Genomic DNA, 115,343 nt, shown 5'->3' with positions numbered 1-115,343 from the left:
ACAGTTTTCTTAAACAAGTTTCATGGGCTTTACCTTTGGATGCCATTTCAATAATTTCCCCGTTGATTAATTCAATGTGGTCATCTTCATGGAAAAAGCCCAATTCAGTAAGCCTGTGGTATTCATCCAGTGTGAAGCGTTTAGCCTGAGCAATACTCATAAATCTTCCTCCCAAGGGAAATGCGTAGACGCGTAACAATTTGTCGTTAGACATCGCTCTTATATTCTAAATGTGTCAGAAATTGGTATGCTATAGACCGAGACTCGCTATGAAAGCAAACAATGCCTGCGCCTACTATCAATCCCACGATCACTGCCTTTCCCTTGAGTGCCGTAGTCGGTCAAGAAGCAATTAAATTAGCCTTGTTGTTAGCAGCCGTTGATCCTGGTTTGGGGGGAGTAGCGATCGCAGGTCGTCGCGGTACGGCAAAATCTGTGATGGCTCGTGCTATCCACGCTCTACTACCGCCCATTGAAGTTGTCAAAGGTTCAATTAGCAACTGTGACCCCAATCACCCAGAAGAATGGGATGATCAACTGTTGGCGGAGTCCGCAGGCAAAGACATTCAAGATGTTCCCGTTGAAATTATCCCAGCGCCTTTTTTGCAAATTCCTCTAGGTATCACAGAAGACCGACTATTAGGTTCAGTGGATGTTGAAAAGTCGGTAAAACAAGGTGATACTATTTTTCAGCCGGGGTTACTCGCTACAGCAAACCGAGGTGTTTTGTACGTAGATGAAATTAATTTATTAGATGACCAAATATCAAATCAGCTGTTAACAGTATTATCTGAGGGACGCAACCAGATTGAACGGGAGGGAATTAGTTTTCAGCATCCGTGTAAATCCCTGTTTATTGCCACCTACAACCCAGAAGAAGGCGGATTACGGGAGCATTTGCTAGATAGAATTGCGATCGCCCTCTCTGCTGATGGTGTACTCGGCTTAGATCAAAGAGTAGCAGCAGTAGAGGTTGCGATCGCCTATTCTAAATCTCCCCAAGACTTTCTTCAGCAGTACAACGAAGATTTAGACTCCCTCAAAACCCAAATCATCTTGGCACGGGAATGGTTGAAAGAAGTAACCATCACCCATGAACAAATTGCCTACTTAGTGGATGAGTCCATTCGCGGAGGAGTTCAGGGACATCGCGCCGAGTTATTCGCCACGCGGGTTGCCAAAGCTGCTGCGGCTTTGGAGGGACGGACAACAGTTAATGCCGAAGATTTGCGCCGTGCTGTAGAACTGGTGATTGTACCACGAGCCACAATTGTGCAGACACCGCCACCCGAACAACCACCACCACCTCCACCCCCACCACAAAATCAAGAAGAACCCCCAGACGAATCAGAAGAGGAAGAACAAGAAGAACAAGAAGAACAAGAAGAAAATCAAGAGCAAGAACCCCCTAGTATCCCGGAAGAATTCATTTTTGATCCGGAAGGGGTAATCCTTGATGACAGCGTGCTGTATTTTACTCAAATGGCGAAGCGGCAAGGTAAATCTGGTAGTCGCAGTGTCATATTTTCCGATGACAGGGGACGCTATATTAAGCCAATGTTGCCCAAGGGGAAAGCACGACGCATTGCAGTAGATGCCACCCTGAGAGCTGCGGCTCCTTATCAAAAAGCCCGAAGAGAAAGACACCCAGACAGAAAAGTTATTGTTGAACAGGCTGATATTCGCTCGAAACGCCTGGTACGCAAAGCAGGGGCGTTAGTAGTGTTTGTGGTAGATGCTTCTGGCTCAATGGCCCTGAACCGAATGCAATCGGCTAAAGGTGCGGTGATGCAACTGTTAACAGAAGCTTATCAAAACCGTGACCAAATAGCATTGATTCCCTTCCGGGGAGAACAGGCGGAGGTATTATTGCCTCCAACACGTTCCATTGCCTTAGCGCGTAACCGCTTAGAAAGGTTGCCCTGTGGTGGGGGTTCACCCTTAGCGCATGGTTTAACCCAAGCTGTGCGCGTCGGCTTAAATGCCCAGATGAGTGGAGATATTGGGCAAGTTGTGCTTGTAGCAATCACCGATGGGCGGGGTAATATTCCCTTAGCGCGTTCTTTAGGTGAACAACTAGAACCAGGAGAAAAGCCGGATATCAAAGGGGAATTATTAGAAATTGCTGCCAGAATCCGTGCTTTGGGGATGCAACTATTAGTAATTGATACGGAAAGTAAATTTGTGTCTACCGGCTTTGCCAAAGAATTATCGCAAACAGCAGGCGGTAAATATTATCATTTGCCAAAAGCGACAGATCAAGCTATTGCTGCCATGACCAAAGGTGCGATCGCTGATTTAAAATCTCGATAATTAGTTATTAGTCATTTGTCAGCTGCTTTTCTACTAACCACTGACCATTGACTAATGACATCAAGATCCAGTGGGCATTACCTGTGGTTGCAAATAGTAAATCAAATCCTGAATTCCCTTTTGCAGATACCGCGTTACCGTCATTGGACTGGTGCCAATATTCTTAGCAGCATCCTTGCGAGAAAGTTCCTTCAAAAATACCATTTCAACTGCCATGCGGGGCTTTTCTTCTAACATATTTATTGCACCTTGGAGTTGTTGCCGTTCTTCTTCTTCTTGCAGGAGAACATGAGAACGAGGACAAGGAAGTGCCTCACCCAAGGTTATTTGGCAATCAATATAATTAACTGCGGTTGCATCTAAACTCAAAGGCATACGGTTTTGAGCAGCTAACTTGGTTTCTTGCCATTCTTGCAGAGATACTCGAAGTTGGCTGGCAATTTCAGCATCCTTGGGCGCACGACCCAAAGACATTGACAAGTCCTTACGAATCTTTTGCCCTTCATTGTACAATTCTTGCCAACGACGGGGAATTTTTAATAGAGTACTGCGATCGCGCAAAAAGTGCAGCATCTCACCGCGAATATATGGCACAGCAAAGGAACTAAAAGCATATCCTTGGCTAGGGTCGAAGCGCTCAATTGCCCTAATCAAACCAAAATAACCGATTTGTTCTAAATCTTCATAAGGTTCATTACATTGATGGCTGAATTTATGAGCCATCTTCCGCACTAAGCCAGTATGTAACTGTACAAGTTGATTACGAAGTTTAATAGAAGGATTCTGGTGGTACAAGTGTAATAATTCTATACCATCAGTTCGTAAAGAGGACTCACTTGTTGCCATATACATTCCTTTGTTATGACTCCTATTCCTGAGAAAAGGGAGCTGCGTATATTTTCTTTTAAGCTGTCATTATTTTCCTTAGTTAGGGCTGAATAAGCCATCGTCGTTTCACTGAACTTATGAGTGGTCGGACTCGATAATTCAGTATTTTTACGCATGATTTTGATCACCACTTTGTTGCAGGTTATGTTTGTGTTTTAGATAAAAATTTCAACATTGCATGATATTTTTTGTTTAGTTGTCTCCTACCTTGCCTAACCCCTTCCTGGTTTATCACCCTAAATCTTGGTAAGAATAGGAATAAGCAGAACGTTTTCCTAAAAAACAGTTTTTCAATATGAGCAATACCAGTAATTTTCGTGAAGCTATCCGTGAGGCTAAATCTCACGCCCTCGTTGGCCCAAATGTGATTGCCAATGCCCTCCCCTACGTCGGCGGTGGATTAGTGCTAACGGCATTAGGAACCTACGGCGGTTTGGGAGTTATCCGTACTAACCCCGGAATATTCTTTCCCACCTTCATTGGTGCGGTGATTTTGGAGTTAATTTTGTTCTTTGTTGCCCAAAATGTTGCCCAAAAAGGTAATAAGGGTCTTGCACTACCCCTGTTGGCAACCTATAGCCTGTTATCTGGATATACTCTCAGTGGCTTAATATTTGTCGCCTTGAGATCCCAAGGTGTTGGCATTCAAGGCATTGGGTTAGCTGCCCTCGGTTGTGGCGTCACCTTTATTGCTGCCCGTCAAATTGGTTCAAATCTCTCTGAACAAGACGGCATGGCTTTGACGAAAACCATCAATCTCGGCGTCATTGCCTTGGTGGTTGTGTGTCTAGCCCAATTTGGGTTTGCCATGTTTGGTGTTTACACGCCAAATTGGTTAGAAATCGCCATCTCCGGTTTGGGGGTGTTTCTGTTTGTTGGGGTTTCTGTTGTCGATTTCTACATCTTGCCCCGCACTTACAGCGATGACCAGTATCTACCTGCTGCTTTGTCGATGTACCTCACTTACATCAACTTGTTCGTCTTTATCTTGCGGTTGCTAATTGCCATTAATGGCCGCGATTAATTACCTGTAGGCACTAACAATAGTAAAGTTTTATAAAGCAAAAACCGTGGTGAAATTTTCAGCAACCACGGTTTTTTTTATCTGTTTACCAGTAGAAATTGATTTGTTTATTAAAGCCTATCTGCAACAGCAAAATAAAACTACTTCAGTGGGCAAAGAAGTGCTTGATAATTCCAAGTAATTTTTGTAACTTACACAAGTAGTGCAGATAGAATTTGCCCAACTACAGCTAAAATCAAGAAAGATAAGTAGAATAAAGAGCAATTTTCAATTCCATTACGCTCTATCTATCATTCAGCAAGTATTATGGATGTCCTAGAACTCAAACGCGAAATCGAAACGTTGTCTGGCCGCCTGGGTAAAACCCAGGACTATCTTTGACGTACCTGCACTGACAGCCAAAATTCAAGACCTCGAAAAAATATCAGCACAACCAGAATTTTGGAATGACCAAACCCAAGCCCAACAAACGCTACAAGAACTCAACGATATTAAAGCCCACCTCCAGCAGTATGATCACTGGCAAGCCAATCTGGAAGATACTAAGGCAGTTGTTGAGTTGTTGGAGTTAGAAACTGATGAGGCACTACTGCAAGAAGCAGAATCTACCATCACCAAGCTGAATCGTGACCTTGACCAGTGGGAGTTACAACAGTTACTTTCTGGGCCGTATGATGCTGAAGGTGCTGTACTGACAATTAGTGCTGGCGCTGGTGGCACAGATGCTCAAGACTGGGCATTTATGCTAATGCGGATGTACACCCGTTGGGGCGAAGCTCATAGCTATAAGGTAACTTTAGCTGAAGAGTCGGAGGGTGATGAAGCCGGAATTAAATCGGCAACCCTAGAAATTACTGGTCGTTATGCCTATGGTTACTTGCGATCGGAGATGGGTACACATCGTTTAGTGCGGATTTCACCTTTTAATGCCAACGGCAAGCGACAAACCAGTTTTGCAGGGGTGGAAGTGATGCCACAGATTGATAACTCTGTGCAGCTGGACATTCCAGATAAGGATTTGGAAATCACCACAACTCGCTCTGGTGGTAAAGGTGGGCAAAACGTCAACAAAGTAGAAACGGCGGTACGCGTTGTTCACCTTCCCACGGGTCTTGCCGTGCGCTGTACAGAAGAACGATCGCAGCTGCAAAATAAAGAGAAAGCCTTAAATCGCCTGAAAGCAAAGCTGTTGGTTATAGCCAAGGAGCAACGGGCCCAAGAAATTGCCGAAATTCGTGGCGATATGGTGGAAGCCTCCTGGGGTAACCAAATCCGTAACTATGTGTTTCACCCTTACCAGATGGTGAAAGATTTACGTACAAATACAGAAACGAATGCGATTATAGATGTGATGAATGGTGAACTTGATACATTCATCCAAGCTTATCTGCGCCAAGAAAATAAATTAGTAGAAAACACTCCGGTATAATTTGAGATTCGCAATAAATATTAGTACAGCAGGCGTGTAAATCCAGTTACCATCTCAATTAACAAGATTTGGGGCAAAATCCCCTTGTTAAAGGTAGGTCAACTTCCGTAACAGTTGACTAAGTGATTTTTTGACTATTATTTAGTACCGATGATTTATTTTCTCGTATTTTAGATTGGCGCGATCACATAGTACCCCCTATTATTGGGGCGGTTTCAGAGAAATTCCTCAGCAATATACAGGCGATCGCGATTCTATCCTAGACCAACTGTTACAGTTATAAAAGAGTCTGTAGGCAAATAACTATGAGCAACTCTCCTTCAACAGAACCTCAACCTAGCTACGTAAAACTTGCCATGCGAAACATGGTGCGGAAGGGTGGAACTTCCCTGAAGCATTTTGCGTTGACTGCCGTAGGGCTTTTAGCTCTCCTTGTTGGTCTTGCTTATCTAACTCACTAACGACAAACTGTAAACCTCAGACTAGGAGACTGTGTGCCTCTGAGAGTTGAACTATACGTGGAAGAGTATTTTTACGAGTTGTCCCCGACAACATCTGTAAAGATTGGGGACACTTGTGCTCGAATTCCTCCTGAAACTTGGGAAAATTGGTTTAATCGCTGGTTAAAAATACTTCACCCTCATATTCCGCCAGCGCCAAGTTATGAAATTGGGCTGCGTTTGACAGATGACTCGCAAATACAAGAACTGAATGCCCAGTATCGACAACAAAATAAGCCGACAGACGTTTTAGCCTTTGCTGCTTTGGAGGTGGATTTTCCTCAAAGCAAAGAAATGCTTGCCTCTGTACCATTGTATTTAGGTGATATTGTTGTGTCTGTAGATACAGCACAACGTCAAGCTCAACAGCAGGAACATAGCTTACCAACTGAGCTAGCATGGTTAGCTGCTCACGGCTTATTGCACCTGTTAGGCTGGGATCATCCTGATGAAGAAAGTTTGGGGCGAATGTTAGAACAGCAAGTGAGATTGCTGAACGCAATAGGTATTGCTATTGACATGGGATAGCAGAAGCTTGTGTATCCCTTAGTGTTAATTTTGGGTAATACTTTTATAATACTTCTGTGCAAAATTGCTTAAAAATTGTCTCAAAGTTAATTGCACCATTAAGATCGGCGAAGATTCCCACTGTAGCAACTCTGTTTTTGTGTTTTTAAGTGTATGTCCCAAAAAATTTCTCCATCACCAACGCCCACCTCGTTACAAACACTGGTGTCTAACGAACGGGAATTCTCCTGGAAAGTAGCTTCTAATTTATTTGTTAGTTTTAAATATGCCTGGGCCGGAATCAGCTATAGTTTTCAAACTCAACGTAATTTTCGTATCCACGTAAGCGTTTGTGCTTTAGCGATCGCTTTCAGCGTTTTTCTACATCTGCAAGCGGTGGAAATAGCGGTAATTGGTGTAACTAGTGGTTTAGTTTTGGCATTAGAGTTACTAAATACAGCTATCGAGTCTCTTGTGGACTTAACCGTTAAGCAGACATACCATGATTTGGCAAAAATCGCTAAAGATTGTGCAGCTGGTGCAGTCCTTGTCTCTGCTTTGGTAGCAGTGCTGGTAGCTGGTACGCTATTGCTCCCTCCTCTGGTAAGGTTAATTATATCGGCTTTGTAGATGTGATTTGTGACGCCGAATAGCCCGCACTTCTCTACGAGACGCTCTTGCTAGCAAGATCCCCGTAGGGGTACGGCATGGTTCGACTAACTTTGGCTCCTTTCGGCAACTCTTAGAGACGCTACGCGTAGCAAGATCCCCGTAGGAGTACGCTCAAGGCAAGCCGTTCAGTACAAGTGCGCTCACCAGCCGCTCAGTGACCCCCGCAGGCATCGCTTAGTGAGTCGGAAAGAGATCACCCTCTGTCCAATCCCCTTTAGAGAACACATTATCAGCAATTTAAAATTGAAGTAATGCGATCGTGCTAACCATCCTAGCTAAAGGGTTACTTAGTAATCTTTAGCAAGTGGCTTGTCCCAGAGTAGCCGCTTCATATTTATGCGTCCACGTTAGCGTTATTTTTACACCTAGTGAACAAATAGCATGAGATATCTGTCTATGCTTTTTGCAATTGATCAGTGGTAAAAACCAGGAGTGATGAGTTTTGATTATAGTTATCGACAATTATGACAGTTTTACATATAATTTAGTACAGTATCTGGGAGAATTAGCAGCAGAATTCTCAGTGGCAGATGATATTAAAGTTTTTCGTAACGACAAGATATCCATAGATGAGATTCGGGCATTAAAGCCCGAAGCCGTGGTTATTTCTCCTGGGCCTGGTCGCCCGGAAGATGCCGGCATTTCCCTAGAGTTGATTAAACAGCTAGGCCAAGAGTTGCCAATTTTGGGTGTCTGTTTGGGACATCAAAGCATCGGTCAAGTATTCGGTGGTAAAATAATTTCTGCTCCAGAGTTGATGCATGGCAAAACCTCTCAGGTGTCTCATACTGGGGTGGGGGTTTTCCGGGGATTAGAAAATCCTCTAACCGCTACCAGGTATCATAGTTTGGTGATAGAACGTGAGACTTGCCCAGATGTGTTAGAAATCACCGCTTGGGTTGAAGATAACACCATTATGGGAGTGCGACACCGGAACTATCCTCACATTCAGGGCGTCCAGTTTCACCCAGAGAGTGTCCTGACATCTTCAGGAAAACAGTTATTGCGAAATTTTCTGGAACAGTTACAGTTAAGAGCATAATTAATGAAACGACGACAGTTGATGGGCTATGCTGGGGCGGGGTTGGTCACAGCTTTAGTTACTACCTTGAGTTCTGAATCTCAAGCTGACGCACAATCTAGCGGTTTATCAGTTCAGTGGTTGGGTCATACTTGCTTTCTTTTTACTGGTGGCGGTGCGAAAATTCTCGTCAATCCATTTCGGGCGGTCGGCTGTACTGCTAAATATCGTCCACCAAAAGTTGCAGCAGATTTGGTACTGATTAGCAGCCAACTGCTGGATGAAGGGGCTGTGGACGTCCTACCGGGAAATGCAAAACTCATCTACGAACCAGGAGTTTACGAGTTCAAAGGCATTAAGTTCCAAGGAATTGCCATAGACCACGATCGCAAAGGTGGTAGGCAGTTTGGCTCAAATACTGCTTGGAGTTGGAAGCAAGGCGGAATTAATATCCTCCACTTAGGGGGAGCCGCTGCACCCATTTCCATTGAGCAAAAAATCCTAATGGGGCGTCCCGATGTGGCATTTATTCCAGTGGGAGGCAGTGCAAAAGCCTACAATGCTCAGGAAGCAAAGCAGGCTGTTCAAGTGTTAAATCCTAAGTTGGTGATTCCCACCCATTACCGGACACAGGCTGCTGATGCTGCTACGTGCGATATTTCGCCACTCGATGATTTTCTGACCTTGATGCAAGGTATGCCAGTGCGACGTAGCAACACAGATACTATATCCATTAGCCCTGGTAAATTGCCGGAAAATGGGGAAATTCAGGTTTTGAGTTACAAATTTTGAGGAGCAGAGGATAAGTGGATGAGGGAAAATAATTAATGATTCCTGTCCCCTACCTCCTGATATGATGTCCATCTAATATGCCGCTCATAAAAGCACCCCCTCCCCGATGCTTTGGGAAGCAAAAGTGTAGCTTTGCCGGGGTGGGGTTAGCACGGCTATTATGGGTATTTAACCGGACATGATATAACTCCTGATTCTGCCAATTTTAGATTTTGGGTTGCACCTTTGGTGCGCCGACAGCGCAACTTGGATTTGAGATTGAAGGAAAAATCTAAAATCTAAAATCGAATGACTGTTGTTTCTAGGTTTTAGAACGTATACCACTCTCCACCAAGCTTATCTGCGTCGCTGATGGGAGTCTCAACCGCTGTTGTCCCATCTATAGTCCAAATTTTGTCTGCACCTGCTGTCTGATCGCGCCAGTAGATGTCGGTTTTACCATCGCCGTTGAAGTCGCCAAGGGATGGTGTCAAGGCCGCGGTATTAGTCGGTAAGAAAGCTTCAGTGGCAACTGTTGTACCATCCATCAACCAAGCGGTGTTCTCGCCAGTGGTGCCATTGTGCCAGAAGATGTCAGTCTTGCCATCGCCGTTGAAATCGCCAATTTTAGAAGTCCAGGCTGGGTCAAGTGTCTTCATAGCACCCTCTGTAACTACGATCCCATTCATTGTCCAAACCTTGTTTTCACCTGTTTGAGCGTTTCTCCACAGAATGTCAGTCTTATAGTCGCCGTTAAAATCACCAAGGGTAGGAGTCCAGGCGGCGTCTTGTGATTGTAGTGCAAGTTCAGTCTTTTGCGTACCATCCATAAACCAAGCGGTGTTATCGCCGGTTGTCGGATTGCGCCAGAAAATATCACTCTTGCCATTGCCATCGAAATCAACAATGGTAGGAGTTAGTGCTGGGTCTGTTTTATCTAAAACAGTTGCATTCAGAACTGTTGTACCATCCATCTGCCAAATAGCGTTCTCACCGGTTGTATTATTATGCCAGAAGATATCTGTTTTGCGATCGCCATTGAAATCGCCAATCTGAGGAGTCCAAGCTGGGTCAACGCTGGTTAGAGCAGCTGAATTAGCAACTTTGGTTCCATCCATCAGCGCAATGGTATTCTCACCAGTTGACTTATTACGTAATAAGAAGTCGGTTTTGCCATCACCATTGAAGTCAGCAATTTTGTAATCATAGGCGGATAGGTCGAATTTACCTAGAGAACCCTGGTCCATAACTTTTGCTCCATCCATCAACCGAATGATAATCTCACCGGTTGTAGAATCGACCCAAACTTTGTCCGTTTTGCCATCACCGTTAAAGTCAGGAGTAATCGCCGCACTAGTTAAGTAAGGATTAGGATTGGGATTTGCTGACGTTTTGGCAGGCGTGGTCAATGGTTCATCTTGTAGTGCATATGAGGAACTATTACTACCAAATCCCAAATCATAATTCAAACTATCAAAAGAAGATGCCAAGATTTTTGTTTTTGCTAAAGAGTCTGCTGCCCATTTAGATGTATTCAAAGATAAGGGTGAGGAATCTAGATTTCCAGACATGGTGTATTTTTATGATTGGTTGTTATATTGTTTTAACTTTTTTTGACAAGCTCTTTCTGTAACCCAATAACATTTACCAGGGTTTCAATATTTCTTTATAACTATTTTTTCTTTATTAATGTTATTAGTTGAAGATAAATCTATGTTTGTTTTAAACGATGATTCTAAAATTATCAAGTTCTATACAAGCAATAACAAAATATTTTTCGTGTTTTATATAGCAGTCCTAAATCATTCGTGAAAATTGTAAATTGTTGCGACCCCCCTGTAGTCCCACGCCAGATGCCAATCGCAAGATAATTGATTATTCATCAATAGTTTATGACTTGAGTTGAAACAAATATTGGTTAGAATAACTTAGATTAGCAACTACTGAGAAGCATAATCTGTGCATCCGCTGGTTGCCAGAAGTGTAAAATGACACAATAGTTTAATACATACATCAGCTATGCAAGCAGAATATCGGCAGCGTCGCGAGCAGTTAATGGCAAAAATTGGTGATGGCACAGCCATCTTTCGCAGTGCGCCAATGGCAGTGATGCACAACGATGTCGAGTATGTTTATCGCCAAGACAGTGATTTCTTCTACCTGACTGGTTTTAACGAACCACAGGCAGTTGCAGTGTTAGCGCCGCATCATTCAGAACATCGGTTTGTGCTATTTGTCCAACCGAAGGATCGGGAAAGGGAAGTATGGACTGGTTATCTTTGTGGGGTAGATGCAGCCAAGGAAATTTATGGTGCTGATGAAGCGTACCCGATTAGCGAGTTAGATGAAAAGTTGCCACAGTATTTGGAAAAAGCTAACCGCATTTACTATCACTTAGGACGCGATCGCACCTTCAATGACCAAATTCTGGGACATTATCAGAGTTTACTGCGGACTTATCCCAAGCGTGGTACAGGGCCGATCGCCATTGAAGATACTGGCCCAGTCCTCAACAGCATGAGACTAATCAAAAGTGAAGCTGAGTTGGGATTGATGCGTCAAGCAGTAGCGATCGCAACTGAAGCACACAATTACGCACAAGAAATTGCTGCACCCGGACGTTATGAGTACGAAATTCAGGCAGAGATGGAACGCATCTTTCGAGTCCGGGGTGGGATAGGCCCGGCTTATCCTTCGATTGTGGCTTCTGGCGTAAATGCTTGCGTACTGCACTACATTGAAAATAATCGTCAAATGCAGGATGGAGAATTACTGCTAATTGATGCTGGTTGTGCCTACGGTTATTACAACTCTGATATTACCCGGACATTTCCTGTCGGGGGTAAATTTACCCCAGAACAAAAGACGCTGTATGAGATTGTTTTGTCAGCGCAAAAACAAGCGATCGCCCAAGTGCAACCAGGTAATCCCTTCAAATTAGTTCACGATACAGCAGTGCGTGTCCTCACCGAAGGTTTAGTCGAACTTGGCATTCTCAAAGGTGAAATTGACAAGTTAATTGAGGAAGAGAAATATAAGCCATATTATATGCATCGCACCAGTCATTGGTTAGGGTTGGATGTCCATGATGTGGGTGTTTACCAGCACGGTGAAGATAAACCGCAGATTTTGCAACCAGGTCAAATTCTGACAGTGGAACCGGGATTATATATTGTGCCTGACACCAAACTAGCAGAAGACCAACCAGAGACTGATCCTCGATGGATTGGTATTGGTATTCGGATTGAGGATGATGTGTTAGTTACATCTGATGGACATGAGGTGTTAACTGCGGGGGTTCCCAAAGCAGTAGATGAAGTAGAACGATAGAAAAATGGGGATGGTGTGTACCATCCCTAAGCTAAAATTGCGGGCAAGCCATCAGAGTCATTGTCAGAATTCCTAAGATTTTATCTATTTCTTTAATAAAGTAATCGTTCTTATCGATAAAGATGGTATTCTCACAAAGTTTCAGAAATTTCCAATCTGTTCCTGTTGTGACTACACCATAAATTTCATTTATAATATTTCCTTGTTGCTGGTTAAACAATTGAGATGCAATCATTGTCGCAATGCATTGTCCTAAACCAGATTTAATACTCTCATTTTTAGCTTCCACAATAGTCACGACAGGGCTAGTAATATCATATTGTTCTGGTGAACAACTGAGAATAAAATCACAGCGTCCTTCTAAGCCTTTAGAAGCATCTACATTAAACTCTGAACCAGAAAATATGCTAATTTGGTATTTAAAAAAGCGTTTAACTTCAATTAAAACAGGCATAATAATTAGTTCCGAACGAGCTTTTTCTGTATTTATTGCTGTTACTAATGGTAGATGCTCAGAGAAAATCAAATTTAAATATTCACTCGGAGAAACTGCCTGTATATCCCCAAATAAATCTTGATTTTCAACAAAGATTAATTTAAAGTCGGTTTTTACTTTGCTAAGATTAAAGGCGCTGTACGGCATTGGATCATCTCAGTAATAAAGTGTAGACATGCCAACTCTACCAGACGCTCGGCGTAGCTTGCTTCCCCGTAGGGGTACGGCGGGCATAGCCAACGTAAGCTGCGGAAGCTAAGGAAGTAAGTTTGATGATATCTCAGATCAAGAACAGCCTTCAACAAATTCAACTTCTGGCAGTTTACCTGACCGAAACTGAGTGACACGCTTCCCGTTAGTCTCGAATACCACACGATAGTTCTGGTTAGCACGGTCTTTCGGGATAAATGTCAAGTAGTGTCCGCCTTGGACGTATTTATGAGGTGTGACTTTAATTTGTCCTGGGTAGAGAGACTTGATTTGCGCTTCGGTGTCGCCAATTTTTGCACCTTTGAGGGTAGTAATCTGGGTATTCTGCCGCACATCTACTCTAGAAATACGACCTTTTGTAACCATAAACAAAAGATTTTTGGGTTCGTTTTGTGGCTTAACGTAGTAGCAACTGTTATTCGGTGGATCACCCACTAGCTGAGTAGCAGCAGCCTTTGCCGCTTGGGAAACAGTCATCCCAACTCTTATTTGTCCGATACCATTGATGAACAATTTCGATTGATTTGTCAGTTTTGCCTGTGCTACAACTGTGCTGACAGTTAGAGAAGAAACGGCCAACGTTAAGGAAGCAAGAGTCAATAATTTAGCTTTACTATTCATAAATTGTGCGAATAAAAGTGGCTAGATTATTGTATACAGTATCTTTGCTGCCAGTTTCGGATTTTCAAGTTGGTGATTGGCGAAATTCTGATATTACTTCGATCAAACCAACGATATTACAGTTGAACTCAGGTAAATCTTCCGCAGGTATCCAATATTCCTGATGTATAGAACCACCTACAGTTTTTACGGAGTAGCGACTTAAAAACTCTGCACGCACCTGAAAACGTGTTACATAGCCAACGTATCCTGTATCAGTACTTGTTGCATTCCAGTTACGGGCAATTTGTGCGGCGTATTCTCCGTTAAGTACCGGGTAGAAAATAGGCTGTTCAGGTAGTCGAGGAGGAAATTCGCGATCGCCACTTTCCTTAATCAAAGCCAGTTCTTTTGGCCCAGTCGGACAAAAGAGTGTGATTGTTTCTCCATCACCTTTGGGCAAAGGTTCTCGTGCTTGCAGCCATGCCGTGGGAATACCTTCCACACCTGTAAATATCGCCACAATACCACCCGTAATCGCACAAATTATAAGTTTTACATAAAATAATGGGGATAGTTAACACTATCCCCATTGAATTTGAGCAATAGCTCAAGATTTTTCCTTAAGAGCTTACAGTTGCGGAACGTACTGCTGCTTTTCAGGTACATCAGCGTACTCAGCCACAATCTGGCGGAATTCTTCGCCGTCAATGGTTTCCTTTTCGATCAGCAAATCGACTAAGCGATCGGTAACAGTACGATGATCACGGATAAGCTTTTTCGAGTTTTCGTAGCATTCTTCCACAATCATTCGCACTTGTCCATCGATGCGGGAGGCGATAGATTCGGAATACTCAGATCGGGTTGTCCAGTCACGACCTAAGAATACTTCTCCCTGCTGGCTTTCAAGTGACAACGGCCCTAAATCTGACATCCCAAACCGCGTCACCATTTGCCGCGCCATTCCCGACAACTGTTGTAAGTCTCCACCGGCACCAGTGGTAACTTCCGCAGCCCCAAAAATCACCTCTTCAGCAGCGCGACCGCCTAAAGCACCAGTAATTCTGGCTTTGAGTTGAGAACGGGAAATTAACCCCTGTTCTTCGTCGGGAGTAAACCATGTCAAACCCTGTGCTTGTCCCCGTGGGATTAAGGTGACTTTCTGCACTGGGTCATGGTCTTTTAACAAAGTCCCAACTAAGGCGTGTCCAATTTCGTGGTAGGCAATTAAGCGCTTGCTCTTGCTGTCTACCAAAGGAGTACCTTCCATCCCAGCGACTACCCGATCTACCGCATCATCAATCTCACGCAGGGTGATCGCTTCTTTGCGTCTTCTAGCGGTAAGAATAGCCGCTTCGTTGAGTAAGTTGGCTAAGTCAGCACCAGTGAATCCAGGAGTGCGGCGAGCGATCGCATCCAAAGATACGCTAGTGTCTAGTTTCTTGTTGCGTGCGTGGACTTGCAATATTTCCAAACGCCCTTTAATATCAGGTGGATCGACAGTTACTTGTCGGTCAAAGCGGCCGGGACGCAATAAGGCTGAGTCTAGTACATCGGGACGGTTGGTGGCAGCAATAATAATGATGCCTGTATTACCTTCAAACCCATCCATTTCGGTGAGGAGTTGGTTGAGGGTTTGTTCTCTCTCGTCATTACCGCCACCGATACCAGCACCCCGTTGGCGTCCAACGGCGTCGATTTCATCGATGAAGATGATACAGGGGGCGTTGTCTTTAGCTTTCTTGAACAAATCGCGGACGCGGGATGCACCCACACCGACAAACATTTCCACGAATTCTGAACCAGAAATACTGAAGAATGGTACGCCTGCTTCGCCAGCGATCGCTTTTGCTAGTAAAGTTTTACCAGTTCCAGGAGGCCCAACTAACAGCACTCCCTTGGGAATCCGTGCGCCTACAGCAGTAAATCTTTCTGGCTGCTTGAGGAAGGTGACAACTTCTTGCAGTTCTTCTTTAGCTTCTTCGATCCCGGCTACGTCGTCAAATTTGACCCCGGTTTTCGCCTCCATTTGGAAACGCGCTTTCGATTTGCCGAAGTTCATCGCTTGACCTGGCCCGCCGGGGAGGTTGCTAGAACGCCGGAACAAAAAGAACAGCCCAGTAATCAATAAAACTGGAAACACGAGATTGCCTAACAATCCCCAAATTGCGCCATCATTCCGCATGGGGTGAGCATCAAAACTAATATCTTTTTCTTTGAGCTTGCTAATTAACTCAGGAGCGTTAACAGGCAAATCCACCCGCCACCTTTGGACGCGATTTTCAATGTCTGGATCGCGGGCTTCTATAATTGCTGTCCTACCGCCTTCGTACAGATCCACACTGCTGACGCGATCGCCGTCTAAGTATTCTAGAAAGCGGCCATAGGTCATGCGGGTATTGGCTGCATTTTTACTCATGTCAGCAGGAGCGCCTGCAAAGGCCCCTTGCCAGAAGAAAAAGCCAATTACCAAAGCCGGCAATGTCCAGAGTACTAGGACTTTCCAAGAGAATTTCATGTTAATTTGCCTCTAGATACCTATACAAGTCATCAGCCTTAGCAACCGAATGTTGATCACTCTGTCACTTTAAGCTGTTAAACGGATGTCTATAAATCCATTTTGTTTAATTTGATCTCTTATATGCACTGCCATAAGGCAATTAGGGCATTATGGCGATGCCAACAAGAATCTTAATCAAAGTTAACTTAATTTTAATACAATATCGCACGATAAAAGGGAGCGCCAACAAGGGAGAGACGCCAAGAAATTTTCTCGTCTCTGGTGTGTCTCTTCAATCAAGGACTTTACCTACTTAACTTCTGTAATTTGTAGAGTATAAGGAAGATACTTACCTTTTTCGTAGGAACCAACCCAAATTTGGTAATTTCCAGCTAGCCATTCACCAACAATGCCGGCATTTTTACCGTCAACATCGTCATTACACCAAGTACCACCGGGTCCCTTGATAATCAAGGTGGTGTCCTCAGGACTTTGCACTTGCAGCTTTAGGTAGTCAAATTTACTTGTTAGCACTAATGTGTGGTCTGGTGTTTCATCAACAAATCCGGTACAAGGGCCAGTGGCTGTTTCGCTTCTGGCGGCTACTTGACTCCCAGATATTGAACCACCACTCATCCCGCGAACTGTCAGGGGGTCTGGCGAAAACTGGGGACCAATGGTGACATCTCCAAATATCGTTGGCGCTTCCTGAGCATCAGTCACAGTATTAACTGTCAATGTAATGAAGAGCGTAACTATCATCAACGATAATCTCATCCCTCTATTGAGCGCTTTTGTCGGCATTGTAATTACGTTCGCTTCTAAGTGTTTTTGAAGACATTAATTTTACACACCAAGTTCCCAACCTGAGGAGAATTGACTACCTATTTTAGATTTAAAATTGGGGATAATTCATTAGTAATTAGTCAATGATTTCTTGTTCCGATAGTTGCTCTACCTTATGGATAGGGGCGCACAAACGTGCGCCCCTAAAATCTCAAATATTTCTAAAATCTGGAAGTAATCGCTAATTAGCTTCTGTTATCGCCCTACTCAAGCGCGACTTATCTAAACCAATCTGATTTAGTAGTAACCAAGATTGGATCAGGTCAGGGCCATGAACATCTCCAGTTAAGGCTGCTCTGAGCGATCGCATCACCAAGCCTTTTTTGACTTTTTGCTCTTTCACTACTTGTTTAATAATGTCCTGGGCGGCGACTTCTGATAGTTGCGGCTGATTTTCTAAAGCTGTGACAATCGCCTCAAGCACAGCAGTAGAACCTTCTTGCTTAAGTTGTGTACTGGCTTCGTCGCTAAATTCAACTGTGTCGCTAAAAAACAGTTGGCTTTGAGCTACTGCATCTACTAAACGAGTCAAGCTTTGGCTAATTAAAGTTACTAACTGTTCTAACCAGGGGCGTTCTCTTCCACCATCAAATTTATACCCAGCCGCTTGCCAATAGGGTATGAGTAAATCTGTGAGTTGATCTACTGGCATATGGTGGATATACTGACTGTTCAACCAATCGAGTTTTGCCCAATCAAACTTTGCACCTGCTTTATTTACACGCTCAAAGCCAAACTCCTTCGCTGCTGCTTCTAAGGTAAATATTTCTTGCGTCGAGTCTGGTGGCGACCAACCCAGCAATGTCATGTAATTCACCAAGCCTTCAGCAGTAAAGCCCATTTGCTGAAAGTCAGAAATGGAAGTAACACCATCTCGCTTAGAAAGCTTGCGCCCTTCCAAATTTAAAATCAGCGGCGTGTGGGCAAACTCTGGGATTTTTGCACCCATTGCTTCATACAGTAAAATTTGCTTGGCGGTGTTGGCGATGTGGTCTTCTCCCCGGATGACATGGGTGATTTGCATATCGATGTCATCCACCACAACTGCAAAGTTGTATAAAGGTTGACCACTACCTTCTTCTGAGGCGCGGGCGATGACCATATCACCACCTAAATCGCTACCTCGCCAAGACATCTTTCCCCTTACTAGGTCATTCCAGACAATTTCCCGCCCATCTTCGATTTTGAAGCGAATCACAGAGGAGCGACCTTCTGCTTCAAATGCGGCGCGTTGTTCTGGGGTGAGGTTACGGTGACGGTTGTCATAGCGAGGAGCTTCGCCTCTAGCTTTTTGGGCTTCTCTTAAAGCCTCTAGTTCTTCGGAAGTGGTGTAGCAGCGATAGGCTAATTCTTGATCTAGCAGTTTTTGTACTACTTCTTTGTAGAGATCCAGGCGTTGGGATTGAAAAAATGGTCCTTCATCCCAGTTAAGTCGTAGCCAGCGCAGTCCTTCAAGAACATTGTCGGTGTATTCGGGACGCGATCGCTCTAAGTCTGTGTCTTCTATTCGTAGTATAAATTTCCCACCGTGGTGGCGGGCAAATAACCAGTTAAATACAGCCGTTCTAGCTGTACCAATATGTAAATTTCCAGTTGGACTCGGCGCAATTCGGACTCTGACAGTCACAGTTGATTCTCTCTTTCGCAAAGCTTGATAAATGTAGCTTATATTTAAACCCTGAATCCTGAGTCAAGGAAATGCAGGCTTAGGAACTAGTAAATAACAAATGTCCAATTTTTAATATTACTCAAGATTCACTACTGATAACTTGATAACGGGACTGACGGGGCTCGAACCCGCAACTTCCGCCGTGACAGGGCGGTGCTCTAACCAATTGAACTACAGTCCCTTGTTTGGCAACTTTGCTATTATCGCTATTTATTTTCTACTTGTCAAGTGTTTTGGAGTTAGGAATTATTTTTGCCCCGTCTGGCTAGCGGGCGATCGCTCCTTGGGGGAAATTTTTCGTTAAATAGAACCTGATAATACAACCTGTGGCTCTGATTCCAGATGCTGTAATATCCGGGATTGCATTTGTTTATACTGCTGCTTTAATAGCTGTTTGCTCAACTGGGGTTGAGAAGCGGGTGGTAGACTATGACTCTGTTGTACCCAGGTTTTCAACATTTGCCGCTGAGTTGGCTCGATGCGACTGCTGAGAACGTTGGTGCAGGAATGTGGTGCTTCTAGAGTAAAGAAAATCAAAGGATAGTGTTCATTTTCAGCCAGGAAATTTACCACTCTAAGATTTTGGAGATTTTGCATATCTAGATAGCAGGGTAGCCATTTAGGAGCTAATTGCCGATTGTAGAGTATACTCACCCACAACAGCATTGGGTGAGGGGATGTTATGAAGATAAATTGGTTATAACGGGTAGAAACCGCATAGTTTTTGATTTCTTGTTTAGGCAACATCAACCATAGCGCTGTCATAGATGCTTGTGCAATGTCTAGAAGCTGGGGAAAAACAATTTCTTGAATTGGTTTATTTTCAGGCCATAAAAGTTGCCGACACTTTTGTTCTACTGTGATTGGTAATCCAGAATCTAAAGGACAGTTAAGAATCGAACCAGAGGCTAATGTTGTAGGTAAACGGTGACTATCGGACTGTTCTAAACTGTTTAATACTTGCAGAATTTGAGCGATATTTTGTGGGCGATCGCTTGCTTTTTTAGCAAGACAAGCCATGATTAAATTATTTAGCTTCTGAGGTAATTTAAGAGTGGGTTTAACATCTGCGATCGCTTTTGGTTCTTCAAAATGATGTGCTTTATACCAAGCACCAAAGTAATCAGTTTCTGGTTCCCAGGGTTTTTTGCCTGTGAGCATTTCAAACATCATCACACCCAGGCTATAAATATCAGAGCGACTATCTAATTTTTCCCCATCTAGCTGTTCTGGAGAACAGTAGGGTAAAGTGCCATTAAATCCACTACTTGTACTAGCTGTTGATGCATAATTTAAAAATCTAGCAATCCCGAAATCGAGAATTTTAACTAACTGACCCAATATCGGATCAGGAATAACTAATATATTGGCAGGCTTGATATCTCTATGAACTAATGGACAAATTTTGCCGTCAATGTTAATGCCTTGATGGGCGCACTGTAAGCCCAAGCAAATTTGGCGAGAGAGAGTCAAAAACATGGACAGAGGCAGCGGAATTAAATCCTTTAAACTCTTTCCACATAGATATTCCATCACGTAGTATGGTTTTCCTTTCTCATTCACGCCATAATCATACGCCCGCACTATATGTAAGCTCTTTTGACTCAAAGCTGCACTCATTAAAGCTTCACGAACAAAGTCTTGTTGCATCTTGGTATCGACAACAGTTTTAGTCAAAAACTTGACAGCAACGGGTGTACCTCCTAACAAAATATCATTTGCTAAGAAAACTTCACCCATGCCACCGCTACCAATTAATTGCTTGAGTTGATAACGATTGGCAAGCAAGCCCGTACTACTTGGAGATGTAAATCGGCTTTGATTCACTTTGTTCACCTCTGCTACTGAGTCGATTTAAAGTTAGCAGTAGACACATAAGAATATCATTGGGTAATGGTGGTAAGCATTTTCATTTTGATAGCAGACTTTCAAGGACGTGATAAAAGTTTAAAAAAAGTCTCCAAGAATTTAGTCATCCAATTTTTTAAACCTTCTTTCTCAGTTTTTTGATGTACAGCTAACTTTTGTAAAATGTCTAATTTCAGCTTTTCATAATCTGTTTTTAGAAGATTTTTAGCTTTATTCGGCGAAATTAATTCATTTGATTGTTGACTCATATTTAAGCAATCTACAAGTTGCTGGCGCTGATTAGCTGTAAGCTTTAAAGTTGTTACATGAGAGCAACGGTTTGGATCTTCTAGCGGAAAAAATAGTAGATGATAGTAGCCTACTTCCGCTAAACTACGTGCTATATTCTCCCCTTTATTATCTTTCAAATCTAGAAAATAAGGTAGCCACTTAGTCAGAGAAGGTTGGGCATTGTATAGTACTGTTACCCATAATAGCATCGGGTATACATTCATTTTACTAATAAATTCAGTACCATGTATTTTATCCAAATATTTTGTAATCTCTTGTTTAGGCAACATAGACCAAAAAGTTGGTATAAGTCTTTGATGAGTATGTAGTAAGTGGGGAAAACCAATTGGTGCAATTGGTTTATTTTTAGGCCATTTCTTCTGCAAACACTCTTTTTCTGATAATAAAGTTGCAGGGACTAATTGAACTGGACACGAGAGTTTAATAATCTCACTGCTATTGCTAGGAATAACATCATTAAGCTGAAGATTAACCTTTTCTAAATCTTCTAATATTTGGTTGATATTTTGAGGGCGATCGCTTATTTCTTTCGCTAAACAACTCATCAGTAATTTTTCTAATACCTGCGGTATTTTGACTTGTGGATTCACTTCTTCAACTGTCGGTGGCATTTGAAAGCGATGCGCTTGATACCAAGTACCAAAGGAGTTACTTTTTGTCTGAAATGGATGTTTTCCTGTCAGCATCTCAAACATTAATACTCCCAAACTGTAAATATCAGAGCGGACATCTAGCAATTTGCGTCCTTCCATATGTTCTGGAGAACAGTAAGGCAAACTGCCAATAAAAGAATCTGTCAGGGTCATCCCGCTTCGCTCTGTTAAAAATTTGGCAATACCAAAATCTAGTATTTTAACAATTTCTCCTTGTTTATTATCTTCACTAATGAATATATTTTCTGGTTTAATATCCCTATGAACAATGGGATAAATCTCTCCTTTGAGGCTAATACCTTCATGGGCACATTTTAAGCCTAAACAAATTTGATTACAAATCTCCAAAAACTTTGATATTGTTAAGGGCTGAATTTTGAGAATTTGTTTGAGATTTTTTCCTTGGAGGTATTCCATTACATAAAAGGGAGTCTTATCCTCAGTAACGCCATAACTTAAAATACGAACAATATGTTTACTTTTGCGACCTAATTGAGCGCCAATAAAAATCTCTCTGGCAAAGCGTTGGGACATTTGCTGGTTCGCCAAACTAAGTGATAAAATTTTGACTGCGATCGGCATACCACCTTTAGCAGTATCTTCTGCTAAATAAACTCTACCCATCCCCCCTTTACCAATTAAATCTCTGATTAAATAGCGATTATTTAAAAATTGTCCAATGTAATCATCTAATTCTGCTTTTTGCCCTACCATACTCTCAATTTGATTTTGTGACATAAGAATTATTTATGAAAAACATTGTTGGCAAAATACTTTAATAAGTCTAGCTAATTATTAAATTTAAATATAAAAAACATCCTAATTTTTAGAATATTAATCCTCTGCTGTATCATGGTTAATCTCTTTGCAAAATTCCCTAATTATTATGTAACATATTTATTAATGAATACGGTTGAGAAATTACACGTAAACTATAAATAGGCAAGATAAAGTTGCCTAGTAAATTCCGTGAATACACAGGAATAAGCTTCAAACAAGTGAATAGCAGTAAAGGTACGATGCCTCTGTACAGTTAACGGTTGAGATTCGGGAGTAAACGGTGCAATAATCTTATTAGTGGTGTTTCAATTTTAATTTTAAAGGCTAGTATTTGGTTACGTTGCAGGGAGTTAAAATTGTTATCACTGATGAGAATTAATGATTGTTCTCCATTGGGTAGTTTAGGGCCAAGAGTTAAGCCTTCGATGTTATCTAGCAGTACATCTAAGGTTCTTAAATCTAACAGCAATTTTTTTGGAACTGGTTTAATACTCTTGGAATTAATTGCTAAAAGGCTATCAATCTTATGAATATCATCGGCTCCTTCTAAAGAAACCTGAAACAGGAAAATAGCAAATCCTAAACCAGTAAAAGACCGTTCTAAACTTAGGAAGTGTCCTTGATTATCGAGAGCAAGTAAATCAGGTAATCCACTAGCGAATTTGCCAGTCAAATTCAAAAAGGGTGAAACTGGTTCAGTTTGGTAAATAAATTCCTTTTCTGGCTGGTTGTTGAGCAAGTTGTATTGCAAAATCCGGCAAGGACTACCGATGTTAGGTTTAGCTGCAACACCATCTTGAATTAGAGCATTTTCGGTGGCTGTGAATAGATGCTTTTTATCGGGTGTGATAGTGAGGCTTTCAAAAGCCAAATTGTTACGGATACCTTTTTGACTACTTTTATCTGGCAAAAATTTGTTTGGTATGGGAAGTGTTTTAATTTCTCTGCCAGAAGAGAGTGAGAACTCTTTAATAAAAGGATTAATTAATTTTCCAGCATCGCCTTCAGAAGAAATAAACACAGTTGCTTTATTAGTTAATGCAATACCTTCTGTATCACTTTCACCAGGGCGAAATGTTTGACCATTTTCATTTAATAATGTGGTTACACTGACAGGAAGAACTTTACCCTTTTGTAGATCACCTTTGCTTAAGTCAATTTTCAGAGTGTATAAACGGGCGGCAGCTTTTTTTCCTCGGTCATCAGAAATAGCATAATAAAGGTTGTTTTTTGCATCATATGTAATTCCAGATAAACCTCCAACTTCAGTTTTTTGAAAGATTAAACCTTTCGGTAAAGTGGCTTCTCCGATAAACTCTATGCTACTGACTTCAACGGCATTTGTATATAAATTTGTGAATAAAGAAATGATAATTATAATCATGATCAAGAAATAAATAATTCGTGGAATTGCGAAGATTTTTTTAATCAGCTGCATAGATTTTTTTTGTTAAAGTCTAAAAATTACGAATAAGATATCATCCTGAAGGATGCAACATGTGTTAGGGCTGCACATCTGTGCGCCACTACAAATAACATGTATTCCAACTAATTGAAAACCTTTACAAAATACGAAATTACTTAAGCTAGTCGCAAACCGTATTCATCCTGAAAAAAGTTGACAAGCCAATCTTTCACTCTGCGGGTAGCGCGGCAATCATCTTCGTTGTAGCTTTGGATAATTTCTAATAAGGTGCGATCGCCTGTTTCTAGCCACTGATCATACCAGTAAATACATTTAGCGCCACTAGCTTCTTTTTCCCGCCACTCAAATCCTAACCAACGAGCGATCGCTTTCAGGGCATAGCTTTCTACAGGCAATGCTACACTTTGGGTTAATTGTTCATACACATCCACAAATCGATTCAGTATAGGACGCACTGAGGCGTAGGGAGTGTTGTAAAGCTTTGCCAAGCGTTTGACTGTATCAAACTCGTAGACACAAAAATGATAAATTGGCGCTTCGGGATATTGCCAAACTAAATCCAAAAATTCCTGCCAAACTAATTCTTCGTCTTCTGGTTTATCTGCTAAAAACGAATAAAACTGTTCTGTGTTGGCAAGTCTATCAACGACCAAAACCCCCAAAAGATAATCTAAATCCAAGTCTGGCTGTGCCTCAATATCAAAGTAAAGCTCTATGGGTGCTGTGAATGTAATATCTTTAATTGGTAGCGGATAGGGCAATATTATGGGTCGTCTTTCCAGTGCAGATTGAGCTTGCACTACTAGCTTGGGCGCTACTTCCCTGTCGAAACCAAGTAGGTTTTCTAAGGTGTTGGGACTGGTGTTGGCGAGAGATTCCAGTGTAGTGATGGCTAGGGCTTGCAGTTGAGTGTAGCGAATGGGTGTTACGCCTGGTAACAGTGAGAGATGTTTTTCAGATTGAGCAACGGCATAACATTGACTATGCCAATGGCAAAGATTGCACTTTTGCCGAGAAATAAACACCTCTGGCGGATTCGGTAACTCTAAAACTTGAATAAACTCCTCCAGAATCTGCTGCATCCGTGGCATCCATTTGAAAAGATCCACCGCATAACTTCTGTCGTTGGTTCGCCGCAATAAAAGCCAAGCTATTTCTGGTACAACTCCCTGCACTGTTGCCAACACTTGGGCATGAAATGCAGCGACAACTTGATATTCTTGCTTAGGGCGCTTACCCAGTTCAATACCAGCCGGGACGTACATCCAGTCTCCAAAACGGGACTGTCCTGGCTGTTTAACGAGTAAATTTGGACGACTCAGTAAGGTGTATCCTTCAGAATAAGTTGCTAACAGTACTCCTTTATAAATGTAGTCCACCCCACGCTGCATCAATTCCAAAGTTGCCGCCTCTCCCCTTTCCCAGTTTCCGTATGGATAATCTGGTTGGTGATAGGTCAGATTTGCTAGAAAACTCAGCTGATGGGCGCTTTTGTCCTGTTGTAGTTTTCGCAGCAACTCATTGGGATCATCGCGCTGACTTTTGTCACCGTGGATATCTAGAAAAGGCCGGCGTTTACAGCGTTGGTATTGCAGTAGGAGTTCAGCATTAATTAGCATCCTTTTAAGTTAACAAGAATTAGCACACTCTGGGAGTAACTCAGACAATTAATAATGGAGTGGGCGAGACGAGACAGATCAGGGAGATGAAAAACTAATGACCAATGACTAATGGCTTTTGACTAATCCAAAATCGTTCGACTGAGCGTAGCCGAAGTCCAAAATCCAAAATCCAAAATCCAAAATCTAAAATCTAAAATCGGTATGACCAGTACTTCTGTCGCACAAACCAGGTTGCATAGCCATCGAGAGCAATTTCCCGCTTTAGCGAATAAGGCTTATTTCAATTATGGGGGACAAGGGCCGATGCCCCAAAGGGCAATGGATGCTATGACCCAAACTCAAGCTCATGTTCAGCACATAGGCCCCTTTGGCAATGAGGCATATCGCTGGATAGCGCCCCAGACTCAAGCCGCAAGAGAAGCGATCGCTTCCGAGTTACATGCACCAAGTCAAACAATTACTCTTAGTCAAAATGTCACTGTTGGCTGTAATATCGCCATGTGGGGCATTGAGTGGCAAGCTGGCGACCATATGCTGCTCTCAGACTGCGAACATCCAGGTGTGATTGCCACAGCACAAGAAATCGCGCGGAGATTCGCTGTGGAAGTTACTACCTGTCCTCTAAAAGCGACTTTAAATGAGGGCGACCCCGTAAAAGTTATTATCAAGCACTTACGCCCTAATACTCGTCTTGTGATACTAAGTCATGTTTTCTGGAATACTGGTCAAGTTTTACCTCTTGATAAAATTACCGAAGTATGCAGAAATAATCGTTCTGCACTACTGATAGATGCTGCCCAATCTGCCGGCTTGTTGCCTTTAAACTTGACTGAATTGGGAGTAGATTTTTATGCTTTCACTGGTCACAAATGGCTATGTGGCCCTGCGGGTGCTGGTGGTTTGTATGTTCGACCAGAAGCACGAGAAAGCCTGAAACCTACATTTATTGGCTTGAATGGCATTGTTGTGGATAGCCAATCTCAGCCTGTAGATTGGCTTCCAGATGGGCGACGATACGAAGTGTCTACATTAGCTTATCCATTGTATGTTGGGTTAAAGGAAGCGATCGCAATCCATCAGCAATGGGGAACCTCACAGGAACGTTACGAGCAAATTTGCCATAACAGTGAGTACCTCTGGCAGCGGTTAGTAGCGTTACCCGATGTCAAATGTCTACGAACTTCCCCACCCGAAAGCGGTATAGTCTCTTTTCAACTCACCCAGAATCAGCCCCAAGCTCATTTGAAGTTGGTGGAATTTTTAGACTTGCAAAAAATATTAACTCGGACAATTGCTGACCCTAGCTGTATACGCACCAGTGTTCATTACTTTACTTTAGAATCGGAAATTGACCAATTGGTTGAGGCGATTCAAAGTTTTTACAAAATGTAGGATCAGTAGGGTGTGTTGTAACGCACTTTTACTAGTGCGTTATGGTATCTCAAGCTAAGAGGCTCTACTTAACTCTGCTGAATTAAATGAAAACTCTTTATTTACTTTGTGGCTTGGCGTTTTGCGGTAAAAGTACCTTGGCTAAAGCAATAGTTGATTACCTAAACTGTGCATATGTAAGTCTGGATGATATCAATAAAGAGCGAAAACTTGGTTTTGGTGGAGATGGTATTCCCGTTGAAGAGTGGGAAAATACTCACCAGATCGCAATTGGTATTTTGGAGAATTTAATGCAGCTAGAACAAGATATCATTCTCGATGATACAAACTGTTTTCGTTGGTTGCGTGACAGATTTAGAGAAGTCGCCAAACGACATGATTATAAAAGTAAAGTAATTTACCTCGATGTTCCGCTAGAGGAAATTTACATAAGAATGCAAATGAATGAACAGACTAAAAAACGCCAAGGAATCAAAAAGGAGATTTTTGCAGAACTAATACAAAATTTTCATCTACTTCAGGAGGCTGAAAATATTTTGCTATTCAATAATGAATACACTATCAAAGATTGGCTAGAGACTCAATTACATTCTACATTTAATAATTTATAACTCCTAACTATAAAATGGAACGCCCAATTTTATACATAGCCATAACTAACCACGGTTTTGGTCATGCTACCCGCACGGCTTCTGTAGCTGCGACAATTCAAAAATTATGTCCAGAAGTTCTGCTAATTATGGTGAGTACTGCCCCGCGCTGGTTGCTAGAGTGCTATATAGAAGGCGATTTTATCTATCGTCCTCGTGCATTTGATTTGGGTGTGGTGCAAACTGATAGTTTGACAATGGATAAAGTAGCGACTTTAGAAAAGTTGCTCGATATTAAGAAGCATCAAAATTCGCTGATTGCCTCAGAAGTCAATTTTATCCGCCAAAATCGCGTTAATCTCATTTTGGCAGATATTCCCTTCCTGGCTCCCGGATTTGCCAAAGCTGCAAATATTCCCTGCTGGATGATGAGTAACTTTGGTTGGGACTTGATTTACCGAGATTGGGGGGGTGAATTTACCGCAGTTGCTGATTGGATTAGTGATTGGTATTCAAAGTGCGATCGCCTGTTTCGTCTACCCTTCCATGAACCGATGCAGGCTTTTAACAATATCACAGATGTCGGCTTAACAGGCGGTTCCCCCCGTTACTCTGCTGATGATTTACGTTCTCTTTGGGGAATAACTACAGCAGTTGAAAAAACTATTTTGTTGACCTTTGGCGGTTTGGGTTTACAGCAAATCCCCTATGATAACCTGCGGCGATTTCCAGATTGGCAATTCATCGCGTTTGATCAATCTGCCCCTGATTTACCTAATTTAGTGAAAATTGATGACCGCAAATACCGCCCTGTAGATTTTATGCCTATTTGTGGACGAGTCGTTTCTAAACCTGGTTACAGTACTTTTTCTGAAGCTACAATACTACAAGTGCCTATTATTACTATGTTACGTGAGGATTTTGCTGAAGCAAATTTTATACTAGAAGGCATAATTAATTATAACCAGCACCAAATCATCACCCCTTCTGAGTTTTTTCAAGGGACTTGGGATTTTCTGCGTGAGTTACCTCAACCACCAAAGCAATCTCAACCAATTGCCAAGGATGGTAATGAAGCGATCGCTCATGCTATTGTCAACTATTTTCGCAGTAATTAAACTTGACTTAACTTATAGCCTCTTATAGGCTGCTAGCTATCTGCTGAGAAGGTTATAGCTGTTTTAAATTATGTAAAATACAGTAGGGACGCGCAGATGTGCGCCCAAAGCGCGTATTGCATCCAAACGAAAACCGCTATAAACTTTATTTATATGGTGAGGCAAATCATCCAAACTAAAAAATCAACGGTTATTAGTCAATAATCAATCAAATTACAGATGACTCACTACCAAAAGTTACTGAAAATTTCCACCAAGGGCAAATCTTTTTCCAACATTACCGCGAAAATTGAAGCTATAGTTGCAGAGTCGGGAGTGGAAACTGGTCTTTGTACTCTATTTTTGCGCCACACTTCAGCCAGTTTAGTGATTCAGGAAAATGCTGATCCCGATGTCCTTATGGATCTAGCTAATTTTATGGCAAAACTCGTGCCAGAATCAGGCAAATACATCCACGATGCAGAAGGCCCTGATGATATGCCGGCACATATTCGTACCGCACTCACCCATACTTCTGAACATATCCCTATTAATCGCGGTCATTTGGTGCTAGGAACTTGGCAGGGAATTTATATTTGGGAACATCGCCAGCGCAGTCATTCGAGGGAATTAGTTATCCACATTTATGGATAGTGAGTTCTCAAATTTAATTCATTTAAGGTGTGACTTTGTAGAGTTGAAACGCCCTATTTATACTGTGTAAATTTTGGGTAAAATCTCGTAAACTTCGCAGTCATATGCATTAAATAAATTTCGCTGCGTAGGCGTAGCCTATCGTAGACATCGCTTTTTTACAAAAATTATTGATGTGAAATTGACCAGATACACAATGAAGAATTTATGAAAATTTGTAAATTCAAAAGTTAAGTTTATTTGTGATTCTTGAATAATCTATTTTTCGAGCTATAAACTAATATTTAGTGTAAGCTGTCTGGGCTATTTCAATTACTATGAAGCAAGAACTGACACCAACTCATACTTTCCAATTTATTGATGAAATCTTCGCCCAGCAGTCTGTTAATATGTTATCACTTAATCCCCAAAAGAGATTAATTACCAATTTTGCTGAATTGGGGAATTTTATTACTGAACAAAACACCGACATTGAATTTCTTACAACCCTTCAGGAAACTCTCGAATCTATAGTCCGTACTCAGTTGCGAAATTTTCCAGAAAATATCTTCTGGGATTTTGATTTTCTGGTAAGTAGTATGCTCAGGCAGGCTCTAGTAGCAGATGAGGGTGCTATTGCTTTTTTAAAAGTTTTTGGCAAAAAAATGGTTTTACTGATAGAGATGTTCGGAAATAAAACGCAAATGCGCTTCCGTTACGTTCATGATTTTATGTATGGATTTGATTGGGCAAGATGGGTACAAAAAGAACCACAAAATCGGGCACATATAGAGCCTTTTAGTCTGATTTTTTTGGATTATTTGCTCGTCAAAGGCAAGGAACTTTTACAACGTATTAATCATGGTCAGATCATATCTTATAAACTATGTGAAACAGGTTACCGCAATCCCTTCACATTTTCTCGTGAACCAGAAGACGAATACCGTCTGCTAACTTATCTTGCTGAAGAACAACTTATTCCAGTGGCAGTGTGGAACTGGAATGCTTGCCCAGTATGGAATAAACCTTTTCAAGAAATGCGCCAGCAATTAGCATTAAAATTAAATATTCAACCTCAGAGACACTGATAAAAAATTAAAAATTGGAAGCCTTTAAAAGGCAAGTATTTAGCTACTTGCTGCATACAAAATAATTGCCTGGAAAAATAGGATGAAAATTGGTGATTTAATTACTTGGTTTGAAGCATGGGCAAATCCCGCTTGGTGTGAAAGCTGGGATAATTGTGGCTGGCAGATTGAACCAGGAATTTTGCAGGAAAAAACACGGGTTTTGGTGTGTTTGACACCGACTTTGGCAGTAATGCAGGAAGCGATCGCTCTTAATGCTAATCTGATATTTGCCCATCATCCCTTGATTTTTACTCCTCCCAAGTCATTACGCAGTGGTGAAGCGATCGCAGAAATGATCCGGTTAGCTTTTACCCACAATATTGGTATTTACACTGCTCACACGAATTTCGACCAAGTACAGGATGGTACTGCTGACGTTTTAGCTCAGATTTTAGAACTCAAGGAAGTTACTCCCATAGTACCTACACAAGCAGGGTTAGGATATGGTCGTGTTGGTTTGCTAGAACCATTTCTGACATTACAGGAATTACTGGCAGCAATTCAAACCCGACTTGCTTCCCCTAATTTGATTTTTTCTCCAAGTACTGATTTACAACAAACAATTTCACGAGTTGCCGTTTTGGGTGGTTCGGGGGCTAGTTACATTTCAGCCGTCGTTAAAACTGGTGCTCAAGCTTATCTGACTTCTGACTGTAAGTTTCATCAGTTTCAAGAAAGCCGCGATGCCTACGGCGGGCTGCGCCTACGCAATCTAATTTTAATTGATGCTGGACATTATGCTACTGAACGTCCTGCTTGCGATCGTTTGGTGCAAAAATTCCAGTCCTTAAATCTAGACTGGGTGAAATTGAGTCAAAAGGATGAGGATTTCCGCCAGTTTTTTGCTTGATTGCTTATGTTTAACTATATTTTTTGGATACTTGCCTAAAAGTTTTTTTACAAATATTGTCAAATCATCCGGCTGATCAACATTAATACTGAATAATTTGTATTAAATCCTTACCGTATATCACTAGTACTCCCATCGAAAACTCTGATCAGAACCCATGATTGTGATGAATATCACTTATTAAGTGTAATTATAATCACATAATCCTTATGTTCCATATCAATTAGTGGCAGAGGGAAATGTTCCACACTTGAGGTAACAAATTGTTTACTTTGCCCTAACCAAGATGATTCGCACAATCGTTGAATCTGCTTTCCAAACTGGATATCTTAGTGTTGAATCTGAGGGTTTACTCCATCAAGTGGTGGCTACTAAATGCTATCAGTCAGAAGATTTACCAGCCCTTGCAGCCCTATACAATGCAGTTCGCGCAGGTAAAATTAAACGAGAAGCGTCCTCGTCGAACAAGCTTATGGAATTATCCCCTACCATATAAATCTTCCTGATCCTCCAAAAGAAGCAGAGGAACAGCAGGAAGCTTGGTGTAAATATTTCTCCTGCCTGATGCACTCGCCACTCTTTTGGCTTTTCCTTAGCCATGATCAGGCAAATAACCTTAAAAACTCAAAACTCTTTGGGTGTTGTTGTTGAAAACCATCAAGGTCAGCAAGAGAATGAGTTAAGATCAGATACACATGGGTAAAAGTAAAGCCAAGTCCCCGGACTTCCCAGTAATGCCAATGACTAAAAGTAGGCAAATTAAACAACCGCAATCAACGATTCTTTTTGAGTATTATTTATTACATAAAGGTAATAATGACTCACCATTATATATGAATCTGGTTAGGACAGATCCCGAATTGTTTGACTTCTATGAAGCAGACATTCCTTAGAACGAGCCGAAGGAGATTGAGTTCATTGCTAGAGCAACCACTGATTTATGATCCAAAATTTCCCAATATTTTGACAACTATAAGCAAGTATTGGGATTGGTTTATGAAGCGTAGTTGTTCTGAACGGTGAAATTAACCTCTTAAAGGTGTAATGTAATGGGGTAGAACCCAGATTTTGAAAGGTTTAACTACGTTGTTTAAAAAGGCAGAAACAGTACATGCTACACCGCAAGATTTATCAACTGTGTTGCGATGGGCGCGAGGTATGTGTTTTCTTGCGGGACCAGCAACGCTGGATTGAACGCGCCCGCATCATAGACATAGAGGGAGATTTAGTGACCCTACGCTATGAAACAGAAGAAGAGGACGAAGTTTGTTCTTGGGAAGAAATGGTTCGCCTCGAGAGCATTGGTGCTGTAACGCAAAAATTAGCTTCAGTGCCACGCGGGAATGTGGAACCTCTGATGACTGAAGACTGTCCCGAAGCAGAGCGCATCCACAACCGTTACACTGACTCGAATCCAGAATAATCAATGCTGAGTGCTGAGGGCTGAGTTAAAAAATCCTAACTCAGTCCTCAAGACTCAGGATTAGATAAACCTTCAAAAGCAGGACAGTAACCTTCTAGAGTTACCTTAAAGTTATATAACGGGGAAGCTGGGTTCCAACACCGCTGCCCCCTTTGATGTCGGCAAGTACCGCAACAGTCTACATCTGTCCATGTATAGCGATCGCTATTTTGGTTGAGCAGTTCTCGTTGAGACAATCCCCTTAAGACTAGTTCTTCCCCTTGCCAACGAGCTTCGATTAAACCAGTATCCGCAAATTGCCGCCAACGAGGATCGGTAGTAATCACATTGGGTAGGGTAATTGTGATTATTGTTCCCAACTCTGTCAGTTCGCCTTCGTAGTTAGTTTCTGGTGCTGCCGGTTGTAAAAATGTATCACCGATAGGCAGTTCTACTAAGGTGTCAGCAGCCGGAGAATGTACATGGTAGCGGTTTTGCAACTCCTCTAAGCTAGTCAGGTCTGCCAAGTAGGCAGGAGAACCGTGGACAAAAATGACGTGCTGGGGTCGCAAATTATGAATTAGCTGCGTAGTACCAGGGCCATCACTATGTTGAGCCAGGAGATAGCTTTCGACAGTGGTGGGTGCTAAATATTCTTTGTTAACTTTTATATCAATTTTTTCTGGTAGAAGGATCAGCCAAGGTCCAGTGTCTAATTGGCAGTGCTTACCCAAATCAGTTGTGGAGTCAGTGAGGACAATACAAGGTGATTTGCCGACAAGAGCACGATGTTCTGGCTGCAAACGACGCACGCGGGGACGCACCCGTTCATCCCAAAATAAGGGTTGATGACGGGCGAAGTTTTGTACGGATGGGGGAAGGTGGGCTAGCAGTTCTAGGTAGGCATCACACCCAGTGGCCACAGCACCATCTACCCAGATATCTAAATCTCGTCCGGTGAAGTGGTGATGAGACCGTAGGAGCATTAATAATTCTTGACCCAATCCTAAAGCCGGGGTGGGAAGGATTACAGAACAATGGTCAGCGATCGCCCGATTAATTCGCTCTGCTAGTTGATTTTCTTGGTTACGGCGGTGAGGATGGCGGGATGTGCCATAACTGCCTTCAATGATTAGCACATCCAGATCTAAGCCCCGCAGTTCCTCTAAGCGTAAACCTTCTACCAGGCGGGAGTTTGACAAGAAAAAGTCCCCTGTATAGAGTAGTTTGTAAGTACGCTGCTGAGTGGTGTAGGTGAGCAGAATTGCCACTGCCCCTGGTAGATGCCCTGCGGGAAATAATTCTGCTACTAGACCCTCTTGGAATTCCACAGGCGATCGCAACGGCAAGGCATGACAAAATTGGGAAATTTCCTGAGGATCTTGGTCTAGCCAATTCAGCGGCAGTAACTTGCTGGTTACTTCGCTACCATAAATCGGTAACTTTGGAAAAGTTTTATGCAGTGCCAGTAAGCCTCTGGCGTGATCTGGGTGGGCGTGACTAATCAAAACTAAATCTGCTGGTAGAGGCGAACTAGCTCCCCGTCCCGACTTAGTAAGCCCCTTAGCTAGCGATGAAATATCCTCTAAACCACAGTCCAATAGGATGCGGTGTGGCCCCATCTTCACCAATAGACACACGCCCTCATCGTCATGCTGGACACTATAGGGCAAACATTCTAATTCACTACCCGCTTCCCCAGCATCTACGCGAGAGGATGCCGACAGATTATCCCTCATGCTCTCCTCCCCTCAAACCTCATATCATAGACATATCCCAAAAGCCAAAAATTACACAAATTTTGGTTTTGTGACTTAGGGGTAAGTTTTATTGTGCGCCCCTACACCCTGAGAATACAGATTTTTGATTGGGGAGGACGCCTCCACCGAACCCGCACTGGTTCGGAAAGGTGGATTAACGAAAAGCAAACAAACTAAAAGCTAAAGAATGCCTCTTGTTTATTTTCCCTTTGCAAATTCTGAGCGCTCTTAGCCAACTCATCCTACGAAAAGTCGCCCAAACGTCTACAGATTTATCTCAATGTGCGGAGCCATTGCCGTGATAGTTATCTGAATCATAGAATCCATTTTTCGTGCCAAAAAATAAGCACGAAAGCGTAAATATAACTGTTAATCCAGCTAGAATCAGCTTTACATCCATTTGTTTGCTGCCCCTTACTTAAAGACCTTCCTATATTAATTTAGTGCTTCTGCAATCAAATGCAATCACTAGAAAATCTTCACTATGCTTATCTGGATTGGGCAATAGGTAAATTTACCGCAATCAGTCAGATTGTAGAACTTTTCGGTTCACCTGTCTATCCATCTAAATGTGAAGCAATATGACAACAGGAGCAATCCTCTACAGCCCGTAAAAATCCTCATCTAGAATCTGGTCAATGGAAAAAGGACAAACTGTGGGATACTCAGTTTCCTGGGGTATCCGAACCCCAAATTTAGCCAGCTTACCTTCCTTAATCGCTAGCTTGTAAGCATCTGGGTAAGCTTTTTCCACTGCCTCTAACAGAAAACTTTTTAGAGAAGGAGTATCTGCTAAATTATTGAGAACTCGCTGACGATGTTCAAGTATTGAGCCATAGCAGCTAACTTTCATGCTATCGGGTACATCATGCCCAAGCCGTAATTTGAGTAAATGCGCCAGCAAAATTGTCAGATTGCTTTTCAGGGCATTTTTGTCTGCCTTACCTAAATCAACTAGCTCCTCAATCAAATGCTCAATATCCAACGCCTCAAATTGATGATTCTGTAACTGTTGAATGGTTTGCTCAATCCATAATTGCAAATCTTGATCGTATAGCGTGTTAGGCATTCCTCAGATCAACTCCCAGTTATTTAACATTCCAGCTAGACTCGAAATCTTGCAGTTACTCAACGATCATAGCGATGAAAGCGATCGCACATCCAACGCCAACCTTATGTTTTGGCACGCAGGGGGAGTGAGGAGTGGGGGAGTGAGAGAGAAAAATTACAGCAGTTTTCATTTAATTGAACCACATATGTTGTAAGGGCACAGCAATGCTCATACGTGTCAACTTAAGCTACAACCTTCGTAAAATCTCGTTTCCAGTCTCTGGCTGGAAATGCACACCCTGGCGGCAGAGCCGCCAGGAGAGGGAGGCGGAGCCTCCGAACTGGCATTCCCAGTCGGAGACTGGGAACGAGATATAGCGATGAAAGCGATCGCACATCCAAAAGATGAAATATACAAGGGTACAAGCTCAGTACAAGTGCCCAATGCCCCACTTATCTTGTCCGTAATAACTGCACGAAAGTATTACTCACTGTATTGTCTTTGGTGTCGGCGGCGTATTGAATCAATTCTTCCCGCAGTTCTTTGGCTGCATCTATCTCAAGTAAGGTTGCTAGCAAGAAATAAACACCACGAAAACGCGGATCGCCCATTCTATCAAGTAGTAGTCCTTCGGCGGCATCAGTTTCGCCGAGAAAGTTTTGCACTAAGAAGAAATCCATGATTTTATCGTGGCGGAAGTACCATTCTTTCTTGGCTTCGCCTTTTTCACCTTCCCACTGACGGCTGACTACCATTTTGTATTTTTCATCTGACAAAGACATGGCAACTTGGTGAAATTCATCTGCGGGTAAGGCTTGTTTGTCTTCGAGTCGCATTTGGTAGACGGCGGCTGAGAATTTCTTTAAGGGAAATTCTTGATTCCATTCTTTCAGGTATTCTGCCGCCATTAAATTGTATTGCTGTTCTTGCAGGCGAAACAAGTTTGGATATTTACCTTGTGATAACATCAGCGCTACCACAGTTAAATCCATTGGATTGGAAAGAGTTCGTTGGGCAGCGTTTAACTCTTCTTTGGCTTGTTGCTGTTTGAGGACTTCTGTTAAATATTTCGTGCAGGCTTTTTCGTAATCAGCACCTTTAACTTGGGCATCTTTGGGGAGTCGCGGCTGACGGGATATCAAAAACTCTTGAATTTGTTGTTGCTCAAGGGGTTGCAAGTAGTATGTTTTTGCTGTTGAGGGCGGTATCCACTCTAGGGGCTGGGTTGTCATTATAATGTTGCCCCGGAAATAGCTTTCGACAAATTGGCAGATTTTTGCGCGTGTTTCGGCGGTGACTTCGTTGAGTCCGTCGATGCAGATGTCAATTGCACCACTGTAAATCAGGTTTTTCAGGAAGCCGGCATCTTGGGCTTGGCCGTGTAGCTTGTCTTGGATAGCTTCAATTACGCCTTTATTACACTTTTGGGCGGGGAGATAGACAAGAATTCGCTGGGAGTTTTTCACCAGATGGCGCAAAAACATCGACTTGCCTAAACCAGAATCGCCTTCTAAGACAATTTGCCCTTTGATACTGGGTAATGCTGTGGTAACTGGGAGGATTTCTTCGGAATTGGGAATTTTAACTCTGGACTCTGGGAAGTATGTTTTGTCATTAAAGTTATCTAAGCCGGCATCGGCTAATAGAGATGGCTGGAACGGCTCAAAGAGTTTGCGGCGCAGGAAGGGAACCCAGGCGAGGAGAAAGCCGACATAGCCGATACCGAAAATTCGGCGTACCCACGGGTTCCAGAAGAAGATGGCTTGGACTTGGGGGAATTTGGGGTAGGCGAAGATTAGGGCTAGCCAAACGACTGCATGAGAGATGATAGTGATTCTAGCTTTAAAAAACCACTGCGATACATCTAGATTATTTATTGCTGACTGCACTGCATCAGCATAAGTGGAGTTAACTTTTTTGAGGTTGCTGTAATGACTTTGTAGTAAACCAATATCTTGTAATTTCCAAAGAACGTTTTTCTTAGCGGCAACTTCAGAAATTTGTTCTGCTAGTTCTCTTTGCAGGTCTGGCAGAGAATCACAATCTTTCCAGGCTTTCTCGAAAATTTTCATTGTTTCGACTCCCTGGTTATATGTCAGCTTCTGTGGTGGCATTTTAGGTTTACCAACCCATTGCATAAGAGTTTCTAGTTGTGGTTCACCACCTCCCAAAAAATGAGCTAAAAACCTGATTTGATCAATCTCAGAAGGATAAGAGTGAACTGAATCTAGAACTTGCAAAATAACTGGCAAATCTTGTTGCCCTAGTTTCATGAGTGCCTCTGTTGCTGCTTTACGGACCTCATAGTCAGAACCTTTGAGCAGTGATACAAGTTGTGGAACTTGTTCCTTGACTTGCATCTCCCCTAGTGCATCTGCTGCTGCTTTACGAATATACCCGTTAGAATCTGTGAGCAGCGGGGCAAGTTTTGGAATTTGTTCCTTAGCTTGCATCTGCCCTAGTACCTGTATTGCTGCACCACGGACACCAAGGTCAAAATCTGTGAGCAGCGAGGCAACTTGTGGAATTTGTTCCTTGGCTTGCATCCGCCCTAGTACCTGTATTGCTGCATAACGGGCATACGCTTGAGGATCTGTGAGCAGCGAGGCAACTTGTGGAGCTTGTTCCTTAGCTTGCATCTGCCCTAATGCCTGTGCTGCTGCACTACGGACACTAGAGTCAGAATCTATGAGCAGCGAGGCAACTTGTGGAACTTGTTCCTTGGCTTGCATCTGCCCTAATGCCTGTGCTGCTGCTTTACGGGAAACTGCTGAATCTTTATTCTGCAACTGTTTGGCAAACTGTTTTACAAGCTCATCATAGTTTTTAATCTGCGTTTTAGCGTTATCTAGCTGATATTTCTGTAAGTTTTCCGTTGCTTTAGCTCTGACTTCGGGTATTGGGTCTTTTAGGGCTGCTACGATACCGTTAATCTGCCATGCTTCCAGTTTAGGTTTTTCTTCAGCGTTTACCCAAGGTAGAGAGAGGAGAAAAGTCAGGAGTAGGGTGAAACAGAAAAGCAAAAAGAGCGAAAGCTTGTTAGTGTGGCAGGGAGTTGTAAGCATAAATCAGGGCAAGGCGGCAGATTGCACGCGGTTATGAGTATAATAACAACCTGGCAATTCCTAATTCCTGATTGAGAAAGTCGAATGTTATGGGGTAAGCTCCCTAGCTTTCATAGTTCATAGGACGGGCGAGACGCCCATCCCACAAGAATAGTTAAATATTTTTTGGTTGGAAATGCCTTAATTTTTATTGACAAATATCAAAGACTCTCCCGCGAGTATCAAAGACTCATCCACGAGTATCAAAGACTCATCCACGAGTATCAAAGACTCGTTTACGAGTATCAAAGACTCGCCGACGAGTATTAAAGACTCTCCCGCGAGTATCAAAGACTCGTCCACGAGTATTAAAGACTCTACCGCGAGTATAAAAGACTCGTCCACGAGTATCAAAGACTCGTTCACGAGTATTAAAGACTCATTAATGAAGTTCAACTACTGATTCACGGAGTTCAAAGACTATAGCACTTCTTGTTTGAATGCACTACACCCCGATAAACGGTAAGGGCACAGCATTGCTGTGCCCCTACGAACGTTTGTATTTGATGCCAGCGAGAACGGCTATAAACCTCTGGCAATATTTGCCTATAAATCAGATGCAGCTTTGCTAGGTTTATTTTTGATAGCTTTAAAACGATCGCCTAACTGTTCAGCAATAGTTTTTAACCCTGGAGTTTTCTTCGCAGCAGTCTTCACGTAGTCGTAAACTGTCAAACTGCTACCCATTGCTTCGCTGCCGACTGCCATTAAGGTATCATCTACTTGTTCTGTCAGTTGTCGCAATCCAATCAAAAGTTCAGTAAGCGTCGCTGCTAGTTGATAATCCCGCACAAACTCATCTACATTAAAGCTGGCTGGGAGAATTTCTCGGTTAGACTGGGCGGTAGTCAGGCTGGTGTTGACAAAGGCTAGGCTTTTATCGCCCATCTTAAATAACTTGCGTCGTTCTTCCACACTCAGGGTTACGAGAAAAGGCATCTTTGCTTGGATAGTTGCAAAGGCTGCTTTAATTTCTTGGATATCTGCTGGGGAAAGGGAAGCGGTGATGTTTTGGTAAGCCATTGAATATTTACTGTGGTGAATCTGTTTGTTATGATTCCCACTGGTAAATGCGATCGCACATCTCAACGTCAACCTGACTTTTCACGGTATCTGGAAAACCTCACTTCTATTTCTCTCTCCTAAAAGGTGTGTATACACAAGTCGTATTACCCCCCTTAATCCCCCCTTGTCAAGGGGGGAAACAGGAAATCTGGTTCCCTCTCCTTTCTAAGGGGAGGGTTAGGGTGGGGTAATACGAGAGTCCAAACCCAGGTTCGTAAGATATTTCCAACTTGTGTGTACACCGTAGCCTAAAAGGAGGAGCCACTGCGTTGGGCGGCTCTGCCGACTTGAAGCATGTGGCGTCAGAGATTTTGAACATTGTTGTCCATCTTTGGTCTACGAGATTGCTTAATTGTTCTACAGAATGCTGATCTGATTTAACTGCGTAGGTTCACCGGGCCGCCGGAAAATTCCAGGCGTTCCACAATTGGATCGTTGATATCTTGGGGTAAGTCTTGGCGAATTAGAGCGATCGCATTGCGGACATCATTGGTGGCGCGATCGCTATTTGTACCCAAAATAAAATTGATTGTCGTTTTAGAATTCCCATCACTGACGGTGGAAATCATATAATCAATATTGCCCAACCCCGCGACGGCATCTTCAATTTTTTCGTCACTTGGGATTCTAGTTCCGCTGGCCCTGCACCCAGTTGGGTAACTTTGCTCAAAACTGTTGGCACATCAATATTTATTTGGGTTAGTATCAATCCCCAAGGATATGAAGGAGAACCAACCTACTACGGACATTAGGGAAATACGAATCCGACCTCGGAATCAATGCTTCTATGCTGAGTTCGTCTATAAGATGATTTCACTACCGACTTACGATCTCAATCAATCCAATATGCTTGGAATCGATCCAGGAATCAATAATTGGCTAACGTGTGTGTCAAACGTAGGGACTAGTTTTATCATCGACGGCAAGCATCTTAAGTCGATGAACCAGTACTACAACAAACGCGTCTCTACGCTCAAAATTTTTAATAAGTGTAATTACTTAAAAGATGCTAAAAAAATTTATGTAGATTATGATACATAAAATTGTCTAATCTTATTTAGCTACTCTAGGTCACACACCATTGGTATTTACCAAAGTAACCAGATATGTTCAATGCCACTGAAATTTTAATTGATGCCTTTGTAAATGAAATTCGAGAAGGCTACCGTCGCACCTATGGCTGCTTCAAAAATGATTATCAGGACATTATCGCCTGGGCTGGTAACATGGCTTTGGAAAACATTGCCAATAGCGACGCCCTTTACCACAATGTCGAACACACTGTTCTTGTTACCCTGGTAGGTCAAGAAATCTTACGTGGCAAACACATTCGGGAAGGCGGTGTTTCCAGTGAAGACTGGTTGCATTGTATCATTTCTTTGCTGAGTCATGATATTGGCTACGTTAAGGGAGTTTGCCGACAAGACCGAGAAACAGCAGGCTTATATGCCACGGGTAAAAATGGCAAAATGATTTCTGTCGCTCCTGGCGCTTCTGATGCCAGCCTGACGCCGTATCATGTTGATAGAGCCAAGCTTTTTATTGATGAGCGTTTTGGAGGTCATAAGTTGATAGATGCTCAGGCAATTAAGAGCAATATTGAATTGACTCGATTTCCCGTGCCTGCGGCAGAAGATCATCAAGATACAAAGTGCTTTGCAGGATTAGTCCGGGCTGCTGATTTGATTGGTCAACTAAGCGACCCACGTTACCTGAAGAAAATTACTTCTTTATTTTACGAGTTTGAAGAAACTGGTGTAAATAAAGTTTTGGGCTATAAAACCCCTGCCGATTTACGGAATAACTACGCTAAATTTTACTGGAATGGCGTCTATCCCTATATTCAAGACGGACTACATTATCTATCATTGACACAACAGGGAAAACAAATTCTCGCTAATCTTTACTCAAATGTGTTTGTTGTAGAACATGAAAAACAACAGGAAGAACAGCAGCGGTATTTAGAGAAGTTAGGAGTGGGGAGTTGAGACGCGATTAATCGCGTCTGTACAGGAATTAGGAGTTTGGAGTTTGGAGTTGAGAATTATTAATCATGAATTATGAATTAAGATAAAAGTTTAATAACTTATAACTCATAACTTATAACTCCTAACTACTATGGATTGGTGGCGACGACTGAAGAAAAATCCTTTGGCACGATTTGGGGCAATTTTGCTGTTAGTTTTCTACATAGCAGTAATTGCAGCCGATTTCGTGGCTCCTTATGACCCCTATGCTTCACAGGCCAATGGTTCACTGCTGCCACCAACTAAGATACACTGGGTTTCTCAGTCAGGACAGTTTATTGGGCCCCATGTTTATCCGACGACTCAGGGAGATACTAATTTAGAAACAGGCGATCGCCAACTCGTTGTAGACTTCAAAAAACCCTCACCTCTGCGTCTATTTGTCTCGGGGCCAGAATACCGATTGTTGCAGATGAGTTTGCCATTACCCCCGAAGTGGGATGAAGTCACAATCTTTCCTGGTATCCCCTTAAATTGGCATTTGTTTGGCACAACAAGTGGGGCAAAATTCAACATCTTGGGCACTGATGACCAAGGCCGCGACGAATTTAGTCGCCTGCTGCATGGCGGCCGCATCAGTATGTTTATCGGGATTTTTGGTATTATCATTGCCTATCCTCTCGGTTTGCTCATCGGGGGAATTTCTGGCTATTTCGGCGGTATGACTGATAGCATCATTATGCGCTTGGCAGAAGTAGTAATGACTTTCCCTAGTATTTATCTTTTGGTGACTTTGGGAGCAGTCTTACCAGCTGGTTTAAGCAGTACCCAGCGCTTTTTGCTGATTGTGGTGATTACTTCGGTTATTCGCTGGGCTGGTTTAGCACGGGTTATTCGCGGACAGGTACTATCAATTAAAGAGCGAGAATTTGTGCAAGCGGCACGCGCAATGGGCGGGAACCCACTTTATATCATCCTTCGCCACGTTTTGCCGCAAATGGCTAGTTATATAGTTATCTCTGCTACTCTTGCAATTCCTAGCTTTATTGAATCAGAAGCGATACTGAGTCTCATCGGCTTGGGAATTCAACAACCAGACCCCTCTTGGGGCAATATGCTTTCTCTGGCTAGCAATGCTTCAATTTTGGTACTGCAACCTTGGTTAATCTGGCCGCCGGCTGTGCTGATTATTTTCACAGTGCTAGCATTCAACTTACTCGGTGATGGCTTGCGAGATGCACTTGACCCCCGTAGTTTAAGAAGATAAGCCCTCAGAATAGCAAATGCGATCGCTGAAGTAGCAAATGCGATCGCCGATATAGCAAATGCTGTCGCTGAAATAGCAAATGCGAGCGCCTATATAACAAATGCGATCGCTGATATAGCAAATGCTGTCGCCGACATAGCAAATGCTGTCGCTAAAATTAGTCCGCGAAGGCGGACTTTGACTGTGTAGCCGCGAATTCCATTCGCCTTCTATTCGCCTTCCATTAGCTGAAAAAATCCGCTACTGTTGCAAAACCCAACGGCGAAACAGTTCCACCATAATTCGCCAGCTTCCCTGAGTTTCCTCAACGACATCATGACGCTTCAGAGTATTCAGCGCTTCCTGTAAATCAGCGTCGTTCATACCTGTAGACTGAGCCAAGACATCCAGACTTAGCCCCTCTGGGTGAGGTGCAAGTATTTCTAGAATTGCCTGTTGACCATCAACACCCCGCGCCGCCTGACCCCAAACCCCATCAAAGTAGTAGCGTCCCCGCTTGAAAAACTCAGGGTTATTGATAACTGCTTCCACGTCTTCCACCGTGAAAACTGTGTCACGGGGTCGTCCTTGCTCAAAAACAAAGTCATTGTAGCGGCGCACTAGCTGAAAACCCACGAGTTGCACTAAATATGGTTGACCATGTGTTAAAGCATAGATTTCATCTAAAGCTTCCGGGATGTAGTCGAGGGGGAAGTCTTCATTACCTGGGTTAGCGAGAATTTGGCGAGTAGCTGCACCTTCCTGAAAGCCTACATGAATAGGAATGACGCTAGCAAAGAAAGGTTGGAAGTAATCTGCTGTCATCTCCTCCAAGGTGTGCAAACCAGCAAAGGCAAAGGCGATTTTAGAACTCATTTGCACCAAACCCCGCAGAAAACCCATAAAATCGATAGGGATTTTTTTCGCTTCAATCAAATCTTCAATTTTCTCGAACTCGTCTAAGGCGATGATTAACCCACCATCTAGCTTTGCTTCTACCTGTTTTAAATAACGTTCAAAAGTCCGGTAAGGGAGATTTAGTAAATCAGCGTCAGCTGGTGGTGGAAGTTTTACAGTTTGAGAAATTTCATCACAAATTGCCATTAGCACTTCACCCACACCTTGGGGGCTATCTCCCAAACGTAGCAAGTTGACATAAGCTAGCTGTATTTGTGAGCCTAGACAGTTAGCAGCGTTAACCAGAATGGAAGTTTTACCCATGCGCCTGTGACCGTAGAGAACTACAGACTGGAGTTGATTACCCATCACCCAGAGTTCTTCTAACTGTCTGATGATATCTTCTCGCCCAATAAAGAGATGACCTTGAACGGGGTCGCCTACAACATAAGGATTAACCACAGGTTTGGTGATGGAAATTTCTCCCACTTCACCAGTAATTTGTAAAAGGCTTTCTTTCCAAGTTTGAGCGATATCTATGATTAACCCTCGCTCTGCTTGCGGTAAGGTATCAGCTTGATTTAGTATATTTGTCAGTTCGCCTAATGCTCGGTTAAGAGCTAAAGACCTGGCTAAACGTGAGACGCTGCGCTCTACAAACTGGACATCCTCAACAACTCGACGCAGATTAGTAAGTACTTTCCAAGTAACTGGACGTAAAAGCGGTTCCTGTGGAAAAGGAGGAACTTGGATAGTAGCAATAGAGACTGGTTTTTTAGCTTTATCAAACGCCGTTAGAGTTTGGGCAAGAGTATACATTTCCTTGCCATAGAGTAGAGAACGCACTACAGCAAAAGCCTCTATTGCTTTCGCTGGCTCATATTCATACAGATGCCAGAAACCAGCAGCAGCAGCACGGGCAGGAGTATCTAAACGAGTATCTGTGTTAAAACGAGCCTGTAAACTTTCTCGCCAAGAACGAGGGAAGAAAAAGTAGATAGAGAACAAATCTTTGATAAAATTTGACTTTAGGGTTTCATTTAGAGAAGCTGAAGCAAAACGTACTATATTCCAATCAAAAGGATTTGCCGCCAGTCGAGAGACATTCCAAATAAGTTGCTCTGAGGAGATTTTGGCAAGTACTCTATTGACTGCTTGGACAACGGGAATGAATTGTAGGGTATATGCTAGCAGTTCATTTGTATTATGTAAACCTGTTTCCCAATCATTTTGCAACCAATTTTGCAAGCGCCAAACAAGATTAGGAAGCGGAAGTGGAGTGATGCGGGGGAGTAGCCAACTAGTGTTTTGGATGATTCGCAAGTTTAAAGGTGAGCCAATAAGCCAGGTTTCTAGACGCAGTAACGCCACGCCTCCCGCCACGCCTCCCGCCACGCCTCCCGCCACGCCTCCCGCCACGCCTCCCGCCACGCCTCGCGCCACGCCTACCGCCACGCCTACCGCCACGCCTACCGCCACGCCTACCGCCACGCCTACCGCCACGCCTCGCGCCACGCCTCGCGCCACGCCTCGCGCCACGCCTCGCGCCACGCCTCGCGCCACGCCTACCGCCACGCCTACCGCCACGCCTCGCGCCACGCCTACCGCCACGCCGAACCAATCAACTGAAACATTTACAGTCTGAAAAAATAGACCTACAGCTACAGGTGTAACTACTGTTAAAACTAATCCTTGGAACAGTAACTGACGTTGAATAGCATTTTGACGCAATAACTCCCATGCCTTCCGCCAATTCATTTCCCTTTCAGGAATATACCCACCCCCGAATCTATCCACATACCACCGCAAAGCTTGGGGAAAGAAAAACACCCAGTACAAAAGGCGCAGATAATCTAAGGGATTCCATAATGAGAGGGGACGCTTCAACTTGGGCGCTAAGTTTAGGCGGGGTACAGGAGTCATTATTCAACCTCCATCATCACCCGTGAAGAACCTAACCCCCCAGCCCCCTTCCCTATGAGGGAAGGGGAAGTAGGAGTAATCTTGCTCCCCTCCCCTCGTAGGGCAGGGGTTGGGGGAGAGGTCAAAGTAATATCATTCATTGCAAACTCTCCACATACCGCGAATAAGTTCGATAACACAATTGCATCAGTTTGCGAGGATGTCCGCCACTTTCTTGGATAAGTTGGATGATTTCCTCCTCAGTAAAATTGACTAAATTGTTAGCCAAACGGTTGGTAATAAAAGCACGCATAGTAGCTTCATCCCAAGGATGAATGTGTTCCTCTTGGCAAATACCTGCCAACGGAGAAGTATTACCTTGCTCGTGACTATCCTTAAAAAGATTGTTCAGGGAATCGGTGGCAGCTAAAATCAGCTTCAACGGGGCATTACTTCCTTCAGCTAAACCGCGCAAATAATCCCTTATTTGGCGAGTAAAACCTTCCCCTGTCAGTTTTCCTACATTGTCTATAGCCAGTAGTATTTTACAACTTCGCAAATTGCGGGTTAATTGATAGTCTTTACTTTCGGGTATACCAATCTCGTGGCACAAATCACTATAAAATTGACTTTCATTATGAAGTAAATTCAAGTCTAAGAAAATTGGCTGACGTTTACCTTTGAGAAGACTTTCCGCTTGTTGCAAAATCATCCATAGCAACGAGGATTTTCCGATTTCCTCTTCCCCAATTAAAACAACACTACTACCGCTATTCAGTATCTCAAATACTCGCCGTATTTCGCGCTCTCGGTCAAAGAATAGATGCTTTTCTTCTACTCTGCCATTAAAGGGAATAAAAGGATTATGATTTTGCTGCGCTGGATGATCTGACTGTAATTCATCTCCTGGCGTTGGATTAATTATTTCTATATTTTTTTTTTGGGAAGATGAAGCTTTTTCTAAATGCTGTTTATATCCTCCTTCAATTGAGTTTTTAAAATTTCTTTTTGTAACTTTTATTTCTAAATATTGTGTAATTTTTTTGCATAACTTTGCACCCATATCTCTCACATGTTCTGCACTGTAAGAACCATCATTAACAATATCTGTATACTCCTTCCTTTCCCACATCCCCAAAAAGAGCTTTACTTCCAACTCATTTAAGACTTGCTTTCTCTTTTCCGCAAGCAGTCTATTAATGAATTCCAACGCTTGTTTTGAGTCCATTAGGCGTAATTGAATTGGCAGAGTAAATTTTAAAATTAGCCATTAGTGTAATACTTTACCCTACAAACCTACATTTGCCTACTTTCCCCTACAACAATTTAATCACTCAAACTCCCTACTAACGCCTACCTATAGAGCCTGTGTCTCAAGTGATTATGGTGTTACAGCAAAAAAGTTAAGGAGTTTGAGAAATGACAACAACTTTTAGACAACAGCTTATACTTGCTCTTATCGCTGCCACTGCCACCATCGTAACTGCCGGAGTGCCTGCCATAATAGGGCGTGACAACAAGCCTTCTCCAGAACCAAAGCCCTCTCCTACTCTCACTTCTACAACATGTGACAAAGTTCTTGCCGCTAAAGTATGCGTTGATAATCTCACGGTGCAGGTTAATAGTGATGAACCTAAAGAAGTGAAAAATGGCGATCGCATACCTCTAAAAGCTAAAGATACTCTAAGATTATCAAACCTCAGCTATTGCATACCATCTCAAGCTCTAGTCAATCGAGTAGAAGTAAAAGCGTATCTGTTTAAGAATGGAGTTGAGAGTTATGAAAATGGTCTTTTCACTTCTAGTAACTTTCCGATTAATGCTAGTTGTCATAATATTGGGAATTTCCAAAAAAGCTGGAAGCTTGAACCAGGACAGCACCGAGTCAACATCCCTATTGTTAAATTTGTTGGCAGCAACAGAATTGTTGACAATACTTTCTACTTTATCTTGGATGTTGGGCAGTAATTTCAGTTGCCTGTACACACAAGTCATCGAATCAAAACAAAAACCTCACCCTGTCCTAACGGACATCCCTCTCCTTAGTAAGGAGAGGGACAGGTTTTGCGTAGCATAACCAGGGTGAGGTTTTTGATTACTGAATCAATGCTCTAATAGCGAATTCGCGGATCTACATAAGCATTTAAAATATCAATTAAAATGCTGGCACTGACAACGATCGCACCAAAAAATACTAGTACTCCCTGGACTGTGGGATAATCGCGATCGGCGATCGCTTGATATAGTCTATTCGCTAACCCAGGCCAAGAAAATGTTACTTCTGTCAAAATCGCCCCACCCAATAGAGATGCAAAGGTTAATCCCAAGACTGTAATTACTGGAATTAGAGCATTTTTTAAGGCATGGGAGACTAAAATCTTATTTTCACCAATACCTCTGGCTCTAGCTGCTTCTACATAATCTGCTTGCAAGGTTTGCTTTAAGTTCACTCGCACAATTCGCTCAAAAATCCCACTGAGCAAAATTCCTAGTGTGAGACTTGGTAGGGCAAGATGGTGCAAAGATGTGAAAAACTGGGTGAAGTTTCCACCGAGTAAGCTATCAATTGTATACAATCCAGTGACAGGAGTGGGAGCCGGAAGATTAGGCGGAAAGCGGTTGGAATTGGGAAACCAACCCAATTGAACTGAGAAAATCAACTGCAAAAGCATTCCCGCCCAAAACATGGGGAGTGCATAGGTGATGATCCCAAACAAGCGCCCACCGACATCGAAATATGTCCCAGGACGAGAAGCCGAAAGAGTCCCAACGAAAATTCCAACGATGAGTGCAACCGCCATACTACATACTGCTAACTCCACCGTCGCCGGAAAATATTGTCCAATTATGTCCCAAACATTCTCTCCCCGACTCAACAAAGAACTTCCCAAGTCAAAACGCAGTATACTTCCCAAATAATTGAGGTACTGTAGCCACACGGGAAGGTTTAAACCGAGTTGTTTTCGCAATTCTTCTTTAGCTGCTTCTGGCGCACGTCCACCGAGAATTGCATCTGCTGGATCTCCTGGTGTTGCTCTTAGTAAGAGAAATACAATGGTGATAATCGTTAATAGCTGAAGTGGCGCGAGAAGCAACCGAGAAACAATGTAATATTGTAAAGCTTTAGAGCGAGACATAAGCAATTCAAAATTTAAAATTCAAAATGCAATTTTTGAAAGCATCTTGGCTATTGACTGGATACGAAACATATTTACTTAAGAACCAAAAGTCAAAATTGAAATATTGAACATAACCCTTTCAAAGTGACTTATAAAATCTCTTTATTCTCTCTGTGCCGCGTCAGTTGCTTCAAGTCGGGGAACCCGCCCAACGCACTGACTTCTCTGCGTCTCTGTGGTTAAAACGTAATTAAATTAACTACAGAGGCACAGGTAACACAGAGGTTAGAGGTTAAGGAGTAATTTCTTGTCCCCTTGACTTTTTAACTACTTTTTAATTGTCTGGTAAATCAAAATTTGGGTGGGGTTAAGTTGTACGCTGTTCACACCTTTTTGGGCAAATACATAATCCTTGCTTTGCCATAAGGGAACGTAAGGTACATCAGTAGTTACTTGCGTTTGAATTTCTGTAAAAATTTTCTGACGCACTTGGGGGTTTTGTTCTTTGCGTTGCTGATCAATCAGTTTATTCATGGTTTCGCTATAGTAAAACGAACCCTGACTTTGACTGCCTCCATCTTCACATCCCTTAGCAACTGAACCTTTATCACAAGACAAAAATGGTTGGACGTAATTATCTGGGTCTAAAAAGTCTGGATACCAATCAAGTAAAGCTGCTGGATATAATCCCTTGGTAATGTCTTTAAAGAAGGCTGGCCCTTCAGCGGGGGTGACTTCAAATTGCAGGATTCCATCCATTTTGACATCGACAAGGGATTTGAGTGTCTGTGCTGCCAAAGTACGAGTAGGTGAACTAGAAGGATACCAAATTTGTACTTTGGCGGGATTTTCTTTAGAGAAACCAGCAGTACTTAACAATTTTTTAGCTTGCTCAAAGTTAGCATCGCCATATTTATCTTTAAATAATGGCTGGGAAATATTGAACGTCGTGGGAATCATACTATAAAGCGGATCTGCTTGACCAAGTAACGCCCGCTCATTTAAAAGTGGACGGTCAATTATTGACGCGATCGCTTGTCTTACCTCTAATTTATCTAAAGGCTTTTGATTTCGATTTAATACCAGATAACTTACTACACTACCTTCCGCTGCGATCGCTTGCCAATCCCCTTTTTTACCACCTTCTTCCAAGCTGCGATTTTGATCTGGCTGTAGCGACAGATAAGCTACATCGACTGCACCTGTACGGAAAGCATTAAACAAATTAACCGGACTAGTTTGAATTTGGAGGTTAACACCCTTGTTAGCTGGTTTTTCTCCCCAATACTTATCAAACGGATCAAATCGGATTGAATCAGTACCATACTGTCCTAATTTGTAAGGGCCAGTCCCCACAAAAATATTCGGCTTAAATTTACCAGCACCGAGTTCGTAAGCTTTTGGTGAAACTGCACACACCCCAGGAAACGCCAACAGTGAGGGAAACGCTGAAAAGGGCTTTTTCAGCTTAATTGTTAACTCATACTCGCTTGTAGTTTTTACCGAATCTACTATATCAGCTAGTAAGAATGAGGGTTTACCTTTATTTTCAATAAAGCGCTGGATTGTAAACGCCATTGCTTGGGCGTTGAAGGGAGTCCCATCGTGAAAAACCACTCCCTGACGTAAGGGCATGGTATAAGTTAAGCCATCTTGACTGACTTTAGGTAATGCTGTAGCTAGCTGGGGCTTAATTTCCGTGCTTCCTGGTTCGTAGGTGTAGAGGCGATCGCTCATATTAAACACCAAACCTAAGGATGCTAACTCATAAGCATCAGCCGGATCAAGGGTTCTCGGCTTTGCTGTTGTACCTATAGTAATACGACCATCACCTGTAGGGCTATTTACAGAACCGGATGGTGGCGTAGAAAGCTTAGGACGAGGAGCGCAACTAATAACTAAAAATAAACATAGACAGAACAAAGATAGGAATTGTGTAATCCGACCCCACCGTTTCACGGACAAGGAAAACCAGGTCATGGCAATAATATTTTTGATATCAGCGGTCAGTCATTTTACTACATTTGTGACTATTTTGCTGAATCTTCATAAATATAGTGGTTCTCGGTTCTCGTACCCTGCCTTAAGCCGCTACGCGTCTATGGATGGAACACCCACTTTGGTTGCCAATGCCTATGGCTTAGTATATACGTGTAAAAAACAGAACTTGCACACCAAGTGAGAGAAAACTTGTTCTACATTATGACTCCGTAACCTTCTAAATCAAAAATTTGTGGCGGATGCTCAACTTCATGGTTAAGGGACTGACAAAAAATAAATTATCCAAAATTATTTGTACATTTGTAGGGGATCTTGGCCTTGCGCTCCTACGATGGGATATTTTTTTAACTGGAAGTCCCTAAGTTTATTGCTACTGTGCGATGTCTACGATGGTCACTGAGCGGCTGGTGAGCGCACTTGTACTGAGCGCAGCCGAAGTAGTCGAACCATGTCGTACCCCTACGAGGATCTTGCAAGCAAGAGCGTCTCGTAGAGAAGTGCGGGCTAGCTCGAACGCAAGAGCGTCTCTAAGACTCGCTAACGCTTTTCTACGAGACGCTGCGCGAACGCTATCGACGTCGCACTATTTGTTACAAAAAATTATTGACAAAAATACAGAAATTTACATTTGTTAAATACAGAAAAATTTTTATTTAATTAAGATTTTAAACATTGGCTGAATTTGTCGTAAATTCATAGTTACTAGTGAATAGATTTGTTTAGCTTTGACCGTAGTCCAAGTAATGTACATAATAAGACGGGAGCATGTTACTGCTTGGACATAACTACCTGTTGAGCGGTTTCTCCTAGAGATCGGCTGCATGGTTTTACTTACAAATCTAGTGTTTATACATCAGCGAAATCAAGCGATCGCGATATCGTGAACAGCAGATTGAAAGTCTAATAGTGAGACTAAGACCGTGAAGTATTTCTTTCTATCTGAGGGATGGACAGTTGCTAGAGTCTGGGCATCTGATGGACTCTGGCAAATCACTGCATGGCGACGCCAACCAGATATTCAGCGAATGAATATTTGCATAGTGGAACAAAACGAATTGCTATGGCTTTATCGAGTTGAAGAAGCCGTTTTAACCGTGGAAGTTAAACCAACAACACCAGCAATCGCCAGTAAGACTATAGGTCAAGTAGTACTCAAGCGTTTGATGAGCGCTGAACAGGTAATTGAACGCTTGGGTACAGCTGAGACGAAATGTCAACTGCAAAACATCCAATTGGTGGTTCAGTAGGAGAGCAGGGGGGCAGAGGGGAACTTTCTCAGGGTCTTCCCTATTCCCTCCACCTCTGTAGTCTCTTCGCCTCTTCGTAAAGAAAAGATAAGCAAATTTAATCTATGATGGGTATTGGTAGCGAAAAAACTTGGAGATGCTACGCGATCGCATCAATTTACACGCTTGCAAACAATTCAATCAATAGTTACACTTTTTAAAACATTCTCATTTTTGCTTGGCGGTGGCTACCCTACAAGGTAAACCTCCCGAAGCGAGTAAGCATTGCCAAAGCACCTATGCTGTCTGACTTAAAAGACTAAGCTGTGGTAAAACTCTGGCTCTGGCAATAACAAAAAACAAGAGAGAGTCTTCTGAGTGGCGGCTTTCGTTTCTCAGAATCTCAGTAAGAAAATTGCTTTGTAAACTAACTCATCGAGGAGGAGCGTAGTCAATGGGACTACCCTGGTACCGAGTACATACAGTCGTTCTGAATGATCCAGGGCGGCTGATTTCTGTACACCTGATGCACACAGCCTTAGTAGCAGGCTGGGCTGGTTCGATGGCACTCTACGAACTGGCTGTTTTTGACCCTAGCGATTCGATTCTCAACCCGATGTGGCGTCAAGGGATGTTTGTCCTGCCCTTCATGTCACGTTTGGGCGTCACCCAATCTTGGGGTGGTTGGAACGTTACTGGTGGTCCAGCAACTGATCCTGGCTTCTGGTCATTTGAAGGCGTTGCTGCGGCTCACATTGTTCTTTCAGGTCTTTTGTTCCTAGCCGCCGTATGGCACTGGGTTTACTGGGATTTGGAACTCTTTAGAGATCCCCGCACTGGTGAACCCGCCCTAGACTTGCCAAAAATGTTTGGCATTCACCTGTTCTTATCTGGTCTACTTTGTTTTGGCTTTGGTGCTTTTCACGTCACCGGACTATTTGGGCCGGGGATTTGGGTTTCTGACGCTTATGGAATAACTGGGGCTGCCCAAGGAGTAGCACCGGAATGGGGCCCAGATGGTTTTAACCCATATAACCCTGGTGGCATTGCGGCTCACCACATTGCTGCTGGTGTTGTTGGTATTATTGCAGGCTTATTCCACCTCACAGTTAGACCCCCCGAACGGCTCTACAAAGCCCTACGGATGGGGAACATTGAAACAGTACTTTCTAGCAGTATTGCAGCAGTCTTCTTTGCTGCTTTCGTTGTTGCTGGTACTATGTGGTACGGTAACGCCGCCACTCCGATCGAATTGTTTGGCCCTACCCGCTACCAATGGGATCAGAGTTACTTCCGTCAAGAAATTCAGCGCCGCGTCCAAACAAACGTTGCCCAAGGTGCAACCCTTGACCAAGCTTGGTCGGGGATTCCCGAAAAGCTGGCTTTCTATGATTACGTCGGTAATAGCCCCGCTAAAGGCGGTCTATTCCGTACAGGGCCTATGGTCAAGGGTGATGGCATTGCCCAGTCTTGGCAAGGTCACGGCGTATTCAAAGATTCTGAAGGACGGGAATTGACCGTGCGTCGTCTCCCCAACTTCTTTGAAACCTTCCCAGTGATTTTGACCGATGCAGATGGAATTGTCCGCGCTGACATTCCCTTCCGTCGGGCAGAATCTAAGTACAGCTTTGAGCAATCTGGTGTCACCGTCAGTTTCTACGGTGGTGATCTAAACGGTAAGACCTTTACAGAGCCAGCTGATGTGAAGAAGTATGCCCGTAAGGCTCAAGGCGGTGAAATCTTTGAATTTGACCGGGAAACCTTGAACTCTGATGGTGTATTCCGCACCAGTCCTAGAGGTTGGTTTACCTTTGGACACGCCGTATTTGCCCTGTTGTTCTTCTTTGGTCATCTCTGGCATGGCGCTCGGACAATCTACCGAGACGTGTTTGCTGGTGTTGATGCGGATCTAGAAGAGCAAGTTGAGTGGGGTCTGTTCCAGAAAGTGGGTGACAAATCAACCCGCCGCAAGGAAGCCCTTTAATTTCAGTGCTGAGTTATGAGTCCACAGTTGAGAGTTAAGGCTCTGACTCAGCACTAAGAACTTTAATTACTGGCTCGATAGGCAGGAACTTATAAATATGGAAAGCGTTGCGTACATCTTGATTTTTACTCTGTGTATAGGTACTCTCTTCTTTGCGATCGCATTTCGCGAACCACCTCGCTTTGAGAAACCAAAAGATAAGTAGAGCCTATTACCAGACCTTGAAGCGGATTTGATGTTAGTATCCGTTGTTACTAATTGTGGTAACAACGGATATTATTGTTTTTGTCCTTTGTTGGTTTTAACTACTAAGTAAATGATTAACCATTTTAATATTGTGATACAATTCCCATCTTGGGAGTAGATATGTGTTAATACTAGCTTTTCTGCGCTAGGATGAAAAAGGATGTGTTATGTAAGCTGCCATAAAACTGCTTATATAACATAATCGAACTTGTGGCACAACCTTTACGGAGACTAGAACCGGGAACAAATAAGCATGGTCAATCAGAATTTAACCGCTACAGAAATTGGATTCACTCACGAAGATTTCGCTGCTCTACTTGACAAATACGACTATCATTTTAGCCCTGGTGATGTTGTCCCAGGAACAGTTTTCAGTATAGAGCCGCGCGGCGCTCTGATTGACATTGGTGCTAAAACCGCAGCATATATACCTATACAAGAAATGTCTATTAACCGGGTAGATAGCCCGGAAGAAGTCTTACAGTCAAACGAAACGCGGGAATTTTTCATTCTTACCGATGAAAACGAAGATGGTCAATTAACCCTTTCCATTCGCCGTATTGAATATATGCGGGCTTGGGAGCGTGTGCGACAACTGCAAGCAGAAGATGCTACTGTCCGTTCTGGCGTGTTTGCAACCAATCGCGGCGGAGCATTAGTACGGATTGAGGGATTACGTGGCTTTATCCCTGGTTCCCACATCAGTACCCGCAAACCTAAAGAAGAATTGGTAGGCGAAGATCTGCCATTGAAATTCTTAGAGGTGGACGAAGAACGTAACCGCCTAGTTCTATCTCACCGTCGGGCGCTGGTTGAGCGGAAGATGAACCGCCTAGAAGTTGGTGAAGTAGTAATTGGTACAGTTCGTGGCATCAAACCCTACGGTGCTTTCATCGACATAGGCGGCGTCAGTGGCCTACTGCACATTTCTGAGATTTCCCACGAACATATTGATACACCTCATAGCGTGTTCAATGTCAATGATGAAGTGAAAGTTATGATCATTGACTTGGATGCAGAAAGGGGTCGGATTTCCCTATCTACCAAGCAACTAGAACCCGAACCCGGAGACATGATTAAAAACCGGGATTTGGTCTACGATAAGGCAGAAGAAATGGCTGCTAAGTATCGTGAACAGCTCTTAGCCAAGCAACAAGGTGCTACTGCTGCGCCTGCTGCACCTGTGGAAGTCGTCGCAGAAGAAGAAATTCCACCAGCTGCAGAACTTGAAGAAGAAATTCCACCAGCTGCAGAACTTGAAGAAGAGATTCCACCAGCTGCAGAACTTGAAGAAGAGATTCCACCAGCGACGGAAACTGAAGAGGAAATTCCACCAGTTGCAGAACTTGAAGAAGAGATTCCACCAGCGACGGAAACTGAAGAGGAAATTCCAGCAGCGATTGAACAATAATACATTTATAGTTTTACTTGTCTTTAAGTAAGAGTATTAAATCATTATATAAAGAGGGTTTTTCCCTCTTTTTTTATGTGGAGAATTGGCCAAAGTTAGGAGTTAGGAGTTAGGAATAAAAACTCATAGCTGATAACTCATAACTAAATAAGTGAGGTGAAATATTGTGGTAACTATTAAATGTGGAAACATCACTTTTGATAATATCCAGGGAATTTTATTTGACAAAAATGGTACTCTAGAAGATTCAGAAACGTATTTGCGATCGCTCGCACAAAGGGCAGCGAGGTTGATAGACGCTCAAGTTCCCGGTATTGGAGAACCGCTATTAATGGCATTTGGCGTCAATGGTAGTAGCCTAAATCCAGCAGGTTTGATAGCAGTGGCGAGTCGCCGCGAAACAGAAGTTGCATGTGCGGCATATATTGCCGAAACTGGAAGAGGATGGTTTGAGTCCTTAAAAATAGCCACTCAAGCTTTGGATGAAGCGGAGAAATACATTGAACAAACTCCTTCACCGCTGTTTGTGGGTAGTTTAGACTTATTGAAATACCTACGGGAAGGGGGTTTGAAACTTGGCATCCTCTCCGCTGCGACAACTAAAGAAGTACATAACTTTGTAGCGAATCACCAATTAAGTGATTATATCCAGTTGGAAATGGGAGTAGATGAGGGGCCCAGTAAACCAGATCCAGTACTATTTTTGCAAGCTTGTCAAGCCTTAGAAGTGGAACCAGGCGCTACATTGATGGTGGGTGATTCAGTTGGTGATATGCAAATGGCGCGTAATGCTAAAGCCGCAGGTTGTATTGGTATCACTTGGGTGGGTAAGTCGGATAACGTCCGAGGTGCGGATGTGGTGATTAATCAACTTGATGAAATCCAGATTTTAGAAGATTAACCTAAGATATTAATTACTCCTCACATTTGCTAAACAAGCTATGCAAAACACAGAATCGACGTTAAAACTTCGCCTGTGGACAGTTGAAGAATACCACCGGATGGCTGAGGCTGGGATATTTGGTGCAGATGAACGTGTAGAACTCTTAGAAGGGAAGATAATTTGGATGATTGCCAAAGGCACAGCCCATCGGTCAGCAGTTGGGAGAACAGATTACTTACTGAAAAACAGATTAGGAAATCGGGCTTGGGTATCTATTCAAGACCCAGTAAAGTTAAATAAACGATCTGAACCGGAACCGGATATTGCTGTCGTTAAAGTAGATCCGCTGGATTATGCTGACCATCATCCCACCCCTTCAGAAGTTTATCTGATTATTGAGGTAGCAGATAGCAGCCTGAAATTAGACTGCCAAACCAAAGCTAAAGCTTACTCCCAAGCGGGAATTACAGATTATTGGGTGCTAGATGTAGTTAGTCGTCAATTGTACGTCTTTCGGCAACCAACTCAGGATGGCTATCAAAGTAAAGTGATTTTGGCAGAAGATGCGACTATTTCACCTTTAGAGTTTCCTGATTTGAGCATTGCGGTTTTGGAAATATTATCGCCTGTAACTGAATCTTAGTTGAGAGCGATTTTTTCAACATTAACAAATAGCTTATTTGACAACCTTTTCCCCGCTTACATATAAATCAACATCGGCAGTAAAATCCTCTGGCGCTTCTATAGTTATTTGTGCCTCTGCTGTTTTATTCCATCACAATTTTAGGCAATTTTAGCATTGTGAAGTGACGCTCTCTCTAGCCCACTTAAGATTAAAATCTCTAGCGAATAGCTGAATTAAACAGCGATTAACTAGGGGTTCTGAACCTTAAGAAACTGACAAAAGTCTAAATTGAATAAGACAGTGGGAAGGACTTCGCATCCTTTGGCTTCACATACACTCGCTGTTTCGGTTCTAACTCTAAGTCATTAAAGCGATCGCGTGTTAAATGCGCCGTCACTACTTGTCCATCATCGAAAGTTAATTCCACCTGAATTTCCCAACCCAAATGTACCAATCGGCTCACTGTCGCAGGTGTAGTGGTACCGTTGGCAACTTTTTCCAAAATCACATCTTGTGGGCGCAAAAATACTTGTGGGTGTGGCGTATCAAACCCGCTACTTTGAAAAATCTTCGAGGTGCTAGGTAATACGTTCACTGGGCCAATGAAGCTCATTACAAATGCGGTGGCAGGATTATCGTAGATTTCTGCTGGTGTCCCCACCTGTTCCACACGCCCTTTATTCATGACCACAACTTCATCGGAGACTTCCATTGCTTCCTCTTGGTCGTGGGTGACGAAAACCGTGGTAACATGAACTTCATCATGGAGGCGGCGTAACCATGCCCGTAGGTCTTTGCGAACTTTAGCATCAAGTGCACCAAAGGGTTCATCTAGCAGTAATACTTCTGGTTCCACTGCCAATGCCCTTGCTAATGCTACCCGTTGTCTTTGACCACCAGAAAGTTGTGATGGATAGCGATCGCCTAGTCCAGTCAATTGCACCAATTCTAGTAACTGTTCTACCCTTCCCTTAATCCTCTTTGGCTGTGCCTTGCGAATTTCCAAGCCAAAGGCAATATTCTGCCTGACAGTCAAATGCTTAAATAGGGCATAGTGCTGAAACACAAAGCCAATATTCCGCTGTTGCACGCTTTGGTATGTAGCGTCCTTACCGGTAAGCAGGATTTTGCCGCTATCTGGCATTTCTAAACCTGAAATTAGCCGTAGTAGCGTAGATTTACCTGATCCCGATGGCCCGAGCAACGCAACTAGCGAACCACTCTTAATTTCCAAGCTGACCTGATCAACTGCCTTGAAACTCCCGAATTGTTTGGAGACATTCTCAACTACTATGCCCACTGCCGCTATACCTCTGCAACTAAATCTACAGATCCTTGCTAGGATTACCGTGTCTTACATATACCATACATAATTATTAATAGATGAACAAGATTTGGCTACCGCAACTGCCGCGATCGAGGAAGCTACAATGATGAGCAAAGTGTGAGGAGCCTTGGGGTTGAAGAAATTCCCTAACCTATTTCCCAAAGACTCGCCAAGAATCATCCAAAGATCGCGGCTCGTTCTTAAGCAAGGAAAATGGCGAGAGGTTAGATACAAACGCGAAGAACGCACCGCATCAGGAGTCTATAATTTTATTGTCACTCTAGAAGGAATAGTGTTTATTCGTAGAGCCAGCGCTAGGGTTGCAGATAGAGCAATTGGTCATATAGATTTAGCAAAGGGAGAGGATGTAAAATACGCTGGTCGGCTTTACTTTTCAGGACGCACTAATAGAGGCATCCTCCGCAAGTGGACTAATGAATCTGGACATTATCGACCTGGCGCTGAATCAATGAGTAACGCAGATTTACTACCTCAAGAACTTTTTGAGCCAGGTCAATTCAAAAGTCTAATTAGTCTCAATTTAATCCCTGGTAATGATTAAGACACAACAGCCTCTCCCATGATAGATAGAAGATGGCATTTGGTAAGATTGGGGTGTAATTAAATCGGATCATAAATATTATCAGATATTAATAGGTATAAAGAATATGATTAGCCGATTTATTACTGATAAAGATTTTGAAGACCATAAAGCTTTACAAAAGAAGCTGATGAGTTTACCAGAAGAAGCTCAGTTCGATGAGATCAACGCTATCTTAGATCGAGATTCTGTCATCGGTTTAAAGTTAGCTAATGCCATACTGAAGAATAAAAGATACTTTGAGATTCTGCTTGAGCGAGGATTAGCAGAAGCAAATGCTAGTGAAGTAGAACTTTGGGTAAAGTATTTACTCCCGCGTCTTGGCTTCCGACGTGTTATGGCCATCCTATCTGACAAGTTATCAGAAAACCCTCATGCGGTAGATAAGGCTTCGTACTGGTTGCCTAAATTTTTACCAAAAGGTAATAAGCAAGCTGCAACATTGCTGAAAGAACTTTTGAATAAGAAAAAACAGGTTTTAGGTGAAAATGACAAAGTTGTTAGTCCTTCACGAGAAGTTTATGACTTAATTTTTAGAATCAAGAGTACAGGTGAATATGCAGTTTCTGGGGGAAATATATTGGATAATAAAGGTTATAAAATCATAGCTAAAATTCTTAATCCAAATCCAAAAGATTTATATCTAACAGGTGGATATAGATTAGTATCACCTGGCGAAATAGAGATTATTGACCCCATTAGGGAGAGATTATTTGAATCAGGAGAAACAGATGTTAGGTGGAGAATACAAAGCTGTTAGTCCTTCAGGGCAAGTTTACAAGTTAATTTTGAAAATCAAGGCTACAGGTGAATATGCAGTTTTTGGTGGATATCAATTAGGTAGTCAGGGTTCTAAAATAATTGTTGAAATTCTCAATCCAGAAGACTTGTATCCAACTGGTGGAATTAGGGAAGTATCACCTGGTGGTATAGAGATTCTCGATCCACAACCTTACAACGATTAATACTAAGGGTAGTAATTGGGTTGGGTTATAAAAATTATACCTGTAAATCTTCCACTAACCAAATTCTCCATTCCCCATCTCGCTTTTCGTATCGAAACATTAAGGAATATTGCATTTCAGGAGAAACCTGAAGGTAAAGCGCCAAATCACTAGAAAGACCGTGGTAGTATGCTCTCGGTAAATGTGAAGATTGGGAGAAAGACCTTTGACACTACGGGTTGCTGTTATTGGGTCAGGCCCTGCTGGTTCATCTGCCGCAGAAACACTGGCAGCCTCTGGGATTGAAACCTACTTGTTTGAGCGGAAGCTAGACAATGCAAAGCCTTGCGGGGGTGCAATTCCCCTCTGTATGGTGAGTGAATTTGACTTACCACCAGAGATTATCGATCGCCGGGTACGGAAGATGAAAATGATTTCGCCTTCCAATCGCGAGGTTGATATCAATCTGGTAAATGAAGATGAATATATAGGAATGTGCCGCCGGGAAGTGCTGGATGGCTTTTTGCGGGATCGGGCGGCAAAAGTAGGCGCAAATTTAATAAATGCCACTGTTCATAAACTTGATATACCAGGAAATAATACTGACCCCTATACCATTCATTACGTTGACCATACAGAAGGTATCTCACAGGGTATTGCCAAAACCCTGAAGGTGGATCTAATCATTGGGGCGGATGGGGCTAATTCCCGCGTTGCCAAAGAAATGGACGCTGGGGATTACAATTATGCGATCGCCTTCCAAGAGCGGATTCGCTTACCCGAAGACAAAATGGCCTACTATAACGACCTCGCCGAAATGTATGTCGGTGATGACGTTTCTACTGATTTCTACGCTTGGGTTTTCCCCAAATATGACCACGTAGCTGTCGGTACTGGCACGATGCAGGTTAATAAAGCCAGCATCAAACAGTTACAAGCTGGTATCCGCGCCCGTGCTTCCGAGAAACTCGCAGGCGGTAAAATCATCAAAGTAGAAGCCCACCCCATTCCTGAACATCCCCGTCCCCGTCGTGTTGTCGGTCGCATCGCCTTGGTGGGAGATGCTGCTGGTTACGTCACCAAGTCCTCTGGTGAAGGTATTTATTTTGCCGCTAAATCTGGGCGGATGTGTGCCGAAACCATTGTAGAAGCATCTAACAGTGGTAGCCGGATTCCTACAGAAGATGACCTCAAGGTTTATCTGAAGCGTTGGGATAAAAGATACGGACTCACTTACAAGGTGCTGGACATTCTGCAAACTGTGTTCTATCGTTCCAATGCCACTCGCGAGGCGTTTGTGGAAATGTGCGATGACCTCGATGTCCAACGGCTAACATTCGATAGCTATTTGTATAAGACGGTTGTCCCAGCTAATCCCATCACCCAACTGAAAATTACTGCCAAAACCATTGGTAGTCTAATTCGGGGTAATGCCCTTGCACCTTAATTGAGTGGGGAATACTGGGACTTCCAACAAATAAATTACTTAATTTTGCGGGGTGGAAAGAAGTCTGAGAGGAGGTTTCCGACCATCAGAACTTTAGGGCATCCTGTCCACCCTGCTTAACGATAGCATTTGTAAACCATTGGTTTATTATCAGTATTGGCAAGGGGGCGAATGCTCAACATCTAGTCATTTTTTGGGCGAGAATTACACCCTGCGCTTCTCAGACTTTTCGGTAACTTGTGAATACTCACAACCCATACTTGTCATACCAAGTAAGATAGCGTTGTAAGCGATCGCGCTGGTAACTCGGCTTGCTAATACCGTGGGATTGCCCAGGATAAATAATCAATTGAGTATCAACCCCTAAACTTTTGAGTGCCTCATACATCTGCTCAGAGTTGTGCAACGGAACAGCAGCATCCCGATCACCACCCAGAAATAGTGTTGGTGTCACAATTCGGTCGGCGTGCAGGAATGGAAAAGAAACTCGTAGCCAAGTATTGAGGTTTTTCCACGGCACGCCCAGTTCCTGTTCGTAATCATAAACATACTCGTCAGTACCGTATCCTGCCAAAATATTGGAAATGCTAGCTCCACTTACCGCAGCTTTGAAACGGGTATCTTGGGCGATAGTATAGTTTGTTAACATACCACCGTAGCTCCATCCACCTATTCCCAACCGAGATGGATCGGCTATCCCTTGTGCTTCAACGTAGTCAACAGCAGCAAGGACATCTTGAACATCTTTATTTCCCCAATCAGCGTAAATAGCCTTCGAGAACGCTTCACCCCGTCCCGAACTACCCCGTGGATTAACTGCAACGACAACATAACCTTTTGCAGCAAACAGTTGCCAGTTAAACATAAACTCGTTTGTGTACTGCCCGACTGGGCCACCATGAAGCTGAAGGAGTGTTGGGTATTTCTTTCCTGGTTGAAAATTCGGTGGTTTGACTAAGAAACCGTGGATTTGGGTGCCATCTTTACTCTTGAAACTAATTTCTTCCGTCGTCCCTAATAGAAGTTGGACAAGCAATTCCTGGTTTTGGTGCGATATTGAATTCAGTTCAGTGCCTTTGAGGGTGAAAACCTCACTTGGCTCCTGCGGTATTGAAGATAACAAGGCAATCCTGTCGTCACCCCCTAAGTCAAAGGCGCTGATATTTCTCCGTCCAGCTAGCAATCGCTCTATCTTACCGCCTGCTACTGGTACTTTTGCTAGGTGAACATTGCCATCGTCTTCCAGTAAAAACACAATTGATTTGCCATCAGATGTAAAGTGTGGCTTAACAACATTGCGATTAAGATTTGCTGTTAACAGACGTGGAGTGCCTCCTTCCATTGGAATAACGGCAAGATGGTAAACGGCGTACTCAATTAGCTTTTGAGGGCCTCCTTGCAGGTAGGCTATTAACTTCCCATCTGGACTCCAAACAGGTCGGCTACCCCAGGAGGGATCGGAATCGGGGCCTTCATTGGTGGTTATTTGACGTACTTTTGCTCCTGGTTGGGCTTCGATTGTGTAGATATCCCAATTGTTATGCCGATCAAAATCAGTACCACGCTTGCTGACAAAAGCAATCTTCTTACCATCTGGAGACCAGCTGGGCAAATACTCATTAAACTCACCTGGCGTCAGAATATCTGCTTTGTGGGTTGCTAAGTCAAACACGTAGAGGTGTTCGCGACTTTTTCCGAGATATCCAACGCCGTCCTCCTGAAATTGAAAGCGATCAATGACAATTGGCTGTGCGGTCTTTTGTTCGTTCTGAGTTTCTTGGGGTGGATCTTCGGCGATTACAGCTAGTCGTTTGCCATCGGGTGACCAAACGAAATCAGAAACGCCTCCTGGAAAATGTGAAATCTTTTCTGCTTCTCCGCCGGCAAGGTTCAGCAGCCAAATTTGATTGCCTTCACTCTCGGATTGACGACTGGAGAGAAAGATCAGGTACTTTCCATCAGGACTGAAACGAGGGGAACTTTTGCTATCTTTGCTGTTAGTTAATTTTAGGGTGCGGGAGCCATCCCACGAAGTTATATAAATATTGTTGTTGACAGAATCATTCTTAATATCGGTACTCTTGACCGTATAGACTATCCAGGCTCCATCTTGAGAAATTTGCGGTTCGCTGACTTGGTGGAGAGCAGACAGATCGTCTAGGTTAATCAGCCGCTTGGACGTTGCCTGAACCTTGAGACTCGTACTGATCAAAGCAGCGATCGCACCACAAGCTAATGCGAGTTCTCTGAACCTTTTCATTTTTGTTGTAAAAATTAGCACAGACGCTTATCTTACATCTGTTAGTCACTTTAGTGACTGTTACTTGCAACTATATTTTACAAACAGTTAGTAAGGGTTTTGGCAAACATCCTCTAACTTGTCACGGATTGCAGGAGGTATAGATTAGGTATGCTGTATTCTGAACTTGAGCGATAAATTGCTTTTTGAATAAATGCTTAATTTTATTTCCTATTTGTTTTTGGCTCAAGCATCGCCTTCTCCAGCACCTGCACCACAGGAAATCTTCATTCCCCAACAAACAAGACCTTTAACAGGACATCTTGACGAAGTACCAGTATTTAACAGTAATAACCCAGAAGTAGTTCAGAGTGAAGGAATTCTGCTGTCTACATTTCCTCCTCAAGGCAAAAAAGTGCCCAGCGCCCACTTGAACTTTCCATTTCAGGGACAGTTTGATTTATTTTCTCACCACATTGCTAGAGCGATTGAGACTCCAAATGATTTGCGGACTCTTTATTTGGGGGTAATTGTTTACAATCCAAGCGATCAGACTGCAACTATCAACATTTTGCAAGCAGCTAGTTATGTTAGTCAACCTGATGCACCTTTTATCAAACTTCCCCCCATGCAGTCAAATAATTCGGGAAACATTTATGCAGGTCCTGGCGATCGCGTCATGAATGATGTGCTACGAGTCAGACGGCAGTCAGGATGGCCAGCCCAGTTGGTAATTCCACCAAAACAAAGCCGGATGTTAATGAATCATCCAATTCCAGTGCGGACTTTAGCACCCCCATTGAATGGACGTTCTACTTTGTTACGTTTGTATAGTGATAGTCCAGTTTATCTGGCGAACCTGGCCATGTTTGCCAAACCCAATCCCGATGGTAGTGAACGAGCGCCCACTTTAGAAGAATGGGAGAACTTGTTAGAAAATGGTGATTTTGCAGGACCCCGTGAACCTGCCCCCAGTCCTCCAAATCAGCTTGCAGGGGCAGCAGAAATTTACGGACGGGTAGCGGGGGTAGCTGTTGGCTCTCGTTGGCAAGCACAAGTTACCGACTCTAATAGTTCATACCTGACAATTCCCGAATCAGGACAAGCTTTTTCCTATGGTTTAAGTACCCTTTTAGCAGGCAAAATGGGTACTGGACAAAACCAAACTGCTAAACTAGTAGCGCGTTATCCTGGTACTGCTTACGAAGCTCACGGCAACTACGGCATTGAATACAACATCTCTCTACCATTAATCAACAATACGGATAAAATACAAACTGTAAATGTGCTTTTCCAAACACCTATCAAAGAAGATGAGTTAAGTAAACCAGGGCTTCGCTTTTTTTCACCACCTCAATCATCCGTCTTTTTCCGAGGCACAGTTCGTATTCGCTACAATGACGATAACGGCTTACCCAGAACCCAATACTGGCATTTAGTTCAACAACGGGGACAGATGGGAGAACCGCTTGCTCAATTAAAAATATCTCCTGGCCAGCGGCGACTGGTAAAAGTGGATTTTCTCTACCCACCTGATGCTACGCCCCCTGAAATGCTGACAATTCAAACTGTAGGCCAAACATCAGGCAGAGGGCAGACGAGAACAAAAAAGTTTATCGAAAAACGTTTACCAGCGCGAGTTTCTCCGTTAAGTTAATCCAGATGAACTGCTGTGGTTCCCCTACAAATTGCGTGAAGTACACACAATTGAAAACTGTTAAATTTAGCATTTCTCATCTGCATAGAATACAGGCTTTTCGTTTTGGGTTTAGTGCAATTTCTGATAAAACAGATGCTGAACTAAATGTGCTGGGGCAAAATAGAAAACATGACGATTGAATCCGATTCCTCTAATCTACCAACCCCAGAACCAGTCCCGGAAAACGACTTGCAACCAGATGACTTTGACGGTGGTGCAACTGAGAAGAACCTAACCTCAGAACCACTAGCGACACAACAAGCCCTAGCGGCGATCGCATCTTTGAAATCTCCGCAATATACAAATGCTTTACAACTAGCCCGTTCTGACCTCCAGCAACCCACTACCAAGCTATTCACAGTTAAGCCAAGGGCATTGCTAATTACTCTAATAGCGATCGCTGTTACTTTTATTGGAGTTATCCTGAATAACTGGATCATCGGTATTATCGGAACACTGATAACTTTGCTGTTATCCCTAGCGATACTATTGCCTTGGTTGCAAAAAGCCTTAGACGAGTGGTTTTCACACGAAGAACGCACCCTGTTTGTTGCCTTTTTAGGACTGATAGTAGCCATCATCGGCTTGATCAAGTTTACAGGTGTGGGCGATCGCTTACTGCTTTGGGGACACCAGATTGACTGGGACATTGCTGGAACCCTAGCAGACTGGTTTGGCGCTTTGGGGCAAATTCTGATCGCCGTCATCGCCGTTTACGTGGCGTGGCGACAATATGTCATCTCCAAAGACTTGACAATTCAGCAAAATCTACTGACAGTTCAGCAAAATATTATCACCCAGCAGCAGACAATTGATTCCTATTTCCAAGGCGTTTCAGACTTGGTATTAGATCAAGAAGGATTATTAGAAGATTGGCCCCAAGAGAGAGCGATCGCCGAAGGACGCACTGCGGCAATTTTAAGTAGTGTAGATGGCAGTGGTAAAGCGAAAATTCTCCGCTTTCTCTCACGTTCCAAGTTGCTCTCACCCTTACAACGCGATCGCCTATTAGGTCGAGCCATTCTCGACGGTAGTGGCGGATATGCAGAAGACCGCCTGGAAGGTGTGCGTGTCATCGATTTAGGCGTCATGCTAGCCGCAGCAGACCTTTCTGGTACTGATTTGCGTTGGACTGACCTGAGCGAAGCTAATCTTGTCCGCGCTAATTTAGTCGGTTGTGACTTAGTAAAAGCCAATCTTTCCCGCACAATTTTATATAATGCTAATCTGAGTGGTGCCGACATCAACGGGATTCGCCTATTCTATGGTGTAGTGGATAAAGCATCACCCCGTAGTCGCACTGAACGACCAGATTATCAAACCGGCGAACACACTGGCGCTGTGGTGGAAAATGCTAATTTCAGCAATGTGCAACGGATGTCTGAGTCTGCACGTAACTACTGTTGCACTTGGGGAGGCGAAAAAACCAGAGCTACTATTCCTAGTGGTTGTGAAGGTATTCCTAATAAGTTGGGAAGATAGTTATAAGACTAGATAAAAAATTAGTTAGCCGCATTAAAAATCTGCTGTGCAGTTAAATTTAATTGGGGAAAGGTAGGTGATGAAATCGCGGTGTTACTTTGAAACGGTGTCATCTGATATTCACCATCAACTAATTCGCATACAAAAATAGTAGGTTGTTTGGGATTGCCGATGAACTTTCTTGCACCCAATGCAGCATAATCAGCAATCCAATATTCGGGAATGCCCATTTCTTCATAATCCCTAAGTTTATTGTAGTAATCATCCCGCCAGTTAGTTGAAACAACTTCAATAACTATTGGAACTGATGCTGCTTGGCTTACTGTTGACTGTTTTTGAAAAAGCGGTTCATTGTCGAGATTATCAAGATTTAGCAGCAACACATCAGGCGAATAAGCGGATTCGGCAGAAGGAGTTTTGACCAATGCAGTTTTGGGAATTCCGTAGGGTAAATTAAGACGATCAAACTCCACGGTTAATTTTCGCGACAAAAACGCAATAACTTTCTCATGTTCTCCGGTTGGAGGCGGCATTTCAATAATTACTCCTTTGTGCAATTCATAGCCTTTCCCATTGTTGGGATACCATTCGATAAATTCATTGAAGGTGAGTAATTTTGGCAACGTTTGGGTCATAATCTTACATCCATATATGTTTTACTTGCTCGTGCAATAAATGTTGATTTTTAGTTGACAAAATTTGCATTTTTGTTTTTTTATTACCTTTAATAAGTGTAAATATTTATCCCCAAATAGCGCCAGGTGTTCACTCAATCTTTAAGAGGATGTTTGAAAAGTATTATTGTTAACATTAAAACCTCAGAAACCTAACCCACCGAGCAATTGTATTTTCTAATAAAGGTGGATAGTTTCGTAAATTTATGTAACCTGCCTTTATTTGATCCAATAGCTGCAATTCTTAAGTTTGTCAGTTCTGGTAGGTCATCTTGCCACTCTCGAAAGAATTCTTCCGAATCAACTAACTCTAATCCATAGAGCAATATTAGTTGCTCAAGTGTGCCGTTTTCCGCAGCAAGAGTTTGAGTCATTATGTTAATCAAGTAGTAGAAAAATCTACCAGTCTAGTAATTATCGCTTTCAGGTAGGGTGAGGATTTCAACGCCATCTTCAGTTACAGCTAAGGTATGCTCACATTGAGCAGATAATTTGCGATCGCGCGTTACCGCAGTCCATTTATCGCCCAGAACCTCGACTTCGTAAGTGCCTTCGTTAATCATTGGCTCAATCGTAAAAACCATCCCTGGTCTGAGGCGCTTGCCCTTACCGCGTGTGCCATAGTGGGGAACATCCGGCGCAGTGTGGAAAATGTTACTGATGCCGTGTCCAACGAAATCTCGCACTACAGAAAAGCCTTGTGCTTCAGCATACTCTTGAATGGCTGCACCAATGTCGCCAATGCGTCCTCCAGGTTTAACTTCAGCAATACCCAGGCGCAAACATTCCTCTGTCACCTCTACCAGCTTTCTCGTTTTTGGGGAAGGGGTACCAACGAAGAATGTCTTGGATGTATCGCCGTGGTAACCCTCAACAATCGGGGTTACATCAATATTAATAATGTCACCTTCCTTGAGAATTTGCTTGGCGTTGGGAATGCCGTGACAGATTACCTCATTTACACTGGTGCAAATCGATTTTGGATAACCTTTATAGCCAAGGGGTGCGCTTTTTGCTCCATGCGCTTGTGTCCAACGTTCGGCTTCATCATTTAGTTCAAGAGTGCTAACCCCTGGCTTCACGAACGGTTCCAGATGTTGGAGAAGTTTAGCTGCTAAACGCCCAGCTTGACGCATTTTGTCTAATTCTCGTTGGGATAAAATAACAATTAGTTCGGTTTTCATTAACTTTTATCTAGATATCTTTACATAATTACATAAACATAGTTGACCCTGTCTGTGCGGCTCTTTGGGCAGCATCAGCAACCTTTAGGGTATACAAGCTCTCCTCTGGGGTAACGTACAAAGGAGTGCCATCAAAAAGATGGTCTAATACCATACTGGTGTCTTTGGCGAACAAACCGCGCCGAGGGCCAACCTCTATAGGTGTTGTTTCCTCTGGCTGGATAAACAATCCTGTGTCGCCATCAAAAATTAAACCACCTTTTTCACCGTGAACTTCAAACTTGCGTTCTGATTGCCAAAGATTTTCACCTTTGCCATAGACTACTTGGCCTAAAAGTCCACTGTTAAAGCACAGTTCGCTAGTGCAGAAACAGGTTTGGTAGTATTCCGGTTCTATTTCCCAATATCGCTGGTGACAGTTAACAGTAAATACTTTACCAAATAAATCGATGAGACGATGTAGGCGAGACAGCGCCCCAATTAAGGGAAAACCGAACAACTCGTGGTTATAAGTCCATTTACGGGGTGCAGGATTCTGGGGATTGATGGTGCTGTAGCGAACAAAAAACACCTCACCAATTTTGGCTAAGTTTTGCTTCAAGGCTTGATGCAAACCACCCAAAAGTTCTAGGTGTTCAACGTGCAGGAGTTTTTGTTGTGCTTTGGCTAAGGCAATCAGTTCCTCAGCTTCTACCACATCCAATGAAAGGGGATACTCTACAATCAAATGTTTGCCGTTGGTAAGTGCTGCACGAGCGATCGCCCCATGATCTCGATTAATAGTGGAAATTATTACTAAATCTATATCTTCCCGCTCTACTAGCTCTTGCCAAGAACTCAACGTTTCAATCTGGTACTCTTTGGCAAAAGTTTCTGTTTTTTCTGGGGTATGACCAACAACTGCTATTAACTGCGATCGCTCATCATGGAGCAATGCCTCAGCGCGAAACTTTGCCACATACCCAGTACCTACCAAACCTACACGCACTCTTGCTTTTTCCAAAGCTGCTTCTGAATTATACATGATCCTCCTAGTTATATTTTCGATCCTCGCACACTTCTAGTGGTGGGATTCTTTTTTCATTCCCTAAAACAAAGGCACTCTTTCCAAGCGCTTAAGGCAAAAAATCAGGTGATTAAAATAATCTGATTGGATAATACTCAGGGCGATAGCGAACGCGAACAGCGTCTCGCACAGAAGCACAGAATGCACTTAAATTTTCGGAGTTGTTGCAGGAATTTTTTGATTACCAACTTACCCAAATTTCTTGAGCATTATCTTGACAAAGATAATTTTTTATGATACACAAAGCTTTTATCTAACATCGATTTTAATAATGGTTTATTCCCTATAAGATAGTTTTTGATTATCACAGCCTGACTAGGGCAGTAAATATATAAATAAAACTTATCTGGATTAAGCAACTAAATTTCATTACTAATCGGGTTCAATTTCCAGTTACATCGTTTAATTTTTCTCGTAGTATCAGAATTGAAGCAAATTTAAACTAGCGGCTAATCCCACAGAACAGCCGTGACCTTTGCCTTAGAATAACTTATACTGCCGTTTCCAAAAGAGAGGATTATCCAATGGCTACTTTTAAAGTGACACTAATCAACGAGTCCGAAGGGCTGAACAAAACACTTGACGTTGAGGACGACACCTATATTTTAGACGCTGCTGAAGAAGCTGGTCTTGACCTGCCCTACTCTTGCCGCGCTGGTGCTTGCTCGACCTGTGCAGGTAAACTCTTAAAGGGTACCGTTGATCAGGGTGACCAGTCATTCTTAGATGACGATCAAATAGAAGCTGGATATGTACTGACCTGTGTCGCTTACCCAACCTCTGACGTGACAATCGAAACTCACAAAGAAGAAGAACTCTATTAAGAGTTGAACACCTCAACAATAAACCTCTTGCAAGAGTTAATCATGTTGACAAAATAGAAGCAGGGCATCTAGGGTCAACACCCTTCCAATGCCGTGTGTACCTCTTAAAACGACTTTGACAAAAAGCCTAATTCCGTGTTAAGCAGGAACACAAAATTTCCTGTGTTCCTGCTTAATTTTTCAGTATGGAGTTTCCCCTCTGCGACTGCCTCTGGCCTCTTTTGTTAAAGCTTAATTTCTTTACTAAGAATTTTAATCTGAGTACCAGGATAATAGAATTGGAGAATTTTTGGACTCGACCAACCTAGTTTTGCTAAATTTTGAGCGCCAGTTTGACTCAAGCCGACTCCATGTCCTAATCCACCACCAATAAAAGCGTATCCCCACAGTTCTGGTTTGCCTTTATTCAGAGGTTCTATATAAAATAGCGTGCTCATCGGAGCAGCAAAGGCACTGCGAACTTCGTCTTTGTGGAGAATAAAGGTGCTGTTATCGGTTTTAACCGCCAGTTCAAGGATGCGTCCACTCTGGCTTCGCTTCACTACTGCCATAGCCTGAATTGTCTTAAATTTGGCATAGGGACTGTTTTTTACCTGCAAAAATTTCTGCAGGTCCTTGATAATATCCTTTAAAGGGGTTTCCTTATGCCAACGAAACATATCCCACTTGCTTTCATTAAATCCTTGTTGGATATTAATAAATTTCTGGAAGTTATTTTCATCTGCCAAACTCTGCTTAGACAAGTTCCAAAAATTAGTCGCAGCATCTAGTACAGGGCGCAGATAGGGACGATCATCGCCATTCCAGACATCGCTGAAGGAGGCGGTAACACCACCAGTGGTGGAAGAATACAGGGCATCTACTAGTTCGTTTTTATAAGTTACTACCTTACCTCTGGTGGAGGCGATCGCTCGGTCTGTTTTGGCAGCAGCTCCATTCAGCCCATAATAAACTTGGCAATGAGTATCAGCACACAACTGATAGTTATCTGCAACAAACCTGCGTAAATTTCTCAAGGCATAAGTCCGGGCGATAATTGCTTGGGCTTCCAGCGCCGCTGTTGGTGCATCTGTACCTATTTCGTAAGGCAGAACCCCACGCAAATAAGTTTCTAAGGGTACTTGGTTAACTAGGGTGTATGTGCCGTAAGCATTTGGCTGCAAATTCAGTCGTCCAGCATAAAGACGAGCAAACTCTTGTTTTTCGCTTTGATTCACCCGAATCAAGTTTTTATCAGTGCTGATTTCCAAATCATTTGGGCTATAGCGTTTACCATCCACCACCCAACTAACTCGCGGCACTTGTTTAACAATCTTAGTATCAAGATATACTATTTGTTTGGTAGAAGCTTGGATGTTCTGCAATAACAAGCGTCGCAGTAAAGGAGTGCTATAAACATCTCGTTTCGCCCAAACCTGCCAGCGTTCTGGCTGGGCTATTTCCACTTCCATTCCCTGAGAACGCCATTTATTAGCACTGTCTTCCGCAGTTTCAAAGGTGCGATATGTGCCCAAAACTACCACTTCTTCAACTGCTGACTTGGGTAAAGCTTGCATGACTGTTTCCAGCTTTACAGGTTTATTGGTAACCAGCATTTGCTGCTTGTTGTCTGCTTTAAATTTTAGCTTTAAGCGATCGCCTTTTGTGGGTTCCAGTTGCAGCTTGGCTGTGGGTTGTGAGCCAAATCGCTGCACAATCCCTATTTTCAGTTCCATATCCTGGATGTTGCTCTCAGGGCCTGATGCAGCAGTCAGTCCCAATAGACAAAATGTTGTCAGCACAGTGTGGGAAAAACGCCAAAACGAAAATTTCATGGCTACCTGATAGCGAAGCGATAGCGAGTCTTCTCCCAAAGAGAGACGCCAAAGGCGATAGCGCAGCTTTAGCGAGTCACCCAGCGTCACGAGCGTCTTCTGCCCCTTAATACGGCGTTGGAGCTGATTTTCCAATTGCTTTGTAGCACGGTCTTTTTGTCGCATGAGTGCTCCAATGATACCATTACCAGTTTTGCCCCAAATACTAGTTGCAAAATAAAGTCATAATGACTATGATTTATTTAGAGACACAAAACAGAACTAGTTGGATAAACTTCTTATGGTTAGAGTCCAAGAAATTCCATTAAATCAGATAAAACGGCCATTGCCCCGTGCAAACGATCCAAATAAAGTGCAAGCTTTAATGGAATCGATTGCGGAGATTGGGCAGCAAGAACCTATTGATGTCCTAGAAGTAGATGGACAATATTATGGCTTTTCTGGTTGCCATCGGTATGAAGCTTGCCAGCGTTTAGGCAAAGAAACCGTTTTAGCCAGAGTCCGTAAAGCACCCCGCAGCGTTTTGAAGATGCACTTGGCATAGTGACTTGAGTTTGGAGCAGGGGGCATGGGGCATGGAAACTTAATTTTCTTGCCAATGCCCAATACCCAATCCCCAATTGCATATAACCTAATTAGGAAAAAATTATGTCATCGAAAGTAACAGTCAAAAATGTAAATATCGGCATTGACGAGCCAAGTAGGGCTAAAATTGCCGAGGGTTTATCTCGCCTGTTGGCTGACACTTATACACTGTATCTGAAAACTCATAACTTCCATTGGAATGTAACCGGGCCGATGTTCCAAACATTGCATTTGATGTTTGAGACCCAGTATACAGAATTAGCCTTAGCAGTTGATTTAATAGCCGAGAGAATTAGAGCGCTTGGCTATCCCGCACCAGGAACCTACAGCGAATATGCCAAACTGAGTTCGATTCCAGAAACTCCCGGAGTTCCTAAAGCTGTGGAGATGATTCGCTTATTAGTGGAAGGACAAGAAGCCGTAGTCAGAACTGCACGGTCTATTTTCCCCGTGGTAGAGGAAGTTAATGACGAACCTACTGCCGATTTATTGACTCAGCGGATGCAAGAGTTCTATGAAAAGACAGCTTGGATGTTGAGAAGTTTACTGGAAGAATAGGAATGGGGCATAGGGCATAGGGAATAGGGAATAGAGAATAGAGAAAAAACTTAATCGCCAATGCCCAATGACGCCAGTTGCTTCTTTTAAGGGAGACGCTCTTGCTAGCAAGATCTCCGTAGGGTTATAAGTCGGGCATTGCCCGCCCAACGCACTGGCTCCCCAATGCCCAATACCTAATACCCTGTTTGGCCAATGCCTAATACCCAATGCCTAATACCCAATACCCAAAAGTTGCAAGATTTAATGCAACAGGTGGGTATTTCTAGTTTTAAAGCGCTGAGTCGCGCTGCTGGTGTCTCAGAGCGTCAACTTTTGCGGTTACGCCAAGGAAAGCTAGAGCAGATGCGGGTAGAAGTGCTGCTCAAGCTGTCGCCAGTGCTACAGATGCCATTGAGTGAATTAGTCACAACTTTTTCAACCGTAGAGTTATTACAAGAGAAAACAGCACCCACTCAGGAATTGTTACAAGAGATTGCAGATTTAAGAACAGAGTACGATCGCTCGCAGCAACAAATAGAACAACAGCAAGAGATATTACTACAAGAACTCCAGCAGTCGAGTTTGCAACTGCTGGAGTCTTTACTATTGCAATGGCCAACGGCAGCACAGAAAGCGCAAGAAAATCCCCAGCTAGCAGCAGTCAAAATAGTACCGTTGGTGCAGAAACCCCTGGAAAAGCTTTTACAGGCGTGGGGAGTGGAAGCGATCGCACCCGTGGGAGCAGAATTACCTTATGACCCCCAACTCCACCAATTGATGGAGGGTACAGCACAACCTGGTGAAAAAGTAAAGGTGCGCTATACTGGCTACCTTCAAGGTGAAAAGCTGCTTTATAGAGCCAAAGTCAGTGCTGTTTGAGGGAGTTAGGAATTAGCAGTAAGGGGTTAGAAATTCATAACTCTTTACTTTTTGTGTTATCTGTTGATAAATAAGAGATATTGGGAATACTAAAATAGCCGAGGCGATCGCCTCTGAGAACTTCTGTTAGAGCGTTGGTGTGCGTTTTAGCTTGCTTGGCGCTGTTGAAAGCGAAATTTTTGGCTCTAGAGCGGTAGTCCAGAGGTAAATTATTTCAATTATGTAAGTAATTGGACATAAATAAATCTAGATCCTAGTTACTATCATAAATACTTAGTAGTCAAGAAATGGGTATATGTACTAATGATTCTGATGTAAACCCCGATAGTTGAGTAATTTTCATAGTATTTTTGCTTATAGTGCTGAATTGGGGGCTAGAGACTGGGAAAATTTAGTGGGTGATGCAGATCCGCCGCCAAATTGGAGAATAATCTATACCCACCGCCCAGTATCCAGGCAAAGGAACGCCGCTGCTAGACTCGGTTTAGCTGCACGCTGCAACCCCTTGAATTTTGAATTGTTTAATTACGGCTATCATCATGAGGTTTATTCGAGAATCTCAGTTTTGCAAAAATATTTGGTAAATAATCTGAAAAGCAGTAACTTCAGGTTGTAGAGCAGTATATACCTACATTAATCAGATGCAAGCAAGTTGGCGTTAAAAACCAACATCTGTGACAAAACATCAAAGCAGCAAACAGCTTACTAAATCGGTCATTCCAACATTTTACAAAACTAAACATATATAATTTTTATCGTGCCGACTCACTTACCTGGTTTATTTCTAATTGGTCTGTTACTAGTAGGAAAGCTATACTTAGTTAATAATATGTTTTTTGTAATTCCAAAAAACTCAGATTAAAATATTTATAATTAATCTTTATCTATGATGATTAATTATCAATGATTACTCAATATGTAATCTTAGCTTTTATTTTACAAGCATTTTTGAATGTTATATAATGGCGAAATAAGAGCATCATTTACACAAATCAGCGTGACATAATTATGAGAGAACAAGTAAAAGTTATTAAGCTCACTGGTAATTTAAACGCCACAACTTCACAAGACTTTCGACAAAATATCACTAATATTCTAGAAAGTGGTGCGAAAATTGTGTTAGTTGATTTTAAAGATGTAACATTTATGGATAGTTCAGGTTTGGGAGCTTTAGTCTTAGCTTTCAAAACCCTGCGAGCAGCAGATAGTAAGCTTGTTCTTTGCTCAATTAGTGAGCAAGTCAGGATATTATTTGAACTGACTAATATGGATAAAGTATTTGAAATATTCCCCAATCAAGACGCATTTAATCAAGTTTTAGTCTCCAAGACGTAATTAATCAAACTTCATTTGCAAAATAGATAAATCATCATCAAAAACATCTTTGGAGTTCAGAGCGATTAAATAACTCAGTACGTGATCAAGTTGGCCATCAACAGGATGTTGTAAGCTAACTAGTAGCTGAATAAAAGCATCCAAACTCCAAAGTATGCCATCTGATTTAGTTATTTCATAAGCGCCATCACTAAAAATATAAAGGGTACTGAATTTTTCAATATTGCAAAACCCATCAACATATTTCGCCTCTGGAAACATGCCAACTGGCATACCGGGGGTTTTCAAAAGTTTAACTTCAGACTTCCTGGGAGATGTACCTGTTACTAAAATTGCTGGTGGATGACCTGCACTAGCATAAATTAACTGGCGGTTGATTCGGTTGTAAACTCCATACCAAATTGTAAAGTATTTATCATTTTGATAATTCATCTGAAAAGTATCATTCAAAGCCTTTAATACATCACTAGGTTGATAGTAATTCAGACTTTTGAGCGCACGGGAACGCAGCAGATTTAGGACTGAAACAGAGGGAAGAGTAGCTTTGAGTCCATGTCCGGCAGTATCGAGTAAATAAATTGCTAAATAGTCAGCATCAAGCCAATAGTAATCGAAGCAGTCACCGCCGAGTTGCCGCGAGGGAATGAATCGGAAATTTATATTGAAGGGTTCCGTCATGGAAAGAGGCAGTAGCGATCGCACATATTCTGCGGCTTCTGACATTTCTGATTCTAAAAGTAACTTTTGAGCCTGCAAATCTCTACTCAACTGATGCAGGCGTAATCCCGCTCTTACCCGTGCTTGTAATTCATTGTGCTCAATAGGTTTGGAGATAAAATCATCAGCACCAGCATCTAGACCTTTGACGCAATCGGCAACGGAATCTAAGGATGTTAATAAAATAAAGAATGTCGTATAAAATTTGGGATCTGCCTTAATGCGCTGGCAAACTTCCAGTCCAGTCAACCCTGGCATGATCCAATCACAAATAATTAGTGCTGGACGGTAAGACAGTGCCTTTTCTATTCCTTCCTGGCCGCTACTGGCAGTAACTACCTCATAACCCTGTTTTTCCAACATCCTTTTCAGGAGTATTTTTATTGAATAGTCGTCATCAATTATTAGTATTTGAAACATAGAAAGTTATAGGGAACACCATTAATAACTTGCTGTTAAAATAGAACATAAAAATATCGTATGGGCTAATAAATTAGTAGTATCTATATATAGATACTACTAATTTATATTTTTCCGTCGAATTAATGACTTTTTAACGTCATAAAACATTATGGGGAAGCAAGAGGATTCACCCACAAGAGGATGGCACTTTTTAGATGGTTTAAATCGCGGTATGCTTCTTGCTTGAACCATTGCCCTAAGGCATCAAAGGGGGTAAAAGATGTTCCAGTTTGCCATTTAATGTCTTGACCTAGAGGTGTTGTGTGAGTTCCTGGTAAGGTCTGTGCTGTCACCATCTCATCAAAACGTTCTTGTAGGATTTTGGTTAAAGCTGCTGATTGATCAATGGTGTCATTGCTAAATTTTATTAATAAATTGCGCCGGATATTGTAACGCTCTTGGACAAGCTTATTGGTTTCCAACGGTGATGGGGTAAACTCGATTTTCAAAGTAGAGTTGAATTGTTCTACTAAGGGGATAGCTTCTTTAGCGGCGTAGTTGTTGAAGGATATTAAAATATTGCCTGCACGTTCTACTTGAAAGAGGCTACCAATCAGTAAGTGAAGTTTGCAGCCCATACTGTGTCCAACGCCGTAGATGGGGAAGTAAAGCTTGCGTAATGCCCCAGAATCATGTAAGCGTTCGAGGGTGCGGTCAAAGTTTAACAGCACGGATTTTGCGATCGCAGTATGATCCAATGTATTGACGAAAGGCGTAGCAATTACAACATAACCTTTACTTGCAAGTTGTTCGAGTAACCAGCGATAAGTGATGTGCGGTGCAGTGGCGACAAATGCACCTCCTAAAAAATGGATGATCCCTATGGGATTTCGGGGAATGATTACCCAGTTACCTCTGACTTCTTTCCAGTCCATGCCAATGAGCGATCGCTTTAGGAATATTCTTTATGTTAGACCGGGGATCGCAACCGTGGGAAGGATTATCCAAAAAGCCATTGAGGATATCTGGCAAATAGATTGGAAACCAACCCACCCAGCAGCATCTATGGACTTATCAGCAGCATCTACGCGTTCTCCAACTCACTTCTGTTACGCACAATCGCCCTGAGTATTGGTTTTAACGCTGAGTCTGTAATCTTTTCATTTCGTGTTGCACATCTAATGCAATCTGTAATGCTTCATTGAGTAACCTTCCATGCTCAGTAGCCTGTTCATTTACTTGCATGGCTGTTAAAGTTGCTAAATTGTTGACGAATAGCTCTGTATTACTAAGGATAAAGCTCTTATTTTCTCTCAAAATCCTTTCTGTTTTCAAAGCACGAACTAAATCGGCTTTGGTGAGCTTAAGCGCTGCCAGAACATTCTCTCTTTCTTTTATAAGTACCTCTGGATTACCAGCTTCTTCTATTTGGTCATTAATATCTATTGCTCTAATAACACTATTATATCTTTCAACATCATTTAACAGGATTTGCAGAGAATTTGTCATGTTGAGTTTGACAACTTTACTTTTACTTCTCCAGATTAAATATAAGATAGTTTGCGTAAGACCGCCAACCCAAAGACCTAAGAAAATTAATACTATCCAGGATGGAATTGTTATCCATGATAAAAATACTTTTATAATTATATCAAAGAAAAGATAGCCAAACACAAATGTAGCAAACCCAATAAAAATTACAGTTGCTCCTTCCGAACTTTTAATTTTTTGGATGTATAGGTTTGCTAATTTTTGGAGAGGATTTGTAATGATTAAAAGTTGATCATTGACAGGTAAATTAGTCAGCTTTTGCAGTTCATCCTGACTAATTTCCAAGCCCTGTAAATCATCACGCACAGCTTTTTAATCCTTGCCAGAATAGTTATTTAATCTAATATAGCAATCAAATTTCTGGAATGCTGGCATTTTGTCTAAACTTTTTTAAGCAAGTTAATATTTCTAGGCAATGTCAAAATTTTTTGTACAATATGATACTCTTTTGCTAAAACAACTATTTGTACTACAGCAATCCTATTTGAGTTGTGAAAACTATCGAACCGCCATCGCGCAGCGTCTCGCAGAGAAGCCACCTTCTCTACGAGAGGCTTTACCAACGCCAACGCGCAGCGTCTCGTAGAGAAGAGCGCCAAGAGGAGAAACAGAAAAGTTCATAAATCATTTAGGACTGCTATATAAGAGTAAGGAAAACAAAAATAAATCAATTCTTTGTAAATGTGATGAAAATGCAACAGGTTATTGTCGTGGTAAACAGTTATTTATAACTATAAGAAATAATAATCTAAAAGTCTGCAAAAACGGACTTTTTTATTGATTTATAAATAATCGCGTCTCACTTGTTACATTAACTTCGCTTTGGAGAAAATTGTTTCTGTTTTGAAACACTACGCTGAGGGTTTAAAAATGGGAGGATGGGACAGTCTAGCGTCATGGCGATCGCTCTTAGTAAATCTGCTTCTGAATCTGTAACTTTGTTATCTAATAATACTGTGTGGGCGCAGGCATCAACAATAGCTTGCTTGAGTTTGGGACTGGCAAGGCGGAGGCGCTCAATACTCTTCTTGAGTTCAGTAAAATTACAGGTAAGTGGCGTGTCTGGTTTTTCTAGCTCTCCGGCTTTAGGAAGTCGAAAAACTCCAGAACGAAAAGCATAGGTGATGTTTTCAGTGAACACATCGGGTTGGGACTGTCCCATCCGGGCAATTACGGACAGCACTAATAGACTATCGGCCAAATCTGTTCTATGGAGGTGAATTCTACCGTTGTAGCCGACGGAGGATTGATACTAGGTTGGAGACGATGCCACAGTATTAACTGCAACACAAAAGAGCAATTGCTTTTCCCCCCGCCCGGAGACGAAAGATTTTATATATAGCGCTTTTCGTTTGTATGCAATACAGTATCCTGATGTTCAAAGAAATTCATAGATACCTAAAAAGAGACGCGGGGAGTAGTTTTCATTTCAGGAGTGGCTTCTGGCAGTAATTCGGCAGCAATAAAGTTAAAAGTATTGGCTACCAAATTGGTGGGAAAAGATTCGCTCTTGGTGTTGTAAAGTGTCACCGTATCATTAAAAGCCTGACGTGCAAAAGCAATCCGGTTTTCGGTGGCAGATAATTCCTCCATTACTTGGCTCATGGCGCGATCGGCTTTGAATTCTGGATAAGATTCTGAAAGTACCATCAAGCGACTTAACGCACTCGTCAGCGCCCCTTCAGCATTAGCCAACTGCTGCATCGCTTGGGGATCACCGGGTTTTTGCACGGCACGACTGCTAGCGTTCATTGCAGAATTCCGGGCGGTAATAACTGCTTCTAAAGTTTCTCGCTCATGTTTCATGTACCCTTTGGCAGTTTCCACTAAGTTGGGAATTAAGTCATAGCGGCGCTGTAATTGAACATCGATTTGAGAGTAAGCATTTTTGTAACGGTTGCGATAGTTGACTAAATCGTTGTAGCTATTAATGATAATTACAGCAACAATGGTAACTAAAACAACAGAAAATATTAAAAGCCCCATATTTTTAGATTATTCGCATCAGGTACTTACTTTTTTGCAGATTTACCAATCACGGTAATCTTTATATCCAGCAAAATTTGTGTGGATATAAAGATGAGTCTACTTTTAGCAAGTTACTTCGTCGTCTGTAAAATTAGTTACGCAAATTTACTGGCACTGCACGAGATCCCCGACTTCTTTTACGAAGTCGGGGATCTAAACCTTGCGATTTTCACGGCTCAAAGAGAATTGCTATATGTCATCAGATAAGTTACCTATAAATCTGGATGAATAGGGAATAACCGCTGACAGCAAAAATAAAAAGGATGGCAGCAGGAAAAATTACTACATCTCTGACAATAAATAAAATCCAATCTTTTCTTAGTTCCTGTTTAAATTTTAATTCTCGTAGTTTTCGCTCAAGTTCTGAGTCTTCTTCTGACTGCAAGTTTACAGTTGAGATAATTAGTGGGTTATCGCCTTTGCTGGCAATTATTTTTGATAAATCTGTTATATCTGTCATGCTATTTAGATACCAATAATTTCAGTTTCAATATTTTGGTTATCATCTACAATCCAGATATGCCTACCTTTTTGCTTGGCTTCTACGGCTACTTCTAAGAGGGCGATCGCTTTTAGAAACACCTCAGCATTATCTCCATTCATATGTTGCGCCAGATTATTTAGTGTCTCATAAAGTTCTGGCGAGAAATCTAAATTTATTTGAATACGTTCGGTTTTTCCTTGTACAGTCATATAGATACAGATATCAGAGTCAAATTTATAAATAATCTTGCTTGCAAACCTTATCCACACGGAGTTTTAGTTTGCTTACGCATAATGGGCTAAGTTACTGGCGAATTCCTTTGATAAACTCTGTCCTCGCTTCAATTATCGAAGGCATTAAAACGCAACGTGCTAACAAACTTATATCTAGTTCTGGTAGGAATCGACTTTCAGGAATTTGCTCATAGTTATCGTTAGTGAGGTGATATACAGATAACTGATTATTTTCCCAAAACCAGACTTCAGGAATTTGAAACCGCTTATACTTTTCTAATTTATCTATGCTGCCACTAGTAATATTTATTTCAATTGCTAAATCAGGATTTTCTTTCTTTTCACCTATATAATAAGATTCATCAGGTTCAAAGGAAGCTCCCTTTTCTTTTGCTCGACGGGTGGCGCTACCTACAGGGATAAAATTTAGACCTATTTCAAAAAAGTATGTTTCTAGCAATATAGCCAGAATACTTTTGATAATTTCATGTTGTTCACCAAGAGTCATAAATTCCACACACCCATCAAGATAAGTTATCCGCAAACCTGGCGCATCTGCTGTTAAGGCTTCAAGTTTGTCAAATTTTTCCCAAGTGTAATGTCCAGGTAGGAGAAATCGTTGTTCTTGAAGGGTGGTGATTTTATTTAGGGTTTGTGGAATCATAGTTAATGTGCCTGTTTTTGCTAAGTTTCTAAGGCAGAGTCCAGTTTTCCAGTTTTAATCCGTTGATGCGTCGTAGTGACGAGTATTGTTTGTTACTAAAATATAGTTTTCTGAAAGTGCAACACTAGCAATTAGTAAATCAAATTCAGCAATTGTTTGTCCTATTCTACGGAGTTCTGCTTTTAATTCACCAAACGTTCTCAGAGGTTGTTTGAAAAGTGGTATGTTGTGATTTTAATCGAATTATTACCCCCCTTAATCCCCCCTTATAAAGGGGGGAAATAAGAAAATCCGGTTCCCTCCCCAATATATCGGGGAGGGTTAGGGTGGGGTAAAAATATTTGATACATCAATCATGACTTTTCAAACATCCTCTCAGAGCAGGATCGGTTAAAGGTACAACGGGTAAGTTTTGAATAAAGTCTTCTACACGAGTTAAATTTTCCACTACTCGTCGAGAATTATAAGCACCGAAATACAACTCGGCAACGGTGATACTGCAAATACAAATTTGCTCCCATCCTATTACTCTAACTTTATTCCTGACTGAATTAATATCTTTAATCCAATAAATATAAGTATTGGTATCAAGTAAATAAGTCATAGACTAATGTCATTGTTATAAATAGTACGACTATCATAAATATCTTTGACTATTTCCTCAGCACTACGTTCATCTTCCCAAGGGCCAAGCCTTTCCATAAATGTGTCTAGTGGATGCTGTTTTGGCTGCTCCTCAGATGAGAAAATGATTTCATTCACTATCAATTGATTTGCTTCTGGAACTCCTAATTTTTTGGTTTCCTCTTTAGCTACAACCATAATTTGCATCAACGTTATAGCCTGACGCAGAACATCACTTTTACTTGTGCCTATTTTCTCTGCTAGTTCGTCTAGTATCTGATTAAGTTCAGGCGACAAATCTAAATTTAAGCGAACCACCTTTTGAGTATTAGTCATGGTTCTATCATTGTGTAAAATATTAAGTACATTATAGTTGGCTGAGGCTATAAGATTGACAGCTTCCTTACCGGAGATATTTGAGAAACATCCCATTTATACTACAACTTCCCCGATAAAAACTTGCAATTCTTTAGCAATATAAGGTTTGCCATCTTTAGCTTGGACGTGAAGATATCCCGTAATGGCATCTTTAATATTTTCAATTGCTCCATCTAATGTTTTCCCTTGACTCACACAGCCTGGAAGTTCAGGAACCTCTGCAACATAGCCTTTATATTCTGAATCAAAGGTAAAAATTACTTGAAATTTCATAATAAATTAATCTTGTATAGTCGAGGTCTAGAATAAATATAACGCTCAAGTCTTAAGTTTGTTGCTTCATACCATTGGTAGAAGAGAGATTGCGCGATCGCGGCTGATAAATTAATGTGAACAGTGCATATATTTACTCTAAGACAATGGGGCGATCGCACTTGTTCAACTTGTCTTCTTGAGTACCGAACGACTAAAGTCGCGGCAAGACAATATTTGACGACATTACTACAAAGACTGAACACGCAAAAATTTGAATATTATAAGAACTTTCCCATAAAGTGATTTCAATACCAACATTGTAAAAGTAAAGATATTACACTACTTTTTAACTTTAATCATACTAAATTTTATTCAGCGTGTTAAATAAGCGAATATATAACTTGATAATATATTTATTGTGTAACTACCGATAATTGAAAATACAAAATTTCTCCATTGGGATTTTAAATTTAAATTTATCCTTTCTTTATATTCTACGTCTTTATTAGTTAATAGAAAAAAGCTTGGTTTAATATTATTTGCATTATTTGTAACTATAATCATTACAATAAATAATGCAATAAAAGAGAATAGTAAAAATATTCCTACTAAAAAATAAAATCTAGTTGTTTCACCATTTACAATATATTCAGCTATAACATTAATTTTGCTAGGTAAATCTTTGACACTGTTTAAAATATTTTTTACTTTGAACAGCTTATTAGCTATAAAAGTGTTTGTTACAGAATATGCTCCTCTAAAAGAGAAGAAAAAGAAAAATATCCCAGACGTAAATCCAATCCAATTTTGATTCTTTCTAATATACTTTTTTAACCCTCGTTCTAATTTAAAAATACTCTTTACTTGATTATTAAGCAAAGCTTCTATATCTATTCCCCATGACCTGGCAGTATGTTTTATAGTAAATTCAACATAACTTTCACTTTCTAAGTCTTCAATAATTATTCTAGTATTTTCATTATTTTTTCTTTTATGTTTGTGTGTCTTAATACCTTTATCTGTCCATAAACGTATATCGATACTCTGTTTTTCAGGATATTGTTTATTATAGAATTGAATAAGATAATCCCAACTAAGGTCAATAGCTACTGTAACCAGTGGTCATTACTTCCCTATAAGTAATTAATTCTGGATAGGAATTTAATTCTATAACAGAATTATCATCAAAATAAATTCTTGACTGAAAATTTATCAACTGACCATTATTTTGTTGATTTATTCTCTGATTTATCAAATCGTGAAAGTTAGTAATATCAGACCACTCAATTTCAAATCGACCATAAATTCTCTTTTCAATACTTTGAGGTCTACCTAGTAAATTAATTATGAAATCGTTAAACTGATCTGGTGCTACAGGTAGCGTAATATAACCACCAGTAGAAGAGTTCACATTAGAATAAATGACTGGATTATTTTGGTTTTGTTGCGGTTGATTATTAGTCATAAATTTTAGCAATTAATTATTTATGGTATAACCCGATCGCACCTTTTCGTCAATGCCTCAGTAGTCAATCCATTAAACGCCGTCAACTCACTAACACTCCCTGTAGCTTCCCCACGCTTCCACACAAAAGTATTGCGCTTCGTTTTAGCTGCTAAATCGAGTTTTGAACTTCTAAATCGAGTTTTGAACTTCTAAATCGAGTTTTGAACTTCTAAATCGAGTTTTGAACTTCTAAATCGAGTTTTGAACTTCCAAATCGAGTTTTGAACTTCTAAATCGAGTTTTGAACTTCTAAACTAGCTTCAGAACTCATAAATCAGGTATTAAAGTCAAAAATCTAGCTTCCATCTCATATAGCTCTTATTATCAACCAATTTCAGCCAATATCACTGCATTTTTCTTACCTGCTAATCTCAATCCACTAAAAGTTATCTTAAATAAAAAACGCAAATATACGGTTATCAACGCAATTTTTCAGCGTTTATATCCGTATAAATGCGATAAGAGGAGAAACTATTCCAGCCTTAATGCACTAATGCGATCGCACGTTTCGTTAACGCTTCAGCAGTCAATCCATTAAACGCCATCAATTCTCCAGCACTGGCTGTAGTTTCCCCACGTTTCCAAGCGAAAGTGTCGCGCTTGGCAGTACTCCGTAACAAAATTGGTTCTAGCATCGCCGCAGCGCCACCAGTGACAGCAATTAGCGCATCACCATCAAACAATTCGGCGAATTTGGCATCGTCTAAGAAACCGCCTTCAGGTTCAGAACATGTATCCCAAGCGGTATCATGGCTACGGTACAATTGCCGAGGATTGATGATAGAAACTATCTTTGCACCAATACCTTCAGTTTCCAAGAAAGCAGCAGCTTCAAATACTGGCATTAATGTCATATCGCCAATCACAGCAAATACAACTTGCTTATCACCAGCGACTTCATGCAATAGCACCGCACCATCGCGCAACCCTTGACGAGTTTGTTCAAAAGTGGTGCGAATTTGCAATGGCGATTTACTTGCAGTAATTACAATTCCCTTATTTTTACTTTTCAATGCCCAGTCATAACAGACTTGAATACTATTAGCATCAGGGGGAAATAATGGGAAAACATTGCCATTTCGCATCAAGGAAGCAAAGTAAGCTTCAATTTCTGGACGTTGGTGAGTCCAACCGTTACGCCCTTGCTCTAATGCGCCTGCTGTGAATAAAGTAATAGTCGAGGGAGTTTGACGACGCAATTCTGCCATTGCTTGAGTCACAGTTTGCCAAATTGGTACTCCGTTAATGGCAAAAGATTCGTAAGAACACCACAAAGTTCTCGCACCCATTAAGGCCAAACCCGCAGCTAAACCGGCACAAGCATCTTCACTCAATGGTTCATAAACTTGTCCGTTTGGTGCTTGGTAATATAAATCGTCGGTTGTGGGGTGGATAATTTTTAATGCTTGGTTGATATTGGCAATTCCAGATGCTTCGTTACCGTCGGCGTTGGTGACGAGGAAATTTTCATCTTTATTTCCAACTATTCCTACCAATCGTCCCATCGCAGTTGTGGAAACTTTGGGTTCAGCACCGACTGCATATTCTTCTAAAGGTAATTCACCTAAATCTGGTAATGGGAATTCAAATTCTGTCACCACAGTTTTCGCCGCCGGGCCACCGCCTGCGCGTTCTGCATTTGTCCGCACTAATTGCCAAGCTTCCGCAGACAAAGCACGGGTTTGTAATGCACTGATAATATGGGGAGCATTTAGCGTATCTTTGGGATAGAGGTTGTGAGATTTTGCCCCGCGCGCGTGGACTCCTGCACCTTTGAGTTGTTTAATTATAAATACGGTAAGTTTACCGCCCAGTGCCGATCGCGCTGCTTTATCCACACCCAAAAGTACTGCTTGAGTGAATTCTAGGCGCTTTTCAAAGGAAAAAGCAGTACTATCAACGTAATCCCCTGGTTGGTTTTGATCGTCGAAGTCTTTGGCATTAACTAATATGACTTCATCAAAACCGTTACCTTGCCAATATGCTTGCATCTGTTCATTGGTTTTGAGGGAAACCATGCTGTGATGTTCTTGGCTGTAACCGTTCCACACCAACACGGGTAAGAAGTTGGTGACAGCAGGATAAGCAGTATGGAAGTGAGCGATCGCACTTACAATATATGGTTCACCCAATCCACCATCACCAACTGTGAAGGGGAATAACTTATCTTTGTGCAACAGTGCAGCCGCCATTGCAAAGTGTTGCCCTTGCCCCAAAGGCCCCGCAGGTGCGAGAATACCGGGAATGAAACCAGAAAGGTGTCCTAAGAGTCCGTGCTTTTCTCGGAAGCGATCGCGCAATTGTTGGACTGTAAAAATTCCCATGTCCTCTAGCGAACGATCCAAGAACATGGCACTATAAAATCCAGGGGCGTGGTGTCCGACTTCAGTGATAATGTTTTTGTATCCCAGCATCACAAGAGATGCGTAAGCTTCTGCTTGGCTGGCGAATCCACCGGGATGCCCAGAGGCTTTAGTAGCGGTAACTTGCAAAATCAGGTAGCGGAGGGCATCAGCAGCCAGTAAAGTTTGATATACAGCTGCTTTGTCTGTGGGATCTGCGATCGCTATTTTACCCGACTCTATAGCAGGTGTTGCACCATGAGTTTCAAAATCTGGTAACGCTTCACCAAAATATTGAATCCCTTCAAAAAAATCGGGAAGCGCTGAAGATGCCTTTGGGGTGATTACAGTCATGCTGAGTACCTTTTGACGATGAGATTAAACTGTAGATGCTCGTTGAATTTAACAAAAATTTTACATCTTTGAGGTTGTAACAGTTTATTGCTTTTTTGCAACGTTAGAATAAGTAATTTAAATGGTTAGGCAACCAAAATTTCAGTTAGTTTAAGTAGCAGAAAAATATTAAGTAGCAAAAAAAGTTATGAAATTACCAAATGGGCCGCAAATCCCACCTGTTGCACAGATGGTGCGCTGGATTGCTAATCCGATGTCATTTATGGAGGCTTGTGCCAAAAGTTATGGCGATATTTTTACAATCAGTTTAAAGAAAAATTTTCCTCCTTTGGTGATGGTCAGCAACCCCCTAGCGTTACAGCAAATTTTGACAAATGATACCAAGGAACTAGAAGCGCCTGGTGATCTGAATGATCTGTTTGAATCTTTGCTGGGCAAGCATTCTGTAATTACTCTCAGCGGCGCAGAACACCAGCGCCAACGCCAGTTGTTAATGCCTCCCTTTCACGGCGAAAGAATGCGAAACTATAGCCAGGTGATTACCGATGTTACCCAGAAAGTTATCAGCCAATACCAGATAGGCAAACCCTTCAATATTCGGTCTGCTACTCAAGCCATTACCCTGCGGGTGATTATGCAAGCTGTGTTTGGGCTACATGAAGGGACTCGCGCCGAAAAACTACAGCAATTTTTGGGTGATATTTTAGAAAAGGGTAGTTCTCGGTTAAATGTAGCTTTGCTTTATTTTCCAGCTTTGCAAAGGGATTTTGGCCCAATTAACTTCTGGGGAAAACAGATGCGCCGTCAGCAGGAAGCTGACCAACTTATCTATGAGGAAATTCGGGAACGTCGAGAACAAGCAGATTCATCACGCACAGATATTCTCAGCTTACTCATGGCTGCTAGGGATGAAGCAGGTCAACCCATGACTGATCAAGAGTTACGCGATGAATTGATGACTCTGTTAGTCGCAGGTCACGAAACCACAGCTACAGCCCTAGCATGGGCATTATACTGGATTCACAAACTACCATCAGTACGCCAAAAGCTACTGCAAGAATTGGATAGCTTGGGCGATGACCCAGACCCCAGCATCATTTTCAAGTTACCCTATCTCAACGCTGTTTGCTCCGAAACATTACGCATTTACCCAGTAGGTATGCTCACCTTTCCTAGAGTAGTAAGAACACCCCTATCCTTGGGTGGTTACGAACTAGAACCGGGTATAGTCGTAGTTGGTTCTATTTATCTGACCCATCAGCGGGAAGATATTTACCCAGAACCTAAGCAGTTTAAGCCAGAACGCTTTTTAGAACGGCAATTTTCTGCCTATGAATATTTGCCCTTTGGCGGTGGTGCAAGGCGTTGTATTGGTCTAGCATTTGCCCAGTTGGAAATGAAGCTAGCACTTGCCAAAATCCTTTCCAGCCTTGAATTAGAATTAGTTGACAATGGTGAAGTGCGACCTAAACGCCGTGGTTTGGTGACAGGCCCAGATCGTCCTATCCAGATGGTTGTCAAAAGTCAACGTCAGGTGAAGTCTCCCATCCTACAGACAACCACTATTTAATACTGCGGGGGTTGATGGTTGCATTCAGCAAATTTTCAACTCCCATCTATATATTTAGATAGATTTTCAATGCTTCTACATCATCCCTCATAGTCCTTTTTTAAGGAGGTCTATGGGGTATTTTAATTTAATATATTGCAACATTTGTAAAAAAATGAGTTGTAAAACTGGTATCGTACACCAAAAGGCGTAATTTAAGTGGGTATATACCCAAAATATTTTTAGTAAGTTTTTTCCGTAAATGCTTCTAAAGATTCAGAAAAAATATTACTATTATCCTTGTGAAAATTAATGGTAATGATTTGCCAATAGGGTTTACTTAGTGGTAGTTGACTGCCGAACATTCCCCCAAACTCTTAAAAAGGCTTGCTATAATTGCCTGCTTTTAAGGAGCGTTAGAGAGGATGAAGTCTTAACCCAAGCCCATTGAATTATTTGCAGTTTCCTAAATCCTAAAAGAATCGAATAAACAATGAAAGTACTTGAGAATATACACACACCAGCTTTGCTACAAACTCTACAATTAATTGCTCAACCCACAAAAACTTTAGAAAATTATGCTGCTAAGTATGGTGAGATTTTTACAATGCGGGTAATGGGTTTAAAGTCGCCACCGATAGTATTTTTTAGCCATCCCCAAGCAATTAGTGATTGTTTTGCCATCCCTGCACACAAGTTAGATTTTAAGAAAGCAACCCATGTATTTAAACCCTTGTTTGGAGAAAATTCTCTTGTATTTCAAGAAGCGCGATCGCACCAACAACAGAGGCAGTTATTACTACCAGCCTTTCATGGGGATAATTTAAAGTCTTATGGGCAAGCAATTTGTCAAATAACTGAAGAAGTTACACAAAATTGGACATCAGGTACAGATATTTGTATACACAACTTAATGTCAGATATCACTTTAGAAATTATCTTAAAGGTGGTATTTGGTATTACTCACGGGGCGCATTACCAACAATTAAAAGAACAATTGAGTTCTTTGTTAGAAGACGTAACTAAACCTTGGTATTCCAGCTTATTTTTCTTTCCTTTGCTGCAACAAGATTTAGGTGCATGGAGTCCTTGGGGAATTTTCCTAAAAAGACGAGAGGAAATTGACAAACTCATTTATGCAGAAATTTCTGAAAGACGTTTGCAAAATGATGCTGCGCGTACAGATATTCTCACTATGCTGATATTAGCGCGTGACGTAAATGGAGAACAGATGACAGATAAGGAATTACGCGATCAACTAGTTTCATTACTGCTGTTGGGTTACGAAACTACATCTGGCGTATTAGCCTGGGTATTTCATTTAATTCACTCTCACCCAGAGGTGAAAAATCAGCTAATGCAAGAACTAAACACTTTGGATAATCTCACAAATACTGAAGCAATTACACAATTACCTTATCTCACCGCCGTCTGTCAAGAAACACTGCGAATTCATCCAATTGCTTTAATTTGCACACCGCGAATGGTACAAGATAGAGTGGAAATTATGGGGCATGAATTTACATCAGAAACAGTTTTAGTTCCTTGTATTTATCTAGCCCATCGCCGAACCGAGACTTACCGAGAACCAGAACAGTTCCGCCCAGAAAGATTTATCAACCAAAAATTTTCACCTTATGAATATTTCCCCTTTGGTGGTGGTTATCGCGGTTGCATTGGTGGCGCATTTTCCATGTATGAAATAAAATTAGTAACAGCGATAATATTATCGAATTTTGAACTAAGCCTTACTGATAAACGTCCAGTGCATCCAGTCCGTCGCGGTATTACAATTGTCCCTAGTGGTGGTGTAAAAATGTTTGTTACTAAAAAGGCAAAACTTAAAAGACAAACAAGACTTTTTACTTGATTACTTAATCCTCTGACTTATATATACCGGAATGTAGATTCGCTCGTTAGGATTTAGCCTTTACAGTAACTAGTAAGAGGACATTTAGGAGATTAATAATTCATGCCTGACGATAATCGGTTGGAAGAAAAATTTCTATCCCAGGAAGCTGAAAAAAGAATATCCGAAAAGCTAGATGAAGCAGAAAAAATAGAAATAGATGTACAAACTGATCTGTTGAAAATAATTCAGGGACAGGCGGATGGAGTTTCGATTGCTGGTAAAGGATTAGTGATCAAAGAAGACATTCGCATACAGGAAATAAAACTGCAAACAGATAGTATTGCCATCAATCCCTTCAGCGCTCTTTTTGGTCAAATAGAACTCAATGAGGCCGTAAATGCCATTGCTCGGATTGTACTCACAGAAGTGGATATGAACCGCACTTTGGCATCAGACTTTGTTAGCAGCCAGATGCAAAAGTTTGATTTTGATGTAGATGGCGAGATTGTGAGTTTTGAGCCGCAAAAAATTCAAGTATTTTTACCTGGTGAAGGCAAAATTGAATGTAGAGGAAGATTGCTATTAAAGGAAAAGGGAAATACTCGCCCTTTAGCTTACACTGCGGTGCTTCGCCCACGGACTCATTCCCAACCCGCGATGCTGGAGAGTTTTAACTGCACCGAGGGAGAGGGTGTTTCAATAGAATTAGTTACAGCATTAATGCAGAAAGCCAAAGAACTGATGAATCTACCATCTTTGAAATGGGAAGATATGGCGTTCAAGATTAAAGATATAAAAGTAGAAAAGGGTAGTTTGACACTTTTGGTAGAAACTCAAGTGAAGCAAATACCCTCATCAATAACTGAACTATCTCTTTAGTAGTATTGACACTAGTTAAGGATAATTTTTGTAACTGGGGAATGATGTAAATTTTTGAAAATTTTTGTAAGCTTTTAAAAGCTACTTAATTTAAAAATGACAACTATGCAAGAGTATGATGTTGTGCTGATCGGTGCTGGGCACAATGGGCTAGTTTGTGCAGCTTATTTGCTGAAAGCTGGTTATAGCGTCCTGTTACTAGAAAAGCGTTCTGTTATCGGTGGTGCAGCAACAACTGAAGAATGTTTACCCCAAGAAGCTCCTGGATTTAAATTTAACTTGTGTGCTATTGACCATGAATTTATTCACTTGGGCCCAGTTGTTGAAGAATTAGAACTAGAAAAATACGGCTTGCATTATCTGGAATGCGATCCGGTTGTTTTCTGTCCTCATCCTGATGGCAAGTATTTCTTAGCACATAAGTCAGTGGAAAAGACTTGTGCAGAAATTGCTCGTTACAGTGAACGTGATGCCAAAAAATATGCTGAATTTGTAGACTTTTGGCAGCGAGCGCTAGGTGCAATGATTCCCATGTTTAATGCACCGCCGAAATCAGTTATAGATATCCTTGGTAACTACGACATCACCAAACTGAAAGATTTATTTTCTGTGATTGGTTCCCCTAACAAAACGCTGGACTTTATTCGCACAATGTTGAACAGCGCTGAGGATTTACTTAACGAGTGGTTTGATGAGGAATTTCTGAAAGCGCCACTAGCCAGACTAGCAGCAGAACTTGGGGCACCACCATCGCAAAAAACCCTTGCCATTGGTGCAATCATGATGGCAATGCGTCACAATCCCGGAATGGCCAGACCTCGCGGCGGAACTGGCGCACTTGTGCAAGCTTTGGTGAATTTAGTCACAAGTAAAGGTGGGGTTATTCTCGCAGATCAGCAGGTTGAAAAAGTTTTAATTGATGATGGAAAAGCTGTGGGTGTGCGAGTTGCTGGTGGTAAAGAATATCGCGCTAAACACGGGGTTATTTCTAATATTGATGCCAAGCGGTTATTTTTGCAAATGACTGATAAAAGCGAAGTTGATGGAGCCGATCCAGATTTATGGGAAAGATTAGAACGCCGCATCGTTAACAATAACGAAACCATCCTCAAGATAGATTTGGCTTTAGACGAACCACTACACTTTCCACACCACGCCCACAAAGACGAATATCTCGTTGGTTCCATCTTGATTGCCGATTCTGTGGCTCATGTAGAACAGGCTCATAGCAAATGTACCTTGGGAGAGATTCCTGATGCTGACCCATCAATGTACTTGGTGATGCCTAGCTATTTAGACCCCACATTAGCACCACCAGGTAAGCACACTGCATGGATTGAGTTTTTTGCCCCTTATCAAATTGCGGGTGCAGAAGGCACTGGTTTGAAAGGTACTGGTTGGACAGATGAATTGAAAAACAAAGTTGCAGATAAGGTGATTGATAAATTGGCAGACTATGCACCAAATGTCAAGAATGCAACTATCGCCCGTCGTGTAGAAAGTCCAGCAGAACTAGGAGAAAGATTAGGTGCGTACAAAGGGAATTATTACCATGTTGACATGACTTTAGATCAGATGATATTTTTCCGTCCCTTGCCAGAAATAGCGAACTACAAAACACCAATTGATAATCTGTTTTTGACTGGTGCAGGAACTCATCCAGGCGGTTCGATTTCAGGAATGCCAGGACGCAATTGTGCCCGCGCATTTTTGCAGGCAAAACATCCCATTAGCCAAACTTTGAAGGATGCAAGAGATTCGATTAAGTCAACTGTTGAGTCAGTGTTTGGGATTAGTTAGGCATTGCAAAGTTAAAGCCTATTATCCGTTTTGTGCTTTTGTGTCTTTGTGCTGAAAATATGATTTTTGGTTCACAAATATCCGAAAGGATTATATCAATTCCGGTTGAACATTTATCATTAGGGCTGACACGGGGACACGGGGACACGGAGAGTTTTTTGATAAGTAATTAGACGGGCATGATATTAGGGTATAACGCCCAATACTTTTCAAATAAGATCCCTCCATTTACCCCCCTTTTTTAGGCGGCAAACTAGCACTACTTTTTAAGGGGGGTGAAGGGATCTTTAACCTTTAATTTTACTGAATTGATTTGATCAGTTTTAAAATAACACAGCCCCAAAAGCTCTCTGATAACATACAATATTAATTCTTCTGTAATTTGCATTCCAAAATGTAAATCGACCAAGAGCGATAATGCCTAATGGTACGACAACAGAAGCATGAAAGCGTGAATACAAAACTCCTCATTTCTCCTCAAGAACTCACGTCTCTGTTAGCAGAAAATTCATCACAGGCTATCATTATCGATACGCGAAGTCAAGAAGATTATGGTATTTCTCATATTCCTCAATCTATAAATATAAGAGATTTTTTTACCTATCTTTTAGAGAATTCCTACTCAGCAGGATTAAAGAAATTGCAAGAGTATTTTGCAGAAATTCTCAGCAGGGTAGGAATATCTGGTGCAGAACGGTTAATTGTTTATGAAGATACTTTAAATAAAGGTTATGGTCAATCTTGTCGAGCAGCTTTCTTACTCAAGTATTTGGGTTGCGCTCAGGTATCTATCTTACACGGAGGATATAGAGCATGGCAGACAGCGGCATTACCTACTACCGATGAAGTCCCTAAACGTGAAAGCAGCATATTTAGATTGCATCCCAACACTGACATGATGGTGACCACCGCCGAGATGTTGCAAGCAATTGACAATCCAGCAATTATAAAATTAGATGTGCGCGATCGCAACGAATGGCTTGGGCTGAGTTCTTCTCCCTACACTGTTGATTTTTGTCCTCGCAAAGGTAGAATCCCTAATGCTGTATGGATAGAATGGCATCGGATGATGACATCTGAATCGGAAATCTCCATGTTCCGCTCAAAAACGGAAATCTTAGAAATTTGTCAATCTGTAGGTATTACTAAAAACTCTATTGTCTACGTTTACTGTTTTAAAGGTTCTAGGGCGGCGAATACTCTGATTGCTCTGCAAGTAGCAGGAATTTCCGCTAAAAATTATTTTGGATCTTGGAATGAATGGTCTCGCGACTTTTCATTACCCGTTGATAGCAGAGTAATGTGAATAAGGCAGTTCTTGCTGGAGTTTGCAACGAGCGTGTAAGCTTCAGATAGTTAGTGATCGCACCCTCATTTAATTAAAAAGGAAATTACCAAACGTGTGCGATGTCTACGATGGTCACTGAGCGGCTGGTGGCCGCACTTGTACTGAGCGCAGCCGAAGTAGTCGAACCATGTCGTACCCCTACAGGGATCTTGCTAGCAAGAGCGTCTCGTAGAGAAGTGCGGACTACGCCTACGCTACCTATATTGCAACACAAATAATCATTTTTTGAGTGAGATAAGCTCTAAGCAATTGCTTTATGTGTATTTAATATGATAATGTAACATCCAGTTGATTTTTAGAAGCTTCTATGCGTTGTCAAAAAAGTTATTTCTCAAAATATATATAAGTAAGTAAATTAATGGGTAAAAACTAGTGTATTTTAATAATACTCAAAAAAAACAACTTTTAAGATCATCTTTATCAGTTTTGTAGGTACAGCATGGTTTTTCGGCGCTGCTTCGTTGCATCTGGCTTAATAGTTTTCTTTGCATTTGGCTGTAGTGGTGGGGCAAACTCATCAACAGAAAATACTACACAAGTTGTGCAAGAAAGTAATGTAACCCAACTTTTGATAGAAGCGAAGGCTACGCAAAAAGCAGAAGATTTCTTTCATCAAGGCAATCATTTATTAGATGGACAACGTTACGAAGATGCAATAAAAGCATACGATGAAGCGATCGCCATCAAAGTTGACAGTCCTGAAGCTTGGATTAACCGTGGCATAGCTTTAACATCGTTGCAACGCTACAAAGATGCTCTTGCATCTTACGATAGAGCGATCGCCATCAAACCCGACAAATATGAAGCTTGGTATAATCGTGGCATAGCCTTAACATCGTTGCAACGCTACAAAGATGCTCTTGCATCTTACGATAGAGCGATCGCTATCAAACCCGACAAATATGAAGCCTTAATTAACCGCGGCATTGCTCTGACAAAGTTGCACCGTTACCAAGATGCTATTGCATCTTATGATAAAGCGATCGCTATCAAGCCAGATTTGCACCAAGTATATTACAACAAAGCTTGCTCTTATGCTTTACAAAGTAATTTAGAATTATCAATTGAGAATTTAGATAAAGCAATCGAGCTTGTTCCTGATAAATACAAGAAGTTAGCAAAAACTGACCCAGACTTTAGCAAAGTGCGTAGTAAAAAGCAGTTCCAGGAATTACTTCAATAGTTTGTTGCAATCATTTTGTAAAGCACAATAAAAACAGTTTTTTAACTGAATTAAATTTATTTTTAAATAACACATGAAGAAATTGCTAATCACCGGAGCCAGTGGCTTTTTAGGATGGCATCTTTGCCAGCTGGCAAAACAAGAGTGGGAAGTTTATGGTACTTATTTTTCCCATTATTTAGATATTCCTGATATCAAAATATTGAAAGTGAACTTAACAGATTTTCAGGAATTGCAGCGCATATTTAGTGATATTAAACCAACAGCAGTTATTCATACTGCTGCACATTCGCAACCAAATTTTTGTCAAACCCATCCCGAAGAATCGCACGCAATTAATGTTATAGCATCCGGCAATATTGCCGGACTTTGTGCGGATAATTCTATACCTTGTGCTTTTACCTCAAGTGACTTAGTTTTTGATGGTTTAAATGCCCCCTATCGAGAAACAGACCCCGTGTGTCCTGTCAATCTTTATGGTGAGCAAAAAGCCATAGCTGAAGTAAGTATGCTAGAGCGATATCCCATGACCGCAGTGTGTCGAATGCCGTTGATGTTTGGCACAGCAACACCCACAGCTAAAAGCTTTATACAACCATTTATTCAAACTTTACAAGCCGAAGAAGAACTAAGTTTATTTATCGATGAATTCCGCACACCGGTAAGTGGAAAAACTGCCGCCAGAGGGCTATTATTAGCATTGGAAAAAGTTAACGGCATCATTCACTTAGGCGGCAAAGAACGAATTTCTCGCTATGATTTTGGGCGGTTATTAGTTGAAGTATTTCAACTTCCCGCTACCAAGCTGAAATCCTGCCGACAACAAGATGTGAAAATGGCAGCACCTAGACCAGCAGATGTTTCTTTGGATAGTTCCAAAGCTTTTGCATTGGGGTATCAGCCTTTATCTTTACGAAAAGAATTACAGGAATTAATCAATAGTCAATAAGATAGCAATCCTAAATTATTTATGAAAATTACATATCTCTTTCTTCTCTTTGCGTCGCATTCGCGTAGCGTCTCGTAGAGAAGAACGCAAAGGAAGAGAAGGGAGAAATGCTTAACTGAACTGTATTGGTCAATAATAAGCCTGAAAAGATAAGAAGGAAGGAACTGTCAACTACTGCACCCACAAGGGGATGAGGTTTTACGCACGAGCTATAAAAAAATCCCCCCAACTTTCTAAAAACGAGAGTTGGGGGGAGCAAGTTTTAACTAAACTGTATGGCTTTATGAGGAATAAGCATCCATTGGCAGACAAGAACAAACAAAATTCCTATCGCCAAAGGCTGAATCAATGCGACCAACAGCTGGCCAAAACTTATGTTCACGAGTCCAAGGTGCAGGATAGGCAGCTTGTTCACGAGAATAGGAATGATGCCATTCTCCGGTGATCAAGCTTTCGGCAGTGTGGGGTGCATTCTTCAAAACATTATCTTGGATATCCACTCTACCTAATTCAATCTCAGCGATTTCTTGGCGAATAGAAATCAATGCATCACAGAAACGATCCAACTCTTGTTTAGATTCACTTTCTGTAGGTTCCACCATGATTGTACCCCCTACAGGCCAGGAGACAGTCGGCGCATGGAAACCATAATCCATCAAACGCTTGGCAACATCATCGATTTCGATCGCAGCTGATTTTTTGAGCGATCGCAAATCTAAAATACATTCATGGGCAACTAAACCATTTTTCCCTTGATACAAAACTGGATAGTACGATTCCAGTCTCTTGGCGATATAGTTAGCGCTGAGAATCGCCACTTTAGTTGCTTGGGTCAAACCAGCTGCACCCATCATAGCGATGTACATCCAAGAAATCACCAAGATACTAGCACTACCCCAAGGTGCAGCAGCCACAGCACCAATATGCTGGGAATTAGGAATTTCTTCCTTCCTAGTCCCCAGTCCCCATTGCCCCTTATCCCCAGAGGGGGCCCCGAGTTCCCCAGTTTCGACTACAGGATGTCCGGGGAGAAAAGGCACGAGATGAGAGGCTACCCCAATGGGCCCCATACCAGGGCCACCGCCACCATGAGGAATACAGAAGGTTTTGTGCAAGTTTAAATGGCAGACATCCGCACCAATATCTCCAGGACGACAAATTCCTACTTGGGCGTTCATATTTGCCCCATCCATGTAAACTTGTCCACCGTGGGTATGGACAATAGCGCAGATTTCCTGAATTGGCTCCTCAAAGACACCGTGAGTTGAGGGATATGTCACCATTAAGGCGGCTAGTTGATTGCTGTATTTTTCTGCCTTAGCCTTCAGGTCATCAACGTTAATATTGCCTTGTAAGTCACAGGCAACTGCCACCACTTTCATCCCGCACATTACCGCACTCGCTGGATTTGTCCCGTGTGCCGAAGTGGGAATCAAACAAACGTTGCGGTGTCCTTCTCCACGGCTTTGGTGATATTGGCGAATCACTAAAAGTCCGGCGTATTCCCCCTGAGAACCAGCATTTGGTTGCAGAGAAATTCCGGCAAAACCAGTAATTTCAGCTAACCATGCCTCAAGTTGCTTAAACAGGATTTGATAACCCTGCGTTTGCGACGCCGGGGCAAACGGATGAATCTTGCCAAATTCCTCCCAACTTACCGGAATCATCTCAGCAGTCGCATTCAACTTCATTGTGCAAGAACCCAAAGGAATCATCGATGTTGTCAGCGACAAGTCCTTAGCTTCTAGCTTGTGCAGATAGCGCAATAACTCAGTTTCTGAGTGATAGCGGTTAAAAACTGGGTGGGTGAGATATGTACTTGTACGGGAGAGGGAGAGATGGGGAAGAGAGGGAAAAGTTAATTCTTCTAAGGTAAAAGGTAAATCATCTGTACCAGCGAAAATCTGCCAGATGTCGATTAAGTCTTCTGGTGTAGTTGTTTCATCCAGCGATATGCCAACAGCAGTTGCATCAAAAATCCGCAGGTTAATTTGAAGTTGTTCGCTATTTGCCAGAATATCTTTTAAATTGTGTGTTCCCAGTTCTACTCGCAGCGTATCAAAGAAAGATTCTGAAACGACGCTGTAACCCAAACGCTTTAGTCCTTGTGCCAGTAACACCGTCAAGGAGTGGATATTTTCAGCAATTTGCTTCAGTCCAGCAGGCCCATGATAGACCGCGTACATACTCGCCATTACCGCCAGCAGCACCTGTGCTGTACAGATATTACTAGTAGCTTTTTCGCGGCGGATATGTTGTTCGCGGGTTTGCAAGGCCAGACGTAATGCAGGCTTACCTTGGGCATCTTTTGATACTCCCACAATTCGCCCTGGAACCAGCCGCTTATACTCTTCCTTTGTAGCAAAGTATGCCGCATGAGGCCCCCCAAATCCTAACGGAATACCGAAGCGCTGGGTGCTACCGACAGCAATATCAGCGCCAAATTCTCCCGGAGGGGTGAGCAAAGTTAGACTTAAGGGATCTGCTGCTACCGTCACCAATGCACCCTTAGCATGGGCTTTTTCTATAAAAGCGCGGTAGTCGTAAATAGTGCCATCAGTTGCAGGATATTGCAGAACAGCCCCAAAAATTGGTTGCTCAAAATCAAATGTTTGATGATCCCCGACAATGATCTCAATCCCTAATGGTTGAGCACGTGTTTGTAACACGTCGATAGTTTGGGGATGGCACTCACCAGAGACAAAATAGGCATTTGCCTGATTTTTGGAGACACCATAGCTTAGGTTCATCGCTTCAGCTGCTGCTGTAGCTTCATCAAGTAACGAAGCATTGGCAATTTCCAAACCTGTGAGGTCGATAATCAGAGTTTGGAAATTTAGCAGCGCTTGGAGTCGCCCTTGGGCAATTTCTGGCTGATAAGGAGTGTAGGCAGTATACCAACCGGGGTTTTCTAAGATATTGCGCCCAATTACAGGTGGGGTAATACTGTCGTAATATCCCATACCGATGTATGAGCGGAAAACCTGATTTTTGGCAGCAACTTTTTTTAACGATGCCAGTGCTGCGTACTCACTTTCTGGTTCTGGTAACTTTAGCGATCGCTTCAGCCGGATTGCCTGTGGAACTGTTTGGTTGATTAGCGCATCCAGGCTGGAAAACCCCAAAACCTTAAGCATTTGCTGGATGTCATCAGAGTTAGGGCCAATGTGTCTTGGCACAAAACTACTTAACTTTTGACTTTTTTCGTCCAGCACTTGCTGCTGATTAGACTTGAGAATAGGGGCGTTTAATACCACAAATTACTCTCCAGATAGTACTATTTCATATTTTGCAATAAATACTCATGAGAAGTAAGTATAACTTTTCAGTTTATCTAAATTTCATGACTTATCTGCCGATGGAGTGAGAAGAGGCTCTTGAGTAGAGGAGTAGGGGAGCAGAGGGGAAGTTCCTGCAAGTCTTTCCCTCTGCCCCCTATCCCCTCTGCCCCTTTGCCCCTCTGCCCCTTTGCCCCTTTGCCCCTTTCCTACTCCCCTTCCACCAGAGCGCGATACTCATCCGCTGTCAAGGCATCCTCAACATCACCAGGGTCATTGACGCGCACTTTCAAAAACCACCCTTCCCCGTAGGGGTCTTCTGACACTTCTTCGGGAGAATTAATTAAGGCTTCATTGCGTTCTATAACTGTGCCTGTGACGGGTGAATTTAGGTCTTCAACGGCTTTCACAGATTCAATTGTGCCAAAGTTTTCTCCTCTGGTAAGAGCGTCGCCAATTTCTGGCAGTTCCAAAAAGACGATATCACCCAATTCATGTACGGCAAACTCAGTAATGCCAACGGTGGCAATTTCGCCATCTAGTCGCACGTATTCATGAGAATCCAGGTATCTGAAATCTTGAGGATATTCAAAAGACATATCACTTCCTCTCCCTTATCAAATAAATTATTGCCCCAAGAGTCATCCAAGCCATATCTGGTAATGAACCTGACTGTAAATTGAGTAACTCACAACACATTATTCCTCAAAAACCTCGGCACTTATCAGTTGGTAACACGATTTTTTGACCGATAAAAGGGACGTTTAACTACAACTGCTGGATAAGCTTTGCCGCGAATTTCGACTTCTAGCTGCTGACTGACAGTTGCTAACTGGGTGGGAACGTAGGCTAATGCAACGGGATAACCAAGTGTAAGTGACAGAGTGCCACTGGTAACTTCTCCCACAACTTTACCTGCGGATAACACTTGGTAACCGTGACGGGCAATGTTGCGTCCTTGGGTTTGCAAGCCTACCAGTCGGCGATGCACTCCAGTGGCTTTTTGCTGTTCCAAAACTTCCCGACCAATAAATTCGCCTTTGGTATCTAAGTGAACTAGCCACCCCAAACCTGCTTCTAAGGGTGTGGTGGTCTCATCAATATCTTGTCCGTAAAGTGCCATCGCCGCTTCTACCCGCAGGGTGTCTCTCGCACCAAGTCCACAGGAGATAACACCAGCATTATGGAGATTTCGCCACAATTCTACCCCCACATCTGGGTCTACCATCACCTCAAAGCCATCTTCTCCGGTGTAACCTGTGCGGGCCAAGAAGGCAGGTTTCCCTAGTAGGGTTGCTTCTAAATGTCCGAAGGCTTTGATTGGTTGTAAGTCTTCTTGCACTAAGGGTTGAAGATATTTAATCGCTTTTGGCCCTTGCACAGCGATTAAGGCTTTTTCTGGTGAAAGGTCTTGGAATTGTACTTTATCCAAGTCAAGGTGTTGTAATAGCCATGCTTTATCTTTACTGGATGTTGCCGCATTGACGATGATCAACGCCTTCTGTATCCCACTGGTGTCTTCACCTTGGTAATAGACAATGATATCGTCAATAATTCCCGCTTGGAGATTTAACAATACGGTGTATTGCGCTTGACCAGCTTGCAAACGACTCAAGTCTGAAGGCACTAGAGGCTGGAGTTGGGAAATCAGGTTTTTACCTTGGAGGGTAAATTTACCCATGTGGGAAATATCGAACATTCCGGCTGTATTTCTTACAGCCTCGTGTTCGCGGCTAATGCCACTAAATTGCACAGGCATTTCCCAGCCCCCAAAGCTGGTAAGACGTGCTTTGAGTTCTACACCCAGTTGATATAAAGGGGTTCGCGCCAGAGATTGGGCATTTTCTTCTTGATTAGCCACAGGTAATTATTATGCGATCGCACCTCAACATCTATCATCCTAAGAGATGCTTTCTAGGTTTTACAGTATTGTGTATTCAACTGGAGCATTGGGCATGGTTATTTTCCTTGTCCCCCTTGTCCCCTTCTGTGAGGTTTAATAGTGAATGGTGAAAGTGTTGAGATTTATTAAGAAGACATTATGAAATATTGGCAACTGTTAGCTAGCTTTGTCTTAGCTATGGTTCTTTTTTTGTTTCCCCTATCGGCGCAAGCTGCAAGTTCTTCCAGTATTACCCGTTCTGTGGCTAATGATGAACTTAAAGGCAAGGATTACTCTGGTCAAAGTTTAATTGGCACTGAGTTTACCAATCTCAAATTAGAGAATGCTAATTTTAGCAATGCTGACTTACGTGGTGGCGTGTTTAACGGTACCCTATTGGAAGGAGTAAATCTGCGTGGTGCAGATTTTAGTGAAGGTATAGCCTATCTAACAAGGTTTAAGGACGCTGATTTAAGTGATGCTGTGTTGACCGATGCAATGATGCTGCGTTCTACTTTTGATAGCGTGGATATCACAGGTGCTGATTTTACGAATGCAATTTTAGATGGAACGCAAGTAAAAAAGCTTTGTGTTAAGGCTAGTGGTGTTAATTCTAAAACTGGTGTAGATACTCGCAAGTCTTTAGGATGTAAGTAAACTTTCACCGAATTTACGATGTTTAAATTTTGGATAATGAAATTGTTGGCGCAGCCTCTGGTAGAGAAGATTCTTGCATTCCATTATTTAATGCATGTTTGAGACTTGCGAATTTAAACGCGAGAATAATTCTATTTTTCCGTTATCCAAACATTTTTTGACAAGCAAGTGACTTTAGGGATGAGTTAATCTCAATACGCTTGGGTTAAGGCTTAACCCAAGCGTATTAGCTTTTGAAGGTAGACGTTGAGCTTCTGAACCTCAAGTTTCAAGTTTGAAATTCAAAACGGTTATGCGATCGCTAGTGATATGCTTCTCTTAAAAAGCTTGCATAATTTGCCCGAATCGTCATAGTAGTAGAATGACTTACACCTAAAGTTTGTTCACAAATTTTCAAAGCTTGCTCAAATAAGGGTTGGGCTTTCTTGTAGCGTCTTGTATGACGGTAGAGTGCTGCTAGATTGTTCAGGCTAATAGCAACATCGGGATGGTTATCTCCTAGCAGGCGTTTACTCAGTTCTAAAGCTTGCTGATACAAAGGTTCGGCTTTGCTATAGCGTTCTGTAGATTCGTAGAGTTGCGCTAAATTATTCAGGCTAGTAGTGACATCAAGATGGTTGTCTCCCAGCAGGCGTTTTCTCAGTTCTAAAGCTTTCTTGAGCAAGGGTTCGGCTTTACTGTAGCGTCCTGTATAACAGTACAAAGCTGCTAAATTGTTCAGGGTAGTGGCGACATGGGGATGTTCTTCTCCAACTAGGCGTTTCCACAGTTTCAAAGCTTGCTGATACAAAGGTTCGGCTTCGCTATAGCGTCCTGTAGATTCGTATAGTAATGCTAAATAGCTCAGGGTAGTGGCGACATGGGGATGTTCTTCTCCCAGCAGGCGTTTCTGGAGTTCTAAAGCTTGTTTATACAGCGGTTCGGCTTGCCGATAACGTCCTCTAGAATCGTAAAGTTGTGCTAAATTATTCAGGCTAGTGGCGACATGGGGATGTTCTTCTCCCAGCAGGCGTTTCTGGAGTTCTAAAGCTTGTTTATACAGCGGTTCGGCTTCCCTGTAACGTCCTGTAGATTCGTAGAGTCCTGCTAAATTGTTTAGGTTAGTGGCGACATCAGTATGTTCTAAACCAAGACGATTTTTAGTCAGTTCTACACACTGCTGCAACCAAAGTTCTGCTTGCTGATAAAGTCCTTGACCTTGATAAAACCAGGCTAATTTGGTAAACAGAGTGATTAGATTTTCATCACTGAGATACTGTGATAGGTGGATTGCAACTTCTATAATGTGCGGGATATGTGGAGTGAAGTTGAGAATATCTTCAGGGTTAGGCTGTTGCGGAATTAGCTTTGCTACCTCTAACATCATCACTGCAAATTTAGTTTTTGCTTCATCCGCCTCACCTGACTTATCCAACTTAATTTGAAAAAGTTGCCGAATTAGTGGATTTAGACGATAAATTCCTTTACTTTCCTGTTCTAGCAAATGCAATTGGAGTAAATCGACTATGGCTTTTTCATTGAGTCGTTGTTTTTTGTCATCTCCTATCGTCTCAACAGATAAGGGAATATCAGCTAAGGCACACAAACTTAGCAAACAGCCAAAGCTTTGTGCATTCTCATCCAATTGTTCCCAACTCAATTCAAAAACTTCAGATACACCGTATTCATAATGCATCAATGAGTTAGCATTGACCACTGATTCATGTTCCACTCGTTTCTTCTCTAACCGCTTCAGCACTGTTTTCAGAGACAAATCTAGCATTTTATTTAGATATCGCCCCACTAACTCTAACGCTAAGGGCAAATATCTTAAAAATTTACAAATTCTTCTCGCAATCCAAGCTTCTTGTTGCAGTCGTTCCCGAACCACCAGCGATTTTAATAATTTCATCGCCGCCAATGGTTTAAGGACATCCAATTCGCTATTATATTTTGCTCTCAGGTAAGCTTGTAACTTCTCTAGTTTGTCCTGACTGTTGAAAGTCGCTAACTCAGGATAATTCTGGGCAAACTTGTCATACACCTCACCCATCCACTTTCTGAAAGCAGCAATATCAACGTTTAATTCGCTGGCAAGTTTAGCTTCACTTTTTCCTAAGTTTTCTATCTTAAAATCCTTTGTAAAAGCTGCCGTTTGTTCTATAGATAAACCATTAATAGCAGCTTCTTTAGCTAGAAAATTAGCCCATTGCATAAATAGTTTGTTAAATATATTTTTGATTCTACTTTGTCTCCATTTGGAAATGTCCTCTCTTTGGAGTAAAAATCCGATTTGCATGGGAACATTTAAAAGCAGTGGCTTGCAGTTAGGCATCGCCAGTTGAGCCTTTGAGGCTGAGAGTTGAGTTTTTGAGGCTGAGAGTTGAGTCTTTGAGGCTGAGAGTTGAGCCTTTGAGGCTGACGATTGAGCCTTTGAGGCTGACAGTTGAGTCTTTGAGGCTGACGATTGAGTTTTTGAGGCTGACGATTGAGTTTTTGAGGCTGACAGTTGAGTCTTTGAGGCTGACAGTTGAGTCTTTGAGGCTGACAGTTGAGTCTTTGAACCTCAAATTTCGAGTTTTGTACTCAAAATGGCTATCTACGACGGGCTATGCTTACGCAGTATTATTGACTTTACTATTGGGTATGTAAAATACGATGCCTAACGGCAAGCCACTGCGCGTCTACGCTGCTAAAATTTAAACTACAACTGTTGTGTCACACCAATTATTGCTTGCAGTTGGGTAAAGATTTCCACAAGTGAAGAGTTATGGTGTCATTTTACTAGAAAGGTGCGTAGGCGTAGCCCGTCGTAGACATCGCGTAGGGAAGGGAGGCAATTGTTAGCGATATGTTTCTCTTAAAATGATTGCATAATTTCCCCTTATCGTCATTGTATTAGGATGACTTACACCTAAAGTATGTTCAGAAATTTTCAAAGCTTCCTCAAACAAAGGTTTGGCTTCTCTGTAGCGTCCTGTAAATTTGTAGAGTAATGCGAGATTGTTCAGGCTATTGGCGACATGGTGATGATTGTTTCCCAGTAAGCGTTTTCTCAATTCTAAAGCTTGCTGATATAGGGGTTCGGCTTCACTGTAACGTTCTGTAGAACCGTAGAGTAACGCGAGATTGTTCAGGCTAGTGGCGACATCGGGATGTGCTTCTCCCAGTAGGCGTTTTCTCAATTCTAAAGCTTGCTGATACAGAGGTTCGGCTTCGCTGTAGCGTTCTGTAAAACGGTAGAGTTCTGCGAGATTGTTCAGGCTAGCGGCGACATCGGGATGTGCTTCTCCCAGTAAGCGTTTTCTCAATTCTAAAGCTTGCTGATATAGGGGTTCGGCTTCACTGTAACGTTCTGTAAAACGGTAGAGTTCTGCGAGATTATTCAGACTTTGGGCGACATCAGGATGTGCTTCTCCCAGTAAACGTTTCTGGAGTGACAAAGCTTGCTGATATAGGGGTTGGGCTTTGCTGTACTGTCCTGTAGATTCGTAGAGGATTCCGAGATTATTCAGGCTTTGGGCGACATCGGGATGGTTGTCTCCCAGTAAGCGTTTCTGGAGTGACAAAGCTTGCTGATACAGGGGTTCGGCTTCGCTGTAGCGTCCTATGGAATAATAGAGGGCTGCGAGATTGTTCAGGCTAGTGACGACATCGGGATGGTTGTCTCCCAGTAAGTGTTTACTCAGTGACAAAGCTTGCTCAAACAAGGGTTTGGCTTCGCTGTAGCGTCTTGTAGATTTGTAGAGTCCTGCGAGATTGTTCAGGCTAGTGACGACATCGGGATGGTTGTCTCCCAGTAGACGTTTTCTCAGTGACAAAGCTTGCTGATACAGAGGTTCGGCTTCGCTATACCATCCTGTAAAACCGTAGAGTTCTGCGAGATTGTTCAGGCTAGTGGCGACATCAGGATGTTCTAAACCAAGACGATTTTCAGCTACCTCAATAGATAGTTTGTACCAAAGTTCTGCTTGCTGATAAAGTCCTTGAGCTTGATAAAACCAGCCTAAACCTGTAAAAGGCCGAATTAAATCGTCGTCACTGAAATACTGGGATAGATGGGTTGCAATTTCTGCAATGTGGGGGATAGCGGGAGTGAGGTTGAGAATTTCTTCACGGTTAGGCTGTTGAGCAATTTGCTTTGCTACCTCTACCATCAGCGCGACAAAAGCAGTTTTCACCTCATCTGCTTCACTTGACTCATCCAACTTTATTTGGAAAAATTGCCGAATCAGTGGATGTAGACGATAAATTCCTTTAGCCTGGCATTGGATTAAATGCAGTTTCCGCAACTGGGCTATAGCTTTCTCCCAGAATTCTTGTTCTTCGTCATCTTCTATCGTCTCAATAGATAAGGGAATGTCAGCCAAGGCATACAAACTCAGCCAACAGCCTAAGCTTTGTGCATTCTTATCCAATTGTTTCCAACTCAATGCAAAAGCTTCAGCCACGCCGTATTCATAACGCATCAATGGGTTAGCCTTGGCTACTGCTTTGTGTTCCAGTCGGTTTTTTTCTAGCCGCTTCAGCAGTGTTTCCAGAGACAAATCTGGTATTGTATCCAGATATCGCCCGACTAACTCTAATGTCAAAGGCAAATATCCCAAGAATTTACAAATTCTTCTGGCAACCCAAGGCTCACTTTTAAGTCGTTCCCTGCTAATTAGCGACTTTAATAATTTCATTGCCGCCAATGGTTTGAGGACATCCAGACGTAATTGCAGTAAAGTTCTGTCAAACCCCAGGCGCATTGTCAGCAATACTTTAAACCGAGGTGATTCCAGGGGTAGATAACGCTGAACTTGTTTTTTGTAGTCGGTGACATCATCAAACACCAGCAGGACTTCACCTTGTTGCCAATTCTCCCAGCAGTATCTCAGCCTATCTGCTAATTCCCAGTCGTCCGGTGCAATGAGGTTAAATTTTAATTGGGCAAATCTGAGAATCTGAATTCCGACATCAATTCCCTGTGCTGATAACCAGCAAACCCCACCTTGATAATTCTGTAAATGTTGTTTGGCGTATTGGGTAGCCAGTTCAGTTTTCCCCACACCACTCATACTCATCCCAGCTACAATCGCAACTTGCCCAGATGTTTGTAATGAGGAGTGCAAGTTTTGTAGTTCCACTTCACGTCCCACAAATTTTTCAAATGGGACAGCAGGGGGAATATTTTGATGAATTTCCTTAATTGTCGTGTGGGCAGCGTTCGACTGACTTGTACTGAGCATCTCGGCTTCGCTCGATGGAGCCGTTGCCGTTGGCGCAGCCTCTGGTAGAGAAGTAGCGCTCACGCCGAAGTCTTGCCCGCCATTATATTTTGCTCTCAAGCAAGCTCGTAACTTTTCTAGTTTGCCTCGACTCTTAGAAGTCGCTAACTCAGGACAACTCTGGGCAAACTTGTCATACACCTTAGTCATCAGCTTTTTGAAAACACCAACACCGATATTCAATTCGGTGGCTAGTTTCACCTGACTCTTACCTAAGTTTTCATTCTTCAAACGCTCTACAAAAGCTGCCGTTTGCTCTGGGGATAAGTTATGAGTAGCAGCTTCATTGGCTAGAAAATCAACCCATTGCATAGACAGCTTCTGAGATTTCTTCTCGATTCTACTTAATTTCTATACATTTCGAGGGAATTTCCTCTTCTTATGGCAGAAATACCATTTCTATAGAAAGATTTAGAAGAGGTTTGAGCCGTGAAAACTGCCTTAACAACTCCAGTCAACTCCAATCAAACTATCCAAACTTTGCAATTAATCTTTACCTCACCAATATCGGTAGAGAATCCATCTACTTAATTGCGAGATGATACAGTTCTACTGAAATCATCTTCGCAGCGGCAATTTTAACTTCATTGTCTGTCGATTGGGGGAATTGCCTGTGTGATTGTGGTGATTACGGGTTTAGTTAAAACTTTAGTGTCTCTAATGGTAAACCCGACAAGGGAAAAAAAGAAATCGTCAGGGCAATGGAATTCGCGGCTACACAAATTCTCGTCCGCGCAGGCGGACGAACTAAAAATTTAAGATTTCCAACCTGCCTCCGTGGGTTTTACCTGTGTAGATGCGGTTTATAACCGCTTATTAAACTTATGATATCAGAGAACAAGAATACTGCGTAGGTGTAGCCCGCACTTCTTTACGAGACGCTGCGCGAACGACAAAGCTTAGTGACCATCGTAGACATCGCCACTTGAGCCTCTGAACCTCAAATTTCGAGTTTTGTACTCAAAATGGCTATGCGATCGCTCTATTTTTCAATGTATTTTGGATATGAGGGGCGATGTCTACTACGGATTAGGTTTACGCCCTTTGTCAATTAGCATGAGAATCGAACCGCAAAGGACGCAAAGAAAGAGACAAGAGGGAGCGATCGCTGTTTGAGGTTACAATTTGTAGGCGATCGCTGCTAAAATTTTAACTGCATTAGATTATTTCAGGCTCTAGCCAGAAAAGAGCCGATTTGTAACTTGCTCTAACACCTTTAATGATTTTAATGAACCTCGAATTAGTCGAGTAGCAGCAAGGGGTTGTCGAAGCATTCCCATCGCTAAAGGAAAAGGGTTTAGGGAACCATCAGAGTTAATTGCTGATGTAAGATCGGGGATATCGTGCTGACAATCGTCGCTGACTACTCGCAGCATTGCCACGTCCACCCCAGCTGCATTGAAAAACTCTAGGGCGGTAAATCCTTCCATATCAACAACATCAGCCGCCAAAGTCTCACCCAAATGACGTTTTTCGGACGCAGAGCAAATCATGCGATCGCTTGTCAGTGACTTGACTAATGATACTTTTTCTGATATGTAAGAATGCAATTGTGTTGTGAAAGTGCGATCGCATTCTTGCCGCTTCCCAGAGTAAACACAATCTTGATAGAGGACAATATCACCAACTGTGTAGCGATCGCTCAAGCTGCCACATATACCCATAATTACAACTCTGGATGGAGCCAGAAATTGCCCATTTACTTGGGATTGTTGCAGGTATTTGAGTAAAGACTTCATCCCAACAGGTATGGCTACTACGGTTGGAATGGAGCCAGTAACGCCGCTTAATCCGCGACACACAGCTTTATATTCTGCTCCCTGAGGTACCAAAATTGTGTTGATGGGCAAAAAATTAGGCACTAGCCCTCTGAATATTTTGAAGTTTGCGTCTGGATATTACAGCAGAATTCAAGTATTTGAACCACATCTGTCGTAGGGGCGCAAGGGCTTGCGCCCCTACCGCGTGGTCTATTTACCTGAAAATAGCTGTAACAATAGGGTGCAGAGGGCGATCGCACTTTGTAAAAGAGGATTGCTCACCGTCGCTGCATAACCACTAACTATTGCTCCGGCTTGTCGTTCTGCATCCAAAGCTTTATCCCAGAAAGGAATACTGCGTAGAAACTCAAGGCTGGATCGTCCAAATCTGGCCACGGGAGATACTCAGGCTGATATTCCCTGTAGCTTTCGGTAAAGCTCCAGCAGAATAATTCCTTATGCTCGACAGAACCAAATTTCATGTGTCAAGTTCCATTCTGGATTAAAAATTTTGCTTTATCTGAGTCACAATAAGTAATATTGCCATTTGGTAGTGACCACAACTCGCAAACCGGAGGTGATTGCTGTAGCATGACTAAATAATTGTGTCACCCACACGATAATTTTCCAAGATGGTAAAGCTTGATCGCTCAAAATCCGCACGAGAACTCTTCAATATTTCCAAATTAGCGATTCAATTTTCGTGGCTGACGGTGAGTTTTTGGATTGCCGTAACGGTAGCTGGTGTTCTGGCTTTCAGTTCTCTCAAGTATGCTTTGTTTCCAGATATTACCTTTCCAGTAGTGGTTGTGAATGCTACAGCTCCCCTGACAACTGCCGTGGATACAGAGGCGAAGCTCACCCAACCCCTGGAAGAACGTCTGCGCTCCCTAAAAGGACTGGAGGATATTCGCTCATCCACTTATCCTAGTCAAACTGCTGTTAGCCTTTCTTTTGCCGTTGGTACGAATTTAGAAACATCGACCAAAAAGGTTGAAACTGCCCTCAAACAGTTTACTTTGCCTCAAGGAGCAACTTTCAAAATTATTCCCTTGAATCTAAATGAGTCAGCCGCCATTAGCTATGCCATTGAGAGTCCCTCAAGGAATCTCACAGATTTGACAAAGTTGGCGAAAGACGAGATTGTAAGTGCGCTCGCTAAACTACCAGGAGTCCTGAAAGTCTCACTACTGGGCGCTGCTACTGTAACTCCCCTAGCTCCAGCGAATGCAAGTGCCGCGGCTCCCCCCCAAGCAGGGGCGACATTAGTCAGGTTTAACGGGCAAGATGCTTTGGCATTTCAGGTGATCAAACGTGGCAGTGCTAACACATTGGAAGTAGTGAGTCAGGTTGAGAAAGAAGTCCAAAGGCTGCGATCTAGCCTCAATGATGTCAAACTCACTTTAGCTGCTACCCAAGCAGAATATATTCGCCAAGCCACCCAGTCAACAATCGATGCTTTGCTGGAAGCAGTCTTGTTGTCTATCGTGGTAATTTTTCCTTTTTTGTGGAATTGGCGAGCCACCCTGATTTCTGCCTTGGCAATTCCTACGTCTATTTTGGCGACGTTTATTGTCATGGCAATTTTTGGTTTCAACTTGGAAACGATTACGCTGTTAGCTTTAGCTTTGGTGATCGGTAGTATTGTTGATGATGCGATCGTGGATGTGGAAAACATCATGCGACACGTTGAAGATGGGGAAACTCCTCGCCAAGCAGCACTTTTAGCTACAAATGAGATTGGATTGACAGTCACCGCCGCCACCTTGACAGCAGTAGCGGTTTTTTTACCTATAGGTTTGATGGGTGGTGTAATTGGTCAATTCTTCAAACCTTTCGGCATCACTGTTTCAGCCGCGATGCTTGCTTCTATGCTAGTTGCTCGAACTTTATCTCCAGTTCTGGCTATCTACTGGCTGAAACCTAAATCCTCGCTTTCCCCGCGTCGGGAAGCAAAAATCTGGGTGGCGTTTACTCAATCTTACAGAAATTTGCTGAGTTGGTCTTTGAATCACCGCAAGATAGTTATCGGATTAGCTGTCCTCAGCTTCATTGCAGGTATAGTGCTGATTCCACTAATTCCCAAAGGGTTTATTCCCAAACTTGATCGCGGCGAATTCAATATTGCTTATACGGCTCCTTTGCCGAGTATCCCTGGAGGGGGAAGGGAGCAGGGGAGAAATCCCAGTCCGCAGTTCCCAATTCCTAACCCTTTGAACGATTCTCTTGAGGTTGCTAAGAAACTAGAAGATGTAGTCAGAAAATCACCGGCAGTTGAAACGGTATTTACTACTATTGGTTCTCGCGAGGGTGAGCCGAATAAAGGCATACTATATGTAAAGTTAAAGGGCGATGGCACAATCACAACTGCTGAACTACAAGACCAATTCCGCTCCTCCTTACCTGTCCTTTCTGGGGTAACTACCAGTGTTGAAGATATTCAATTTGTCGATTCTGGCGGTCAAAAACCTCTGCAAATAGCATTACGAGGTGATAATCTCCAAGCTCTGAGCAAAGCAGTCAAGGCAATTAAAGAGAGAATTCAGAGAATACCGGGATTTGCCGATGTCACAATTACAGGTGAAACGAATCCACAGGGCACAGTTGTTCAGATCGAGCGTCTGAATAATCAGCGCGTGGCCTATGTCAGTGCTAATCTTGGCAAGAATCTATCTTTGGGTGATGCTACTGACAAAGTGGTAGCTGAAGCTAAGGCGGTGTTACCCTCTAATGTTTCCTTGAATTTAGGGGGAGATTCTGCTAGTCAAAGTGAGGTTTTTAGCAGTTTCGGCAGTACTTTAGCTCTATCTGCCCTGTGTATTGTTGTGGTACTAATTTTGCTGTTCAAAAGCTGGATAGACCCTCTGGTGATTGGTGTCTCTTTGCCCTTGGCACTGGTGGGGGCAATGTTAGCACTACTGATTACCAAGAGCGACTTTGGGATGATCTCACTGATCGGTTTCGTCTTTTTGCTGGGGCTGGCAAATAAAAATGCTATCTTGCTTGTAGATTACATCAACCAGTTACGCAGTGCTGGCTTAGACCGCACCGAGGCGATCCTCAAGACTGGATTAGTGCGCCTCAGACCAATTATGATGACCACTGCCTCCACTATTTTAGGGATGCTACCGATCGCCTTAGGTTTTGGTGCGGGTTCCGAATTGCGATCGCCTATGGCTGTAGCGATCGCAGGTGGACTCGTGACTTCAACTATCCTCAGTTTGATTGTTGTGCCAGTAGTCTACACTATTTTGGATGATTGGTTTCCCCGCAAGAAATTTTAGATTTTAGATTTTAGATTTTAGATTTTTGAACAGGTATGAATGGTCTGATTGAGAGATTTACATTACTAAGTCCCACCTAATTATTGCAAGATTTGTGTATCTAAAATTACAAAACAGGGGAATTCTAAGTTGACAAATCCAAAATCCAAAAGGGTTTTTGTGACTGGGGGTACGGGCTTTATTGGTGCCCACTTGGTACGGTTGTTGTTGCAACAAGGATATGCAGTCAAAGCGCTGGTTCGCTCAAGCAGCAATTTGGAGAATCTCCGTGGTTTGGAGGTGGAAATTGTCAAAGGCGATTTGAATGACCCAAATCTCTGGCAACAGATGGGAGGTTGTCAATACCTATTTCATGTGGCAGCCCATTATTCCCTATGGCAATCAGACCGAGAGTTACTCCATCGTCACAATGTCCTGGGTACGCGCAATGTGTTGGCAGCAGCTCGCAAAGCTAACATTGAGCGCACCGTTTACACAAGTTCAGTGGCGGCAATTGGGGTAGGATCATCTAGTCAAGTTGTCGATGAAACACATCAGAGTCCCTTAGATAAGTTGGTGGGTGACTACAAAAAGTCTAAGTTTTTGGCTGAACAAGAAGCTATGCAAGCCGTTGCTACAGATCAGGAGGTCGTTATTGTCAATCCCAGCAGCCCGATTGGCTCGTTGGATATCAAACCTACCCCGACGGGTGATATAATTTTACGGTTTTTACGACGGCAAATGCCCTTTTACTTGGATACTGGTTTGAATTTTATCGATGTGCGGGATGTGGCATGGGGGCATTTACTGGCTTTGGAGCGAGGCAAATCAGGCGATCGCTATATCTTAGGTCACCAAAACCTCAGTTTAAAGCAACTGCTAGAACAACTCGCCGATATCACAGGTTTAAGCGCACCTCAACGAACAGTACCCGCTTGGTTACCCCTTAGTGTTGCCTGGGTTGATGAAAAGATTCTCGCACCATTAGGGAAATCGCCTTCAGTGCCATTGGATGGCGTTCGGATGGCGAAACAACCTATGTATTATGATGCCGCAAAGGCTGTACGAGAGTTGGGTCTACCCCAATCTTCGCTGAATGCGGCCCTCAAGGATGCTGTAGATTGGTTTGTTGCTCAGGGATATGTCAAATGAGAAATCTAGCGATTCACGTGGGGATGCGATACGCAGGGGCGCAAGGCCTTGCGCCCCTACGAAGGTTTTATGTTTTCCAGTGGTGTTTTTATATCTATAAAGAGGAGCGATCGGAACAATGGCAGTTAATCTACAACAAGCTATAGACATCGGGAAGTATCTGGTTACTCAGCGTTTGAAAGGACGTAAACGCTTCCCTTTAGTATTAATGTTGGAACCTCTTTTTCGGTGTAATCTAGCCTGTACTGGTTGTGGTAAAATCCAACATCCAAAGGAAATTTTAAAGCAAAATCTCACCCCAGAACAGTGCTTTACCGCAGTGGAAGAGTGCGGCGCACCGGTTGTCTCAATTCCTGGGGGAGAACCTTTGCTGCATCCCCAGATTGATCAGATTGTCCAAGGATTAATTGAGCGCAAGAAATATATTTACTTGTGTACCAATGGTTTGTTGTTAGAAAAGAGCCTGGATAAGTTTCAACCTTCTCCTTACCTGACTTTTAGTGTGCATTTAGATGGGATGCGGGAGTTGCACGATCAGTGCGTTGATCGCAAAGGTGTTTTTGATATTGCTGTCAAAGCTATTCTCGCCGCTAAAGCTAAAGGCTTTCGTGTCACTACTAACACAACTATCTTTGAGGGAACTAAACCTAAAGATATGCAAGAGTTCTTCGACTTTCTGAAAACACTAAATACTGACGGGATGATGATTTCTCCCGGCTACAGTTACGAGTGGGCACCAGATCAAGATCATTTTCTCCACCGTGAACAAACCCGCGCCCTCTTTCGGGAAATTCTAGCTCCATACAAAGCTGGTGAAAAAAACTGGAACTTCAATCACAATCCGCTGTTCTTAGATTTTCTGACTGGTGAGAAGGACTACGAATGTACGCCTTGGGGTAGCCCTAGTTATAGCGTTCTCGGTTGGCAAAAACCTTGCTATCTTCTGAACGAAGGTTATTACTCTACCTTCAACGAATTACTGGCAAAAACTGACTGGAGTCAATACGGCCAGAAGAGTGGTAATCCCAAGTGTGCTGATTGCATGGTTCACTGCGGCTACGAACCCACTGCTGCAATGGATGCAATGCAGCCGCAAAATATGGCACGTGCCCTTGGTAGCGTGTTTGGCAGGAACTAGTAAGTAGTACCTTATCGACTTCTATCCCTGATCAACCTAACAGTTGATCAGGGATAGAAGTCAATTCCTTATCCCCCGTCTTACATCCCCTCCCTACTACGTTCAGGCAGGGGCATTACGACGCTTCAGAGATATAGCAACCGCCAGGATAGTTAGGACGTAAACTAAAGGTGTTATCGTGATCTGCTATCGTCTGCTCTGCCATGCCTAAACCCTACAGTTACGAC

102 protein-coding genes, 1 tRNA gene and 1 pseudogene (1 of these 104 running past the window's edge) are annotated in these 115,343 nt (G+C 42.4%); 51 read left to right on the top strand and 53 right to left on the bottom strand.

The genetic code is table 11. The features are described from left to right. On the bottom strand, nt 1–160 hold the 5' end (the start) of the coding sequence (locus V7K49_RS32550; protein WP_335209355.1) for a Uma2 family endonuclease. 428 nt of this gene lie to the left of the window's left edge; only the first 160 of its 588 coding nucleotides appear in the window; its start codon is at nt 158–160; its stop codon lies off the left edge, out of view. Nucleotides 161–282: 122 nt separating this feature from the next. On the opposite strand from V7K49_RS32550, the gene bchD reads away from it, so the two are divergent. Further along, entirely contained in the window at nt 283–2,313 is a 2,031-nt protein-coding gene (gene bchD / locus V7K49_RS32545; protein ID WP_335209333.1) for a magnesium chelatase ATPase subunit D, read from the top strand. A 60-nt stretch (nt 2,314–2,373) separates the two neighbouring features. Here bchD and V7K49_RS32540 read toward each other — a convergent pair whose 3' ends face one another. Further along, nucleotides 2,374–3,159, bottom strand: a complete 786-nt coding sequence (locus tag V7K49_RS32540; protein WP_334721545.1) for an RNA polymerase sigma factor SigF — start codon at nt 3,157–3,159, stop codon at nt 2,374–2,376. Between the two features lie 337 nt (nt 3,160–3,496). On the opposite strand from V7K49_RS32540, the gene V7K49_RS32535 reads away from it, so the two are divergent. The 8 genes from V7K49_RS32535 to V7K49_RS32500 all read left to right on the top strand — a co-directional run bounded on the left by V7K49_RS32535 (nt 3,497) and on the right by V7K49_RS32500 (nt 9,146). Further along, complete coding sequence (locus tag V7K49_RS32535; protein ID WP_229467698.1) at nt 3,497–4,225, top strand: Bax inhibitor-1/YccA family protein; 729 nt, start codon at nt 3,497–3,499, stop codon at nt 4,223–4,225. Between the two features lie 46 nt (nt 4,226–4,271). Then, nucleotides 4,272–4,406 carry a hypothetical protein gene (locus V7K49_RS32530; RefSeq protein ID WP_334972891.1) on the top strand — a complete coding sequence of 45 codons (135 nt, stop codon included), beginning with the start codon at nt 4,272–4,274 and terminating at the stop codon, nt 4,404–4,406. 125 nt (nt 4,407–4,531) lie between these two features. Then, nucleotides 4,532–5,654 (top strand): peptide chain release factor 2 gene (gene prfB, locus V7K49_RS32525; protein ID WP_334875010.1). Its coding sequence is split into 2 segments (ribosomal slippage): nt 4,532–4,603 and nt 4,605–5,654, totalling 1,122 coding nucleotides; the frame shifts between segments, so codons are not numbered across the junction. Nucleotides 5,655–5,959: 305 nt separating this feature from the next. Then, entirely contained in the window at nt 5,960–6,115 is a 156-nt protein-coding gene (locus V7K49_RS32520) for a DUF3285 domain-containing protein (RefSeq protein WP_104904774.1), read from the top strand. 39 nt (nt 6,116–6,154) lie between these two features. Next, complete coding sequence (gene ybeY, locus V7K49_RS32515; RefSeq protein WP_335209353.1) at nt 6,155–6,682, top strand: rRNA maturation RNase YbeY; 528 nt, start codon at nt 6,155–6,157, stop codon at nt 6,680–6,682. A 153-nt stretch (nt 6,683–6,835) separates the two neighbouring features. Next, a complete protein-coding gene (locus tag V7K49_RS32510; RefSeq protein WP_334875012.1) occupies nt 6,836–7,291 on the top strand; it encodes a diacylglycerol kinase family protein in 456 nt (151 codons plus the stop codon). 484 nt (nt 7,292–7,775) lie between these two features. Continuing rightward, complete coding sequence (locus tag V7K49_RS32505; protein ID WP_335209331.1) at nt 7,776–8,375, top strand: anthranilate synthase component II; 600 nt, start codon at nt 7,776–7,778, stop codon at nt 8,373–8,375. Nucleotides 8,376–8,378: 3 nt separating this feature from the next. Then, entirely contained in the window at nt 8,379–9,146 is a 768-nt protein-coding gene (locus V7K49_RS32500) for an MBL fold metallo-hydrolase (RefSeq protein ID WP_334792845.1), read from the top strand. A gap of 308 nt (nt 9,147–9,454) precedes the next feature. Here the strand turns inward: V7K49_RS32500 and V7K49_RS32495 are convergent, their stop codons facing one another. After that, nucleotides 9,455–10,696: an FG-GAP repeat domain-containing protein gene (locus V7K49_RS32495; protein WP_335209329.1), complete on the bottom strand. Its 1,242-nt coding sequence runs from the start codon at nt 10,694–10,696 to the stop codon at nt 9,455–9,457. A gap of 448 nt (nt 10,697–11,144) precedes the next feature. On the opposite strand from V7K49_RS32495, the gene V7K49_RS32490 reads away from it, so the two are divergent. Then, nucleotides 11,145–12,455 (top strand): aminopeptidase P N-terminal domain-containing protein, encoded by a 1,311-nt coding sequence (locus V7K49_RS32490; RefSeq protein WP_335209327.1) that lies wholly within the window; start codon nt 11,145–11,147, stop codon nt 12,453–12,455. 31 nt (nt 12,456–12,486) lie between these two features. On the opposite strand, the gene V7K49_RS32485 is transcribed toward V7K49_RS32490, so the two are convergent. The 11 genes from V7K49_RS32485 to V7K49_RS32435 form a co-directional block, all read right to left on the bottom strand. Next, nucleotides 12,487–13,098: a hypothetical protein gene (locus tag V7K49_RS32485; RefSeq protein ID WP_335209325.1), complete on the bottom strand. Its 612-nt coding sequence runs from the start codon at nt 13,096–13,098 to the stop codon at nt 12,487–12,489. A gap of 138 nt (nt 13,099–13,236) precedes the next feature. Further along, entirely contained in the window at nt 13,237–13,782 is a 546-nt protein-coding gene (locus tag V7K49_RS32480) for a hypothetical protein (protein ID WP_334875022.1), read from the bottom strand. A 64-nt stretch (nt 13,783–13,846) separates the two neighbouring features. After that, complete coding sequence (locus V7K49_RS32475) at nt 13,847–14,284, bottom strand: hypothetical protein (RefSeq protein ID WP_335209323.1); 438 nt, start codon at nt 14,282–14,284, stop codon at nt 13,847–13,849. A 108-nt stretch (nt 14,285–14,392) separates the two neighbouring features. Then, nucleotides 14,393–16,279 (bottom strand): ATP-dependent zinc metalloprotease FtsH2, encoded by a 1,887-nt coding sequence (ftsH2, locus tag V7K49_RS32470; RefSeq protein ID WP_334875026.1) that lies wholly within the window; start codon nt 16,277–16,279, stop codon nt 14,393–14,395. Between the two features lie 291 nt (nt 16,280–16,570). Beyond that, nucleotides 16,571–17,065 (bottom strand): hypothetical protein, encoded by a 495-nt coding sequence (locus V7K49_RS32465; RefSeq protein ID WP_335209322.1) that lies wholly within the window; start codon nt 17,063–17,065, stop codon nt 16,571–16,573. Nucleotides 17,066–17,288: 223 nt separating this feature from the next. After that, nucleotides 17,289–18,734 carry a glutamate--tRNA ligase gene (gene gltX, locus V7K49_RS32460; protein ID WP_335209321.1) on the bottom strand — a complete coding sequence of 482 codons (1,446 nt, stop codon included), beginning with the start codon at nt 18,732–18,734 and terminating at the stop codon, nt 17,289–17,291. Nucleotides 18,735–18,883: 149 nt separating this feature from the next. Beyond that, nucleotides 18,884–18,957: transfer RNA gene (locus V7K49_RS32455), tRNA-Asp, on the bottom strand. A gap of 119 nt (nt 18,958–19,076) precedes the next feature. Next, the gene (locus V7K49_RS32450; protein WP_335209319.1) at nt 19,077–20,603 is read right to left on the bottom strand and encodes a serine/threonine protein kinase; all 1,527 of its coding nucleotides are present in this window, start codon (nt 20,601–20,603) and stop codon (nt 19,077–19,079) included. A 101-nt stretch (nt 20,604–20,704) separates the two neighbouring features. Beyond that, entirely contained in the window at nt 20,705–22,327 is a 1,623-nt protein-coding gene (locus tag V7K49_RS32445) for a serine/threonine protein kinase (RefSeq protein WP_442948716.1), read from the bottom strand. A 295-nt stretch (nt 22,328–22,622) separates the two neighbouring features. Next, complete coding sequence (locus V7K49_RS32440) at nt 22,623–23,807, bottom strand: esterase-like activity of phytase family protein (protein ID WP_335209317.1); 1,185 nt, start codon at nt 23,805–23,807, stop codon at nt 22,623–22,625. A 143-nt stretch (nt 23,808–23,950) separates the two neighbouring features. Next, nucleotides 23,951–25,414, bottom strand: coding sequence for a TM0106 family RecB-like putative nuclease (locus tag V7K49_RS32435; RefSeq protein WP_335209315.1), 1,464 nt, complete (start codon nt 25,412–25,414; stop codon nt 23,951–23,953). Between the two features lie 204 nt (nt 25,415–25,618). Between V7K49_RS32435 and V7K49_RS32430 the strand changes: the two genes are divergently transcribed. The 8 genes from V7K49_RS32430 to V7K49_RS32395 all read left to right on the top strand — a co-directional run bounded on the left by V7K49_RS32430 (nt 25,619) and on the right by V7K49_RS32395 (nt 32,532). Continuing rightward, nucleotides 25,619–26,809: an aminotransferase class V-fold PLP-dependent enzyme gene (locus V7K49_RS32430; RefSeq protein WP_335209313.1), complete on the top strand. Its 1,191-nt coding sequence runs from the start codon at nt 25,619–25,621 to the stop codon at nt 26,807–26,809. A gap of 86 nt (nt 26,810–26,895) precedes the next feature. Then, nucleotides 26,896–27,420: an ATP-binding protein gene (locus V7K49_RS32425; RefSeq protein WP_334875040.1), complete on the top strand. Its 525-nt coding sequence runs from the start codon at nt 26,896–26,898 to the stop codon at nt 27,418–27,420. Nucleotides 27,421–27,434: 14 nt separating this feature from the next. Further along, nucleotides 27,435–28,517 (top strand): glycosyl transferase, encoded by a 1,083-nt coding sequence (locus tag V7K49_RS32420; RefSeq protein ID WP_334875042.1) that lies wholly within the window; start codon nt 27,435–27,437, stop codon nt 28,515–28,517. 219 nt (nt 28,518–28,736) lie between these two features. After that, nucleotides 28,737–29,150 (top strand): secondary thiamine-phosphate synthase enzyme YjbQ, encoded by a 414-nt coding sequence (locus tag V7K49_RS32415; protein WP_335209312.1) that lies wholly within the window; start codon nt 28,737–28,739, stop codon nt 29,148–29,150. A gap of 317 nt (nt 29,151–29,467) precedes the next feature. Beyond that, nucleotides 29,468–30,217, top strand: coding sequence for a hypothetical protein (locus tag V7K49_RS32410; RefSeq protein ID WP_335209311.1), 750 nt, complete (start codon nt 29,468–29,470; stop codon nt 30,215–30,217). A gap of 82 nt (nt 30,218–30,299) precedes the next feature. Further along, complete coding sequence (locus V7K49_RS32405) at nt 30,300–31,109, top strand: Nif3-like dinuclear metal center hexameric protein (protein WP_335209309.1); 810 nt, start codon at nt 30,300–30,302, stop codon at nt 31,107–31,109. Between the two features lie 286 nt (nt 31,110–31,395). After that, complete coding sequence (locus V7K49_RS32400) at nt 31,396–31,605, top strand: hypothetical protein (RefSeq protein WP_334725977.1); 210 nt, start codon at nt 31,396–31,398, stop codon at nt 31,603–31,605. Nucleotides 31,606–32,220: 615 nt separating this feature from the next. Beyond that, a complete protein-coding gene (locus V7K49_RS32395) occupies nt 32,221–32,532 on the top strand; it encodes a DUF6679 family protein (protein ID WP_012408115.1) in 312 nt (103 codons plus the stop codon). A 47-nt stretch (nt 32,533–32,579) separates the two neighbouring features. On the opposite strand, the gene V7K49_RS32390 is transcribed toward V7K49_RS32395, so the two are convergent. The 5 genes and pseudogenes from V7K49_RS32390 to V7K49_RS32370 all read right to left on the bottom strand — a co-directional run. Further along, complete coding sequence (locus V7K49_RS32390) at nt 32,580–34,250, bottom strand: MBL fold metallo-hydrolase (RefSeq protein WP_335209307.1); 1,671 nt, start codon at nt 34,248–34,250, stop codon at nt 32,580–32,582. 622 nt (nt 34,251–34,872) lie between these two features. Next, nucleotides 34,873–35,340, bottom strand: coding sequence for a DUF29 domain-containing protein (locus tag V7K49_RS32385; RefSeq protein ID WP_335209306.1), 468 nt, complete (start codon nt 35,338–35,340; stop codon nt 34,873–34,875). 434 nt (nt 35,341–35,774) lie between these two features. Continuing rightward, nucleotides 35,775–38,387: a HEAT repeat domain-containing protein gene (locus V7K49_RS32380; RefSeq protein ID WP_335209305.1), complete on the bottom strand. Its 2,613-nt coding sequence runs from the start codon at nt 38,385–38,387 to the stop codon at nt 35,775–35,777. Nucleotides 38,388–38,972: 585 nt separating this feature from the next. Continuing rightward, entirely contained in the window at nt 38,973–39,449 is a 477-nt protein-coding gene (locus V7K49_RS32375; RefSeq protein ID WP_335209304.1) for a hypothetical protein, read from the bottom strand. A gap of 373 nt (nt 39,450–39,822) precedes the next feature. Further along, nucleotides 39,823–40,240 (bottom strand): annotated as a pseudogene (locus V7K49_RS32370) (efflux RND transporter permease subunit); the annotation flags it as partial. Between V7K49_RS32370 and V7K49_RS32365 the strand changes: the two are divergent. From V7K49_RS32365 to V7K49_RS32355, 3 genes are all read left to right on the top strand, one after another. Then, nucleotides 40,212–40,532, top strand: a complete 321-nt coding sequence (locus V7K49_RS32365; protein ID WP_442948715.1) for a transposase — start codon at nt 40,212–40,214, stop codon at nt 40,530–40,532. The pseudogene V7K49_RS32370 and the gene V7K49_RS32365 sit on opposite strands and share 29 nt — an antisense overlap. A 65-nt stretch (nt 40,533–40,597) precedes the next feature. Then, nucleotides 40,598–41,479 carry an Npun_R2479 family HD domain-containing metalloprotein gene (locus V7K49_RS32360; RefSeq protein WP_298919289.1) on the top strand — a complete coding sequence of 294 codons (882 nt, stop codon included), beginning with the start codon at nt 40,598–40,600 and terminating at the stop codon, nt 41,477–41,479. A gap of 130 nt (nt 41,480–41,609) precedes the next feature. Then, complete coding sequence (locus V7K49_RS32355; RefSeq protein WP_334875053.1) at nt 41,610–42,725, top strand: ABC transporter permease; 1,116 nt, start codon at nt 41,610–41,612, stop codon at nt 42,723–42,725. 240 nt (nt 42,726–42,965) lie between these two features. On the opposite strand, the gene V7K49_RS32350 is transcribed toward V7K49_RS32355, so the two are convergent. Both V7K49_RS32350 and V7K49_RS32345 read right to left on the bottom strand, forming a co-directional pair. Continuing rightward, nucleotides 42,966–45,524, bottom strand: coding sequence for an AAA family ATPase (locus V7K49_RS32350; RefSeq protein WP_335209303.1), 2,559 nt, complete (start codon nt 45,522–45,524; stop codon nt 42,966–42,968). A 136-nt stretch (nt 45,525–45,660) separates the two neighbouring features. Next, complete coding sequence (locus tag V7K49_RS32345) at nt 45,661–46,659, bottom strand: AAA family ATPase (protein WP_335209302.1); 999 nt, start codon at nt 46,657–46,659, stop codon at nt 45,661–45,663. Between the two features lie 263 nt (nt 46,660–46,922). Between V7K49_RS32345 and V7K49_RS32340 the strand changes: the two genes are divergently transcribed. Beyond that, nucleotides 46,923–47,471, top strand: coding sequence for a hypothetical protein (locus V7K49_RS32340; protein ID WP_335209301.1), 549 nt, complete (start codon nt 46,923–46,925; stop codon nt 47,469–47,471). Nucleotides 47,472–47,614: 143 nt separating this feature from the next. Here the strand turns inward: V7K49_RS32340 and V7K49_RS32335 are convergent, their stop codons facing one another. Then, nucleotides 47,615–48,640 (bottom strand): ABC transporter permease, encoded by a 1,026-nt coding sequence (locus V7K49_RS32335; protein ID WP_335209300.1) that lies wholly within the window; start codon nt 48,638–48,640, stop codon nt 47,615–47,617. A gap of 309 nt (nt 48,641–48,949) precedes the next feature. Beyond that, a complete protein-coding gene (locus tag V7K49_RS32330) occupies nt 48,950–50,602 on the bottom strand; it encodes an ABC transporter substrate-binding protein (protein ID WP_334875063.1) in 1,653 nt (550 codons plus the stop codon). Between the two features lie 941 nt (nt 50,603–51,543). On the opposite strand from V7K49_RS32330, the gene V7K49_RS32325 reads away from it, so the two are divergent. The 6 genes from V7K49_RS32325 to V7K49_RS32300 all read left to right on the top strand — a co-directional run bounded on the left by V7K49_RS32325 (nt 51,544) and on the right by V7K49_RS32300 (nt 57,016). Next, on the top strand, nt 51,544–51,870 hold the full coding sequence (locus V7K49_RS32325; protein ID WP_273763381.1) for a hypothetical protein: 327 nt from the start codon (nt 51,544–51,546) through the stop codon (nt 51,868–51,870). A 433-nt stretch (nt 51,871–52,303) separates the two neighbouring features. Next, nucleotides 52,304–53,833, top strand: a complete 1,530-nt coding sequence (psbB, locus tag V7K49_RS32320; RefSeq protein ID WP_334875065.1) for a photosystem II chlorophyll-binding protein CP47 — start codon at nt 52,304–52,306, stop codon at nt 53,831–53,833. Between the two features lie 97 nt (nt 53,834–53,930). Then, nucleotides 53,931–54,038, top strand: coding sequence for a photosystem II reaction center protein T (locus tag V7K49_RS32315; protein ID WP_084227385.1), 108 nt, complete (start codon nt 53,931–53,933; stop codon nt 54,036–54,038). 294 nt (nt 54,039–54,332) lie between these two features. Beyond that, entirely contained in the window at nt 54,333–55,490 is a 1,158-nt protein-coding gene (locus V7K49_RS32310) for a 30S ribosomal protein S1 (RefSeq protein WP_335209298.1), read from the top strand. 166 nt (nt 55,491–55,656) lie between these two features. Continuing rightward, nucleotides 55,657–56,391, top strand: a complete 735-nt coding sequence (locus V7K49_RS32305) for an HAD family hydrolase (protein ID WP_335209296.1) — start codon at nt 55,657–55,659, stop codon at nt 56,389–56,391. A gap of 40 nt (nt 56,392–56,431) precedes the next feature. Further along, nucleotides 56,432–57,016 carry a Uma2 family endonuclease gene (locus V7K49_RS32300; protein WP_335209294.1) on the top strand — a complete coding sequence of 195 codons (585 nt, stop codon included), beginning with the start codon at nt 56,432–56,434 and terminating at the stop codon, nt 57,014–57,016. Nucleotides 57,017–57,281: 265 nt separating this feature from the next. On the opposite strand, the gene V7K49_RS32295 is transcribed toward V7K49_RS32300, so the two are convergent. Further along, nucleotides 57,282–58,298, bottom strand: a complete 1,017-nt coding sequence (locus tag V7K49_RS32295) for a sulfate/molybdate ABC transporter ATP-binding protein (RefSeq protein ID WP_273763392.1) — start codon at nt 58,296–58,298, stop codon at nt 57,282–57,284. Nucleotides 58,299–58,458: 160 nt separating this feature from the next. Between V7K49_RS32295 and V7K49_RS32290 the strand changes: the two genes are divergently transcribed. The 4 genes from V7K49_RS32290 to chlP all read left to right on the top strand — a co-directional run bounded on the left by V7K49_RS32290 (nt 58,459) and on the right by chlP (nt 61,317). Then, nucleotides 58,459–58,887: a hypothetical protein gene (locus tag V7K49_RS32290; protein WP_334874512.1), complete on the top strand. Its 429-nt coding sequence runs from the start codon at nt 58,459–58,461 to the stop codon at nt 58,885–58,887. A 106-nt stretch (nt 58,888–58,993) separates the two neighbouring features. Continuing rightward, nucleotides 58,994–59,686: a hypothetical protein gene (locus V7K49_RS32285; protein WP_335209292.1), complete on the top strand. Its 693-nt coding sequence runs from the start codon at nt 58,994–58,996 to the stop codon at nt 59,684–59,686. After that, nucleotides 59,658–59,891 carry a hypothetical protein gene (locus V7K49_RS32280; RefSeq protein ID WP_334874508.1) on the top strand — a complete coding sequence of 78 codons (234 nt, stop codon included), beginning with the start codon at nt 59,658–59,660 and terminating at the stop codon, nt 59,889–59,891. The genes V7K49_RS32285 and V7K49_RS32280 overlap by 29 nt, the downstream gene beginning before the upstream one ends. Before the next feature lie 205 nt (nt 59,892–60,096). Next, a complete protein-coding gene (gene chlP / locus V7K49_RS32275) occupies nt 60,097–61,317 on the top strand; it encodes a geranylgeranyl reductase (RefSeq protein WP_335067366.1) in 1,221 nt (406 codons plus the stop codon). A 247-nt stretch (nt 61,318–61,564) separates the two neighbouring features. On the opposite strand, the gene V7K49_RS32270 is transcribed toward chlP, so the two are convergent. Further along, nucleotides 61,565–63,577, bottom strand: a complete 2,013-nt coding sequence (locus V7K49_RS32270; RefSeq protein WP_335209289.1) for a S9 family peptidase — start codon at nt 63,575–63,577, stop codon at nt 61,565–61,567. 193 nt (nt 63,578–63,770) lie between these two features. On the opposite strand from V7K49_RS32270, the gene V7K49_RS32265 reads away from it, so the two are divergent. Both V7K49_RS32265 and V7K49_RS32260 read left to right on the top strand, forming a co-directional pair. Next, nucleotides 63,771–65,213 (top strand): DUF3370 domain-containing protein, encoded by a 1,443-nt coding sequence (locus V7K49_RS32265; RefSeq protein WP_335209288.1) that lies wholly within the window; start codon nt 63,771–63,773, stop codon nt 65,211–65,213. A gap of 171 nt (nt 65,214–65,384) precedes the next feature. Then, complete coding sequence (locus tag V7K49_RS32260) at nt 65,385–66,737, top strand: pentapeptide repeat-containing protein (RefSeq protein WP_335209287.1); 1,353 nt, start codon at nt 65,385–65,387, stop codon at nt 66,735–66,737. A gap of 20 nt (nt 66,738–66,757) precedes the next feature. On the opposite strand, the gene V7K49_RS32255 is transcribed toward V7K49_RS32260, so the two are convergent. The 4 genes from V7K49_RS32255 to V7K49_RS32240 form a co-directional block, all read right to left on the bottom strand. Continuing rightward, on the bottom strand, nt 66,758–67,372 hold the full coding sequence (locus tag V7K49_RS32255; protein ID WP_335209286.1) for a Uma2 family endonuclease: 615 nt from the start codon (nt 67,370–67,372) through the stop codon (nt 66,758–66,760). Nucleotides 67,373–67,563: 191 nt separating this feature from the next. Further along, nucleotides 67,564–67,785: a hypothetical protein gene (locus tag V7K49_RS32250; RefSeq protein ID WP_335209285.1), complete on the bottom strand. Its 222-nt coding sequence runs from the start codon at nt 67,783–67,785 to the stop codon at nt 67,564–67,566. A gap of 33 nt (nt 67,786–67,818) precedes the next feature. Further along, nucleotides 67,819–68,595, bottom strand: coding sequence for a type I methionyl aminopeptidase (gene map / locus V7K49_RS32245; protein ID WP_335209283.1), 777 nt, complete (start codon nt 68,593–68,595; stop codon nt 67,819–67,821). A gap of 28 nt (nt 68,596–68,623) precedes the next feature. Continuing rightward, complete coding sequence (locus V7K49_RS32240; protein ID WP_335209281.1) at nt 68,624–69,619, bottom strand: Gfo/Idh/MocA family protein; 996 nt, start codon at nt 69,617–69,619, stop codon at nt 68,624–68,626. A 566-nt stretch (nt 69,620–70,185) separates the two neighbouring features. Between V7K49_RS32240 and V7K49_RS32235 the strand changes: the two genes are divergently transcribed. Beyond that, the gene (locus V7K49_RS32235; protein WP_273763405.1) at nt 70,186–70,485 is read left to right on the top strand and encodes a ferredoxin; all 300 of its coding nucleotides are present in this window, start codon (nt 70,186–70,188) and stop codon (nt 70,483–70,485) included. A 224-nt stretch (nt 70,486–70,709) separates the two neighbouring features. Here V7K49_RS32235 and V7K49_RS32230 read toward each other — a convergent pair whose 3' ends face one another. Continuing rightward, complete coding sequence (locus tag V7K49_RS32230) at nt 70,710–72,464, bottom strand: SpoIID/LytB domain-containing protein (RefSeq protein WP_442942334.1); 1,755 nt, start codon at nt 72,462–72,464, stop codon at nt 70,710–70,712. Nucleotides 72,465–72,579: 115 nt separating this feature from the next. Between V7K49_RS32230 and V7K49_RS32225 the strand changes: the two genes are divergently transcribed. The 4 genes from V7K49_RS32225 to V7K49_RS32210 all read left to right on the top strand — a co-directional run bounded on the left by V7K49_RS32225 (nt 72,580) and on the right by V7K49_RS32210 (nt 75,638). Further along, complete coding sequence (locus V7K49_RS32225; protein ID WP_012410090.1) at nt 72,580–72,843, top strand: ParB N-terminal domain-containing protein; 264 nt, start codon at nt 72,580–72,582, stop codon at nt 72,841–72,843. A 104-nt stretch (nt 72,844–72,947) separates the two neighbouring features. After that, nucleotides 72,948–73,442 carry a Dps family protein gene (locus V7K49_RS32220; protein WP_335209279.1) on the top strand — a complete coding sequence of 165 codons (495 nt, stop codon included), beginning with the start codon at nt 72,948–72,950 and terminating at the stop codon, nt 73,440–73,442. A 195-nt stretch (nt 73,443–73,637) separates the two neighbouring features. Then, complete coding sequence (grpE, locus tag V7K49_RS32215; protein ID WP_334874491.1) at nt 73,638–74,303, top strand: nucleotide exchange factor GrpE; 666 nt, start codon at nt 73,638–73,640, stop codon at nt 74,301–74,303. A gap of 1,008 nt (nt 74,304–75,311) precedes the next feature. Next, entirely contained in the window at nt 75,312–75,638 is a 327-nt protein-coding gene (locus tag V7K49_RS32210; protein ID WP_334874489.1) for an STAS domain-containing protein, read from the top strand. Here the strand turns inward: V7K49_RS32210 and V7K49_RS32205 are convergent, their stop codons facing one another. From V7K49_RS32205 to V7K49_RS32130, 15 genes are all read right to left on the bottom strand, one after another. Then, nucleotides 75,639–76,775 (bottom strand): PP2C family protein-serine/threonine phosphatase, encoded by a 1,137-nt coding sequence (locus V7K49_RS32205; RefSeq protein ID WP_334874487.1) that lies wholly within the window; start codon nt 76,773–76,775, stop codon nt 75,639–75,641. Nucleotides 76,776–76,924: 149 nt separating this feature from the next. Continuing rightward, complete coding sequence (locus tag V7K49_RS32200) at nt 76,925–77,692, bottom strand: DUF1350 family protein (protein ID WP_334874485.1); 768 nt, start codon at nt 77,690–77,692, stop codon at nt 76,925–76,927. After that, nucleotides 77,667–77,810 (bottom strand): hypothetical protein, encoded by a 144-nt coding sequence (locus V7K49_RS32195; protein ID WP_335209277.1) that lies wholly within the window; start codon nt 77,808–77,810, stop codon nt 77,667–77,669. Before V7K49_RS32195 ends, V7K49_RS32200 begins: the two co-directional genes overlap by 26 nt. 84 nt (nt 77,811–77,894) lie before the next feature. Next, on the bottom strand, nt 77,895–78,614 hold the full coding sequence (locus V7K49_RS32190) for a hypothetical protein (RefSeq protein WP_335209275.1): 720 nt from the start codon (nt 78,612–78,614) through the stop codon (nt 77,895–77,897). Nucleotides 78,615–79,119: 505 nt separating this feature from the next. Continuing rightward, nucleotides 79,120–79,509, bottom strand: a complete 390-nt coding sequence (locus tag V7K49_RS32185; protein ID WP_335209273.1) for a hypothetical protein — start codon at nt 79,507–79,509, stop codon at nt 79,120–79,122. Nucleotides 79,510–79,706: 197 nt separating this feature from the next. Further along, nucleotides 79,707–80,294, bottom strand: a complete 588-nt coding sequence (locus V7K49_RS32180) for a LemA family protein (protein ID WP_335209271.1) — start codon at nt 80,292–80,294, stop codon at nt 79,707–79,709. A 250-nt stretch (nt 80,295–80,544) separates the two neighbouring features. Then, on the bottom strand, nt 80,545–80,796 hold the full coding sequence (locus V7K49_RS32175; RefSeq protein WP_335209269.1) for a hypothetical protein: 252 nt from the start codon (nt 80,794–80,796) through the stop codon (nt 80,545–80,547). Nucleotides 80,797–80,801: 5 nt separating this feature from the next. Continuing rightward, complete coding sequence (locus V7K49_RS32170) at nt 80,802–81,029, bottom strand: DNA-binding protein (RefSeq protein WP_335209267.1); 228 nt, start codon at nt 81,027–81,029, stop codon at nt 80,802–80,804. A gap of 94 nt (nt 81,030–81,123) precedes the next feature. After that, nucleotides 81,124–81,717: a Uma2 family endonuclease gene (locus V7K49_RS32165; RefSeq protein WP_335209265.1), complete on the bottom strand. Its 594-nt coding sequence runs from the start codon at nt 81,715–81,717 to the stop codon at nt 81,124–81,126. Nucleotides 81,718–82,066: 349 nt separating this feature from the next. Continuing rightward, nucleotides 82,067–82,321 carry a PIN domain-containing protein gene (locus tag V7K49_RS32155; RefSeq protein ID WP_335209263.1) on the bottom strand — a complete coding sequence of 85 codons (255 nt, stop codon included), beginning with the start codon at nt 82,319–82,321 and terminating at the stop codon, nt 82,067–82,069. Next, nucleotides 82,318–82,677 carry a CopG family transcriptional regulator gene (locus tag V7K49_RS32150; protein WP_335209262.1) on the bottom strand — a complete coding sequence of 120 codons (360 nt, stop codon included), beginning with the start codon at nt 82,675–82,677 and terminating at the stop codon, nt 82,318–82,320. The genes V7K49_RS32155 and V7K49_RS32150 overlap by 4 nt, the downstream gene beginning before the upstream one ends. Before the next feature lie 96 nt (nt 82,678–82,773). Continuing rightward, entirely contained in the window at nt 82,774–82,992 is a 219-nt protein-coding gene (locus V7K49_RS32145) for a type II toxin-antitoxin system HicB family antitoxin (RefSeq protein ID WP_335209261.1), read from the bottom strand. Nucleotides 82,993–83,346: 354 nt separating this feature from the next. Further along, on the bottom strand, nt 83,347–83,853 hold the full coding sequence (locus V7K49_RS32140) for a hypothetical protein (protein ID WP_335209259.1): 507 nt from the start codon (nt 83,851–83,853) through the stop codon (nt 83,347–83,349). Nucleotides 83,854–84,073: 220 nt separating this feature from the next. Then, nucleotides 84,074–84,439 (bottom strand): hypothetical protein, encoded by a 366-nt coding sequence (locus tag V7K49_RS32135; protein WP_335209257.1) that lies wholly within the window; start codon nt 84,437–84,439, stop codon nt 84,074–84,076. Between the two features lie 524 nt (nt 84,440–84,963). Then, a complete protein-coding gene (locus V7K49_RS32130) occupies nt 84,964–87,177 on the bottom strand; it encodes a phosphoketolase (protein WP_335209256.1) in 2,214 nt (737 codons plus the stop codon). Between the two features lie 187 nt (nt 87,178–87,364). Here V7K49_RS32130 and V7K49_RS32125 point away from each other — a divergent pair, with 187 nt between their 5' ends. The 8 genes from V7K49_RS32125 (at nt 87,365) to V7K49_RS32090 (ending at nt 96,737) form a co-directional block, all read left to right on the top strand. Continuing rightward, nucleotides 87,365–88,747 (top strand): cytochrome P450, encoded by a 1,383-nt coding sequence (locus V7K49_RS32125; protein ID WP_335209255.1) that lies wholly within the window; start codon nt 87,365–87,367, stop codon nt 88,745–88,747. A gap of 472 nt (nt 88,748–89,219) precedes the next feature. Beyond that, nucleotides 89,220–90,596, top strand: coding sequence for a cytochrome P450 (locus V7K49_RS32120; protein WP_335209254.1), 1,377 nt, complete (start codon nt 89,220–89,222; stop codon nt 90,594–90,596). A gap of 102 nt (nt 90,597–90,698) precedes the next feature. Further along, nucleotides 90,699–91,457: an LmeA family phospholipid-binding protein gene (locus V7K49_RS32115; protein WP_335209253.1), complete on the top strand. Its 759-nt coding sequence runs from the start codon at nt 90,699–90,701 to the stop codon at nt 91,455–91,457. 105 nt (nt 91,458–91,562) lie between these two features. Continuing rightward, nucleotides 91,563–93,257: a beta-carotene ketolase CrtO gene (gene crtO / locus V7K49_RS32110; RefSeq protein WP_335209350.1), complete on the top strand. Its 1,695-nt coding sequence runs from the start codon at nt 91,563–91,565 to the stop codon at nt 93,255–93,257. Nucleotides 93,258–93,708: 451 nt separating this feature from the next. Then, nucleotides 93,709–94,563 (top strand): sulfurtransferase, encoded by an 855-nt coding sequence (locus V7K49_RS32105; protein WP_335209252.1) that lies wholly within the window; start codon nt 93,709–93,711, stop codon nt 94,561–94,563. Nucleotides 94,564–94,664: 101 nt separating this feature from the next. After that, nucleotides 94,665–94,823: a hypothetical protein gene (locus tag V7K49_RS32100; RefSeq protein ID WP_335209251.1), complete on the top strand. Its 159-nt coding sequence runs from the start codon at nt 94,665–94,667 to the stop codon at nt 94,821–94,823. A gap of 221 nt (nt 94,824–95,044) precedes the next feature. Beyond that, a complete protein-coding gene (locus V7K49_RS32095; RefSeq protein ID WP_334874466.1) occupies nt 95,045–95,788 on the top strand; it encodes a tetratricopeptide repeat protein in 744 nt (247 codons plus the stop codon). A gap of 73 nt (nt 95,789–95,861) precedes the next feature. After that, the gene (locus V7K49_RS32090; protein WP_335209250.1) at nt 95,862–96,737 is read left to right on the top strand and encodes an SDR family oxidoreductase; all 876 of its coding nucleotides are present in this window, start codon (nt 95,862–95,864) and stop codon (nt 96,735–96,737) included. A gap of 281 nt (nt 96,738–97,018) precedes the next feature. Here V7K49_RS32090 and gcvP read toward each other — a convergent pair whose 3' ends face one another. The 3 genes from gcvP to gcvT form a co-directional block, all read right to left on the bottom strand. Then, entirely contained in the window at nt 97,019–99,994 is a 2,976-nt protein-coding gene (gcvP, locus tag V7K49_RS32085; RefSeq protein ID WP_335209248.1) for an aminomethyl-transferring glycine dehydrogenase, read from the bottom strand. Between the two features lie 230 nt (nt 99,995–100,224). Then, complete coding sequence (gcvH, locus tag V7K49_RS32080; protein ID WP_298906606.1) at nt 100,225–100,614, bottom strand: glycine cleavage system protein GcvH; 390 nt, start codon at nt 100,612–100,614, stop codon at nt 100,225–100,227. Between the two features lie 125 nt (nt 100,615–100,739). Then, a complete protein-coding gene (gcvT, locus tag V7K49_RS32075) occupies nt 100,740–101,876 on the bottom strand; it encodes a glycine cleavage system aminomethyltransferase GcvT (RefSeq protein WP_334874459.1) in 1,137 nt (378 codons plus the stop codon). 180 nt (nt 101,877–102,056) lie between these two features. Here gcvT and V7K49_RS32070 point away from each other — a divergent pair, with 180 nt between their 5' ends. Further along, nucleotides 102,057–102,554, top strand: a complete 498-nt coding sequence (locus tag V7K49_RS32070; protein ID WP_273763442.1) for a pentapeptide repeat-containing protein — start codon at nt 102,057–102,059, stop codon at nt 102,552–102,554. Between the two features lie 301 nt (nt 102,555–102,855). Here V7K49_RS32070 and V7K49_RS32065 read toward each other — a convergent pair whose 3' ends face one another. The 5 genes from V7K49_RS32065 to V7K49_RS32045 all read right to left on the bottom strand — a co-directional run bounded on the left by V7K49_RS32065 (nt 102,856) and on the right by V7K49_RS32045 (nt 109,959). Continuing rightward, the gene (locus V7K49_RS32065; protein WP_335209246.1) at nt 102,856–104,748 is read right to left on the bottom strand and encodes a tetratricopeptide repeat protein; all 1,893 of its coding nucleotides are present in this window, start codon (nt 104,746–104,748) and stop codon (nt 102,856–102,858) included. 112 nt (nt 104,749–104,860) lie between these two features. Continuing rightward, nucleotides 104,861–105,103 (bottom strand): hypothetical protein, encoded by a 243-nt coding sequence (locus tag V7K49_RS32060; protein WP_335209244.1) that lies wholly within the window; start codon nt 105,101–105,103, stop codon nt 104,861–104,863. 273 nt (nt 105,104–105,376) lie between these two features. Further along, nucleotides 105,377–108,115 carry a tetratricopeptide repeat protein gene (locus tag V7K49_RS32055; protein ID WP_335209243.1) on the bottom strand — a complete coding sequence of 913 codons (2,739 nt, stop codon included), beginning with the start codon at nt 108,113–108,115 and terminating at the stop codon, nt 105,377–105,379. Between the two features lie 863 nt (nt 108,116–108,978). After that, complete coding sequence (locus V7K49_RS32050; RefSeq protein WP_335209241.1) at nt 108,979–109,665, bottom strand: 5'-methylthioadenosine/S-adenosylhomocysteine nucleosidase family protein; 687 nt, start codon at nt 109,663–109,665, stop codon at nt 108,979–108,981. A 108-nt stretch (nt 109,666–109,773) separates the two neighbouring features. After that, nucleotides 109,774–109,959 carry a hypothetical protein gene (locus V7K49_RS32045; protein WP_334874448.1) on the bottom strand — a complete coding sequence of 62 codons (186 nt, stop codon included), beginning with the start codon at nt 109,957–109,959 and terminating at the stop codon, nt 109,774–109,776. Between the two features lie 236 nt (nt 109,960–110,195). On the opposite strand from V7K49_RS32045, the gene V7K49_RS32040 reads away from it, so the two are divergent. The 3 genes from V7K49_RS32040 to hpnH all read left to right on the top strand — a co-directional run bounded on the left by V7K49_RS32040 (nt 110,196) and on the right by hpnH (nt 115,116). After that, nucleotides 110,196–112,847 carry an efflux RND transporter permease subunit gene (locus V7K49_RS32040; RefSeq protein WP_335209239.1) on the top strand — a complete coding sequence of 884 codons (2,652 nt, stop codon included), beginning with the start codon at nt 110,196–110,198 and terminating at the stop codon, nt 112,845–112,847. 129 nt (nt 112,848–112,976) lie between these two features. Next, a complete protein-coding gene (gene hpnA / locus V7K49_RS32035; RefSeq protein WP_335209238.1) occupies nt 112,977–113,978 on the top strand; it encodes a hopanoid-associated sugar epimerase in 1,002 nt (333 codons plus the stop codon). Nucleotides 113,979–114,096: 118 nt separating this feature from the next. Then, complete coding sequence (hpnH, locus tag V7K49_RS32030; RefSeq protein ID WP_334874442.1) at nt 114,097–115,116, top strand: adenosyl-hopene transferase HpnH; 1,020 nt, start codon at nt 114,097–114,099, stop codon at nt 115,114–115,116. Nucleotides 115,117–115,343 lie beyond the last annotated feature (227 nt).

The sequence above is a fragment of the Nostoc sp. genome, assembly GCF_036919675.1.
GTDB lineage: Bacteria > Cyanobacteriota > Cyanobacteriia > Cyanobacteriales > Nostocaceae > Nostoc.
Note: the sequence above shows the minus strand (reverse complement) of the source record. Positions and strands in the feature narration are given on the sequence as shown.

What these genes read in the sequence shown, in the direction of transcription:
- bchD (WP_335209333.1), top strand. Translation starts at nt 283, where the DNA reads ATGCCTGCGCCTACTATCAATCCCACGATCACTGCCTTTCCCTTGAGT.
- V7K49_RS32540 (WP_334721545.1), bottom strand. Translation starts at nt 3,159, where the DNA reads ATGGCAACAAGTGAGTCCTCTTTACGAACTGATGGTATAGAATTATTA.
- V7K49_RS32535 (WP_229467698.1), top strand. Translation starts at nt 3,497, where the DNA reads ATGAGCAATACCAGTAATTTTCGTGAAGCTATCCGTGAGGCTAAATCT.
- V7K49_RS32520 (WP_104904774.1), top strand. Translation starts at nt 5,960, where the DNA reads ATGAGCAACTCTCCTTCAACAGAACCTCAACCTAGCTACGTAAAACTT.
- V7K49_RS32510 (WP_334875012.1), top strand. Translation starts at nt 6,836, where the DNA reads ATGTCCCAAAAAATTTCTCCATCACCAACGCCCACCTCGTTACAAACA.
- V7K49_RS32500 (WP_334792845.1), top strand. Translation starts at nt 8,379, where the DNA reads ATGAAACGACGACAGTTGATGGGCTATGCTGGGGCGGGGTTGGTCACA.
- V7K49_RS32495 (WP_335209329.1), bottom strand. Translation starts at nt 10,696, where the DNA reads ATGTCTGGAAATCTAGATTCCTCACCCTTATCTTTGAATACATCTAAA.
- V7K49_RS32490 (WP_335209327.1), top strand. Translation starts at nt 11,145, where the DNA reads ATGCAAGCAGAATATCGGCAGCGTCGCGAGCAGTTAATGGCAAAAATT.
- V7K49_RS32485 (WP_335209325.1), bottom strand. Translation starts at nt 13,098, where the DNA reads ATGCCGTACAGCGCCTTTAATCTTAGCAAAGTAAAAACCGACTTTAAA.
- V7K49_RS32480 (WP_334875022.1), bottom strand. Translation starts at nt 13,782, where the DNA reads ATGAATAGTAAAGCTAAATTATTGACTCTTGCTTCCTTAACGTTGGCC.
- ftsH2 (WP_334875026.1), bottom strand. Translation starts at nt 16,279, where the DNA reads ATGAAATTCTCTTGGAAAGTCCTAGTACTCTGGACATTGCCGGCTTTG.
- V7K49_RS32465 (WP_335209322.1), bottom strand. Translation starts at nt 17,065, where the DNA reads ATGCCGACAAAAGCGCTCAATAGAGGGATGAGATTATCGTTGATGATA.
- V7K49_RS32445 (WP_442948716.1), bottom strand. Translation starts at nt 22,327, where the DNA reads ATGTCACAAAATCAAATTGAGAGTATGGTAGGGCAAAAAGCAGAATTA.
- V7K49_RS32440 (WP_335209317.1), bottom strand. Translation starts at nt 23,807, where the DNA reads ATGCAGCTGATTAAAAAAATCTTCGCAATTCCACGAATTATTTATTTC.
- V7K49_RS32435 (WP_335209315.1), bottom strand. Translation starts at nt 25,414, where the DNA reads ATGCTAATTAATGCTGAACTCCTACTGCAATACCAACGCTGTAAACGC.
- V7K49_RS32430 (WP_335209313.1), top strand. Translation starts at nt 25,619, where the DNA reads ATGACCAGTACTTCTGTCGCACAAACCAGGTTGCATAGCCATCGAGAG.
- V7K49_RS32425 (WP_334875040.1), top strand. Translation starts at nt 26,896, where the DNA reads ATGAAAACTCTTTATTTACTTTGTGGCTTGGCGTTTTGCGGTAAAAGT.
- V7K49_RS32420 (WP_334875042.1), top strand. Translation starts at nt 27,435, where the DNA reads ATGGAACGCCCAATTTTATACATAGCCATAACTAACCACGGTTTTGGT.
- V7K49_RS32415 (WP_335209312.1), top strand. Translation starts at nt 28,737, where the DNA reads ATGACTCACTACCAAAAGTTACTGAAAATTTCCACCAAGGGCAAATCT.
- V7K49_RS32410 (WP_335209311.1), top strand. Translation starts at nt 29,468, where the DNA reads ATGAAGCAAGAACTGACACCAACTCATACTTTCCAATTTATTGATGAA.
- V7K49_RS32405 (WP_335209309.1), top strand. Translation starts at nt 30,300, where the DNA reads ATGAAAATTGGTGATTTAATTACTTGGTTTGAAGCATGGGCAAATCCC.
- V7K49_RS32400 (WP_334725977.1), top strand. Translation starts at nt 31,396, where the DNA reads ATGATTCGCACAATCGTTGAATCTGCTTTCCAAACTGGATATCTTAGT.
- V7K49_RS32395 (WP_012408115.1), top strand. Translation starts at nt 32,221, where the DNA reads ATGCTACACCGCAAGATTTATCAACTGTGTTGCGATGGGCGCGAGGTA.
- V7K49_RS32390 (WP_335209307.1), bottom strand. Translation starts at nt 34,250, where the DNA reads ATGAGGGATAATCTGTCGGCATCCTCTCGCGTAGATGCTGGGGAAGCG.
- V7K49_RS32385 (WP_335209306.1), bottom strand. Translation starts at nt 35,340, where the DNA reads ATGCCTAACACGCTATACGATCAAGATTTGCAATTATGGATTGAGCAA.
- V7K49_RS32380 (WP_335209305.1), bottom strand. Translation starts at nt 38,387, where the DNA reads ATGCTTACAACTCCCTGCCACACTAACAAGCTTTCGCTCTTTTTGCTT.
- V7K49_RS32375 (WP_335209304.1), bottom strand. Translation starts at nt 39,449, where the DNA reads ATGGCTTACCAAAACATCACCGCTTCCCTTTCCCCAGCAGATATCCAA.
- V7K49_RS32365 (WP_442948715.1), top strand. Translation starts at nt 40,212, where the DNA reads ATGAAGGAGAACCAACCTACTACGGACATTAGGGAAATACGAATCCGA.
- V7K49_RS32360 (WP_298919289.1), top strand. Translation starts at nt 40,598, where the DNA reads ATGTTCAATGCCACTGAAATTTTAATTGATGCCTTTGTAAATGAAATT.
- V7K49_RS32355 (WP_334875053.1), top strand. Translation starts at nt 41,610, where the DNA reads ATGGATTGGTGGCGACGACTGAAGAAAAATCCTTTGGCACGATTTGGG.
- V7K49_RS32350 (WP_335209303.1), bottom strand. Translation starts at nt 45,524, where the DNA reads ATGACTCCTGTACCCCGCCTAAACTTAGCGCCCAAGTTGAAGCGTCCC.
- V7K49_RS32340 (WP_335209301.1), top strand. Translation starts at nt 46,923, where the DNA reads ATGACAACAACTTTTAGACAACAGCTTATACTTGCTCTTATCGCTGCC.
- V7K49_RS32335 (WP_335209300.1), bottom strand. Translation starts at nt 48,640, where the DNA reads ATGTCTCGCTCTAAAGCTTTACAATATTACATTGTTTCTCGGTTGCTT.
- V7K49_RS32330 (WP_334875063.1), bottom strand. Translation starts at nt 50,602, where the DNA reads ATGACCTGGTTTTCCTTGTCCGTGAAACGGTGGGGTCGGATTACACAA.
- psbB (WP_334875065.1), top strand. Translation starts at nt 52,304, where the DNA reads ATGGGACTACCCTGGTACCGAGTACATACAGTCGTTCTGAATGATCCA.
- V7K49_RS32315 (WP_084227385.1), top strand. Translation starts at nt 53,931, where the DNA reads ATGGAAAGCGTTGCGTACATCTTGATTTTTACTCTGTGTATAGGTACT.
- V7K49_RS32310 (WP_335209298.1), top strand. Translation starts at nt 54,333, where the DNA reads ATGGTCAATCAGAATTTAACCGCTACAGAAATTGGATTCACTCACGAA.
- V7K49_RS32300 (WP_335209294.1), top strand. Translation starts at nt 56,432, where the DNA reads ATGCAAAACACAGAATCGACGTTAAAACTTCGCCTGTGGACAGTTGAA.
- V7K49_RS32285 (WP_335209292.1), top strand. Translation starts at nt 58,994, where the DNA reads ATGATTAGCCGATTTATTACTGATAAAGATTTTGAAGACCATAAAGCT.
- V7K49_RS32280 (WP_334874508.1), top strand. Translation starts at nt 59,658, where the DNA reads ATGTTAGGTGGAGAATACAAAGCTGTTAGTCCTTCAGGGCAAGTTTAC.
- V7K49_RS32270 (WP_335209289.1), bottom strand. Translation starts at nt 63,577, where the DNA reads ATGAAAAGGTTCAGAGAACTCGCATTAGCTTGTGGTGCGATCGCTGCT.
- V7K49_RS32265 (WP_335209288.1), top strand. Translation starts at nt 63,771, where the DNA reads ATGCTTAATTTTATTTCCTATTTGTTTTTGGCTCAAGCATCGCCTTCT.
- V7K49_RS32260 (WP_335209287.1), top strand. Translation starts at nt 65,385, where the DNA reads ATGACGATTGAATCCGATTCCTCTAATCTACCAACCCCAGAACCAGTC.
- V7K49_RS32255 (WP_335209286.1), bottom strand. Translation starts at nt 67,372, where the DNA reads ATGACCCAAACGTTGCCAAAATTACTCACCTTCAATGAATTTATCGAA.
- V7K49_RS32250 (WP_335209285.1), bottom strand. Translation starts at nt 67,785, where the DNA reads ATGACTCAAACTCTTGCTGCGGAAAACGGCACACTTGAGCAACTAATA.
- map (WP_335209283.1), bottom strand. Translation starts at nt 68,595, where the DNA reads ATGAAAACCGAACTAATTGTTATTTTATCCCAACGAGAATTAGACAAA.
- V7K49_RS32240 (WP_335209281.1), bottom strand. Translation starts at nt 69,619, where the DNA reads ATGTATAATTCAGAAGCAGCTTTGGAAAAAGCAAGAGTGCGTGTAGGT.
- V7K49_RS32235 (WP_273763405.1), top strand. Translation starts at nt 70,186, where the DNA reads ATGGCTACTTTTAAAGTGACACTAATCAACGAGTCCGAAGGGCTGAAC.
- V7K49_RS32230 (WP_442942334.1), bottom strand. Translation starts at nt 72,464, where the DNA reads ATGCGACAAAAAGACCGTGCTACAAAGCAATTGGAAAATCAGCTCCAA.
- V7K49_RS32225 (WP_012410090.1), top strand. Translation starts at nt 72,580, where the DNA reads ATGGTTAGAGTCCAAGAAATTCCATTAAATCAGATAAAACGGCCATTG.
- V7K49_RS32220 (WP_335209279.1), top strand. Translation starts at nt 72,948, where the DNA reads ATGTCATCGAAAGTAACAGTCAAAAATGTAAATATCGGCATTGACGAG.
- grpE (WP_334874491.1), top strand. Translation starts at nt 73,638, where the DNA reads ATGCCTAATACCCAATGCCTAATACCCAATACCCAAAAGTTGCAAGAT.
- V7K49_RS32210 (WP_334874489.1), top strand. Translation starts at nt 75,312, where the DNA reads ATGAGAGAACAAGTAAAAGTTATTAAGCTCACTGGTAATTTAAACGCC.
- V7K49_RS32205 (WP_334874487.1), bottom strand. Translation starts at nt 76,775, where the DNA reads ATGTTTCAAATACTAATAATTGATGACGACTATTCAATAAAAATACTC.
- V7K49_RS32200 (WP_334874485.1), bottom strand. Translation starts at nt 77,692, where the DNA reads ATGGACTGGAAAGAAGTCAGAGGTAACTGGGTAATCATTCCCCGAAAT.
- V7K49_RS32180 (WP_335209271.1), bottom strand. Translation starts at nt 80,294, where the DNA reads ATGGGGCTTTTAATATTTTCTGTTGTTTTAGTTACCATTGTTGCTGTA.
- V7K49_RS32175 (WP_335209269.1), bottom strand. Translation starts at nt 80,796, where the DNA reads ATGACAGATATAACAGATTTATCAAAAATAATTGCCAGCAAAGGCGAT.
- V7K49_RS32170 (WP_335209267.1), bottom strand. Translation starts at nt 81,029, where the DNA reads ATGACTGTACAAGGAAAAACCGAACGTATTCAAATAAATTTAGATTTC.
- V7K49_RS32165 (WP_335209265.1), bottom strand. Translation starts at nt 81,717, where the DNA reads ATGATTCCACAAACCCTAAATAAAATCACCACCCTTCAAGAACAACGA.
- V7K49_RS32155 (WP_335209263.1), bottom strand. Translation starts at nt 82,321, where the DNA reads ATGACTTATTTACTTGATACCAATACTTATATTTATTGGATTAAAGAT.
- V7K49_RS32150 (WP_335209262.1), bottom strand. Translation starts at nt 82,677, where the DNA reads ATGACTAATACTCAAAAGGTGGTTCGCTTAAATTTAGATTTGTCGCCT.
- V7K49_RS32145 (WP_335209261.1), bottom strand. Translation starts at nt 82,992, where the DNA reads ATGAAATTTCAAGTAATTTTTACCTTTGATTCAGAATATAAAGGCTAT.
- V7K49_RS32135 (WP_335209257.1), bottom strand. Translation starts at nt 84,439, where the DNA reads ATGACTAATAATCAACCGCAACAAAACCAAAATAATCCAGTCATTTAT.
- V7K49_RS32130 (WP_335209256.1), bottom strand. Translation starts at nt 87,177, where the DNA reads ATGACTGTAATCACCCCAAAGGCATCTTCAGCGCTTCCCGATTTTTTT.
- V7K49_RS32125 (WP_335209255.1), top strand. Translation starts at nt 87,365, where the DNA reads ATGAAATTACCAAATGGGCCGCAAATCCCACCTGTTGCACAGATGGTG.
- V7K49_RS32120 (WP_335209254.1), top strand. Translation starts at nt 89,220, where the DNA reads ATGAAAGTACTTGAGAATATACACACACCAGCTTTGCTACAAACTCTA.
- V7K49_RS32115 (WP_335209253.1), top strand. Translation starts at nt 90,699, where the DNA reads ATGCCTGACGATAATCGGTTGGAAGAAAAATTTCTATCCCAGGAAGCT.
- crtO (WP_335209350.1), top strand. Translation starts at nt 91,563, where the DNA reads ATGCAAGAGTATGATGTTGTGCTGATCGGTGCTGGGCACAATGGGCTA.
- V7K49_RS32100 (WP_335209251.1), top strand. Translation starts at nt 94,665, where the DNA reads ATGTCTACGATGGTCACTGAGCGGCTGGTGGCCGCACTTGTACTGAGC.
- V7K49_RS32095 (WP_334874466.1), top strand. Translation starts at nt 95,045, where the DNA reads ATGGTTTTTCGGCGCTGCTTCGTTGCATCTGGCTTAATAGTTTTCTTT.
- V7K49_RS32090 (WP_335209250.1), top strand. Translation starts at nt 95,862, where the DNA reads ATGAAGAAATTGCTAATCACCGGAGCCAGTGGCTTTTTAGGATGGCAT.
- gcvH (WP_298906606.1), bottom strand. Translation starts at nt 100,614, where the DNA reads ATGTCTTTTGAATATCCTCAAGATTTCAGATACCTGGATTCTCATGAA.
- V7K49_RS32070 (WP_273763442.1), top strand. Translation starts at nt 102,057, where the DNA reads ATGAAATATTGGCAACTGTTAGCTAGCTTTGTCTTAGCTATGGTTCTT.
- V7K49_RS32065 (WP_335209246.1), bottom strand. Translation starts at nt 104,748, where the DNA reads ATGCAATGGGCTAATTTTCTAGCTAAAGAAGCTGCTATTAATGGTTTA.
- V7K49_RS32055 (WP_335209243.1), bottom strand. Translation starts at nt 108,115, where the DNA reads ATGCAATGGGTTGATTTTCTAGCCAATGAAGCTGCTACTCATAACTTA.
- V7K49_RS32040 (WP_335209239.1), top strand. Translation starts at nt 110,196, where the DNA reads ATGGTAAAGCTTGATCGCTCAAAATCCGCACGAGAACTCTTCAATATT.
- hpnH (WP_334874442.1), top strand. Translation starts at nt 114,097, where the DNA reads ATGGCAGTTAATCTACAACAAGCTATAGACATCGGGAAGTATCTGGTT.